General features: G+C 65.3%; 100 protein-coding genes and 1 pseudogene (1 of these 101 cut by a window edge). 32 read left to right on the forward strand and 69 right to left on the reverse strand.

Annotated elements, in window-relative coordinates:
• Positions 1–196: 196 nt before the first annotated feature.
• A pseudogene (locus tag BHE01S_RS39860) lies at positions 197–322 on the reverse strand (hypothetical protein); the annotation flags it as partial.
• Between the two features lie 242 nt (positions 323–564).
• On the opposite strand from BHE01S_RS39860, the gene BHE01S_RS16040 reads away from it, so the two are divergent.
• From BHE01S_RS16040 to BHE01S_RS16050, 3 genes are read left to right on the forward strand one after another with little or no spacing between them, the layout of a single operon-like run.
• Entirely contained in the window at positions 565–1,989 is a 1,425-nt protein-coding gene (locus tag BHE01S_RS16040) for an MFS transporter (RefSeq protein ID WP_042265846.1), read from the forward strand.
• 24 nt (positions 1,990–2,013) lie between these two features.
• Complete coding sequence (locus BHE01S_RS16045) at positions 2,014–3,210, forward strand: CaiB/BaiF CoA transferase family protein (protein WP_042265686.1); 1,197 nt, start codon at positions 2,014–2,016, stop codon at positions 3,208–3,210.
• Between the two features lie 2 nt (positions 3,211–3,212).
• A complete protein-coding gene (locus BHE01S_RS16050; RefSeq protein ID WP_042265687.1) occupies positions 3,213–4,055 on the forward strand; it encodes a citryl-CoA lyase in 843 nt (280 codons plus the stop codon).
• 74 nt (positions 4,056–4,129) lie between these two features.
• On the opposite strand, the gene BHE01S_RS16055 is transcribed toward BHE01S_RS16050, so the two are convergent.
• From BHE01S_RS16055 to BHE01S_RS16150, 20 genes are all read right to left on the reverse strand, one after another.
• Positions 4,130–4,900 carry an IclR family transcriptional regulator gene (locus tag BHE01S_RS16055; protein WP_042265688.1) on the reverse strand — a complete coding sequence of 257 codons (771 nt, stop codon included), beginning with the start codon at positions 4,898–4,900 and terminating at the stop codon, positions 4,130–4,132.
• A 120-nt stretch (positions 4,901–5,020) separates the two neighbouring features.
• Entirely contained in the window at positions 5,021–6,028 is a 1,008-nt protein-coding gene (locus BHE01S_RS16060; protein WP_174479508.1) for a LacI family DNA-binding transcriptional regulator, read from the reverse strand.
• A 35-nt stretch (positions 6,029–6,063) separates the two neighbouring features.
• On the reverse strand, positions 6,064–7,161 hold the full coding sequence (locus BHE01S_RS16065; protein ID WP_042265689.1) for an ABC transporter ATP-binding protein: 1,098 nt from the start codon (positions 7,159–7,161) through the stop codon (positions 6,064–6,066).
• A gap of 9 nt (positions 7,162–7,170) precedes the next feature.
• A complete protein-coding gene (locus BHE01S_RS16070) occupies positions 7,171–8,088 on the reverse strand; it encodes a carbohydrate ABC transporter permease (RefSeq protein WP_157025437.1) in 918 nt (305 codons plus the stop codon).
• 8 nt (positions 8,089–8,096) lie between these two features.
• Positions 8,097–9,041: a carbohydrate ABC transporter permease gene (locus BHE01S_RS16075; protein WP_042265691.1), complete on the reverse strand. Its 945-nt coding sequence runs from the start codon at positions 9,039–9,041 to the stop codon at positions 8,097–8,099.
• 8 nt (positions 9,042–9,049) lie between these two features.
• Positions 9,050–10,288, reverse strand: a complete 1,239-nt coding sequence (locus BHE01S_RS16080) for an ABC transporter substrate-binding protein (protein ID WP_042265692.1) — start codon at positions 10,286–10,288, stop codon at positions 9,050–9,052.
• Positions 10,289–10,539: 251 nt separating this feature from the next.
• Positions 10,540–11,943, reverse strand: coding sequence for a GH1 family beta-glucosidase (locus BHE01S_RS16085; protein ID WP_042265694.1), 1,404 nt, complete (start codon positions 11,941–11,943; stop codon positions 10,540–10,542).
• Between the two features lie 208 nt (positions 11,944–12,151).
• Positions 12,152–13,828 (reverse strand): SulP family inorganic anion transporter, encoded by a 1,677-nt coding sequence (locus tag BHE01S_RS16090; RefSeq protein WP_042265695.1) that lies wholly within the window; start codon positions 13,826–13,828, stop codon positions 12,152–12,154.
• A gap of 195 nt (positions 13,829–14,023) precedes the next feature.
• Positions 14,024–15,748 carry a SpoVR family protein gene (locus BHE01S_RS16095; RefSeq protein ID WP_042265696.1) on the reverse strand — a complete coding sequence of 575 codons (1,725 nt, stop codon included), beginning with the start codon at positions 15,746–15,748 and terminating at the stop codon, positions 14,024–14,026.
• Positions 15,745–17,013 (reverse strand): YeaH/YhbH family protein, encoded by a 1,269-nt coding sequence (locus tag BHE01S_RS16100; protein ID WP_042265697.1) that lies wholly within the window; start codon positions 17,011–17,013, stop codon positions 15,745–15,747. Before BHE01S_RS16100 ends, BHE01S_RS16095 begins: the two co-directional genes overlap by 4 nt.
• 175 nt (positions 17,014–17,188) lie before the next feature.
• Positions 17,189–19,111, reverse strand: coding sequence for a PrkA family serine protein kinase (locus BHE01S_RS16105; RefSeq protein WP_028211520.1), 1,923 nt, complete (start codon positions 19,109–19,111; stop codon positions 17,189–17,191).
• 776 nt (positions 19,112–19,887) lie between these two features.
• Positions 19,888–20,649, reverse strand: a complete 762-nt coding sequence (locus BHE01S_RS16110; protein WP_042265698.1) for a 2-keto-4-pentenoate hydratase — start codon at positions 20,647–20,649, stop codon at positions 19,888–19,890.
• Positions 20,650–21,026: 377 nt separating this feature from the next.
• Positions 21,027–22,811 carry a methyl-accepting chemotaxis protein gene (locus BHE01S_RS16115; protein WP_042265699.1) on the reverse strand — a complete coding sequence of 595 codons (1,785 nt, stop codon included), beginning with the start codon at positions 22,809–22,811 and terminating at the stop codon, positions 21,027–21,029.
• A 194-nt stretch (positions 22,812–23,005) separates the two neighbouring features.
• Complete coding sequence (rbsK, locus tag BHE01S_RS16120; RefSeq protein ID WP_281177758.1) at positions 23,006–23,947, reverse strand: ribokinase; 942 nt, start codon at positions 23,945–23,947, stop codon at positions 23,006–23,008.
• A gap of 44 nt (positions 23,948–23,991) precedes the next feature.
• Positions 23,992–25,029 carry a LacI family DNA-binding transcriptional regulator gene (locus tag BHE01S_RS16125; RefSeq protein ID WP_042265700.1) on the reverse strand — a complete coding sequence of 346 codons (1,038 nt, stop codon included), beginning with the start codon at positions 25,027–25,029 and terminating at the stop codon, positions 23,992–23,994.
• A gap of 138 nt (positions 25,030–25,167) precedes the next feature.
• Complete coding sequence (locus BHE01S_RS16130; RefSeq protein ID WP_042265701.1) at positions 25,168–26,250, reverse strand: ABC transporter permease; 1,083 nt, start codon at positions 26,248–26,250, stop codon at positions 25,168–25,170.
• Positions 26,247–27,968, reverse strand: coding sequence for a sugar ABC transporter ATP-binding protein (locus BHE01S_RS16135; protein WP_084068914.1), 1,722 nt, complete (start codon positions 27,966–27,968; stop codon positions 26,247–26,249). Before BHE01S_RS16135 ends, BHE01S_RS16130 begins: the two co-directional genes overlap by 4 nt.
• 267 nt (positions 27,969–28,235) lie before the next feature.
• Positions 28,236–29,198: a sugar ABC transporter substrate-binding protein gene (locus BHE01S_RS16140; RefSeq protein ID WP_042265702.1), complete on the reverse strand. Its 963-nt coding sequence runs from the start codon at positions 29,196–29,198 to the stop codon at positions 28,236–28,238.
• 175 nt (positions 29,199–29,373) lie between these two features.
• Positions 29,374–30,351: a magnesium/cobalt transporter CorA gene (gene corA, locus BHE01S_RS16145; protein ID WP_042265853.1), complete on the reverse strand. Its 978-nt coding sequence runs from the start codon at positions 30,349–30,351 to the stop codon at positions 29,374–29,376.
• A 198-nt stretch (positions 30,352–30,549) separates the two neighbouring features.
• Positions 30,550–30,891, reverse strand: coding sequence for a hypothetical protein (locus tag BHE01S_RS16150; RefSeq protein ID WP_245639759.1), 342 nt, complete (start codon positions 30,889–30,891; stop codon positions 30,550–30,552).
• Positions 30,892–31,159: 268 nt separating this feature from the next.
• On the opposite strand from BHE01S_RS16150, the gene cydX reads away from it, so the two are divergent.
• Positions 31,160–31,339 carry a cytochrome bd-I oxidase subunit CydX gene (gene cydX, locus BHE01S_RS39865; RefSeq protein WP_407669526.1) on the forward strand — a complete coding sequence of 60 codons (180 nt, stop codon included), beginning with the start codon at positions 31,160–31,162 and terminating at the stop codon, positions 31,337–31,339.
• Positions 31,336–31,929 carry an AAA family ATPase gene (locus BHE01S_RS16160; protein WP_042265705.1) on the forward strand — a complete coding sequence of 198 codons (594 nt, stop codon included), beginning with the start codon at positions 31,336–31,338 and terminating at the stop codon, positions 31,927–31,929. Before cydX ends, BHE01S_RS16160 begins: the two co-directional genes overlap by 4 nt.
• 4 nt (positions 31,930–31,933) lie before the next feature.
• Here the strand turns inward: BHE01S_RS16160 and BHE01S_RS16165 are convergent, their stop codons facing one another.
• The gene (locus BHE01S_RS16165; protein WP_042265706.1) at positions 31,934–33,037 is read right to left on the reverse strand and encodes a saccharopine dehydrogenase family protein; all 1,104 of its coding nucleotides are present in this window, start codon (positions 33,035–33,037) and stop codon (positions 31,934–31,936) included.
• A gap of 210 nt (positions 33,038–33,247) precedes the next feature.
• Positions 33,248–33,712 (reverse strand): Lrp/AsnC family transcriptional regulator, encoded by a 465-nt coding sequence (locus BHE01S_RS16170; RefSeq protein ID WP_042265707.1) that lies wholly within the window; start codon positions 33,710–33,712, stop codon positions 33,248–33,250.
• A gap of 227 nt (positions 33,713–33,939) precedes the next feature.
• On the opposite strand from BHE01S_RS16170, the gene BHE01S_RS16175 reads away from it, so the two are divergent.
• Positions 33,940–34,491: a Spy/CpxP family protein refolding chaperone gene (locus tag BHE01S_RS16175; RefSeq protein WP_042265708.1), complete on the forward strand. Its 552-nt coding sequence runs from the start codon at positions 33,940–33,942 to the stop codon at positions 34,489–34,491.
• 168 nt (positions 34,492–34,659) lie between these two features.
• Positions 34,660–35,106 (forward strand): PGDYG domain-containing protein, encoded by a 447-nt coding sequence (locus BHE01S_RS16180; RefSeq protein WP_042265709.1) that lies wholly within the window; start codon positions 34,660–34,662, stop codon positions 35,104–35,106.
• 87 nt (positions 35,107–35,193) lie between these two features.
• Here BHE01S_RS16180 and BHE01S_RS16185 read toward each other — a convergent pair whose 3' ends face one another.
• From BHE01S_RS16185 to BHE01S_RS16220, 8 genes are all read right to left on the reverse strand, one after another.
• Complete coding sequence (locus BHE01S_RS16185; protein WP_042265710.1) at positions 35,194–35,559, reverse strand: DUF3022 domain-containing protein; 366 nt, start codon at positions 35,557–35,559, stop codon at positions 35,194–35,196.
• Between the two features lie 34 nt (positions 35,560–35,593).
• The gene (locus BHE01S_RS16190) at positions 35,594–36,403 is read right to left on the reverse strand and encodes a YhfC family intramembrane metalloprotease (RefSeq protein WP_042265711.1); all 810 of its coding nucleotides are present in this window, start codon (positions 36,401–36,403) and stop codon (positions 35,594–35,596) included.
• A gap of 114 nt (positions 36,404–36,517) precedes the next feature.
• Entirely contained in the window at positions 36,518–37,615 is a 1,098-nt protein-coding gene (locus BHE01S_RS16195) for a LacI family DNA-binding transcriptional regulator (RefSeq protein WP_084068915.1), read from the reverse strand.
• Positions 37,612–38,577: a 2-hydroxyacid dehydrogenase gene (locus BHE01S_RS16200; RefSeq protein ID WP_042265712.1), complete on the reverse strand. Its 966-nt coding sequence runs from the start codon at positions 38,575–38,577 to the stop codon at positions 37,612–37,614. The genes BHE01S_RS16195 and BHE01S_RS16200 overlap by 4 nt, the downstream gene beginning before the upstream one ends.
• 21 nt (positions 38,578–38,598) lie before the next feature.
• The gene (locus BHE01S_RS16205) at positions 38,599–39,882 is read right to left on the reverse strand and encodes an MFS transporter (RefSeq protein ID WP_042265713.1); all 1,284 of its coding nucleotides are present in this window, start codon (positions 39,880–39,882) and stop codon (positions 38,599–38,601) included.
• A 98-nt stretch (positions 39,883–39,980) separates the two neighbouring features.
• Entirely contained in the window at positions 39,981–40,958 is a 978-nt protein-coding gene (locus BHE01S_RS16210; protein ID WP_042265714.1) for a sugar kinase, read from the reverse strand.
• A gap of 76 nt (positions 40,959–41,034) precedes the next feature.
• Positions 41,035–41,832, reverse strand: a complete 798-nt coding sequence (locus BHE01S_RS16215) for a TIM barrel protein (protein ID WP_042265715.1) — start codon at positions 41,830–41,832, stop codon at positions 41,035–41,037.
• A 156-nt stretch (positions 41,833–41,988) separates the two neighbouring features.
• Positions 41,989–42,909 (reverse strand): LysR family transcriptional regulator, encoded by a 921-nt coding sequence (locus tag BHE01S_RS16220; protein ID WP_042265716.1) that lies wholly within the window; start codon positions 42,907–42,909, stop codon positions 41,989–41,991.
• 144 nt (positions 42,910–43,053) lie between these two features.
• Here BHE01S_RS16220 and BHE01S_RS16225 point away from each other — a divergent pair, with 144 nt between their 5' ends.
• The 6 genes from BHE01S_RS16225 (at position 43,054) to BHE01S_RS16250 (ending at position 49,496) form a co-directional block, all read left to right on the forward strand.
• Complete coding sequence (locus BHE01S_RS16225) at positions 43,054–44,127, forward strand: YeiH family protein (RefSeq protein ID WP_042265717.1); 1,074 nt, start codon at positions 43,054–43,056, stop codon at positions 44,125–44,127.
• Positions 44,128–44,373: 246 nt separating this feature from the next.
• On the forward strand, positions 44,374–45,108 hold the full coding sequence (locus tag BHE01S_RS16230) for a glutathione S-transferase (protein WP_042265858.1): 735 nt from the start codon (positions 44,374–44,376) through the stop codon (positions 45,106–45,108).
• Between the two features lie 148 nt (positions 45,109–45,256).
• Entirely contained in the window at positions 45,257–47,002 is a 1,746-nt protein-coding gene (locus BHE01S_RS16235; protein ID WP_042265718.1) for a ClcB-like voltage-gated chloride channel protein, read from the forward strand.
• A 145-nt stretch (positions 47,003–47,147) separates the two neighbouring features.
• Positions 47,148–48,506 carry a C45 family autoproteolytic acyltransferase/hydolase gene (locus tag BHE01S_RS16240; RefSeq protein WP_042265719.1) on the forward strand — a complete coding sequence of 453 codons (1,359 nt, stop codon included), beginning with the start codon at positions 47,148–47,150 and terminating at the stop codon, positions 48,504–48,506.
• Positions 48,507–48,752: 246 nt separating this feature from the next.
• Complete coding sequence (locus BHE01S_RS16245) at positions 48,753–49,025, forward strand: hypothetical protein (RefSeq protein WP_042265720.1); 273 nt, start codon at positions 48,753–48,755, stop codon at positions 49,023–49,025.
• 240 nt (positions 49,026–49,265) lie between these two features.
• Positions 49,266–49,496 carry a DUF2795 domain-containing protein gene (locus tag BHE01S_RS16250; protein ID WP_042265721.1) on the forward strand — a complete coding sequence of 77 codons (231 nt, stop codon included), beginning with the start codon at positions 49,266–49,268 and terminating at the stop codon, positions 49,494–49,496.
• A 34-nt stretch (positions 49,497–49,530) separates the two neighbouring features.
• Here the strand turns inward: BHE01S_RS16250 and BHE01S_RS16255 are convergent, their stop codons facing one another.
• The gene (locus tag BHE01S_RS16255; RefSeq protein ID WP_042265722.1) at positions 49,531–50,148 is read right to left on the reverse strand and encodes a TetR/AcrR family transcriptional regulator; all 618 of its coding nucleotides are present in this window, start codon (positions 50,146–50,148) and stop codon (positions 49,531–49,533) included.
• Between the two features lie 253 nt (positions 50,149–50,401).
• Here BHE01S_RS16255 and BHE01S_RS16260 point away from each other — a divergent pair, with 253 nt between their 5' ends.
• The 4 genes from BHE01S_RS16260 (at position 50,402) to BHE01S_RS16275 (ending at position 56,977) form a co-directional block, all read left to right on the forward strand.
• Positions 50,402–51,538, forward strand: coding sequence for an efflux RND transporter periplasmic adaptor subunit (locus tag BHE01S_RS16260; RefSeq protein ID WP_042265723.1), 1,137 nt, complete (start codon positions 50,402–50,404; stop codon positions 51,536–51,538).
• A gap of 5 nt (positions 51,539–51,543) precedes the next feature.
• A complete protein-coding gene (locus BHE01S_RS16265) occupies positions 51,544–54,690 on the forward strand; it encodes an efflux RND transporter permease subunit (protein WP_042265724.1) in 3,147 nt (1,048 codons plus the stop codon).
• Complete coding sequence (locus BHE01S_RS16270) at positions 54,687–56,270, forward strand: efflux transporter outer membrane subunit (protein WP_084068917.1); 1,584 nt, start codon at positions 54,687–54,689, stop codon at positions 56,268–56,270. The genes BHE01S_RS16265 and BHE01S_RS16270 overlap by 4 nt, the downstream gene beginning before the upstream one ends.
• An 86-nt stretch (positions 56,271–56,356) precedes the next feature.
• Positions 56,357–56,977, forward strand: a complete 621-nt coding sequence (locus BHE01S_RS16275; protein WP_084068934.1) for a 2-hydroxychromene-2-carboxylate isomerase — start codon at positions 56,357–56,359, stop codon at positions 56,975–56,977.
• A 394-nt stretch (positions 56,978–57,371) separates the two neighbouring features.
• On the opposite strand, the gene BHE01S_RS16280 is transcribed toward BHE01S_RS16275, so the two are convergent.
• Positions 57,372–59,900 (reverse strand): penicillin-binding protein 1A, encoded by a 2,529-nt coding sequence (locus tag BHE01S_RS16280; protein ID WP_042265726.1) that lies wholly within the window; start codon positions 59,898–59,900, stop codon positions 57,372–57,374.
• A gap of 163 nt (positions 59,901–60,063) precedes the next feature.
• Positions 60,064–60,360, reverse strand: a complete 297-nt coding sequence (locus BHE01S_RS37840; RefSeq protein ID WP_157025433.1) for a hypothetical protein — start codon at positions 60,358–60,360, stop codon at positions 60,064–60,066.
• 139 nt (positions 60,361–60,499) lie between these two features.
• Between BHE01S_RS37840 and BHE01S_RS36300 the strand changes: the two genes are divergently transcribed.
• The 4 genes from BHE01S_RS36300 to BHE01S_RS16300 all read left to right on the forward strand — a co-directional run bounded on the left by BHE01S_RS36300 (position 60,500) and on the right by BHE01S_RS16300 (position 65,132).
• Positions 60,500–61,141 carry a hypothetical protein gene (locus tag BHE01S_RS36300; protein ID WP_042265727.1) on the forward strand — a complete coding sequence of 214 codons (642 nt, stop codon included), beginning with the start codon at positions 60,500–60,502 and terminating at the stop codon, positions 61,139–61,141.
• 385 nt (positions 61,142–61,526) lie between these two features.
• Positions 61,527–62,207: a PspA/IM30 family protein gene (locus BHE01S_RS16290; RefSeq protein WP_042265728.1), complete on the forward strand. Its 681-nt coding sequence runs from the start codon at positions 61,527–61,529 to the stop codon at positions 62,205–62,207.
• A 127-nt stretch (positions 62,208–62,334) separates the two neighbouring features.
• The gene (locus BHE01S_RS16295; RefSeq protein ID WP_042265860.1) at positions 62,335–63,501 is read left to right on the forward strand and encodes a tetratricopeptide repeat protein; all 1,167 of its coding nucleotides are present in this window, start codon (positions 62,335–62,337) and stop codon (positions 63,499–63,501) included.
• Positions 63,502–63,641: 140 nt separating this feature from the next.
• Positions 63,642–65,132, forward strand: a complete 1,491-nt coding sequence (locus tag BHE01S_RS16300) for a flavin-containing monooxygenase (protein WP_042265729.1) — start codon at positions 63,642–63,644, stop codon at positions 65,130–65,132.
• Here BHE01S_RS16300 and BHE01S_RS16305 read toward each other — a convergent pair.
• A complete protein-coding gene (locus tag BHE01S_RS16305; protein ID WP_042265731.1) occupies positions 65,129–65,899 on the reverse strand; it encodes a class I SAM-dependent methyltransferase in 771 nt (256 codons plus the stop codon). The genes BHE01S_RS16300 and BHE01S_RS16305 overlap by 4 nt on opposite strands.
• An 18-nt stretch (positions 65,900–65,917) precedes the next feature.
• Complete coding sequence (locus BHE01S_RS39555; RefSeq protein ID WP_281177759.1) at positions 65,918–66,049, reverse strand: hypothetical protein; 132 nt, start codon at positions 66,047–66,049, stop codon at positions 65,918–65,920.
• A 269-nt stretch (positions 66,050–66,318) separates the two neighbouring features.
• Between BHE01S_RS39555 and BHE01S_RS16310 the strand changes: the two genes are divergently transcribed.
• Positions 66,319–67,740: a methyl-accepting chemotaxis protein gene (locus BHE01S_RS16310; protein WP_042265732.1), complete on the forward strand. Its 1,422-nt coding sequence runs from the start codon at positions 66,319–66,321 to the stop codon at positions 67,738–67,740.
• Positions 67,741–67,823: 83 nt separating this feature from the next.
• On the opposite strand, the gene BHE01S_RS16315 is transcribed toward BHE01S_RS16310, so the two are convergent.
• The 4 genes from BHE01S_RS16315 to BHE01S_RS16330 all read right to left on the reverse strand — a co-directional run bounded on the left by BHE01S_RS16315 (position 67,824) and on the right by BHE01S_RS16330 (position 71,955).
• Entirely contained in the window at positions 67,824–68,642 is an 819-nt protein-coding gene (locus BHE01S_RS16315; protein ID WP_042265734.1) for an ABC transporter permease subunit, read from the reverse strand.
• A complete protein-coding gene (locus BHE01S_RS16320) occupies positions 68,639–69,574 on the reverse strand; it encodes an ABC transporter permease subunit (protein WP_042265735.1) in 936 nt (311 codons plus the stop codon). The genes BHE01S_RS16315 and BHE01S_RS16320 overlap by 4 nt, the downstream gene beginning before the upstream one ends.
• Positions 69,571–70,731 carry an ABC transporter ATP-binding protein gene (locus BHE01S_RS16325; protein WP_042265736.1) on the reverse strand — a complete coding sequence of 387 codons (1,161 nt, stop codon included), beginning with the start codon at positions 70,729–70,731 and terminating at the stop codon, positions 69,571–69,573. Before BHE01S_RS16325 ends, BHE01S_RS16320 begins: the two co-directional genes overlap by 4 nt.
• A gap of 123 nt (positions 70,732–70,854) precedes the next feature.
• The gene (locus BHE01S_RS16330; protein ID WP_042265737.1) at positions 70,855–71,955 is read right to left on the reverse strand and encodes a polyamine ABC transporter substrate-binding protein; all 1,101 of its coding nucleotides are present in this window, start codon (positions 71,953–71,955) and stop codon (positions 70,855–70,857) included.
• A 465-nt stretch (positions 71,956–72,420) separates the two neighbouring features.
• Here BHE01S_RS16330 and BHE01S_RS16335 point away from each other — a divergent pair, with 465 nt between their 5' ends.
• Positions 72,421–72,624: a DUF1289 domain-containing protein gene (locus BHE01S_RS16335; protein WP_042265738.1), complete on the forward strand. Its 204-nt coding sequence runs from the start codon at positions 72,421–72,423 to the stop codon at positions 72,622–72,624.
• Positions 72,625–72,684: 60 nt separating this feature from the next.
• Here BHE01S_RS16335 and BHE01S_RS16340 read toward each other — a convergent pair whose 3' ends face one another.
• From BHE01S_RS16340 to BHE01S_RS16360, 5 genes are all read right to left on the reverse strand, one after another.
• A complete protein-coding gene (locus BHE01S_RS16340; RefSeq protein WP_245639762.1) occupies positions 72,685–73,284 on the reverse strand; it encodes an OmpW/AlkL family protein in 600 nt (199 codons plus the stop codon).
• Positions 73,285–73,410: 126 nt separating this feature from the next.
• Positions 73,411–74,601 (reverse strand): NAD(P)H-dependent flavin oxidoreductase, encoded by a 1,191-nt coding sequence (locus BHE01S_RS16345; RefSeq protein WP_042265741.1) that lies wholly within the window; start codon positions 74,599–74,601, stop codon positions 73,411–73,413.
• Between the two features lie 165 nt (positions 74,602–74,766).
• The gene (locus BHE01S_RS16350) at positions 74,767–76,200 is read right to left on the reverse strand and encodes an aldehyde dehydrogenase family protein (RefSeq protein ID WP_042265742.1); all 1,434 of its coding nucleotides are present in this window, start codon (positions 76,198–76,200) and stop codon (positions 74,767–74,769) included.
• Between the two features lie 180 nt (positions 76,201–76,380).
• Complete coding sequence (locus BHE01S_RS16355) at positions 76,381–77,973, reverse strand: ABC-F family ATPase (RefSeq protein ID WP_042265743.1); 1,593 nt, start codon at positions 77,971–77,973, stop codon at positions 76,381–76,383.
• Positions 77,974–78,182: 209 nt separating this feature from the next.
• Positions 78,183–79,082, reverse strand: coding sequence for an NAD(P)-dependent oxidoreductase (locus tag BHE01S_RS16360; protein WP_042265744.1), 900 nt, complete (start codon positions 79,080–79,082; stop codon positions 78,183–78,185).
• Positions 79,083–79,271: 189 nt separating this feature from the next.
• On the opposite strand from BHE01S_RS16360, the gene BHE01S_RS16365 reads away from it, so the two are divergent.
• Positions 79,272–79,481 (forward strand): dodecin, encoded by a 210-nt coding sequence (locus BHE01S_RS16365; RefSeq protein WP_042265745.1) that lies wholly within the window; start codon positions 79,272–79,274, stop codon positions 79,479–79,481.
• A 149-nt stretch (positions 79,482–79,630) separates the two neighbouring features.
• On the opposite strand, the gene BHE01S_RS16370 is transcribed toward BHE01S_RS16365, so the two are convergent.
• The 5 genes from BHE01S_RS16370 to BHE01S_RS37845 form a co-directional block, all read right to left on the reverse strand.
• The gene (locus BHE01S_RS16370) at positions 79,631–80,716 is read right to left on the reverse strand and encodes a BMP family ABC transporter substrate-binding protein (RefSeq protein WP_042265746.1); all 1,086 of its coding nucleotides are present in this window, start codon (positions 80,714–80,716) and stop codon (positions 79,631–79,633) included.
• Between the two features lie 77 nt (positions 80,717–80,793).
• On the reverse strand, positions 80,794–81,723 hold the full coding sequence (locus BHE01S_RS16375) for an ABC transporter permease (RefSeq protein WP_042265747.1): 930 nt from the start codon (positions 81,721–81,723) through the stop codon (positions 80,794–80,796).
• A 39-nt stretch (positions 81,724–81,762) separates the two neighbouring features.
• A complete protein-coding gene (locus BHE01S_RS16380; RefSeq protein ID WP_042265749.1) occupies positions 81,763–82,869 on the reverse strand; it encodes an ABC transporter permease in 1,107 nt (368 codons plus the stop codon).
• A gap of 66 nt (positions 82,870–82,935) precedes the next feature.
• Positions 82,936–84,561 carry an ABC transporter ATP-binding protein gene (locus tag BHE01S_RS16385; RefSeq protein ID WP_042265751.1) on the reverse strand — a complete coding sequence of 542 codons (1,626 nt, stop codon included), beginning with the start codon at positions 84,559–84,561 and terminating at the stop codon, positions 82,936–82,938.
• A 20-nt stretch (positions 84,562–84,581) separates the two neighbouring features.
• Positions 84,582–84,845 (reverse strand): hypothetical protein, encoded by a 264-nt coding sequence (locus BHE01S_RS37845; protein WP_157025435.1) that lies wholly within the window; start codon positions 84,843–84,845, stop codon positions 84,582–84,584.
• On the opposite strand from BHE01S_RS37845, the gene BHE01S_RS16390 reads away from it, so the two are divergent.
• Positions 84,844–85,776 carry a LysR substrate-binding domain-containing protein gene (locus BHE01S_RS16390; RefSeq protein WP_042265752.1) on the forward strand — a complete coding sequence of 311 codons (933 nt, stop codon included), beginning with the start codon at positions 84,844–84,846 and terminating at the stop codon, positions 85,774–85,776. The genes BHE01S_RS37845 and BHE01S_RS16390 overlap by 2 nt on opposite strands.
• Before the next feature lie 71 nt (positions 85,777–85,847).
• Here BHE01S_RS16390 and BHE01S_RS16395 read toward each other — a convergent pair whose 3' ends face one another.
• The gene (locus BHE01S_RS16395; protein ID WP_042265753.1) at positions 85,848–87,257 is read right to left on the reverse strand and encodes an 8-oxoguanine deaminase; all 1,410 of its coding nucleotides are present in this window, start codon (positions 87,255–87,257) and stop codon (positions 85,848–85,850) included.
• Positions 87,258–87,847: 590 nt separating this feature from the next.
• Between BHE01S_RS16395 and uraH the strand changes: the two genes are divergently transcribed.
• Together uraH and BHE01S_RS16405 are read left to right on the forward strand one after the other, a co-directional pair.
• Entirely contained in the window at positions 87,848–88,201 is a 354-nt protein-coding gene (gene uraH, locus BHE01S_RS16400) for a hydroxyisourate hydrolase (protein ID WP_042265754.1), read from the forward strand.
• A 212-nt stretch (positions 88,202–88,413) separates the two neighbouring features.
• Positions 88,414–89,607, forward strand: coding sequence for a urate hydroxylase PuuD (locus tag BHE01S_RS16405; RefSeq protein ID WP_042265755.1), 1,194 nt, complete (start codon positions 88,414–88,416; stop codon positions 89,605–89,607).
• 405 nt (positions 89,608–90,012) lie between these two features.
• Here BHE01S_RS16405 and BHE01S_RS16410 read toward each other — a convergent pair whose 3' ends face one another.
• The 12 genes from BHE01S_RS16410 to BHE01S_RS16465 all read right to left on the reverse strand — a co-directional run bounded on the left by BHE01S_RS16410 (position 90,013) and on the right by BHE01S_RS16465 (position 101,846).
• Positions 90,013–90,537, reverse strand: a complete 525-nt coding sequence (locus tag BHE01S_RS16410) for an ureidoglycolate lyase (RefSeq protein WP_042265756.1) — start codon at positions 90,535–90,537, stop codon at positions 90,013–90,015.
• An 18-nt stretch (positions 90,538–90,555) separates the two neighbouring features.
• Positions 90,556–91,566 (reverse strand): allantoicase, encoded by a 1,011-nt coding sequence (gene alc / locus BHE01S_RS16415; RefSeq protein ID WP_042265758.1) that lies wholly within the window; start codon positions 91,564–91,566, stop codon positions 90,556–90,558.
• 81 nt (positions 91,567–91,647) lie between these two features.
• The gene (gene uraD / locus BHE01S_RS16420; protein WP_042265759.1) at positions 91,648–92,169 is read right to left on the reverse strand and encodes a 2-oxo-4-hydroxy-4-carboxy-5-ureidoimidazoline decarboxylase; all 522 of its coding nucleotides are present in this window, start codon (positions 92,167–92,169) and stop codon (positions 91,648–91,650) included.
• Positions 92,166–93,125 carry an allantoinase PuuE gene (gene puuE / locus BHE01S_RS16425; protein ID WP_042265760.1) on the reverse strand — a complete coding sequence of 320 codons (960 nt, stop codon included), beginning with the start codon at positions 93,123–93,125 and terminating at the stop codon, positions 92,166–92,168. The genes uraD and puuE overlap by 4 nt, the downstream gene beginning before the upstream one ends.
• A 258-nt stretch (positions 93,126–93,383) precedes the next feature.
• Positions 93,384–94,172, reverse strand: coding sequence for an aspartate/glutamate racemase family protein (locus tag BHE01S_RS16430; RefSeq protein ID WP_042265761.1), 789 nt, complete (start codon positions 94,170–94,172; stop codon positions 93,384–93,386).
• A 36-nt stretch (positions 94,173–94,208) separates the two neighbouring features.
• Complete coding sequence (locus tag BHE01S_RS16435) at positions 94,209–95,723, reverse strand: NCS1 family nucleobase:cation symporter-1 (RefSeq protein WP_042265762.1); 1,515 nt, start codon at positions 95,721–95,723, stop codon at positions 94,209–94,211.
• A gap of 302 nt (positions 95,724–96,025) precedes the next feature.
• Positions 96,026–96,748: a GntR family transcriptional regulator gene (locus BHE01S_RS16440; protein ID WP_042265763.1), complete on the reverse strand. Its 723-nt coding sequence runs from the start codon at positions 96,746–96,748 to the stop codon at positions 96,026–96,028.
• A gap of 310 nt (positions 96,749–97,058) precedes the next feature.
• Positions 97,059–97,985: a muramoyltetrapeptide carboxypeptidase gene (gene ldcA / locus BHE01S_RS16445; protein WP_042265764.1), complete on the reverse strand. Its 927-nt coding sequence runs from the start codon at positions 97,983–97,985 to the stop codon at positions 97,059–97,061.
• Between the two features lie 25 nt (positions 97,986–98,010).
• The gene (tadA, locus tag BHE01S_RS16450) at positions 98,011–98,619 is read right to left on the reverse strand and encodes a tRNA adenosine(34) deaminase TadA (RefSeq protein WP_042265862.1); all 609 of its coding nucleotides are present in this window, start codon (positions 98,617–98,619) and stop codon (positions 98,011–98,013) included.
• A gap of 83 nt (positions 98,620–98,702) precedes the next feature.
• Complete coding sequence (locus tag BHE01S_RS16455; protein ID WP_042265766.1) at positions 98,703–99,113, reverse strand: DnaJ family domain-containing protein; 411 nt, start codon at positions 99,111–99,113, stop codon at positions 98,703–98,705.
• Between the two features lie 98 nt (positions 99,114–99,211).
• On the reverse strand, positions 99,212–100,408 hold the full coding sequence (locus BHE01S_RS16460; RefSeq protein ID WP_042265767.1) for an amino acid aminotransferase: 1,197 nt from the start codon (positions 100,406–100,408) through the stop codon (positions 99,212–99,214).
• A gap of 43 nt (positions 100,409–100,451) precedes the next feature.
• Entirely contained in the window at positions 100,452–101,846 is a 1,395-nt protein-coding gene (locus BHE01S_RS16465) for an amino acid permease (RefSeq protein WP_042265768.1), read from the reverse strand.
• A gap of 254 nt (positions 101,847–102,100) precedes the next feature.
• Here BHE01S_RS16465 and BHE01S_RS16470 point away from each other — a divergent pair, with 254 nt between their 5' ends.
• The 4 genes from BHE01S_RS16470 to BHE01S_RS16485 all read left to right on the forward strand — a co-directional run bounded on the left by BHE01S_RS16470 (position 102,101) and on the right by BHE01S_RS16485 (position 105,738).
• Positions 102,101–102,574, forward strand: coding sequence for an Lrp/AsnC family transcriptional regulator (locus BHE01S_RS16470; RefSeq protein WP_042265770.1), 474 nt, complete (start codon positions 102,101–102,103; stop codon positions 102,572–102,574).
• Between the two features lie 208 nt (positions 102,575–102,782).
• Positions 102,783–103,523: an ATP-binding cassette domain-containing protein gene (locus BHE01S_RS16475; RefSeq protein ID WP_042265771.1), complete on the forward strand. Its 741-nt coding sequence runs from the start codon at positions 102,783–102,785 to the stop codon at positions 103,521–103,523.
• Between the two features lie 53 nt (positions 103,524–103,576).
• Positions 103,577–104,572, forward strand: a complete 996-nt coding sequence (locus tag BHE01S_RS16480; RefSeq protein ID WP_042265772.1) for an ABC transporter permease — start codon at positions 103,577–103,579, stop codon at positions 104,570–104,572.
• 173 nt (positions 104,573–104,745) lie between these two features.
• Entirely contained in the window at positions 104,746–105,738 is a 993-nt protein-coding gene (locus tag BHE01S_RS16485) for a sugar-binding protein (protein ID WP_042265773.1), read from the forward strand.
• Between the two features lie 97 nt (positions 105,739–105,835).
• Here BHE01S_RS16485 and BHE01S_RS16490 read toward each other — a convergent pair whose 3' ends face one another.
• From BHE01S_RS16490 to BHE01S_RS16510, 5 genes are all read right to left on the reverse strand, one after another.
• Positions 105,836–106,762 (reverse strand): 3-hydroxyacyl-CoA dehydrogenase, encoded by a 927-nt coding sequence (locus tag BHE01S_RS16490; protein ID WP_042265774.1) that lies wholly within the window; start codon positions 106,760–106,762, stop codon positions 105,836–105,838.
• 84 nt (positions 106,763–106,846) lie between these two features.
• Positions 106,847–107,803 (reverse strand): PDR/VanB family oxidoreductase, encoded by a 957-nt coding sequence (locus tag BHE01S_RS16495; protein ID WP_042265775.1) that lies wholly within the window; start codon positions 107,801–107,803, stop codon positions 106,847–106,849.
• Positions 107,804–107,809: 6 nt separating this feature from the next.
• A complete protein-coding gene (locus BHE01S_RS16500; RefSeq protein ID WP_052405965.1) occupies positions 107,810–109,051 on the reverse strand; it encodes a porin in 1,242 nt (413 codons plus the stop codon).
• A gap of 60 nt (positions 109,052–109,111) precedes the next feature.
• Positions 109,112–110,464, reverse strand: coding sequence for an MFS transporter (locus BHE01S_RS16505; RefSeq protein ID WP_084068919.1), 1,353 nt, complete (start codon positions 110,462–110,464; stop codon positions 109,112–109,114).
• 110 nt (positions 110,465–110,574) lie between these two features.
• Positions 110,575–111,846, reverse strand: coding sequence for a Rieske 2Fe-2S domain-containing protein (locus tag BHE01S_RS16510; protein ID WP_245639760.1), 1,272 nt, complete (start codon positions 111,844–111,846; stop codon positions 110,575–110,577).
• Here BHE01S_RS16510 and BHE01S_RS16515 point away from each other — a divergent pair.
• Positions 111,845–113,062 carry a LysR family transcriptional regulator gene (locus BHE01S_RS16515; RefSeq protein ID WP_322787309.1) on the forward strand — a complete coding sequence of 406 codons (1,218 nt, stop codon included), beginning with the start codon at positions 111,845–111,847 and terminating at the stop codon, positions 113,060–113,062. The genes BHE01S_RS16510 and BHE01S_RS16515 overlap by 2 nt on opposite strands.
• A gap of 455 nt (positions 113,063–113,517) precedes the next feature.
• Here BHE01S_RS16515 and guaA read toward each other — a convergent pair whose 3' ends face one another.
• Positions 113,518–114,409: the 3' portion of a glutamine-hydrolyzing GMP synthase gene (guaA, locus tag BHE01S_RS16520; protein WP_042265781.1), read on the reverse strand. 692 nt of this gene lie beyond the right edge of the window; 892 of the gene's 1,584 nt are visible here — the last part of the coding sequence; its start codon lies beyond the right edge, outside the window — the gene reads right to left on this strand; its stop codon occupies positions 113,518–113,520.

Below are 114,409 nucleotides of genomic sequence, written 5' to 3' on the forward strand. Positions count from 1 at the left end.
CGGCGTCGGATGGCCCGTCAAGGCGGGAGGCGACCATTCCATCTATAAAGCGACTACAAACAAAACTGCGATAATTTATCTTATGTTAAATATCTAAAATCCACAGATAGCGTCACCTTGCAAGTCTTCTCGCCCGTCCGCAACCCGGTCCCGATAGTCCTCAATCATTGGGCCGATTGCCTGCATCGCTTGCTCATTAAGCCAGTGGCCGCCGTTCCTGCTCGATCCACATTTCCCGGTCGGCGCCTCGCTGCTGAAACGCGCCATGCGTGCACCAGCGCGCATCGACTTTCTCGCCGCCGGGCACCTGCGCTGCCGTGACTCGCCGCGTTGCTTTGCTCTAACAGAAAAGAAAAGCTCCCCAAGCGGCGCTTCGATACGCCAGATATCCGCGTGTTTCGCGCGTTGCACTCGCAGTGAGAGTGCAACCCAGTAAAAGCCCTGGTCGGTTACCTCAATGCCGCGCAGTATCATCGAGTCACATTTATAGAACGTTGTTCTGTCAGAAAGAACGATTAGACACGCAAACGAAGCGTTCAGGAGATTCCGATGTCCAGCTTGCCAATCGGAGCGACGCGTGCGTCGCCCCGGGACCATGCCGCCGCGCCTGCCAGTGCGGCCGAGATCAACGCGCGCATTGATCGCCTGCCGGCGACGCGCACTATCTGGACGCTCGTGCTCCTGCTTTCGTTGGGGGGCTGGTTTGAGTTCTACGACTTGTTTTTCACGGCCTATGTCGGGCCAGGCCTTGTGAAGAGCGGGCTCTATTCGACCACCACGGCTTCGTTCTTCGGCTTCTCGGGTCTCGGCGCATTCGTGGCGGCGTCGTTCGCGGGGCTCTTCATCGGCACGTTCTGCCTGACCGGTCTTGCCGACCGCTATGGCCGCCGTACCCTGTTCACTGCATCGCTGCTTTGGTATTCGGTTGCGACCTGCATCATGGCGCTGCAGACAAGCGCGCCCGGCATCAGCCTGTGGCGCCTCATCGCGGGCATTGGCGTCGGGGTCGAACTCGTCACCATCGACACCTATGTGAGCGAACTCGTGCCCAAGCACATGCGCGGTCGCGCGTTTGCGTTCGTGCATCTGGTGCAGTACACAGCCGTGCCGGCCGTCGCGTTGCTCGCGTGGTGGTTCGTGCCGCGCGCGCCGCTCGGCTTCGACGGCTGGCGCTGGGTCGTGATGTTCGGCGCGTTCGGCGCGCTCATTGCCTGGGCGATCCGCCGCCGCGTGCCCGAGAGCGCGCGCTGGCTCGCCCAGCGCGGCCGCACCGAGGAGGCCGCGCGCATTCTCGCGAGGCTCGAAGCGAAGATCGAGGCGCAGCATGGGCGCCCGCTGTCCGCGCCCGTCGTCGAATCGGCCGGCGCGCAAACACTCGTCAAGGCGCGCTTCGCCGAGATCTGGCAGCCGCCTTACCGTCGCCGCACGGTCACGCTGCTCGTCTTCAATCTGTTTCAGGCTATCGGCTTCTATGGCTTCGCCTCGTGGGTGCCGACGCTCCTCGTTTCCAAGGGCATCGCGGTCACGCACAGCCTGCTCTACTCGTTCGTGATCGCCGCGTCGAATCCGTTCGGTCCGCTGCTCGGCATGGCAATTGCCGACCGCATCGAACGCAAGACGCTCGTCGTGCTCTCCGCGCTCGCCATCGCCGTCTGCGGCACGCTGTTCGCCATGCAAACGTCGGCCGGCATGCTCATGTTCCTCGGCGTGCTCATCACGCTTGGCGGCACGCTGCTCTCGGTCGGCTATCACGCATACCAGGTCGAGCTGTTCCCCACTCGCATGCGCGCCACGGCCGTTGGCTTCGTTTATTCGATGTCGCGCCTCTCCGCGATGTTCTCGGGCTTCATGATCGCGTTCGCGCTGCGCCACTTCGGTGTGCCAGGCGTTTTCGCGCTGATCACGGGCGCAATGATCGTGGTGATGGCGGCCATTGGCATCTTCGGGCCGCGCACGAAAAATCGCGCGCTCGACGACATCTCCCGCTAATTGATTCAATATGAGGCTGTCACCATGCTCCCGTTAGCCGGCGTGCGCGTCCTGGATCTGTCGAATGTGCTCGCGGGTCCGTTCTGCGCCTATCAACTCGCGCTCTTCGGCGCCGAAGTCACCAAGGTCGAGCATCCCGAAGGCGGCGACCTTGCGCGGCGCCTCGGAGCCGACAAGGACGCCGCTGCGCGCAATATGGGCGCGTCGTTCGTGGCCGTGAATGCGGGCAAGCGCTCGATCACGCTGAACCTGAAGGACCCGCGCGGCAAGGCCATTCTGCTCGATCTGGTGCGTCACGCCGAGGTCCTCGTCGAAAACTTCCGCCCCGGCGTGATGGAGCGCCTCGAACTCGGCTACGATCAGTTATCCAAAGTGAATCCCGCATTGGTCTACTGCGCGATTTCCGGTTTCGGCGACGAGGGCGAGTTGTCGCGCCGCCCCGCTTACGACCAGATTGTTCAGGGCATGTCCGGCGTGATGAGCGTGACGGGCGACGCGCACAGCGCGCCGCTGCGCGTGGGCTACCCCGTCTCCGATACGGTGGGCGGCCTCACTGCCGCATTCGGCATTTGCGCGGCGCTCGTCGACGCACGCACGAGCGGCCGCGGGCGGCGCCTCGACGTTTCGATGCTCGAAGCCACGCTCGCGACCATGGGCTGGGTCGTATCGAACTATCTGAACGCCGGAGTCGAGCCCGCACCGATGGGTAACGAGAATTTCACGGCGGCACCCTCGGGCACCTTCCGCACCGGTGCAGGGCTGCTCAATATCGCGGCAAACGAAGCGCGCCAGTTCGAAAGCCTGTGCGAGGCGATCGGCCGCCCGGACCTGCCGCGCGACGAGCGGTTTGCCGCGCGCGATACGCGCAAGCAGTATCGCGAAGCGCTCAAGGCCGAGATCGAAACCGCGCTCGCCGCAGACAGCGCGGCCAACTGGGAAACGCGCCTGCTCGAGCGCGGCGTGCCCGTGGGCCGCGTGCTCTCGGTGCCCGAAATCCTCGCGCATCCGCATCTGGCCGAACGGCGCTTCATACGCGAGTTCGAGGCGGCACAGGGCGAAGCCGCGCAACGCGTGACGCGCGCGGGCCTGCGGCTCGCCGATGCCGACGCCGCGCCCGCCACGCCCGCGCCGACGCTCGGCGCCCACACGCGCGAAACACTTGCACAACTCGGTTACGAAGCCGCCCAAATCGACGCCCTCCACCAGGGCGGAGTGATCTGATCATGCCGACGACGAATACGACCACGCCCGATCTCGCCGCCCTTTGCGCCGACTACTGGAGCACCTCGATCATCGACATCCATCCGGGCTCGATCAAGGTGCGCGGCTATCCGATCCAGGAACTGATCGGCAACGTGAGTTTTCCGCAGATGATCTGGCTGATGCTGCGCGGCGAGCTGCCCGGCGACGAGGAGGCGACGCTGCTCGAAGCGGCGCTCGTGGCCTCGGTCGATCACGGGCCGCATGCGCCTTCAATCGCGATCTCGCGCATGGCCACGAGCTGCGGCTTGCCTATCAACGGTGCCATGGCGTCCGCGCTCAACGCACTCGACGACGTGCACGGCGGCGCCGGCCAGCAGGCAGTCGAACTCTATGCCGACATCGCCGCTCGCATCGTGGCAGGCACCTCGTTCGAAGCGGCAGTCGAAGCGGGCGTAGACGAATTCATCGCCGCTCACGGCAAGTATCTGCCGGGCTTCGGCCATCGCTTTCACCCGGTCGATCCGCGCGCAGGACGGCTGCTCGCCCTCGTCGATGCGCGTGTGGCGTCCGGCACGATCAAGGGCCGCTATGCCGCGATTGCGCGCGGCATCGAAGCCTTGCTGAAGAAGCGCAAGGACCGGCCCGTGCCGATGAATATCGACGGCGTAACGGCCGTTATCTACGCCGAACTGGGCTTTGCGCCCGAACTGGCGCGCGGCGTGTTCTGCCTCTCGCGTGCGGTGGGCATCCTTGCGCATGCGTGGGAGCAGCGCGGGCGCGGCGAGCGCAACAAGGGACCCATGCCGCGCCAGATTCCGTATGCCTATACTGGCGCGCCTGAGCGGCATCTGGAGCAGTCCTGATCAACGTGCCGTGAAAGCACGTGTGTGCAAGCGGCGTCTTGCGCCCGCGGCGTTTGCACCAGCCGCACGCAGCTTCAGGCGTCCTGGCGTGTGTGCGCAGCGTGCGCACGCCGGGCGGCGCGCAGCGCGCGCGAGTCGCCGCCCAGCGCGTCGGTAGCGCGTATCGCGCAATCGAACAGTGCATCGAGATGGCGCTCGACGAACGCCCCGTCGATGCGCGAACTCGGCCCGGCGAGCGTGAGCACGCCGCGCAAGGCATCGTGAACGCCGAATACGGGCATGGACACGCCTGCGGTTTCGCGGTCGCGCTCCCCGATCGAGATGCAGTAGAAGTCGTGACGAATGGTCTCGAATGGCTCGCCCGGCTCGCCGCTGAATGCCAGCAGCGCGCGACCGCCAGATCCGCTTTCGAGCGGCAGCACGTCGCCTTCGCGCACATGGTGGCGCACTACATGATGGGAATCGACACGATGCAGGCACACGCGCACCGTGTTGTCACGCACGTAGAACGAAACGCTCTCCCCGCTCGCTGCCGCCAGATCACGCATGAGCGGCAGCAGAATGTCGCCCATGTTGAGGCTTCGCTGGTAGAGCGCGCCCAGCGCGAACGTGGCGGGGCCGAGCTGGTAGCGGCCGTCGTCGAGGCGCAGCAGCAGGCGATGCTGTATCAGCGCGCCGGCGAGCCGCAGCAACGTGCTTTTATAGAGGCCCGTGCGCGCCGCGAGTTCGGCGAGCGTGAGCGCGCTGTCTGCTGGTCGAAACGCAAACAGGATGGCACACGCGCGGTCGATGACAGCGACACCTTCTTCTTTCTTGACCGTACCAGCCGGGTCTTGCGCAGGCATGAATGGAAAACGCGGGGATTGGGAATGCGTTCGATTTTACGCGACTTGCCGGCTTCCGGGTGCGGCTGCCGCCCTCACCTTCGGCTCCACCCTTGTTGCTCGATACACGTTTCGCGCGCGTTACTTTGCCCGCGCCACCGAATCGCGCATCGTCACGCTCACCGGGAACGTCCGCTCGATCGGCCACTGCGTGCCGTAGCACTGGTTGATGAGCCAGCGCACCGCGTTGCGCGTGAGTTCCGCGGTGGGAATGTGCACCGAGGTCAGTGCCGGCGCCATGTAGGCCGCCGAATAGTCGTCGTCGTAGCCGATCACCGAAACGTCGTGGGGCACGCGCAACCCTGCCTGATGCAGGCGCGCGAGCGCACTCATGGCCATCGTGTCGTTCGCGCAGAATAACCCGGTGAAGCGGTGCTTGCGTTCGAGGAGCGTCCCGGCCGCCACATAGCCGCCTTCGGGCGAGAAGTCCGAGACGATATGCGGCACGGTTCTACGCTCGATGCCGTGACGCGCCAGCTCGGCGAAGAAGCCATGCAGACGCGCCGCATTGTCCGATGACGTGGACGGGCCGCCGATCACCGCAAGCTCGCGATGGCCGTGCTCGATCAGCGTGCGGGCAGCCATCTCGCCGCCGTGAAAGTGATCGGCGCAAAACGACGCTTCGGGCAACTGATCGAATGAGCGATTCAGGAAGGCCATGCGCGGGTGCATGGCGTGCAGCATCTGCAGGTCGTCGTCGTACAGATCGTGGCTGATGACGACCACGCCGTCGCAATCGCGGCCAATCAGGAAACGCACGGCCTCGATGGCCTGCTCGCGCGGCGAGGCTTCGCCGCAACCGGTGGCCACCACCACATGGCGCCGCACGGCACGCAGCTGCGTATCGGTTTCCTTCAGGATGGTGCCGTAGTACGAACCAAAAAACGTCGGTACGAAGATACCGATGATGCCGAGCGACTTCGTGGCCATCGCCCGGCCGATGGACGAAGGCCGGAAATTGAGCTGCTCGATCGCAGCCTGCACGCGCGCGGCCGCGTCCGCCGACACCGGACCGTTGCCCGATATCGCCCGCGAAGCCGTCGAAAGGCCCACACCGGCCAGCGCCGCCACGTCTTTCAGGGTCGCCACGTTCCTGGTCTCTCTTTCTTTGTCGGTCATGCGCATCAAATCCGCGCGCCGGTTTCCTCGTCGAACAGCGAGACATGCGCACCGTCGATGGAGAACGGCACCGCCGCCCCACTCGCAAGCGGCGCCTTGTCCTGATCGATCGACGCGATCAGCCCCCCCTGATGCTCGATCCACAGGACACGATGATTGCCCATGGGCTCCACCAGCGTCAAGCGGCCTTCCCACGTCGTTTCATGCGCTCGCGCAGCACTGCCCGAGCGCACGTCTTCCGGGCGCACGCCGAGCACGCAGGCGCGCGTCGGATCGGGCGTGCCCTTGAACGCGTAAGCCGAAACATCCACGTCGAGGCCCGGGCCCCGAAAGCGCAGGCGGCCTTCGTCGGCTTCGAGCCTGCCCCGCAGCAGGTTCATCGGCGGCGCGCCGAGGAAGGTCGCGACGAACAGGTTCTCGGGGCGCGCGTAGACTTCGGCCGGCGTGCCGAACTGCTGGATCGCCCCGCCCTTCATCACCGCCATGCGCGTGGCAAGCGTCATCGCCTCGACCTGATCGTGCGTCACGTAGATCATCGTCGCGCCGAGTTGCTGGTGCAGTTGCTTGAGTTCGCGGCGCAGTTCGGTGCGCAACTTGGCGTCGAGATTCGAGAGCGGCTCATCGAACAAGAACACGTCCGCCTCGCGCACGAGTGCGCGCCCGATCGCCACGCGTTGGCGCTGGCCGCCCGAGAGCTGCGCGGGCTTGCGCGAAAGCAGTGGCCCGAGCTGCAGCATGTCGGCGGCGCGCTTGACGCGGCGGTCGATCTCCGCCTTCGGCGTGCCATTGATACGCAAGGCGAACGAGAGATTTCGCTCCACGTTCATGGTCGGATAGAGCGCGTACGACTGGAACACGAGCGCCACGCCCCGATCCTTCGGGTCCGCCCATGTCATGTCCTCGCCGCCGATCTCGATGCTGCCGTCGGTCACGTCGACGAGGCCCGCAATGCTGTGCAGCAAGGTGGATTTGCCGCAGCCCGAAGGCCCGAGCAGCACGACGAACTCGCCTGCGCGCACATCGAGATCGAGTTCGTCGATCACCGTGTTCGCGCCGAGGTCGATGCGCAGATTGCGTACGGAAACGTTCGTGAGGTTGCCCATGCCCTGCTCCTAGCCTTTCACCGCGCCCGAGGCGATGCCGCGCACGAACCAGCGCCCGGAAATGAAGTAAACCGCGAGCGGCACGGCCGACGTGAGGATCGTCGCGGCCATGTTGACGTTATAGATACGCTCGCCGGTCGTCGTGTTGATGATGTTGTTCAGCTGCACCGTCATTGGCAGGTTTTTCGTGCCCGCGAACACGAGGCCGAGAATGTAGTCGTTCCAGATGCCGGTGACCTGCATGATGATCGCCACGACGATGATCGGCACCGACATGGGCAGCATGAGCTGCACGAAGATGCGCCAGAACCCGCCGCCGTCGATGCGCGCGGCCTTGAACAGCTCCTGCGGCAAGGACGCGTAGTAGTTGCGGAACAGGAGCGTCATGACCGGCATGCCGAAGATCGTGTGAATCACGACGATGCCCGGCAGCGAACTGAACAGATGCACGAAGGCCAGTACGCGCACGAGGGGGTACACCATCACCTGCACGGGGATGAAGGCGCCCGCGAACAGGATGCCGAACAGCACGCCCGCGCCGCGCGGCCGCCAGAACGACAGCGCGTAGCCATTCACGGCACCCACGGCGATGGAGATGGCCGTGCTTGGCACGACGATGCGCACTGAATTCCAGAAGCCCACGCGAATGCCGTTGCAGTCGAGTCCCGTACACGCGGAGGACCACGCGTCGCGCCACGGCGCGAGCGTGAAATGCAGCGGCAGCGCGAGCAGATGACCGAGGCGGATCTCGGTCATCGGCTTGACCGAAGTCACCAGCATCACATAGAGCGGCAGCAGGAAAAACAGCGCTGCCGTGAACAGAAACGCATACACGCCGAGCCGCGCGGGCGTGAAGCGGCTGCGCGGCCTGCGCCGCTTTTGCGCCGCCCGCGCCCGAGCAGGCGTGGGACGCAGCGAATCGGCCATCGGCGTGCTCATGCCCGGTCTCCTTTGAGGGCCGCGCGGCTGCGCGCGTAGAAGAATGGCGCAAGAATCGCGAGCACGGTGGCGAGCAGCACGATCGACGCTGCCGAAGCGAGCCCGATGTTCGCGCGATTGAACAGATAATCCATGATGAATTTCGCGGGCACCTCGCTCGCGGTGCCGGGGCCGCCCTGGGTCATCGCGACCACGGCGTCGTAGAGCTTCACGACCATCACGAAGAGCAGCACGAATGCCGTGGAAAGCGAGGTCTTGAGCATCGGCACGACGATGCTCGCATACACGCGCCAGCGCGGAATGCCGTCGAGGCGCGCGGCCTTCCATATTTCGTCGTCGATCCCGCGCAGGCCCGCGAGCATGAGCGCCATCACGAGACCCGAAGCCTGCCACACCGTGGCGATCACGAGCGTGTAGATCGCGAAGCGCTGCGTGACGATCCAGTCGAAGCGCGCATGCTCGAATCCCATGTGCCGCAGCACGGCCTGCACGCCGAGTTCGGGGTTGAGGATCCACTGCCAGACAAGGCCCGTTGCGACGAACGACATCGCATAGGGATAGAGAAACACCGTCCGCAGCGCGCCTTCCGCCACGACGCCCTGGTCGATGAAGATCGCGAGCAGCAGCCCGATCACGAGGCACGCCGCGATGAAGCATGCGCCATAGATCACGAGATTCTGCAGCGACAGGATCCAGCGGTCGTTCTGGAAGAGCCGCACGTACTGCGTGACACCCGCGAAGGTGTTGGTGGGCAGCGAGCGCGAGAAGCTGAGCGAGACGCGCGCGGTAAACAACATCGTGCCCAGATACGCGAACAGGACCGTCGCCGCCATGGGCGCGAGCGCGATCCAGGCGGCGAGCGAGAGCCGCCTGCGCGCGGGGCGAACGCCGCGCGCTTGCCCCGCTTGACGTTTGGCCGGATGCAGCTTGGCGGCGTACATGATTGCGCTCAGCTCTTGATTGCGGAGGCGAAGGCCTTCTGCGCGTCTTCGGCCGACTGGTTCTTGTTCCAGAAGTTCGTGATGACATCCTGGAGCGCGCCCTGGACATCGGGCGGAATCAGCATTTCCGGATTCGGCAGTTGCCGCGACTTGTCCTTCATGATCGCCATGCCCTCCTTCGCGCAGATGTCGAAGCCCGAGGTGTCCACGTCGGGGCGGACCGGAATCGAGCCCTTCTTCTGGTTGAACGCGACCTGCGCGGCAGGCGACGTCATCACCGTGGCGAGCAGTTGCTGCGCCTTGATCTGCTCGGGATTGTCGGTCTTCGGGAACACGAACACGTCGCCCGCGATCATGTACGGCGAGTTCTTGAAGCCGGGGAAGCATCCGAAATCCTTGCCCGCCACCTGGTTCGCCGCCGAGAACTCGCCCTTGGCCCAGTCGCCCATGATCTGCATGCCCGCCTTGCCGGAGATGACGAGCGCCGTCGCGTCGTTCCAGTTCCGGCCCGGCGAGCCCGGATCCACATAATTATGCAACCGCTTGAAGGTCGTGAGCACGTTGCGGAACACAGGCGAATTCACGGCATTCGCGTCGCGGTCGCGGTAGACCTTCATGTAGAGATCGCGGTCCATGTCGGCGAAAATGGCGTCGAAGGTGATCTTCTCCTGCCACGCCTGGCCGCCCAGCGCGAGCGGAATCAGGCCGGCCGCCTTGAGCTTGTCGAGATCGGCGAAAAGTTCGTCGAAATTCTGCGGTTCACCCTTGATGCCCGCCTTCGCAAAAGCGGGCTTCGAATAGAAGAACCAGTCCTGCATGTGAATGTTCACGGGCGTCGCGTAGTAGTGCCCGTTGATCCGGATCGCGTTGACGATCGACTCGGGGAAGATGGTGCCCCAGTTCTCCTTCGTCGCCACCGCATCGACATTGTTCAGGAGTCCCTGGTCAATGAGATCGTGAAACTGCCTGGACGTATTGAACTGAGCGGCGGTGGGCGGTTCGCCGCCCACGATGCGGTTGATTGCCGTTGCACGCGCCTGGTCCGCACCGGCGATCGCGTTGTCCACCCACTTGCCGCCCGCCTGGTCGTAGGCGAGCGCGAACTGCTTGATCGCGGCCGACTCGCCGCCCGACGTCCACCAGTGAATCACGTTGGCCTTGAGCGGCTCCGCGGCGTGGGCCGCGAACGCGCCGGCCAGTGCGAGAGCGGCCACGATGCCGCGCAGAACGGGTGCGTTGTGCTTCATTGCGTCTCCTGTCGATCCGGAGCGGGCGCTTCAGCTGTCGCCTGGCGTCAGTGCGTTCGGCACCGGCGTCGGGCCCATGCAGGGCTCCGGTCGCTCCGGGTTGGTCTGCAAAAGCTTATGGTTGGAAGTGTCGCGGCCACGGCGCGTCAAGCGGCATGCCCGAGCGTCGCATGCCATGCCGTGGTTGTCACGCTAGTTGTTGCCCTTGCCCGGGAACCCTGTCAAACACCCTGGCGCGCCTTCAAGCGCCTTCAAGCGCCGTCGAGCGCGCGCCGCTGCGCGATGAAATGCGCGATGAGTTCCGCACTGCGCTTGGGCGTGCGAACCTGCGTGTCGTAATCGACATGCACGACGCCAAAGCGCCGCTCGTAGCCGAATGCCCACTCGAAATTGTCGAGCAGCGACCACACGAAATAGCCGCGCACGTCCACGCCGGCCTTGATCGCGGCGTCCACGGCGGCCAGGTGGCGCTTGAGGAACGAGATGCGCTGCGTGTCGTTCACTTCGCCGCCGATGACGCGGTCGTCCGAGGCCATGCCGTTTTCGGTGATATAGATGGGCGGCAGGTTCTCGTAGTTGCGCCCAAAACCGGTCAGCAGGTCGCGCAGGCCGTCGGGGTGAACCTCCCACCCCATCTGTGTGCGCTCGACATCCTTCAACGGCACTTCGACAAAGCCGTGCGCGCCATCGCTCTTCACATTGGTGCGGAAGTAGTAGTTGATGCCGAGGAAATCGAGCGGCGCCGAGATCGTCTTCATGTCGCCTTCGAGCACGAGCGGCTCGGTGCCCGGCCACAACGCGAACAGCTCCTCAGGATACGCGCCCTTGAGCAGCGGATCGAGAATCCACGCGTTGTGCTGCACTTCGAAGCGGCGTGCGGCGCGCACATCTTCCGGCGACGAGGAATCGGGTGTCCCCCGCCCCACGTTCGCAACGATGCCCTTGGTCGAGCCCGGATCGTTCGCGCGCAGCGCGCCGGTTGCGAGGCCGTGGCCGAGCAGCAGATGATGCATGGCCTGCGTGGCGTAGCGGGCGTTCGCGAGGCCGGGGGCATGATGGCCGTTGCCGTAGCCGAGGTATGCCGAGCACCACGGCTCGTTGAGCGTCATCCATGCATCGACGAGGCCGGATAGTTCGCGGCTCATGAGGTCCGCGTAGTCGGCGAAGCGGTACGCGGTGTCGCGGTTGAGCCAGCCGCCGCGATCTTCCAGATGCTGCGGCAGGTCCCAGTGGTAGAGCGTGGCGAAGGTGCGCACGCCCTTCTGCCTCAGACGTTCCAGCAAACGCTTGTAGAACGCGATGCCTTTGGCGTTGGGCCGCCCCGCCTCGTCCATCACGCGCGGCCAGGCGATCGAAAAGCGATACGCCTCGAAATTCAGGCTTTCGAGCAGATCGAGGTCAGCCTCCCAGCGGTGATAGTGGTCGCAGGCCACGGCGCCCGTGTCGCCCGCGAGCACCTTGCCCGGCATGGCGCTGAAGGTGTCCCAGATCGACGGCAGGCGGCCGTCCTCGTGGATCGCGCCTTCGATCTGATACGAAGCCGTCGCCGCGCCAAGCAGAAAGTCGCTGCGCCACAGTGCCGAGCTGGCGGGCGGGGTGAACGGATCGTTGGCAACTGCGGCGTCGGAATGCGGCAATGCGGTGTCCTGATTCACGAAACCTCCTGCGCGGGAATCACCGGCATACGCGTTCTGGACAGCCGGATCGGGTTGGAGTGGAAGCGCTTCCACAGGGCTTGAAGCGCACAATAACAGTGGCCAAATCCCACGGACAATCGGGGTTTCTCTGGACGTTTTTATGTAGCTGCTTCAGATGTTTTTTGCACTACAGGGATTTTCCGCTTGTAGCATGGCTACACGGCGTTCACGCGTCCGAGCGTGATTCCAGATCGGGACGCACCGCCGCGAGCGCCTCGTGCAGCGTCGGAAAGATGTTCGCGCCGCCCACCACGGGCGTGATGCCGTGCCGATCCATGTCCGCAAGCAGATAACGGTTCACGCGCCCGAAAATCACCTTCACGCCCCGCTCCGCGAGTGCCGAACACAGGTCGATCACGGCGCGCCCCGCCGAATAATCGAGATCGGTAATCGCCGCCGCATCCACGACCACGCAGTGCACGGGCGACGGCGCCCGATCGATCAGCATGCGCAGTTCGTCGACGAACAAGTGGTCGTTCGCATAGAACAGGTCCGCACCGAATCGATAGACGATCAGGCCCGGCGCCGTGAGCTGGCCCGCCTGCGCGGGTTCGGGCAGCCAGTGCCCCTCCTCGTTCGGCACGAGCACCATGGTGTGCGGCCGGTAGCTATGGCGCACGTGGCGCAGCAAAGAAAGGCCGATCGCGATGAGGATGCCGTTCTCCACGCCGATCACGACAACGGCGAGCGCCGTCGTGACCGCAAGCCGGAATTCGCCTGGACTTTCGCGGCGAATGTCGATCAGCTGGTGAATGTTCACGAGGCCCACGGCAATCGTGAAGACGATCGCGGCCAGCACGCAATGCGGCAGGTATTGCAGCAGGCGGCTGAAGAACAACAGCACCACGAGCACGACGCCCGCGAAGACGAGCTGCGCGAACTGGCTGCGCGCGCCGGCCTGATCGGCCATGGCGGTCTGCGTGAGGCTGCCGTTCACGACGAAAGCGCCGCTCATCGAAGCCGCCGCATTGGCCGCCGCGAGGCCGAGGAGATTGGCGTCCTCGTCGGTGCGCTCGCCGTAGCGTTCGGCAAACGCGCGGCTCGTGGCGGCGCTCTGCGCGACGATGATGACGAAGCACGACGCCGCCACCTGCAGCAGATCGATCATCTGGAACCAGCCCACCGCGGGAAAACTCAGGTGCGGCAGGCCGCCCTGCACTGGGCCGATCACGGAAATGCCGTGGCCCGCGAAGTTCAGCGTGGCGCTCGCGGCGATGCTCCCCACGACGGCGACAAGCGGCACCGGCCAGCGTGGCCGGAACCGCTTGAAGACCAGGATCGCGGCCACGACGACCACGGCGATGCCAAGCGTCGGCCAGTGAATCGTGCCCGACTGGGTGACGATCTGCTTGATCTGCAGGACCGTGCGCCGTGAATTGACGGTCATGCCAAGCATGTCGCCGAGCATCGCCACGCCCACTTGCACGCCGACGCCCGTGAGAAAACCCGCGAGGACGGTGCGCGATAGAAAGTCCGCGAGGAAGCCGAGCCGAAACAGGCGTGCGATCAACAACATCACGGCCGTGAGCAACGCGGTCATGCCAGCGAGCGCGACATAGTTGGCGCTCGAAGGCGCCGCCATGGTCGTGAGACGGCTCGCGAAAATGGTGGCCGTGGCGGAATCGGCGGCGACCACGAGATGACGCGACGCGCCAAAGAGGGCAAACGCAACGAGCGGCAGAAAGCCCGTGTACAGACCGCTTACGGCAGGCATGCCCGCAATGCGCGCGTAGCCGAGCAGTTGCGGCACGTTCATCGAGGCGAGCTGCACGCCGGCGAGCGCATCGCGCAATGCAGACGCGCGAGACAGCGGCCGCACACCGCGAAACAGTTCAAACGCCATTACGCCATCCTTTCGAAATCCGCCTCTACCTGCGGTGTTTATTTACTGTGGGTTCACTGGCGCAGTATGTTAGCGCGCGTGGGCGTTCCGGTACGTATTCGATTGCAGCGTCGTTGCATGCGCATCAATGAAAGAGGCCAGCCCGCAGGCTGGCCTCATGACTGATACGCTCAACCGCGTCGCGCAGCGCGACGGTTATACCCGAATCGGCGGCGGCACATAACGGCATTCGTAGCGTTTTCGGACCGTACCGTTCTCATCCACGCTTTCGAGGAACACGTCGAACTGCCAGAGGCGGGCCATGTGGCGCAGCACTTCGTCGGTGTCGCCCGAAAGATGGCGATTGTCGCTCATGAAGTGACGCAGCGTGAGGCTGCGATCGCCGCGCGTGTTCACCGACCACACCTGGATATTCGGCTCGCGGTGATGCATGTCGTACTGACGCGAGAGCGCCTGGCGTACGTACTGGTAGCCGCTTTCGTCGTGAATGGCCGAGACTTCGAGCGCGTCGCGCATGTCGTCGTCGAGCACCGAGAACAGGCGCATTTCGCGGATCAGATGCGGCGACAGGTATTGCGCGACGAAGCTCTCGTCCTTGAAATTGCGCATGGCGTAGTGCAGCGCCTTGAGCCAGGGACTGCCGGCCAGCTCAGGGAACCACTTGCGGTCCTCCTCCGTGGGGTTCTCGCAGATGCGGCGAATGTCGCTCATCATCGAAAAGCCGAGCGCATACGGATTAATGCCGCTGTAATAAGGCTTTGTCACCGGCGGCTGATAGATCACGTTGCTGTGCGAATGCAGGAACTCCATCATGAAGCCGTCTTCGAGCTTGCCCTGCGTATAAAGCGTGTTGAGCAGCGTGTAATGCCAGAACGTGGCCCAGCCTTCGTTCATGACCTGGGTTTGCCGCTGCGGGTAGAAGTATTGCCCGATCTTGCGCACGATGCGGATGACTTCGCGTTCCCATGGTTCGAGCAGCGGCGCGTTCTTTTCGGCGAAATACAGCAGGTTTTCCTGCGGCTCCGGCGGAAAGCGCTCGTCGATCTCCTCGGCAACGGGCATTTGCTGCTTGGGCAGCGTGCGCCATAGCTCATTGACCTGGGACTGCAGATAAGCCTCGCGCTCCCGGCGCAATGCGGCCTCGCGTTCGAGCGACAGCTTTTGCGGCCGTTTGTAGCGGTCCACGCCATAGTTCATGAGCGCATGGCACGAGTCGAGCAGCTCTTCCACACGGTCGAGACCATAACGTTCCTCGCATTCGGCGATGTAATTCTTCGCATAGACGAGGTAGTCGATGATGGCGTGCGCGTCCGTCCAGAGACGGAACAGATAGTTGCCCTTGAAGAACGAGTTGTGCCCATACGCGGCGTGCGCGATCACGAGCGCCTGCATCGTCATGGTGTTCTCTTCCATGAGATACGCAATGCAGGGGTTGGAGTTGATGACGATCTCGTAGGCGAGCCCCATCTGGCCGCGGCGATAGCTCTTTTCGGTGGAGAGAAAGTGCTTGCCGAACGACCAGTGGCGATAGTTCACCGGCATGCCAACGGACGCATAGGCGTCCATCATCTGCTCGGCGCTGATCAGTTCCAGCTGGATCGGATAAACGTCCAGTTCGTATTGCTCTGCAACATGCGAGATATGTGTGTCGTACTCCTCGATGAGTTCGAAGGTCCAGTCGGAGGGGCACGGCAACGGCCGTTTGTCGGCTACGTTCATTTGCACTTCCCTTTGCTGGGCGAGCCCATGCTCCTTGTGGCGAGCAGCCCCGGCGGCATGTCCGGGCGCTTCGGCCTCCTCGCGGTGGCCGGGCTTGCGCTCGCCGCCGTGTTCGCCATGCTGCCCTTTTTCGTGGCCGCTCGTCTTCCGGCGCTCCGGCTGGTAGCCGCGCGCCTCATTGTGCAGGTGGCGTGTCGTCATGAGTGCTCCACCTGCTTTTCGAAAAGCTCCCGGAACACCGGGTAGATGTCCGCCGCGGTGTCGACTTTTTTCATCGCCAGATGCGGTTCGGTGAGCGCGAGCTGCGCGTATTCGAGCCAGAGGTTCTGCTCCTCCGGCGTCACCTGAATATACGCAAAATAGCGCACCTGCGGGAGTATGTCATCCGCGAGAATCTTGCGGCATTTGGGTGAATCGTCAGTCCAGTTGTCGCCGTCCGAAGCCTGTGCGCCGTAGATGTTCCAGTCGCTTGGCGAATAACGGTCCTCGATCACTTTTTTCATCAGCTCCAGCGCGCTCGACACGACCGTGCCGCCGCTTTCGGTGGAATGAAAGAAGGTGTCCTCGTCCACTTCCTCGGCGCGCGTGTGGTGGCGAATGAAGACCACCTCGATCTTTTCGTAATTGCGCTTGAGGAACAGGTACAGGAGGATGAAGAAGCGCTTGGACAAGTCCTTGCGCTGCTCGTCCATCGAGCCCGACACGTCCATCAGGCAGAACATCACAGCCTGGCTCGACGGCTGCGGCTGCTTCACGCGATTCACGTACCGCAGATCGAACGGGTCAATGAACGGAATGCGCCAGATGCGCCCGCGCAGGTGATGAATCTGCTCTTCGAGCAACGCGATCTCTTCGCGCCGGTCGGCCGGGTCGGCCTTGAGCGCTTCGAGTCGCTCCTCGAGTTCGTGCAGTTCGTTGACGAGCGGCGCGCCGAGTGCGATACGACGGCCGAGCGCGCTGCGCAGCGACCGGACGACGTCGATGTTGTTCGGCGTGCCCTCGGCCGCCCAGCCCGCGCGGATGCTCTTCCACGTAGGCACGGCCATGAGATGGGTTTTGACGAGGCGCGGCAGTTCGAGGTCGTCGAAGAAGTACTGCATGAACTCTTCGCGCGAGAGTTCGAACACGAAGTCGTCCTGACCTTCGCCCTCGTTGCTCGCCTGGCTGCCGCCCCCGCCCCCGCCGCCCTGCGGGCGCGGAATGCGGTCGCCGCGAATGTAGTCCTCGTTGCCTGGATGAACCATTTCGCGTTTGCCGCCGGGGCCGTGCCGGAACGACGGCTCCGCGATGTCCTTGCGCGGAATGGTGATGCTCTGGTTGCTCTGTATGTCCTTGATGCTGCGGTCACGCACCGCTTCCGATACGGCGTGACGAATATAGTTCTTCACGCGGCGCAAAAAGCGCTCGCGGTTAGCAATGCTCTTGTTCTTTCCGGCTAGCCTGCGGTCGATGATTTGATGAAGCACATCCAGTCTCCCGCTCCAGTTTCGAATGGGCGAGGTGCGCAGTGTTCATTGCCGCGTTTGCCATCGTGCGTGCCGCGTTCACCCGCTCATGGCCACGCCGCCTGCGCCCCGCCGGGGGTCCGCTTGCGCCGCCGCAAAACTGCGGCAGCGCGCCCGGACGGTAAAGCCTCTTCGTTCACGACGACTTGCGCACCCGCAGATACCAGTCGCAGAGCAACCGGACCTGCTTCGGCGTATAGCCCTTCGCCACCATGCGGTTGACGAAGTCTTCGTGCTTGCGCTGCTCTTCCGCCGATCCTTTCGCATTGAACGAGATGACCGGCAAAAGTTCTTCCGTGTTCGAGAACATTTTCTTTTCGATCACCACGCGCAGTTTCTCATAGCTGATCCAGGCCGGATTCTTGCCGGCATTGGCCGCACGCGCGCGCAGCACGAAGTTCACGATCTCGTTGCGGAAGTCCTTCGGGTTGCTGATGCCCGCGGGCTTCTCGATCTTCTCGAGCTCGGCATTCAACGCCGCGCGATCGAAGCTCTCGCCCGTATCGTGATCGCGGAACTCCTGGTCCTGAATCCAGAAGTCGGCGTACGTGACATAGCGGTCGAAGATGTTCTGCCCGTATTCCGAATACGACTCGAGGTAAGCGGTCTGGATCTCCTTGCCGATGAACTCCGCGTAACGCGAGGCCAGCACGTCCTTGACGAACGACAGATACTTCTGCTCGGTTTCCGGCGGAAACTGCTCGCGTTCGATCTGCTGTTCGAGCACATACATGAGGTGCACCGGATTCGCTGCCACTTCGGTCGAGTCGAAGTTGAACACGCGTGAGAGAATCTTGAACGCGAAGCGCGTCGAGACCCCGTTCATCCCTTCGTCCACGCCCGCGAAGTCGCGGTACTCCTGGTACGACTTCGCCTTTGGATCGGTGTCCTTGAGGTTTTCGCCGTCGTACACCTGCATCTTCGAGAAGAGGCTGGAGTTCTCCGGCTCCTGCAGGCGCGTGAGCACCGACATCTGCGCCATCATCTTCAGCGTGCCCGGCGCGCACACGGCTTCGGCAAGCGACGAATTGCGCAACAGCTTCTCGTAGATCTTCATCTCTTCCGAGTAGCGCAGGCAGTACGGCACCTTCACCACGAAGATACGATCGAGCAGGGCCTCGTTGTTGCGGTTGTTGCGGAACGCCTTCCACTCCGACTCGTTCGAGTGCGCGAGGATGATGCCGTTGAACGGGATCGCCCCGAATCCTTCGGTGCCCTTGAAGTTGCCTTCCTGGGTGGCCGTGAGCAGCGGGTGCAGCACCTTGATCGGCGCCTTGAACATTTCGACGAATTCGAGCAGGCCCTGATTCGCGAGACACAGGCCGCCCGAGTAGCTGTACGCGTCGGCGTCGTCCTGGGCGTATTGCTCGAGCTTGCGGATGTCCACCTTGCCGACGAGCGACGAGATGTCCTGATTGTTTTCGTCGCCAGGCTCGGTCTTTGCGATGCCGATCTGGCGCAGGATGGACGGGAAGCGGCGCACCACGCGGAACTTGCGGATGTCGCCGTTGTATTCGTGCAGGCGCTTCACGGCCCACGGGCTCAGGATGCTGCGCAGGTAACGGCGCGGTATGCCGTATTGCTCTTCGAGTATCGGACCGTCTTCGTCGTAGTCGAAAAGCCCGAGCGGAGATTCGTTCACGGGCGAGCCCTTGATCGCGTAGAACGGCACGCGCTCCATGAGCTGCTTCAGACGCTCGGCGATGGAGGACTTGCCGCCACCCACCGGACCGAGCAGATAGAGAATCTGCTTCTTCTCTTCGAGTCCTTGCGCCGCATGGCGGAAATACGCGACGACCTGCTCGATCACGTCTTCCATGCCATAGAACTCGCGGAATGCGGGATACACCTTGATGACCTTGTTCGCAAAGATGCGCGACAGGCGCGGATCGTTGCGGGTGTCGATCTGTTCGGGTTCGCCGATTGCCGTCAGCATGCGTTCGCCAGCCGTGGCGTACGCATTGGGATCTTCCTTGCAGAGCGCGAGATACTCCTCGAGCGAGAACTCCTCCTCTCGCGTTTTTTCGAAGCGGGTCGCGAAGCTGCTGTAGATATCCATGCTACCTCCTCGCCGAGATCTGCGACCGATGTCGTGCGCGGCGCGCTATTCGGAAACGACATCGCTCAAATTCATCCTAAACCCTTTTGAAATTTTTCGCACCGTTAAATCGCGCCTGATGTGCCCTCGAAAGCTAAGCATTTTTGAGCGCTTGGAGGGCGCCGGACAACGACTTACAATGATCTTCCCTACTGGTGCAAATTTCAGACCGGGGTCACGCTCCTTCCCAAATGCTGTGCCTGCATGTTGGTCGAATCCGTCGGGCCGCGCATACGCGACACCGCGCCTTTACCTGGTTTTTGCTGGTTTTTCCTCGTGTTCGACCGGTTTCGCGCCTTGCCGTCCGGCGCTACGGCATCCGCAGCGCCTCTTCATCAAACGCACGAGTGCAGCGCCGGTGCACACCCACTCGTTACGATTTGTTCGCGAGCCCGCAGAGCGCGCCCGCATGGCGCACTGCCACGCCGATGTTGTGAGCACGCGTCAATGCGATTTTTTTCCCGTTTTACGCGTCGGTTTCGCCGTCGTCGGTGACCTGCCGCGCATTCTTGCGCGGATGCCGGCCGACGCTGCCAGGCCCTGTCGCCAGTAGTGGTTTTCCCGCTCCATTCAAACGACTTGCGATAAAGATGACGCGCATGACAGGTTGCCAGGTTTACACCCATGAGACGGACAGCGTGCACAAAAAAATAAAGCCGCCGCGCAATGCGCGCGGCAGCCTTTCACTGAAGCCAATGTGACGGGTGCGACAGTTACATGATGCGCCCCTGGGCGGCCTAGACGAACTCGACTTCGACTTCCCCCAACCCGTCGATGTGGCCGTGCAGGAGACCCGGTGTATCGATGCGGTGCGCACCGACATAGGTGCCGGTCGTGATGGTCCATTCGGGCTCGATCGTGATGCCCATGGCGGCGCAATGATTGACGAACCAGACGAGCAGTTCGCGCGGGTCGCCGGCGGGGTTGCCCGGCGCCTCCGGCACGAGAGACGCGCCGTCGAACGTCAGTTCGAGCTCCGGCGCGACGAAATCGAGCACGCGGGCAAGCGCTGGGTACGGCAGCGCATGGCCGGTCACGAGTGCGCCGTTGTTCTGTGCATCGGCGAGCTGGGCGAGCGGAGCGACGTTGGGCCACTGCGCGAAACGGCTATCGACGATCTCGATGGCCGGCAGGATCTGGCCGACGCGCGCGAGCACCTCGTCGCGCGCATAGGCTTCGGCACGCGGAACGATCGGTTCCGAAAAACGAAAGGCGATCTCCAGCTCGACGAGCACGCGGAAGAAGTGGCGGCGCTCGAAGCGGGCCGGCGAGGCGTGCACGAGCGGCGCGGGAATCGGCGCGCCGGAGGCGGGGCCGCCCGGGGCGCGCGCGCCCACCTTCCAGCCGCCCGTGGTCGTCTCGAGCCCGGCGAGCACCGCCTGCTGGATCGCATAGGCCGTGGCCGCGTCCGGCGGCACGCGCTCGGGTTCCAGCGTTTCGATCAGATGATGATGCCGGCGCGCATTCACGAGGCGTTGCGCGAGATCGTCATGCGTCATGTCGGGTTCCTTGTTTGTGCTGTCATGCGGCGCCGGCGCTCGATGCCGGCGCAATCCGTCCTGCCTGGCGCGGTGCGCCCTCCCGCGCCCTGTGGCGCGGGTCCTTCCCCTTGCGGCGCCTCCCCGTGCGGGCCCGCGCCCGCGCGTCGGCGCGGGCTGAACCAGCACGACGCCATGCCGCTCGCGCGCGCCGCTGGGCGCCGCAGTGTAGCGCGCCGACCGGGCCGCGCAGATGACACGGCTGACAATGTACCGTAACGGCGCGCGCATGGCGCACGGCAGGGCCGCACAACGCGGGGCAAAGGCGCAAAAAAGCCGCTGGGGCGCAGCGGCTGGCTCGCGCGCACGGACGGCCCGCGCGGCTGATCAGAGGCGTTTCAGAAGGTTTCCCAGTCGCCATGCGAACCGGCGCCCGCCGCCGCCACGCTCAGCGGCGCGCTCGGGGCCGCGGCGGCCCGTGCGGCCGGCTGGGCGGCAACGGGAGCGGGGCTTTTGCGCGGCGCGCGCTTTGCAGCCGGGGCGGCGGATGCCGGGCGCGTGACGGACCGGGAGACGGAACGCGAGACCGAAGCGGCCCTGGCGGCCGCCCGCACCGGCTGCGCCGGCGCCGCGCCGGGCGCCGCGTCTTCCAGGTTAAACACCGCGACGGCCTCGCGCAGGCGTGTAGCCTGGTCCTCGAGCGACTGCGCGGCGGCGGCGGCCTCCTCGACGAGCGCCGCGTTCTGCTGGGTCACCTCGTCCATCTGCGTGACCGCGCGCGCGACCTGGTCGATGCCGCCCGACTGCTCCTGTGAAGCCGCCGAGATCTCACCCATGATGTCGGTTACGCGCTGCACAGCGGCGATGATCTCGGTCATCGTGCGGCCCGCCTCGTCGACGAGCGCCGAACCCGCCTGCACGCGCTCGACCGAGGTGTCGATGAGCCCCTTGATCTCCTTGGCCGCCGCCGACGAGCGCTGCGCGAGGCTGCGCACCTCACCCGCCACCACGGCGAAGCCGCGCCCTTCCTCGCCTGCGCGCGCCGCTTCGACGGCCGCATTGAGCGCGAGGATATTGGTCTGGAAGGCGATGCCCTCGATGATCGTGATGATGTCGGCGATCTTCGCGGAACTGTCGTTGATGTCGCCCATCGTGCCGACCACCTGATTGACGACCGAACTGCCCTTATGGGCGATTTCCGAGGCGTTGGCGGCGAGCGCGCTGGCCTGGCGGGCGTTGTCGGCATTCTGTTTCACGGTGCCCGTGAGCTGCTCCATGCTCGATGCGGTCTGCTGGAGCGCCGAAGCCTGTTCTTCGGTGCGCGACGAGAGGTCGAGGTTGCCCGCGGCGATCTCGCGCGTGGCCGTGGCGATCGATTCGGTGCCCGAGCGCACCGAGCGCACCGTTTCGGTGAGGCTGCGCTGCATCTGCGCGACGCCGCCCAGAAGTTCGCCCATCTCGTCGTTGCGGCGCACGACCACGGGCCGGCGCAGATCGCCGGCGGCGATCGCATGGAACGCGCCGAGCGCCTCGCCGAGCGGCCCGGCGATGGCGCGGCGCAGCGAGAAGAACGAATACGCGGCAGCGCCAATGCCGACGAGCAGCGCCGCGATGCACGCGGCGCGCAGCTGCGAGAACGCCGCCTGGGCGTCGTCGAAACCGTTTTGCGCCTGCGTCATCTGGAACTTGTCGAGTACGGCGTCGGCCTTCGAAAGTCCGTCGTAGGCTTCTTTCAGCGCTTTGGAGCCCGCCGCGACCTTTGCCTGGTCGCCGGACTGGACCGTGACGGAAAACTGGTTCGCAATCTGATGCAGGGCCTCGCGCCGGGCTGCGACGTCCTGAGCGAGGCGCGCTTCGTCGCCGTTATGCGGCAAGGCCATGTACTTCTTCCAGTAGTCGTCCGATACGCCGCGCAACATGCGCGCACGATCGATTGTCGCAGCAGCGTCGGGCGTACCCAGTTCGAAAGCCGCCCGGTCGAGCGCAAGACGCTCGCGGGCCGCATAGATCTCGGCCAGATTGACCGCGTGCGAACTGGGCATCTGGTCGGTGAAGGTCTCGCGATACGCCTCGTTCGAACGCGTGAGACCGAGCAATCCGACCGCGCTGAGCGCGATGATCAACGTCGCCAGAAAGCTCATTGTGATGCCGATGCGCGCCTTGATACTGATGCCCTTGCCCATGACTCCCCCAACGCTTGTAATGTGGTGTCGGACCTGGCGTCCGACACGGAGTGACCGCTCTAACAGGCGTTTACGGCAGGGGCTTTCATGGTCTTGAAATGTGTATATGGTATGAAGTATTGGCGCGAATCGTCCATGCGCGGGCCGAATAACCGGCGCATGGACGACTACGCCTAAAGGACAGGCAGATTCGCTCAGCCCGCGAGTTCGGCAAGTGTCGGAATGGAAGGTTGCGCACCCGCGCGCGTGACGGAAACCGACGCCGCGCGCAGCGCGAACGCAATGGCCTCGAGCGCAGTTGCGCCGGCGGCAAGGCGCGCGGCGAACGCGCCGATGAAGGTGTCGCCGGCCGCCGTCGTGTCCACGGCATTCACGCGCGGCGCGGGCAGATGGGCCGGCCCGGCGCCCTCCAGCAGCGCACATACGCCCTGCGCACCGAGCGTCACCAGCACGTTGCGCGCACCCGCCTCGCGCAGCGCCAGCGCCGCCTGGGCGGCTTCTTCGGGCGTGCCCGCAGGCAGGCCGGTGAGCGTCGCGGCCTCCAGTTCGTTCGGCACAAGGTAGTCGACGAGCGCAAGCCACTGCGCGGGCAGCGGCCCCGTGGCGGGCGCCGGATTGAGGATGGTGATCTTGCCGAGCCGCCGTGCGGCGGCGAGCGCGGCCGCCACGGCATCCGGGGGCGTTTCGAGCTGGCAGACCACCACGTCGGCCTGCGCGAGCACGGCCTCATGGCGCAGGATCGTTTCGGGCGTGAGCTCGCCGTTGCTGCCGGCCACGATGACGATGGCGTTCTGACTCGCGTCGTCGACGACGATCAGCGCCACGCCGGTTGGCGCCCCCGGCGATGTTTCGAGCGCGCCGCAGTCGATACCTTCCGCCATCAGCCCCGTGCGCAATACCTCGCCGTTGCTGTCGGCGCCGACCCGGCCGATCATCGCCACCTGGGCGCCCAGGCGCGCCGCGGCCACCGCCTGGTTACCGCCCTTGCCGCCGGCCACCTGCGCAAACGCATGGCCCGCGAGCGTCTCGCCGGGAGACGGCAAGCGCGGCGCACGCGCGACGAGATCCATGTTCAGACTGCCGACCACGGCCACGCGAGCGCGCGTGTCGGCCGGCTTTGCTGCGTCAGTCGTCACGATGCCTCCTCGATGGCTTGCGCCTTCGGTACGGCGACCCTGCCTCAGGCCGCTAGCGGCGCGTATTCCTCCGCGCCGACCCAGGGCCCCGTCGATTCGCGGGCGAAGAGCGTCGGCGGCATGACGCGGCGCCGCGCCCTCGCGCCTTCCTCGCGCGCGTTCGCGATGCGCTCGATCAGCGTGAGCGCCGCCATGTCCCCGAGCGCACGCGCCGGCTGGCCGACCGTCGAGAGCGCGGGCCAGGTGAAGTTGCCAAGCTCGATGTCGTCGAAGCCGATGATCGAGCAGTCGCCCGGCACGCGCAAGCCGCGCTCGGCGGCCGCGCGCAAGGCGCCGATGCCCATCATGTCGTTGCCGGCGAAGATCGCGGTCGGCCGCACGCTGTCGAACAGTTGCGCCGCCGCGCGGTAGCCGCCCGCGCCGGAAAAGTCGCTTTCGACGATCGCCCCCGGCGCGATCTCCACGCCGCGCTCGGACATGGCGCGCAGAAAGCCGTGCATGCGCATCGCGCTCACCGCGGTCGTCACCGGCCCGGTGATGCAGCCAATGCGCGAGTGCCCGAATTCGAGCAGATGCCGCGTGGCGAGCCAGGCCCCGCGCTCGTGGTCGATCTGCACGAGATCGGCGTCGAGCCCCTCGATGTTGCGGTCGATGACGACGATCGGCTCGCGCGCGTCGGCGAGCGTCGAAGCCAGCACGGCGTCGTCGCCGGCCGAGGCGACGATGAGGCCGTCGATGCGCTTTTCCTGCAGCACGCGCAGGTAGCTGCGCTGCTTGGCCGGGTCGTCGTCGGAGTTGCAGAAGAACACGCAGTAGCCCTTGCGCGCGCAGGCGTCCTCGACGCCGCGTGCGAGCTCGGCGAAATACGGGTTGGTGCCGTTCGGCACGAGCAGACCCACCGTCGCCGTGGCACGCGCCTTGAGCGAGCGCGCCACCGCCGACGGCACGTAGTTCAGGTCGCGGATCGCACGCTCGACCTTGGCCCGCACGTCCGCCGACACCGGACGCGAATTGTTCACCACATGCGACACCGTCGTGAAAGACACCCCCGCCACGGCGGCCACATCCTTGATCGTCGCCATCTTTATGTTGCTCCTGCTTTTTTGCTGCGCTGTTGCTGCCGGCTCTCTGCGCGCCCGTTATTGGTCTGGTCCGACGTCGCTTCCCCGGTCATTTCCGCCGGCCCGCGCTGCATTGCGGACCGCGCCCTCGAAAAATTGTTATGTTCTGCTGCCTCTGCGACTTCGCCTGCTGCGATACGTGTCGAGCACGACCGCCACGACGATCACCGCGCCGGTGATGATGCGTTTGGTGGGCTCGTTCGCGCCGATCTGCGCGAGCCCCGCGGCCAGCACCGAGATGATCAGCACGCCGAAGAACGTGCTGATGACCGAGCCGCGCCCGCCCATCAGGCTCGTGCCGCCGATCACCACGGCCGCGATCACCTGCAGCTCCAGCCCCACGCCCGCGTTCGGATCGGCGGCTTCGAGGCGCGAAATCTGGAACAGCGCCGCGAGCCCGGAAAGCGCGCCCATCAGCGCGAACACGATTACCTTGTACGGCCGCGGATCGACGCCCGCGAGGCGCACCGCCTCCTCGTTGGTGCCAATACCGATCAGATACCTTCCGAACACCGTGCGCGTGAGCGTGAGCTGCGCGATCACCATCACCGCCACCGCGATCAGGAACGCCGGCGAAATGCCGAATGCGATCGGGTTCGAGAGAAAGTCGAACGCGTCGCCGATATACGCCGTGCGCGAATTCGTCATCTCGTACGCGAGCCCGCGCGCCGCTTCGAGCACGCCGAGCGAGACGATGAACGACGGGATGCGCCAGCCCACCGTCACCGCGCCCGTGAGCGTGCCCGTGGCCGCCGCGGCGACAAGGCCGAGCAGCGCCGCCGGCAGCGCGCCCCAGCCCCACCTGAGCGACGCCACGCTCACCACCGACGCGCCGAGCGCGAGCACCGAGCCGACCGAAAGATCGATGCCCGCGATGATCAGCACGAAGGTCATGCCCACGGCCATCACCACGAGATCGGGAATCTGGTTCGCGATCGTGCTGAACGTATCGTACGTGAGGAAGTGCGAACTCAGCAGCGAGAACAACACGATCATCGCGATCAGCGCGAGCGCGAGGCCCAGGTAGTTCGAAAAGCCAAAGCGCGTGCCCACGGGCTTGCCGCTCGCCTGCATCGCATGCGGTTGCTGCGCAGCGGGCGGCGCGATTCTGGTCGAACTGGTTCGCCCACCGCTTTCGTCACCCTGCGGAGACGGTTGCCCGCGCAACGGGTCGTTCGTCATGAAGCGCTCCCTCGTGGGTCGTCGTTTCGTTCCTGCAGCTTGCCCGTTTCCACGTGTGGCGGCACATCGCCCATTTCAGGCAGATCGCACGCATTCGCAACCAGCGCATCCTCGGCGCGCAGCCCCGCGAACGCGGCGGCCAGCAGCTTGTCCTGGCTCCACTCGCCGCGATCGTAGATGGCGGTCATCTTCCCCGCCGACATCACGCCGATGCGGTCGCAGATCAGCATCAGTTCGCGCAGGTCGCTCGACACGACCACGAGCGCCCGGCCTTCGCGCGCGAGTGCGCCCATCAGCGCGTAGATGTCGAACTTCGCGCCGACGTCGATGCCGCGCGTGGGCTCGTCGAACAGCACGACTCGCATCGACTGCGTAATGTCGCGCGCGAGCCAGCGGCCGATCACGACCTTCTGCTGGTTGCCGCCCGACAGCTCGCCCACCGGCTGCGCGGGCCCGGACGCGCGAATTCGCAGTGCGTCGATCTGCGTGCGCGCCAGTGTGTTCTCGCGGGCCGCGTCCACCACGCCGTAGCGCGATACCGCGCCCACGTTGCCAAGCGTCACGTTCGCGGCGAGCGGCTGTGGCAGCAGCAGTCCTTCGCCCTTGCGGTCCTCGGTGATGAGCGCGATGCCCAGCCGAACCGCATCGGCGGGCGAGGCGATCTGCACCGGCTGCGGCGCCGCGCCCGGCGTGGGCGCCAGCGCCACCGTGCCGCGTTCCATGCGGTCGGCGCCGTAGATGAGCCGCATCAGCTCCGTCCTGCCCGCGCCGATCAGCCCGGACACACCAAAAATCTCGCCTGCGCGCACGTCGAACGACACGTCGCGCACGGCCTTCGCACGCGTGAGCCCTTCCACCTTCAAAAGCGGCGCGCCGATGCGCCGCAGCCCCAGATCGATGCGCTCGCCAAGCTCGCGCCCCACCATCAGCGCGACGATCCGCTCTGGCGTGAGGTTGGCCATGGCGTCCACCCGCACGAGCTTGCCGTCGCGCAACACCGCGACGCGCTGCGCGATGCGCTCGAGTTCTTCGAGCCGGTGCGAGATGTAGACGATCGCTACGCCGCGCGCCTTCAGGCGCGCGATCTGCTCGAACAGCAGCTCGACCTCGCGAGCCGTGAGCATGGCCGTCGGCTCGTCGAGGATCAGCACGCGCATGTCGCTGCCATGTGCACCATGGGCACCCTCAGCACCCGCGGCGCTGCCGATCAGGTTGCGCGCGATCTCCACGAGCTGCTGATGCCCGATACCCAGCTCCCCGACCGGCGTGTCGGGGTCGATCGCCTCGAGCCCGACCTGCGCCATTGCGGCCCGCGCGTCCTCACGCAGCCGCCTGCGGTCGATCCAGCCCAAGCGCAGCGGCCCCGACTGCGGCAGGCGGTCCAGAAAGAGATTCTCGGCAACGGTCAGCGTGGGCAGCAGGTTCAGCTCCTGCATGACCATACGCACGCCGAGCGCCTCGGCTTCGCGGCGGCTTGCCGGGGCGTAAGGCCGGCCCATCAGCGCCATGCTGCCCGCGCTCGGCGCCGTGAGACCGCTCACGATCTTCGAGAGCGTGCTCTTGCCCGCGCCGTTTTCCCCCGTGAGCGCGAGCACTTCGCCGGCGTGCAGCGCGAGGCTGACGTCGGCGAGCACCGGCTGCTCGTAGGTCTTCCCGACACCCGTTACCGTCAGCACGGCGGGCCCAGGTGACGCTACGTCGGAGACATTTGCATCCATCACGATCCTGTAGTCGCGAGCCGCGCCGCCGGGTTCAACCGGTGAGCCGCGCCGCCCGGATACTGCGGGTCTGCACCGCCGCCGCGCGCTCCGGTAGAAGCATGCCTCGAACGGCGCGCTGGGCAGCGATGCGCCGCACAGCGGAAGATGGCCGCCCATGCGGCCATCCCGGTACAAATAACGGCCGCGCGGCGGGATTCTTGAGCACTTATTGCGTTGCGCACGCAAATACCGCCGCAGCATGGCGGGGCGCCTGCCAGCAGCGCTTCACTTCGTGACGAGCACCACGGGCGTTTCGACGATGCCCGACAGCTCCGACTGCTTCTTGTGCTCCTTGAGCGCCTTCAGGGCCGTGTCGATGCCGAACACGGCCTGCTTCGCCGCGTACTGGTCGGCGGTGGCGAGCACGCGGCCGTCCTTGAGCATGGGCTTGATGGCGTCGATGTTGTCGTAGCCGACCACGTACACCTTGCCCTGTTTGCCCGCCGCGCGCACGGCCGACACGGCGCCGATCGCCATGTTGTCGTTGCCGCACAGGAGCGCCTTGATGTCCGGGTATTCATTGAGCATGGCGGAGGCGACGGCGTTGCCCTTGTCGATCTCCCATTCGCCCGACTGCGTCGAGACGATCTTCGCGCCCACGGCCTCCATCGCGTCCTTGAAGCCCGCGGTGCGCTGCTGCGCGTTGGTCGTGGTGGAGACGCCTTCGACGATGCCCACCTGGTCGCCCGACTTCAGGCGCTTGCCGAGATAGTCGCCCACGAGGCGGGCGCCCTTGCGGTTGTCCGGGCCGACGAACGGCACGTTCAGGTCCTTGGACTTGAGCACGTCGGCGTCGAGCTTGTTGTCGATGTTCACGACGATGATGCCCGCGTCCACCGCCTTTTTCACGACGGGCACGAGCGCCTTGGAGTCGGCGGGCGCGAGCACGATGGCATCGACCTTCGAGACGATCATCTGCTCGACGATCTGGATTTGCGCGGCGGTGTCGGTCTCGTTCTTGATGCCGTTGGTGACGAGATCGAACTGGTCGGCGTTGTGCTTTTGATAGTCCTTCGCGCCGGTCTCCATGGTGAGGAAGAACTCGTTGGCGAGCGACTTCATGACGAGCGCGACCTTCGGCTTGTGAGGCGCCTGCGCAAGTGCCGCGAGCGGCAAGGCGCCTGTCACGGCCGTCGTGGCGAGCGCGCTGGCGGCGAGAAGGATGCGGCGGCGAATGCGGGAGTTCATTATTGGGAAGTCTCCGGTTTGTCGGGCCCGGCTGGGCCCTGCTTTCTGGTTATGCGCAAACGTTTCCTGCCGGCCCATTCTCGGCGCAGGCGTTTCATGGTGTCAACTTCGCGTTATGCCTACGGCGGCGGGCCGTCATGCGGCACTGCAACAACGCGAAGCCGGCTCGCCCGCCTCAGAGCCAGTTGATGCGACGAAACAGGAAAAACAGGAAGAGATCGAGCACGAGCATGGCAGCGAGGCAGATCTGGTAGCCGAATCTGAAATGCAGTTCTGGAATATGTTCGAAGTTCATGCCGTAGATGCCCGCGATCATCGTCGGCACGGCGAAGAGCGCGGCGAACGAACCGAGCCGCTTCGTCACCTCGTTCTCCGCGAGCGAGATCATGCCGAGGTTCACCTGGATGGCCGTGACGATCATTTCGCGGCGTGCGTCGATCATGTTGGACACGCGCAGCAGATGGTCGTAGACGTCGCGGTAATAGGCCTGCATGCCCACGCAGATTTGCGGAATGCGCCCGCCGATCAGCTTGCCCACTGGATCGACGAGCGGCGTGACGTGGTGCGCGATGATCACGAGACGGCGCTTGAGCGAATAGAGATCCTCGATGATCGCGCGCGAGCCCGCGAGGTCGTGCTTTTCGAAGATGCGATCCTCCAGCTCCTCGATTTCGCTCGAGAGGGTTTCGAGCACGGGTGCGTAGCGGTCGACCACGCTGTCCATCAGCGCATAGAGCACGAAGCCTGAGCCTTCGCGCAGCAGTTCGGGCTCGCGCTCGCAGCGCGCGCGCACGTCGGCGAAACCCTGCTGCGCACGATGACGCACCGAGAGCACGAAATTGGGGCCGGCGAAGATGTTCACCTGGCCCGCGATGACTTCGCCGTCGTCGTCGAGTTCGAGCGTGTGGAGCACGCAAAAGAGCGTGTCGCCGTATTCCTCGATCTTTGGCCGCTGGTTGCCGTTCATCACGTCTTCGATGGCGAGCGCGTGCAGGCCGAATTCCTCCTTCATCGCCGCCATTTCGCCGGCGTCGGGATCCTTGAGCGCGATCCAGACGAAACACTCGGGCTTCGCCAGATAGTCACTGATGGCTTCGACCGTGACGTCGGCCAGTTTCTTGCCGCCTTGATACGCGACGCAGTTGATTAGCATGTTCCTTGTCTTCCGCGCGGCGGGTCGCGCCCGCGCCGCTTCGAGTTGCACCGGTTGCCAAGTGTAAGGCGTTCCGTTGATCGGCGGCGCCTCGACGCGGTGGCCGGGCGGCCTGCGGGCGCCGGACGGGCCTGACTGGCGCCTGAGGGCACTGCCCGTGGCCGCCGTGCAACGGCGTCGGCGAACCGGCGGCCGGCCCTACTGCGCGACGCGGCGAATGCCGATGTGGTGATCCTTGTCGAAGGCGACGCTCGCGCGGTTGGTGTAGCGCGGATCCACGAGAAAGCGCAGTTCGATTACGGGATCGAACTGTGTCGTCACGCCGATGCGGTGCACGCCGGGCTTGAGGTAGAACGTGACGTGCTCGCCGTCCATGAGATCGGTCACGCGCTCGCCGTCGATGTAGACAGGCGCATCGCGGAATTTGACGATGACGTTGCGGGTGCGCTCGCGGCGCACGTCCACGGGCACGAGGCCCTCGCCCGGCCCGGTGTAGCCCGGTTTCAGGATGCGTTCGGCCGGCACGGGCCTGAATGGCATGGGCGGCGGCGGCTCCTCGGCGCAGCCGCCGAGTGCGAACGCCGCGGCCACCGTGACGGCGGCGGCGAGACTTGCAATCGACCTGCGCGATGGCAAAGGCGGCATGGGCGCTTTCCTCTTCCCGGACCTGTCGGTCCCGGCCTGGCTGCTGGTTCGCGCCCATCATATCCGTACCGGCGCCAGACCGATCATCGTTGTTATATGCTTTGGGCAATGCGCGGCAGCGCTCGAAATCGGCACAAATCGCCAGAATGAGGAGGCAACGGCCATGTGGTACTTCTCGTGGATCCTCGGCATCGGCGTTGCGCTCGGCTTTGGCATCATCAACGTGATGTGGCTCGACGCCAACGGCAAATTCCTGAACGGACATGAGCCCGGGCAAACCGGCCCGAAAGGCCCCCCCTCGGGCGACCCGGACACGCAACACGGCGAGGCGCGCCACCCGTGACGAGACTCGTGTTCTTCTGCGGCCACGCCGGCGCGGGCAAAACCTCGCTCGCCAAACGCCTGTTCGCCCCGCTCGCCCGCCGGACCGGCGCGCCGTTCTGCCTGCTGGACAAGGACACGCTCTACGGCAGCTATAGCGCCGCGGCGATGGGCGCGCTCACGCACGACCCGAACGATCGCGACAGCCCGCTTTTCCTGCAGCATTTTCGCGAACCCGAGTACCGGGGGCTCATCGACACCGCCCGCGAAAATCTCGAGCTTGGCGTGAGCGCGCTCGTGGTCGGCCCGCTTTCGCGCGAAGTGCGCGAGCGCAAGCTGTTCGATCGTGCGTGGCTCGGCGTCGCTCAGGACGTGGGACTCACTGTGGTGTGGGTGCATACGAGCGAAGAAACGGCGCACGCGCGCATCGTCGCGCGCGCCCATCCGATCGACGCCTACAAGCTCGCACACTGGGACGAATACCGGCAGCGCCGCTTCATGCCGTCGGGCGCGCAGCTCGACGGCCTTCTGCTCTTCGACAACACCGCGCCCGCCGCGGCCGACTACGAGGCCTTGCTCGAGCGCATCGTGTCGGCAACGGCATCGGCGTGAGATCTCAGGCGGCCACCTTCGCGCGGCTGTCGAGCGTCGCGCCTTCATACACCTGACCAAAGCGGTTCGCGAGGAACTGCTGGAGCGAAACCTGCTCCTGGCGCACGAACCCGGCTTGCGGCAGACGTTTTTCGCGGAACAGATCGAGCACCGCGCACATGGCGCCGGCCGTGGTGATCTGGATCGCGCTCATGGGCACGCCGCACACCGTCTTCGCGAAGATCTTGCGCGTGAACACTTCCTGCACGAGCTTGCCGTCGCGCATGCCGGTCACGGTCATGAAGATGAGCACGACGTCCTGCTCCGTGGCGGGCACCGAGCGGCGCATGATGGACTTGAGCGTGTCGCGGTCGCTCGCAAGGCGCAGGTCTTCGAGCAGGAACTGCATGAGCGCGCGATGACCCGGATAACGCACCGATTTGTAGTCGAGCGATTCCACCTTGCCCGACAGCGTCTCGCAGAGCGTGCCAAGACCGCCCGAGGTATTGAAGGCCTCGTACTCCACGCCGTCGAGCGAGAAATGTTCGAGGCCTTCGAGCGGCTGCACCCACTGCGTGCGGCCTTCGCGGATCGCTTCGCACGGCTGGCAATACTCGTTGATGAGACCGTCCACGCTCCACGTGAGGTTGTACTTGAGCGCGTTGGTGGGGAACTGCGGCAGTGCGCCCACACGCATCTTGACGTCGCGGATCTCGGTGAAGCGGCTCGCGAGCGCATGCGCCGCAATGCCGATGAAGCCGGGCGCGAGGCCACACTGCGGCATGAAGACATGGTCGGCGCCGTCGGCCAGCGCGCGGATTGCATGGGTCGCGCGCACGTCCTCGGTCAAGTCGAAGTAATGGACGCCCGCGCCCTTCGCCGCCGAGGCGACGTTTACCGCGAGGTAATACGGCAGCGCATTGATCAGCACGTCGTAGCCTTCCAGCGCGCCGCGCAGCGCCGCGGCGTCGCCCGAATCGACTCGCGCGGTGGGGATGCCTTGCGCCGCGAGCGGCTCGAGCGCCTTCGCATCGCGGTCGAACGCCGCGACTTCGTAGTCGCCGCTCTCGCGCAGCATGTGGGCAATGGTGTGGCCGATCAAGCCGGCGCCTGCAATCGCAACTTTCATGGGTCATCTCCTTTGGTTTTCTATGCTTGGGGATGGGCAGCGCCCGCTCAAACACAGTCTATGGAGAGACAAATACGGTTTATAGACGCAAAACGATGCGTTTCGACCGCGATTTTCGTCATTATGACGAGGAGTTTCGTCATAATGACGAAAACCGGTCACTTCGATGGAGCATGTCCCGTCGTTCCGCCCGTATTTCAGCCCCGTATTTCAGCCTGTCACCGAGCCGCGATCGACCTTGCGCGCGAGCACGATCGACGTGGTCGTGCGCTCGACGCCGGGGATGCCGCCGATCTGGTCGAGCAGATCGTTGAGGCGGTCGGGCGAATCGGCGCGCAGCCACGCCACGTAGTCGTACTCGCCGCTCACCGCGCACAGCAACTGCACTTCGGGCATCTTGCCGAGGCGCTTTTGCACATCGGGCCCATGGCGCGGCGCGATGATGAGCCCGACCCACGCCTGCAGGCTCGCATCGAGCACGTCCTGGCCCAGGCGCACGCCATAGCCGGCGATCACCTGGGTGCGCTCGAGCCGCTCGATGCGCGCGAGCACCGTGGTACGCGCGACGCCGAGGCGCCGTGCGAGATTGGCGACGCTTTCGCGCGCGTTTTCCTGCAGCAGCGCGACGAGGCTGCGGTCGAGGTCGTCGAGTTGATCGAGGCGCGGAGGTCTCATCGGGCGGGCGGTCTGTGTGCGAAGTCTGAACCGCGTCATTATCGCGCGCGGCTGAGCGCGCCGGGCGGCGGTCGCGGCGCGCAAGTCATGCGCGACGGGTATTTCCACGCGTTTCGTTTGTAAGCAAGTGTCGCAGCCGCGGCGTGGCGAAGCGAGAACGTGGTACTAATAACGCCTGCGGCCATTCTGGCCATGCTACCCGCTACGAAATGATTCAAGGAGTCACAATGAAGAAAGCTTTCGTCATCCTTGCCGCCTCGCTCTCGATGAGCGGTGCGTTCGCGCAAAGCGCCGCGCCGGCCGCTTCGGCAACTGCCGCGGCTGCATCGAGCGCCGACGTGCGCGCCGCGCAGCATCAGCAGCGTGTCGAGGAGCGCATTACGTGGCTGCATACGCAGCTCAAGATCACGCCCGAGCAGGAGCCGCAATGGAAGACGTTCGCCGACGTCATGCGCAGCAACGGCGAGACCATGTCGAGCCTCTTCAAGCAGCGTGCGGAGAGCGAAAGCTCGCGCAATGCGCTCGACGACATGAAGCAGTATGCGCAGATCGCCCAGGCGCACGCGGACGACATGCAGAAGCTCGTCTCCGCGTTCGAGCCGCTCTACACCAGCCTCTCGCCGGAGCAGAAGAAGCTCGCCGATCAGGCCTTCCGCCACGGCAATGAGCACGGCCCGTCGGGCAAGCCGGGGCATCCGAAGCATAAGGGCCGAGCCAGGCCGTCGGCGGGCGCAGCAGCCAGCGAAACCGGCGCGGCCAGCACGCCGGCCGCGCAGTAAGCGGAGTCAGGCGCAACTGCCAATCGGGCCACGTCGGGCCACGCTCCCATGCGTGCGCGACGGCCCGATCCAGGGTACCCTTGCGGACCGCGCGACAGCCGGGCAGTTTCGCCCGGCCATCGCTTCCCTGGATGCCGTATTTTGTGAAGCCGTTCCGCGGCTGCCACCATGATTGAACTGACCCAACTCGACCTGCGTGTCGACCCCGCCGCACAGCGCGTCGTCAAGGACGAGACCGTGAGCGTCGAGTTCGCAGCCCTTGCCGGCGAGCTGATGAGCCTGGAAGGCCCGAACCGTTATGCGCCCGGCGACGCGATCATCACCGGTTCGACCGGCGATCGCTGGGTCGTCTCGCGCGATCGATTCGATGCAAAATACCTGCCGGCGAGCGACACCCTGGTCCACGGCGATGCAGGCGCGTATCGCAATCGCCAGGTCGTGGTGCTCGCGAGGCGCATGGACGAGCCGTTCACGCTTGTGCGTTCGGCCGGCGGCGACCGGCTAAGCGGCGTGGCCGGCGACTGGGTCATGCAATACGCGCCCGGCGACTATGGCGTCGTGCAGGCCGCACGTTTCGCCAAGGTCTACAAGCTCGCCGACCGAGTCTCGGCGTAGCACCGACCGGGCGCGCTGCGCCCATCGCTGCAATCGAACGCGCGGCAAGCAACCATGCTTCAAACAAACGCGCTTCAAACAACCCTTTTACGCAAATTCTTCGTCCAGCGCGATCGTCACTTCGCGCGGCACGTCTTCGCCTTTCGCGTGCTGTTCCTCGAGCGATTCGATCGTCGCCTCCACGTAGGCTCGCAACACCGCGAAGCTGCGGCCGCGTAGCCGCGGCGGCAATGCGCGATAACGTGCGAGCGCGGCGGGCGCAATCGCGACCGTGAGCGCCATGCGGCGCGCCTTGGAGCCGAAGCGCATCGCCACCCAGTGCACGGCCAGTTGTGGCACGCCGTTTTCATTCGGCTCTTCGGCAAAGCGCGTCTGCTCGGGAAAGATGTCGGCGATCACGCGGGCGAGCTCGCCGAATTCGGGGCTCGCGCATTCAAACAGGTAGGCTTCCATTGACGCCAGAATAATAAGAGTAAAACGCGCGCACTCACGCCGCGCGTGCGACGCGCCGCTCGGGGCGGCACGTCCTGAAAAGCACGACTGCGACCACCACGGCCGCCGCCCCATACAACCCGTCCACGGCCTCGAGCGGCGCGAGACGCGCCTGGTAAAGCGCGGCGGGCACGTCGATGAGCGCGTGCACGAGGATAGCCAGCGGCAAAATCCCCTTCCGTCCCGCGCGCACACCGCGCCACATCAGCACCGACAAGGCAATCTGGAACACGAATGCGGCCGTGCGCTCGAGCGCGAACACGCCCGCGAAAAGCGGCGAAAGGCTCGCGAGGATCAGATGCACGCGCAGGACCGAGTCCATCGTGAGATTGGAGAGATGCGCGTCGAGCTCGCCGCGATTCGCGAGGACCGCGAACACGATCCATTGCAGCTGCACGAGCACGCCGACGAACCACGCCTCCGCACCCGCATGGCCGATGCCGTAGCCGAAGGCCGCGCTGTCGGCGGGTGCGCCGGGCTTGCCTGCGCCGCGGCGCGCGATGAGCCGCATGGCGATATAGCGCCCGACCTCCTCGCACACGCCCGCGGCGAGCGCCCCGTACAGCACGAAGAAAACGGGATTCGACAGCACCTGCGCGACGGCGGCGTTGCCATGCAGCATGGAGTCGTTGACGGCGCGTTCGATCACAGTCGCGAAAAACGCGAAGATGGCGACGCCCGCGATCGTATCGCGCCAGTCGAGCGCGAACGGCACACGCAGCCGGCGATAGAGCGATACGGGCAAGGCGGCGACGAACAGCGTCGCGAGCGAAAGGCAGACGAGCGTGATCGGAGCTACGGACATGGGCTTCCTTATGACGTTCGGCACGCACGCACGCGCGCCGCAGCCCGCATGATCGCAGATATCGGCGCCCGCGCGCAGTCCCGGCTGTGCGAGAGACCCGCAATCGCGCCGTGCTCACGCGAGCGTCGAAGCCCTCACCACCAGTTCGCCCTCGAACGCCGCCGCGCGCGCCTTGGGCGCCGCGCCCTCGATGCGCTCGTGCAGAAACTCCACCGCGCGATAGCCGATCTCGCGCGTAGGCTGGCGGATCGTCGTGATGCCGGCAAGCTCGGCCCACTCCGGATCGTCGATGGCGGCGAGCGCCACGCGCTGCTGCCACTGTGCGCCGAGGGCAGCCTTCAGATGCAAGGCGAGGCGCAGCGCCACCGGCGCGTTGGCCGCGAACAACGCGCACCGCGCACCGCGCGCGAGCGCCTGGGTCACGTGGGTGTCGAGCACCGCGAGCGCGGCCTGCACGGCAGCCTCGTCGTGGAGGTCGAGCACGTGCGTGAGACCGCGCGCCGCGCCCTTCGTCGCCTGCATCGATTCGCGAAACGCCGCTTCGCGCTCGCGCCGCGAACTCACCTGCTCGAACGGCTGCACGACGAACACGATGTCGTCGTAGCCGCGCGCAAGCAGATGCTCCGTGCCGAGGCGCACGGCCGCCGCGTTGTCGAGGCCGACCATGTCCGCATCGAGGCCGTCGACGGTCCGGTCGATCAGCACGGCCGGAATGCCGCCGCTGCCCACGGGTTTCAACATCGATTCACGCACGCCGAGTCCGTTGACGATCACGCCTTCCACACGATACGTGGTCAGCAGTTGCAGGTAGCGCCGCTCCATGTCGATTTCGTTCGCCGCGTGGCAGATGAGCGGCATGTAGCCGAGCGCGTGACAGGCCTCCTCCACGCCCTGCAGAATCTCCACCGAATAGGGATTGGCGAGATCGGCGATCAACAGGCCGAGCAGACGGTTGCGGCCGCGCTTGAGCCCGCGCGCCATCTGGTTGGGGCGATAGTCGAGCCGCTCGATCGCGGCTTCGATGCGAGCGCGCAGGTCGGGCGAAAGCACACCCAGCTCGCCGTTCAGATAGCGCGAGATACTGGTCTTGCCGGTGCCGGCTTCGCGCGCCACGTCGCTGATGGTCGCGCGGCGCGGCGCCGTGGCCGCCGCGCCCGTTTGCGCGCGATCGTCGCGATCGTCGTGATGCGCGCCGCCCGAAGCGATGCTCATCGCGCGAGCACGTCGCGATTGACGACGTTCACATCGAGCGTGCCGGCGAGCGCCGCGACGAGGTTCTCCGCCGCGCAGCGCGCCATCGCGTGACGCGTCTCGTGCGTGGCCGAGCCGATGTGCGGCAGCGCCACCACGTTCGGCATACGCAGCAGCGGCGACGCGGGATCGATCGGCTCGCGCTCGAACACGTCGAGGCCCGCGCCGTGGATCGTGCCCGCTTCGAGCGCCGAGATCAGCGCTTTCTCGTCGACGGTAGCGCCGCGCGAGGCGTTGATGAGAATCGCGCTTCGCTTCATCTTCTTCAGTTGCTCTGCGCCGATCAGGTGGCGCGTGGCGTCGGTGAGCGGCACCTGCAGGCACACGAAGTCCGAGCTTGTGAGCAGCTCGTCGAGTTCGACACGGCGCGCGCCGTAGTTGCGCTCGGCCGCTTCGTTCGGACTGCGGTTCGTGTAGAGCACCTTCATGTTGAAGCCGAGCGCCGCGCGGCGCGCCACGGCGCCGCCGATGCGCCCGAGCCCCACGATGCCGAGCGTCTTGCCCTGCACGTCCACACCGAATTGCGCCGGCCCGATGCTGCCCTTCCAGTGGCCCGCCTTGACCCAGTCTGCCAGTTCGACCACGCGGCGCGCGCTCGCGAGGACGAGCGAGAAGACGGTGTCGGCCGTCGATTCGGTCAGCACGTCGGGCGTGTGGGCGAGCACGATGCCGCGCTTCGTGAGATCGGGCACGTCGAACTGGTCGTAACCCACGGAGATCGTGGAGAGCGCCTTCACGCGCGAACCGTCCAGCATCGCCGGCGTGATCTTCACGCTCGCGCCGATCGCGCCGTCGGCGTCTGTTAGCGCGGCGGCGAGTGCGCCGGGCTGGTCGGCATCGACGTCGATCAGTTCGGCATGCTCGCGCAGATAGTCGGCGACGTCGGCGGGCAAGGCTTTGTAGACAACGATTTTCGGCTTCATAAGAGCACTAGAAAAGAGAGTTTATTTTCCGTGAGCCGGCGATGCATAACCACGGGCGTCGGCGCGCTGCGGCCTGACGGCGAGCGTGAGGCCCACCGAAACGAGCAGCGCCGCGCTCATGAACGCATAGGATGCCGCAGGCGAGCCCGTGGCGCCATTCAGATACCCGACCACATAGGAGCCGACGAACGAGCCGAGCGCGCCCATGCTGTTGATGAGCGCCATCGCGCCGCCGGCCACGTTCTTCGGCAGCAGTTCCGGCACGATCGCGAAGAACGGGCCATACGGCGCATACATTGCCGCGCCCGCCACCACCAGCAGCGCGTAGGAGAACCAGAAGTGCGTCGAGCCGAGCGCATAGGAGCCCGCGAAAGCCAGCGCGCCAACCAGCAGGAACGGCCATACGAAGGCGCGCCGATTGTCGAGCTTGTCCGACGCCCACGAGGCGCCGAGCATCGCGATGGTCGCCGCGAGGTACGGCACGGCGGAGAGCCAGCCCGTTTCGACCATGCCGAGCGCCGAGCCGTTCTTCACGATCGAGGGCAGCCACAGCACGAAGCCGTACACGCCGATGCTCCAGCAGAAGTACTGCGCCGAGAGCAGCATCAGGGCGGGCGTGCGGAACGCCTCGGCGTAGTTGCGCACCGGCTTGATGGCGGCCTGTTCGGCGCGCATCGCGGCGTCGAGCGCGCGCTTTTCGTCGTCGGAGAGCCAGTTGACCTGCGAGGGCTTGTCGCGCACGAGCAGCCACCAGCACACGGCCCACACGACAGCCGGCGCGCCTTCGGCGATGAACATGTGGCGCCAGCCGAAGGCGTGCACGAGATAGCCCGAGACGACCGACATCCACAGCACCGTGACCGGATTGCCGAGGATCAGGAACGTGTTGGCGCGCGAGCGCTCCTTCTTCGTGAACCAGTTGCTGATGAAGATGAGCATGGCCGGCATCACGGCCGCCTCGACCACGCCGAGCACGAAACGGATCGCCATGAGCGACGGGATGTTCGTGACGACGCCCGTGAGCGCGGCGCAGCCGCCCCACAGCACGAGGCTCGCGAACACGAGCGTGCGCACGCTGCGGCGCTCCGCATACATGGCGCCCGGCAGCTGGAAGAAGAAGTAGCCGAGGAAGAACAGCGCGCCGATCAGCGACGAGAGCCCCGGGCTGATGCCGAGATCGCGGTTGATGCCGGCCGCCGAGGCGAAGCCGTAGTTGGCCCGGTCGAGGTAGGCGAGGCTGTACGTGATGAACACGATCGGCATGATTGCCCACCAGCGGCGCGGTGCGAGCGAGGTTGAGGTCATCGGTGTCTCCGGTTGAATGGGGCTCGGTACCTGACGGTGCCGCCCTCTGGTCTCATGTCACGTGGCGCGCCGCGCCTGGCGCGGCGCCCCTTGTTCCCTTAGGCCGCCGTCGCGGCAGGCTGCGTCTGCGCGCCTTCGAGCGCGTCGAGTTGCGCGCGCGTCGGCAACCCTTCCGAGTCGCCGATCACCTGCACGGCCAATGCGCCGATGCGGTTGCCGCGAGCGACGGCCGCAGCAAGCTTCCGCCCTTCGAGCAGCGCGCTCACCACGCCCACGGCGAAGCCGTCGCCGGCGCCCACGGTATCGACCACGTGTTCCACGCGCTGCGCCGCGACGCTGCCCTCCTCGCCCTCGGCCGTGGCATAGTACGCGCCGTGCGCGCCGAGCTTCACGATCACGCCGCGCGCGCCGCGCGCAAGATAGAAATGCGCGATGGCTTGAGGGTCGTCCGAGCCCGTCAGCACGCGGCCTTCGCCGACGCCTGGCAGCACCCAGTCAGCGAAGCTCGCGAGTTCGTTGAGCGTGCCGACCATTTCGGCTTGCGAGCCCCAGAGCGTCGGGCGCAGATTCGGATCGAACGAGATCGTGCGGCCTGCGGCGCGCATCTCGTGCGCCAGTTTGAACGCCAGCTGGCGCGACGAAGAGGAGATGGCGGGCGCCACGCCGCTCAGGTGCAGATGGCGCGCGCCGAGCACATAGTCGGCCTGATAGTCGCAAACGGAGAGCTTGCTCGCCGCCGAGCCGCGGCGGAAATATTCGACTGCGGGATCGCTGCCGTCGTCGTTCTTCGACTTGAGCTGAAAGCCGGTCGGAAAGCGCGTGTCGGTGCTGACGCAGCGCGCGTCGATGCCTTCGTGCGCGAGCACGTCGCGCACGAACTGGCCGAACGAATCGGCGCCCACGCGGCTCATCCAGCCCACCTTGAAACCGAGGCGCGCGAGGCCGGTCGCGACATTGAGCTCCGCACCCGCCGCGCGTTTCGTGAAATGCGCCACCTCGGCGAGCGGCCCCGGCTCGGTGGCGACGAACATCGCCATGGCTTCGCCGTAGGTGATGACATCGAGTGCTTCGGTCATGAGATGCGTTCCTGATGAATCGTATGGGGAGTCGGTGGCCCGGCTTCGCGGCACACAGGCGGCACGCTAGCGGCATTCACGCGGCCGCGAGCCACTCGACGTAATGCGCGGCTTCGTCGTCCACGCGCGCCGGATCGAACGGAAACTCAATGCCGCGCGGCACGTGCGTCGGCAGTAGCGCGAGCGCCGCGCGGCACAGCGTGTCGTCGTCGTCCGGCGCGGCCGCGAAGCGGCGCGCGCCCTCGCCCACGACGGCCTTGCAATGAATGTATTCGACGTAAGGCGCGAGCGCGGCGGCAGCGAGCAGCGGCGGCTCGCCCGGCCATTGCCAGTTGCCGATGTCGAACGTCATGCCGATTACGCCCGGTGCGCCGCCGTCGCGCAGCGCGTTGAACAGGCCGACGAACTGGTCGAGCTTGCCGCCCTGATCGAGCTGGCCGTTCTCGACGACGACGCGCGGGCGGTTGCTCGCTCGAACCGTGTCGCCCGTGCGTGCGCCCAGTTCTTCGAGGAGGCTCGCGAGGCGCGCCGCGCTGGCGTCGCCTGCGAAACCGCCAAGTTGCAGTTTCACGAACCGCGCTCCGAGCGCACGTCCCGCGGCGAGCGCCGCGCCAAGCGCCGCCTCGTCGAGCGCGCCATCCTCGCCGTACAGTGCGTCCGGCGTGGACCAGATGCGCCACAAACCCTCGTCGGCAAGCGCCGTTCCGAGCGCGCGCAGCGCTTCTGGCCGCGCGTCGGCATCCTGCATCAGCTCGCGCCGCACCTCGAACGCCTGCGCGCCCGCGCGCCGCGCCGGCCGGCTCCATGCCGCGTGACCGTCACGCCGGATTGCCTGCGCGCCGAACGCGCTCGCCACGATTGCTACTTCTGCCATTGCCGTCTTCCTGTTGCCTGCCGCCACGCACTTTGCATGTTTTGGAACCGGTTCCAAGTCCGGCCCGAAAAAAAGCGCCTGTGCGCCGATGATCAGGGCGGATAGTGCGCGCTAGCGGTTCAGGCCGCCATTCTGGATTGCCCTGGGTCGCGTGGATCAGACGCCCGGAACGTCGGCTAGACACAGTTCCAGGAAGCGCTGCGCGACGCGCGACGCTGCGCCCGCATGCGGCACCAGGATCGAGAAGCGCCGCGCGAGCGGTTCTGGGCCAAGGCTGATCTGCCGCAACGCGCCATTTTCGTGATGCATCGACATGGCCGAGACGAAGCCGATGCCCATGCCCGCCCGCACCGCCTCCTTCACGCCCTCCACGCCTGCGATCTCCAGCGCCACGCGCATGGGCACGCCTGCGCGCGCGAACGCGCGCTCGACCACCTGGCGCACGCCCGAACCATCCTCGCGCAGGACGAGGGGCCACTGTGCGAGCGCTTGCACCGTGATGGCCGGCATCGGTGCGGGCGTGTCCCCTTGCGCGTCGAGCTGCGCCGCAAGCGCGTGCGAGCGCGGCACGATCGCGACGATTTCGTCCTCGTGCCAGGGATGCACGGCGGTATCCGGCGGCAATTGTTCGCCCACCGGCCCCTCGATCAGCGCGATATCGACCGCGCCGAGCATGCCCACGACGTCCGTCGTATTCCCGCTCGACGTTTCGAGCTTGACCTGCGGATAGCGGCCGTGGAATTGCGCCACCAGATACGGCAGCCGGTAGCTCGCGGGCGTGGTGGTCGCGCCGATGCGCAGCGTGCCGCGTTCGAGGCCGCGCAACGCATCACGGTAGGCGAGCGCGTCGCGCCAGGTGTCGCGTAGGCGCGCCGCGTAGCCGGCGAGCTGTTCGCCCGTGGGCGTGAGCCGCACCCCCCGGCCGTCGCGCTGATACAGCGGCTCGCCGATCTCCTCCTGCAGCAGCCGCAACTGGCCCGAAACGGCCGGCTGCGACAAATGCAACGCCAGGGCAGCCCGACTGATATTGAGATGCTCGGCGACGGCGGCGAAAGTTATCAGTTGTTCCGGGGTCATCGTGGAAAACCATCGTGTTTCCCTATATATTACTTCACAAATCACGATTTTTCATATCGATATATCTAAATTAGGATTAGGCCATTCGATAGCGACCTGTTCGCTACCCCATTTTTTCCACCGGCTCGCCCGCTAGAGGCCGTCATGTCTACACCCAGTCTTTCGCACTCGTTGCCGTCCACCCGCGGGCAGCTCAACGGCGTATTGTTCGTCGCGCTCTTCGCGGCAGCCGTCACCAGCATCGCTTCGCTGCCCGCCATCGCCGGGCTCGGCATGAGCCCGCTGATCGTCGGCATCGTCGCGGGCGCCATCTATGGCAATGCGTTGCGAGACGGCATGCCCGAAAGCTGGGCCGCCGGCGTGAACTTCTCCGCGCGCAAGCTGTTGCGCATCGCCGTGGCGTTCTTCGGGCTGCGCGTGAGCCTGCAGGAAATCGCCCAGGTCGGCGTGCCGGGGCTCGTCGAATCGGTCGTGATCGTCGTGAGCACGCTCGTGATCGGCACCTGGGTCGGCATGAAGCTCCTCAAGCTCGACCGCGACACCGCCATTCTCACGGCAGCCGGCAGCGCGATCTGCGGCGCGGCGGCCGTGCTCGCCTTCGAATCCACGCTGCAGTCGAAGCCGCACAAGAGCGCCATGGCCGTGGGCAGCGTCGTGCTGTTCGGCACGCTTTCGATGTTCCTCTATCCGGTGCTGTTCCGCGCAGGCTGGCTGCATCTCGATACGCTCGGCGCCGGGCTCTTCTTCGGCGGCACGATTCATGAGGTCGCGCAGGTAGTGGGCGCGGCTAGCAATGTGAGCCCCGAGGCCACGCACATCGCCACCATCGTCAAGATGACGCGCGTGATGCTGCTCGTGCCTGTGCTGCTCGTGCTCGGCGTGTGGCTCAACCGCGCGGCGCGCAGCAAGGCAACGGCCGACGGCCACGCCGGCCACGGCGGCGCGCGCAAGCTCGCGGTGCCCTGGTTCGCGCTTGGCTTCCTCGCCCTCGTGATCGTGAATTCGCTCCACGTGCTGCCCGAAACGGCCACCCACGCGGTCAACACGCTCGACACCTTCGCGCTCACCATGGCGATGACGGCGCTCGGCATCGAAACGCGCGTCTCGCAGATTCGACAGGCGGGCCCGCGGGCGCTGACCGCCGGTTTCATCATCTACCTCTGGCTGGTCGGCGGCGGTCTCGCGATCACCTGGGGCGTGCAGCGCCTGTTCGGATGACCCGGCGCCCGAGAGCCGTGCGCTCCGATCCGCCCCCCTGCGCGCCGGTACTCCCGGCCACCGGCTCCGCCTGCGGCGGGGCCTTTTGCGTTTCTGCGCGCGGCGCCCGTGCGCCATCTCGCGGGCGCACGCCACGCGCGCACCAGGCGCGAGCGTTGCGAGCGATACTGTGCGTTGCTGCCCGTTGCGCGGGCAGCGGCCGCGCAGGCCGTGGCGAGCACGGCCATGAACGCAAGGGGACGACCGATGGCATACGAGCTCTATTACTGGGACGGTCTGCAGGGCCGGGGCGAATTCGTGCGGCTCGCGCTGGAAGAAGCGCAGGCGCCTTACGTGGACGTGGCGCGCGGCGAGAAGAAGGACGGCCTCGGCATCGGCGCGATGATGGGCGAGCTGGAGGGCGACGAGCCGTATCCGCCGTACGCCCCGCCCTTCCTCAAGGACGGCGACCTGATCGTGTCGCAAACCGCCAATATCCTGTTCTATCTCGGCCCGAAGCTCAAGCTCGCGCCGCGCGACGAGCGCCTGCGCATCGTCGCGAACGGCTTGCAGTTGACGATCGCGGACCTCGTGAGCGAGGCGCACGACACGCATCATCCGATCGCGAGCGGGCTCTACTACGAGGACCAGAAGGACGCAGCGAAGGCGCGCTCGGCGGATTTCATCGCACATCGCATCCCGAAATTCATGAGCTATTTCGAGCGCGTGCTCGCGCAGAATCCCGACGGCCCGCGCCACATGGTGGGCAACGCGCTCACCTATGTCGATCTGTCGATGTTTCAGATCGTCGAGGGCCTGCGCTATGCGTTTCCGAAAGCGACGAAGCATTTCGCGGATCACTATCCGCATGTCGTCGCGCTGCGCGACGCCGTGGCGAAGCGCCCGAATATCGCCGCCTATCTCGACTCGGAGCGGCGGCTGCCGTTCAACGAAACGGGCATCTTCCGGCATTACCCCGAACTCGACCGGGCCATGCGCTGAATGCGCGCGGACCGTGGGAGGCGTCTGCCGCCGCCCGGTTTCGTGCACGCGGCGCGCCATTGCCGCCGCGCACCCGTTATGCTTGCCGCCGCCCGTCGCGCCCCGCGCACGCGCGGCTTTCTTTCACCCGTAACCTGGCCCGCCCGCCGTGCTGTCATTCCTGCTGAAACTGCGCACCCGCGCCAGCGATCTCTTTCGCCTGTCCGACGCCCATACGATGCTGATCTGGTCGGTCATCGTCGGCGTGGCGGGCGCGTTTGCGACCGTGATCTTTCGCGAGGGCATCGCGCATGTGCAGATGCTTTTCACGGGTAGCAAAGGCAGCCTCGTGGAGATGGCGCGCCACCTGCCGTGGCACCGGCGCATCTGGATGCCGGCCGCAGGCGGCTTCATCGCGGGCTGCCTGCTGCTGCTCGCGCGGCGCAAGGCGCCCAGCAGCAACGGCAAGGCGATGCACGCCGACTACATCGAGGCGGTGGCGATCGGCGACGGCGTCATGCCGGTGAGCACGAGCATCTGGCGCAGTCTCTCGTCGCTCTTCACGATCGCGAGCGGCGGCTCGATCGGCCGCGAAGGCCCGATGGTGCAGCTCGCCGCCCTCGCCGCCTCGCTGATCGGCCGCTGGGTCCACTTCGATCCGCCGCGGCTGCGCCTGCTCGTCGCATGCGGCGCGGCGGCCGGTATCACCTCGGCGTACAACGCCCCCATCGCGGGCGCCTTTTTCGTGACCGAAATCGTGCTCGGCTCCATCGTCATGGAAAGCTTTGGGCCGATCGTCGTCTCTTCGGTCGTCGCCAACATCACCATGCGCGAGTTCGCCGGCTACAAGCCGCCTTATGAGATGCCCGTGTTCCCGCCGGTGACGGGTGTCGAGGTGCTGCTCTTCGTGGCGCTGGGCCTGCTGTGCGGCGCGCTCGCGCCGCAGTTCCTCATGATGATGGCCACCGCGAAAAAGGGCTTTGGCCGCCTGAACGCGCCGCTGCCCGTGCGGCTCGCGCTGGGCGGCCTCGTGGTCGGCGTCCTTTCGGTGTGGACGCCCGAGGTGTGGGGCAACGGCTATAGCGTCGTGAACTCCATCCTCCATTCGCCGTGGACCTGGACGGCGCTCGCCACGGTGCTCGTCTTCAAGCTCATCGCGACCGCGGCGACGGTCGGCTCGGGCGCCGTGGGCGGCGTGTTTACGCCAACGCTCTTCATGGGCGCCGTGCTCGGCTGCCTGTTCGGCCAGGGCATGCACGCGCTCTGGCCCGACAGCACGTCCGCGTCGTACGCCTACGCGATGGTAGGCATGGGCGCGTTCCTCGCGGGCGCGACCCAGGCGCCGCTCATGGCGATCCTGATGATCTTCGAGATGACGCTGAGCTACCAGGTGGTCCTGCCGCTCATGCTCTCGTGCGTGGTCGCCTATTTCGTCGCGCGCGCCATCGGCAAGGCATCGATGTATGAAATCACGCTGCATCGCAACCGCGAGGAGGCGGAGCGCATGCGCCTGCGCATGACGCAGATGCGCGAGCTGGTGCGCCCCGCGCAGACCGTCGTGCTGGAGAGCGCCACAGTGCAGGAGATGACGCGCGTGTTCCTCGAGTATCCCGTCAAGTACCTCTATGTGACCGACGAGACGGGGCGTTTTCTCGGTGCGGTCGCGCTGGCCGACATCACTTCGGACCTGCTGCAAAAGCGCGATACCGCGCACAAGCATGCCCGCGACTACCTGAAGCCGACGTTCGACGTGCTCACGCCCGACATGCCGCTCGCCGTCGGCCTGCAGCACTTCATGTCGTTCCAGGGCGAGCGCCTGCCCGTCGTCGAAAGTACGCGCGACCCGACGCTCGCGGGCGTGGTGTACAAGACTTCGCTGCTGGACGCCTATCAGCGCATGAACGCGCAGCGGTAAGCCAGGCCGCGCGCGAGGCGCGTGGCAAAGCGCCGCGGATTTTCTAGACTAGAGGGGAACGCGCCGCTCGGCCCGCGCTGTGCGCCTGCGCACCGACGCGCACACAGAGGCAGCGAGAATCGACGCGGGGACGACCGGAGCGAAGATGAGCGAACCCTCCCTCGAAGCCGTACGCCGCGACCACGCGGGCTGGATATTCGTGCACTTGCAGGGCGAGCCCTACGACCGCGGCGAACAGCACGGCGCATTGCTGGCCAACGAAATCCGCAATGCGATCCGCACCGCGCGCTATCTTGCGAAATGGGACACGGGCGAGGACTTCGACACCTTCATCCACGCGGCGATCGTGCAGTTCGCGCCGCGCCTCGACACCGAATTCGCGGACGAAATCCAGGGCATCGCCGACGGCGCCGGTCTCAAATTCGCCGAAGTGCTCGCCTGGAACGGCTACATGGACCTGCTGCAGAGCTGGTGGCCGGTTCATGTCGCAGCGCAGCAGGCGTCCCAGGGGCCGGGCGCGGTGCGCCCGTGGCGCGGGCGGCGCGGCCACCACTGCAGCGCCTTCATCGCCACGGGCAGCGCGACGCGCGACGGCCGCATCGTCATGGCGCACAATTCGTGGGACCGCTATGCGGCCGGCGACGCCTTCAATGTCGTGTTCGATATCGTGCCCGAATCGGGGCACCGCATCCTCATGCAGGGCCTGCCCGGCTGCATCTCCAGCCTCACCGACTTCTGGATCAACGGCGCGGGCCTGATGGTGACGGAGACGACCATCTCGAACTTCGTCGGCTACCGCGCGAACGGCGCCCCCGAGTTCTATCGCTCGCGCCGGGCGACGCAGTATGCGTCGAGCATTGCGCAGTGGTGCGAGATGTTTGCGCAGGCGAACAACGCGGGCTATGTGAACAGCTGGCTTCTCGGCGACACCAAAACGGGCGAGATCGCGCGCTATGAACTGGGCCTGCAGCACGCGGGCTTCGAGAGCACGAAAGACGGCTTCTACAGCGGTTTCAACACGGCCACGGACCTCAAGATCCGCAACCAGGAATGCACCGGCGAGGCCGACGACTACACTGACGTGCGCCGCAACGGCGCGCGCCGCCTGCGCTTCATGCAGCTCGCGCAGGAGCACCGCGGCGCGATCGACGCCGAGCTCGCCAAGGCGATGATCGCGGACCATCACGACGTCTACCTCGAGCGCAGCGACAACCCGTGCTCGCGCACGATCTGCGGCCATCTCGAACTCGACGACGCGCGCTTCGGCGGCGCGGACCACGGGCCGTTCAACCCATGGGGCGCGAACGACGGCAAGGTGGTCGACAGCGAAATGGCGCGCGATCTGTCGTTCTGGGCCCGTTGGGGCCATCCGTGCGGCCGCCCGTTCGACGCCCAGGCCTTCATGCAGCGCCATCCGCAATGGAACTGGCTCAACGGCTATATGCGCGACCGTCCGTCGTGGCCCTGGACGCGCTTCGAGGCACTGCACAGACCCGCGCTTTAATGCCGTGTAACGGCGGCGCCGGAAAAAAGCACGCGCGTTCGAGACGCGTCGGCGCATTTCCTGCCATTATGGTATTTCCGTATGCGCCTCGCGCACATGAGCCGTCCAGGCGGCTCGTTGCTCCTTCGCGTAGCGGCGCGCCGGGCCGCCCCGGCTGGCGCGGCTGCCTGCACCGCCACCCACGCCGGCGGATGCGGTACGGCGCTTGCTGCGACCTGTGGGCCGCATGAGAAAGGAGGTCGAGCGATGAAAACCTCGACACTGATGACCACCGTGCTGTTGTCGGCGTCATGCTTCGCCGCTCCGGTACGCACCGCGCAGGACTCACCGGTCGTCCAGGCCAGCGCGCACATCCCGCTCGCAAGTGGGCAGTCCCACGCCTACGACGCCCCCGTGGCGCCCCCCGCCCCCGACGTGCCCGTGACTGCGAACGGTCCGCAACACTGGGAGTACCTCACGCTGCCCAGGTCGCATCGGCTGGACAAGACGCTAAGCCCGGACCTGCACGAGCAGACCTGAGCCTGACCGGTGCTCCCGTTTGCGAACAAGCGGCGAAGAAGCGTGGCGCATGAGCGGCAAATGAGCATCGCATGCGCACACCGCGAAGGCGTGCGAGGCGGATTGTGTATGCTTGAGGCGCGGCGCTAGCGCTGCGCGCCGCAAACAAAGCGCAAACCATATCTGAACAACAATCCGCACAACAAACGAGACGACGACGCGGACCGCCAACGCCGGCCGCCCGCGCAAAGGACGCCACGCATGTCAGCCTCCCGCATTCCCGACGAACCCATCGACCTGCAATTCGCCGACGTACTGCGCGAAGTGCGCTGGCCCGCCAACAAGGACGAACTCGTGGACGCCGCGCGCGAGTCTGGCGCCAGCAACGAGGTGCTCGCCATCCTCGACGGCATGCCCGAGCAGGATTATCAGGATGTCGCGTCCGTTACGCGGCTGATCGGCAGCAACTACGGCCCTGGCCTCGGCTCCTGAGGCGCGCGGGTCGCGGGCTGCGTGCACGCGGGGCTCACGCGTCGCGGCCGAACACCACTCGCGCGAAAAAGGTGCCCAGCACCGTTTCGACGACTGGCGGCGTGACATGCTGCGGATCGGCCGTGGCGAGAAACTGCACCCCGTCGCACAACCCCATCAGCCCGAGCGCGAGCAATTCGGGATCGAGCGGCGGCGGCATGCCCACGCGCGCCGCAAATTCCTCGATGTACGCGGCAAGACGCTCGCGCTTTTCCTTCATGAACGCGTGGTAGCGCGTGCGAAAGCGCGCGTCGCGCGCAGCCAGCAGCCTGGCTTCCACCCACAGCAGGAAAACCTTGTTGTCCTGCGGCATGCGGCTGTAGTAGGCGAGCACGCGCGCCTCCATCTGCTCGCGCGAAACCTCGGTCTCGAAGATGGCGCGCAGGTCGGTCTGCATGGCTTCGTGATCGCGCCGCAGCAATTCCACGAGCAGGTCCGACTTGCCCGCGAAGTTCGAGTAGAACGCGCCGCGCGTGTACCCCGCCGCATGCGCGATGTCCTCGACGCTCGCGCCCACGAACCCTTTTTTCATGAACATGGCCTGCGCGGCGTCGAGCAGGCGCTCGCGCGTCTGGTCGCGGCTTTGTTCGCGGGTGAGACGAATGCGCTTCATGGCGTGGGGCGTCGTTATGGGTCATGGATTGACGCGAGTCTAGCACTGAAACATTCTTCGGATTCAGTTTCGCACTCAGATACAACGTTGTATTAGAATCCGGCTCATCATCCCAGGTCCGGGCCGGTGCGCGAGCCGCGCCGCGCCCGCGACTCAATGGCGGCGCAACCGGTCTGGCGGTAATGCGGTCTGCGTGCGCACCCAGCCTATCGAGGTCCAGGTGAATCGTTGCGGTCGTGGCGCATCGAGCAGGATGCGCAGTGGTACCGGTAAGTTCAGTGCGCCGTGGCGGCATGCCGCGAATGTGCTTCTCGTGCTCGGCGTCGCCATGCTGGCTGCCTGCGGCAGGCAAAAAGAGGCGCCGCCTCAGCCGCGTCCGGTCGTCTCGATGACCGTGCACCCCGACGGCGCCGCCATGAGCCCCGCCTATCCCGGCGATATTGAGGCGCGCAACGTCACCCCGCTTTCGTTTCGCGTGAACGGCAAGATCATCGAGCGCAGCGTGCGCCTTGGTGACAGCGTCAAGCCGGGCGAGACGCTCGCGCGGCTCGATCCGGCGGACTTCGAAAAGAACGCTGCCAGCGCGCAGGCCCAGTTGGACGCCGCGCAGCATCGCCTCGTCTTCGCGAAGCAGCAGCTCGATCGCGACACGGCCCAGTCGGCGGCCAATCTCATCGCCCGCGCGCAACTCGAGCAGACGCAGGATGCGTACGCTTCGGCCGCGGCCCAGCGCGATCAGGCGCAGCAGCAACTCGCGCTGGCAAAGAACCAGTTGCGCTACACGCAGATCGTCGCCGACCACGCGGGCGTCATCACGGCCGAAAACGCCGACACTGGCCAGAATGTGCAGGCCGGCCAGGCCGTCTACCAGCTCGCGTGGAGCGGCGACATCGACGTGGTGTGCGACTTGCCCGAGCGCGCCGTGACCGCGCTGCATACGGACGACACCGCGCAGGTCACGCTCGGCGCCCTGCCCGGCCGGCACTACACGGCGCGCCTGCGCGAACTCGCCGCCGCGGCGGACCCGCAAAGCCGCACATGGCGCGCGAGGCTCACGCTCGAACATCCCGATGCCGACGTGCGTCTCGGCATGACCGCCAACGTGGCGTTCGCGGCCCCGAGCGAGGCCAGGGCGCCGGCCGCGTTTACCGTGCCGGCCACCGCGCTCTTCCACGACGGCGAAGCGCCCGCCATCTGGGTCATACACGCGCCCGACAACGTGCTGCAGTTGCGGCGCGTGAGCATCGCGCGCTACGACGCGCGCACGATCACCGTGGCGAACGGATTGCAGGACGGCGAGCGCATCGTGCTGCAAGGCGTCCACACGGTCCACGCAGGCGAGCAGGTGCGCCCGGTCGCGCCGCTGCATCCCGAGGACTTCGCGTCATGAGCCGGATGGCAGGCTCGGGTCCCGGCGCCGATCACGAAGCGGGCCGCTTCAACCTGTCGGCGTGGGCGCTCCGGCATCGTGCGCTCGTGACCTTTCTCGTTGTGCTCGCAACGATCTTCGGCGCGCTCGCCTATACGCGTCTTGCGCAATCGGAAGACCCGCCCTTCACGTTCCGCGTGATGGTGATCCAGACCTTCTGGCCAGGCGCGACCGCGCGTCAGGTCGAGGACCAGGTGACCACCCGCATCGGCCGCAAGCTGCAGGAAACGCCTTACATCGACTTTCTGCGCAGCTATTCGCGGCCCGGCGAATCGCTCGTGTTCTTCACGATGAAGGACTCCGCGCCCGTGAGCGAAGTGCGCGAGACCTGGTACCAGGTGCGCAAGAAAGTCGGCGACATCGCCTACACCCTGCCCCAGGGCGTGCAAGGGCCGTTCTTCAACGACGAGTTCGGCGACGTCTACACCAACATCTACGCGCTGGAAGGCGACGGCTTTTCGCCCGCGCAACTGCACGACTACGCGGACAAGCTGCGCGAGCAGCTGCTGCGCGTGCCCGACGTCGGCAAGGTCGATTATTTCGGCGATCCGCAGCAACGCATCTACATCGAGATTCCGAACACGCAGTTCACACGCCTCGGCATTTCGCCCACACAGCTCGGCCAGGTGATCGGCGCGCAGAACAGCGTGTCCGCCGCGGGCACGCTCACCACCGCCGACGACCGTGTGTTCGTGCGCCCGAGCGGCCAGTACGAGGATCTCAATGCAATCGCCGATACGCTGATCCGCGTGAACGGCCGCACGTTTCGCCTCGGCGACATCGCCACGATCCGGCGCGGCTACGACGAGCCGCTCGCCACGCAAATGCGTTTCCAGAATCAGGCCGTGCTCGGCATCGGCCTGACGATGCAGCCGGGCGGCGACGTGATCCGTCTCGGCAAAGCGCTCGATGCGCGCGTCGAGCTGTTGCGCGCACAACTTCCCGCGGGCCTGAAGCTCGTGGAAGTGTCGAGCATGCCCGATGCCGTGGCGCGCTCGGTGGACGACTTCGTCGAAGCCGTGGCGGAGGCCGTGGGCATCGTGCTGCTCGTGAGCCTCGTTTCTCTGGGCGTGCGCACGGGCATGGTGGTCGTCATTACCATTCCGGTCGTGCTCGCCGTCACCTCGCTCGCGATGTACCTCTTCGGCATCGGCCTGCACAAGGTTTCGCTCGGTACGCTCGTGCTCGCGCTCGGCCTGCTCGTGGACGACGCCATCATTTCGGTCGAGATGATGGCGGTGAAGCTCGCGCAGGGCTGGAACCGCACGCGCGCCGCCGCATTCGCCTACACCAGCACAGCCTTTCCGATGCTGACCGGCACGCTCGTCACGGTTTCGGGCTTCTTGCCCATCGTGCTCGCGAGGTCGAGCACCGGCGAATACACGCGCTCGATCTTCCAGGTGTCCGCCATCGCGCTGATCGCCTCGTGGTTCGCGGCCGTCGTGCTGATTCCCCTGCTGGGCTACCGGCTGCTGCCGGAACGCAAGCCCGACCCGAATGCAACGAACGCCGCCCATGGCGAGGATCACGAGCACGAGATCTACGACACGCGTTTCTATCGGCGCCTGCGCGGCTGGATCGGCTGGTGCATCGAGCGCCACGCCATCGTGCTCGTACTGACCATCGCGCTGTTCGTGGCCGCGCTAGCGTGCTTCAGGCTCGTGCCGCAGCAGTTCTTCCCGAGTTCCGACCGGCCCGAATTGCTCGTGGACGTGCGCCTGCCCGAGAGCGCCTCGATCGATGCGACGCTGCGCCAGACGAAGCGACTCGAAGCGGCGCTCAAGGGCCGACCCGAGATCGACCATTTCATCGATTTCGTCGGCACCGGCGCGCCGCGCTTCTATCTGCCGCTCGATCAGCAGTTGCAGCAGCCCAATTTTGCGCAGTTCGTGATCACGACGAAGTCGGTCGAAGACCGCGAGAAGCTCGCGAACTGGCTCGAACCGATGCTGCGCGACACGTTCCCGGCCATCCGTACGCGTCTGTCGCGGCTCGAGAACGGGCCGCCGGTCGGCTACCCCGTGCAGTTCCGCGTGAGCGGCGACGACATCCCGACCGTGCGCGGCATCGCGAACAAGGTGGCGGCAACGATGCGTGCCGATCCCCGCACCGAGAACGTCAGTTTCGACTGGGACGAACCGGCGGGACGCTCGCTGCACTTCCAGATCGACCAGCAAAAGGCGCGCGCGCTCAATGTCTCGTCGCAGGACATCGCCAACTTTCTGCAGATGACCTACTCGGGCTATACCGTCACGCAGTTTCGCGAGCGCGACAAGCTCATCAGCGTCGATCTGCGCTCGCCCGCGGCCGAACGCGTCGATCCCGCACGCCTGCTCACGCTCGCCATGCCCACGCCGAACGGCCCGGTGCCGCTCGGCGCGCTCGGACATCTCGCCAACGATCTGGAGTACGGCGTGATCTGGTCGCGCGACCGGCAGCCCACGATCACCGTGCAGTCCGACGTGCGAGCGGGCGCGCAGGGCATCGACGTCACGCATGCGCTCGACGGCAAACTGGAGTCCATCAAGCGCGCGCTGCCTCCCGGCTACCACATCGAGGTGGGCGGCTCCGTGGAGGAAAGCGCGAAGGGCCAGGCGTCCATCTTCGCGCAGTTGCCGGTGCTCGCCGTCGCCGTACTCACGCTGCTCATGATCCAGCTGCAGAGCATCACGCGCGCGCTGATGGTCGTGCTGACCGCGCCGCTCGGTCTGATCGGCGTGGTGATCGCCCTGCTCGCGTTCGGGCAGCCGTTCGGCTTCGTGGCCATGCTCGGCGTGATCGCCATGTTCGGGATCATCATGCGCAACTCGGTGATCCTCGTGGATCAGATCGAAACGGATATCCGCGCCGGGCACAAGCGCTTCGACGCCGTGGTAGGCGCAACGGTGCGCCGCTTCCGGCCGATCATGCTGACCGCCGCGGCCGCCGTGCTCGCGCTCATTCCGCTCTTGCGTTCGAACTTCTTCGGGCCGATGGCGACGGCGCTGATGGGCGGCATCACGATTGCGACCGTGCTCACGCTGTTCTTCCTGCCCGCGGCTTACGCGGCCGCGTTCCGCGTGCGCAGCAGCGAGACTGACGAGACCGGCAACACGCCGGAACAGGCATCATGAAGACGGATTCATCGACATTGGCGTCGGGCGCGCGCGAAACGGCGCGTTCGTACGCAACACGTTTTCCGCTCGCGCCGGGCTGGCTCGCCGCATGCGTCGCGCTTGCGCTGGCCGGCTGTGCGCTGGGCCCGACCGGTGAGCCGCCCCCCATGCCCCAGCCCGGGCACTACGGCGCGCAGGCGCAACCGGCGCAGACGGTCGCCGCCCAGGGCGTCGCGCAGCAGTTCGTGACGGGCGCGCAACCGGTGCCGCAATGGTGGACGCTCTACGGCTGCGACGCGCTCGATGCGCTCGTGAACGAGGGGCTCGCCAACAGCCCGAACCTCGCGGCCGCCGACCACAACCTGCAGGCCGCGCGCGAGCAGTTGCGCGGCCAGATCGGCAGCTCGCTGCTGCCGACTGTCGACGCCATCGGCATTGCGCAACGCCAGCAGCAACCCGCGATCCCGCAGTTCGGCATCGACCAGCTGCAGTACGCGATTTTCGCGGGCTTGATCGACGTTCGCTATACCTTCGACGTGTTCGGCGCGACCCGCCTGAACAACGCGGCGCTCGCCTCGCGCGTGAACGTGCAGGCGTTCCAGTTCGAGGCCGCGCAGCGCGCGCTCGCGGCGAACATCGTGGCGAGCGCGCTCGGCGCGGCAACGCTGCATGCGCAGATCGACGCGACCGGGCAGCTGATCGCGCTCGCCAATGCGCAGGCCGACGACGTGCAAAAGCGCTACGCGCTCGGCTCGGCCTCGCGCACCGATCTGCTCAGCGCGCAGCAGAGCGCGGCGTCCCTCGCGGCGAGTCTGCCGGGGCTACGTCAGCAATGGGTCGCACAGCGCCATGCGCTCGCCGTGCTGATCGGCCGTACACCCGACCAGGCGCCGCCCGACCTCGATCTCGCCGGCCTGACCTTGCCCGCACAGGTCCCGGTGGTCATACCTTCAGAACTCCTGAGAACGCGGCCCGACATCGAAGCCGCCGAGGCCACGCTCAAGGCGGCCGCAGCCGGCGTCGGCGCCGCGACCGCGCAGATGTACCCGAGCATCACGCTTTCGGCGGCGCTCGGCCAGGGCGGCTTCAGCTGGCCGGTCGTGACTTCCGGCGCGGGGGCGCTGTGGGCCATCGGCGCTTCGCTTTCGCAGCCGATCTTCCACGGCGGCGCACTCGTCGCGCAGCGGCGCGCGGCGCTGCAGTCCTACGAAGCGGCCAACGACACCTATAGGCAAACGGTGCTCACGGCGTTCCAGGACGTCGCCGACCGTCTCGCCGCGCTCGATCACGACGCCCAGGCCCTCGAAGCCGCCAGTACGTCGGCGCGCACAGCCCAGGGCGTCTACGAGGACACCCTCGCTCGCTACACACTGGGCGCGGTGCCGTGGTACGCGGTGCGCCAAAGCGAGCAGCAATGGCGTAACGCGCGGCTCGACGAAATCCGCTATCGCGGCACGCGGCTTTCCGATACGGCGGCGCTCTTCCAGGCGATGGGCAATCCGCCGGTCAATCCGGCGACGCTCGGCAACGGGCGCGGGGCGGACACGGCTGTCGCCGAGCCTGCATCGGACGCCGGAGCCGCCGCGCAAGACAAGTAACACTCGCGATTGTCCGGGCGCCTCGGGGTACCATGATCGGCAACGCGCCGCTCACGCGGGCGCATCCGCTTCAGGGAGACGACATCATGCCCCGCCCATCGCTCGACTTCTGGTTCGACCTCGCCAGCAACTACAGCTATCTGAGCGTGATGCGCATCGCCGCCCTCACGGCGCGAAGCGGCGTGGACGTACACTGGCGGCCCTTCCTTCTCGGCCCCATTCTCGACGCACTCGGCTGGGAAGGTCCGCCCTTCGTCGTACAGAAGGAAAAAGGCGCCTATGTGTGGCAGGACATGCGTCGGCAGTGCCGCAAATACGCGCTGCCGTGGCAACAGCCCACCGAGTTTCCGCGCCGCACCGTGCTCGCGACGCGCATCGCCGTGCTCGCCGCCGACGAAGCGTGGCTGCCCGACTGGTGCCGCGCCGTCATGACGCGCAACTATGGCGACGACCGCGAAGTCGATTCGCCCGAAGCGGTCGCACACATGCTCACCGTGCTGGGATTGCCGGCGCAGCGGCTCGTCGAGGAAGCCGGCAGCGACGCGAACCGGCTGCGCCTGCGCGAGCGGACCCAGGCGGCGCGCGATCTCGGCATCTTCGGCGCGCCGACATTTTTCGTCGGCGATGAAATGTTCTGGGGCAACGACCGGCTGGAAGACGCCATCGAAACGGCGCTCTGCCCGCCGCAGAACCGGGACAGTGCGTAGTTCTGTTTTCCGCGCCTGGCTTTGCATGGAGCCATTCGTATTCCTGCCTGTTCAGGCCGTCACGCATTCGCGCGGTTCGCACAGCCAATCCTTCGGACTGCGTTCTGACGATGCGTTTTGCGGCGCGGGTGCCTCATGCCGCTAGCATGCAGACAAAGCCTTTTGCGTCAGCCGGTTAGCTTCGATATCCCAGGGTTATGAACAGGGGCTTCAACAAAAACTGTGGAAAAGTCGGCGCGGGAGTTACCCACAGATTTCGTTGACAGCCCTGTGGAAAAGCCCTGGAAAGCTCGACCAACCCCTTGGCCCGCAAGGAAATTCCGCTCACCCAACAAAACACGGCGCGCCGTTGCCGACGCGCCGTGTTTGTCCTGCAGAACTCACCAAACCCGCATCAAGGCTTGTTCGACTCGAACAGATCCATGATCTGCTTCTTCTCCGTCGTGGTCACGCTCGGCGGCGTCATGCCGCCCGGCCCCATGCTGCCGGTCGCGCCGCTCGCATCGCTCGCCGCACCCGCCGGGTTCGCCGAGTCCAGACCGATGCTCGCCACGAAGCCGTTACCCGGCGTCATGTCCGAGAAGTACAGTTCATCGTTGATCGTCGTGAGACCTTCGGGCATCGCCGGCTCTTCCTGCGGCACGCCGCGCAGCGCACGCTGCATGTACTCCACCCAGATCGGCAACGCGAGCTGCGCGCCGAATTCGCGGCTGCCGAGACTCTTCGGCTGGTCGTAACCCATCCACGCCACGGCGACCAGCGTGCGCTGATAACCCGCGAACCAGCCGTCCTTGGCGTCGTTGGTCGTACCGGTCTTGCCCTGCAGGTCGTTGCGATGGAGCACGTTGGTGCCGGCGCCCGTGCCCGCCGTCGCCACCGAGTGCAGCAGGCTGTTCATCACGAACGCGTTGCGCGGCGATAGCGTTTGCGGCGCATTCTGGCCCGCCACCAGAGGCTGCGCGCGCAGGATCGGCTGGCCGCGCGCATCGTCCACTTCGGCGATCAGATACGGGTTGATGCGGAAGCCGCCGTTCGCGAACACGCTATACGCGCCCGCCGACTGCAGCGGCGTAACGAGGCCCGCGCCGAGCGCCATCGGCAGATACGGCGGAGTCTTGTCCGCGTCGAAGCCGAAGCGTTGCGTCACATAGTCCTGCGCGTACTTCGTGCCGATGTACGAGAGGATGCGGATCGACACGAGGTTCTTCGACTTCTGCAGCGCGAGGCGCATCGTCATCGGCCCTTCGGGCTGGTCGTCGTCCTTCGGCTCCCACGCCTCGCCGCCCGGCGAGCTGGGGGGGAAGTACAGCGGCGCGTCGTTGATGATCGTCGCCGGTCCGAGCCCCTTTTCCAGCGAAGCCGAGTAGATGAACGGCTTGAAGCTCGAGCCCGGCTGACGCCATGCCTGCGTGATGTGGTTGAACTTGTTCTTGTTGAAGTCGAAGCCGCCGATCAACGCACGGATCGCGCCATCCTGCGGCGTGAGCGAGACGAGCGCGCCTTCGACCTGCGGCAGCTGCGTGATCTGCCAGTTGCCCCTCGCGTCCTCCATCAGGCGCACGATGGAGCCGGGGCGAATGCGCAGCGCCTGCGCGGCGCGCGGCGAGAGCGCGGCCGCGACGAAGCGCAGGCCCTCGCCCGTCACCGTCACCGACGTGCCGTCGAGCTGTTGCGCCGTCACCGACTTCGGGCCCGCATCGGTCACCACCGCCGAGACGAGGTCGCCGTTGTCCGGGTGATCGGTGAGCGCGTCTTCGATGGCCTGCTCGCGGTCGTCGCCGTCGGCGGGCAGTTGCACGAAACCCTCCGGTCCGCGATAACCGTGGCGGCGCTCATAGTCCATCACGCCCTTGCGCACGGCCGCGTACGCGGCGTCCTGGTCGGCCGAATCGATGGTCGTCGTCACCGTGAGGCCGCGCGTATAGGTCTCGTCCTTGTACTGCGCATACATCATCTGGCGCACCATTTCCGCAACATATTCGGCGTGCACGTTGTACTCGGTGCCGGCCGTCTTCGTCTGCAGCGGCTCCTTGATCGCTTCGTCGTATTGCGCCTGCGTGATGTAGCCAAGGTCGAGCATGCGCTTGAGGATGTACGCCTGGCGAATCTTCGCGCGGTGCGGATTGACGATCGGGTTATACGCCGAAGGCGCCTTCGGCAGGCCCGCGAGCATCGCGGCCTGGGCGAGCGTGATGTCCTTCAGGTCCTTGCCGAAGTACACGCGCGCCGCCGCCGAGAAACCGTAGGCGCGCTGACCCAGATAAATCTGGTTCATGTACAACTCGAGAATCTGGTCCTTCGTGAGTGCGCGCTCGATCTTGTAGGCGAGCAGCATCTCGTAGACCTTGCGCGTGTAGGTCTTCTCGCTCGAAAGGAAGAAGTTGCGCGCGACCTGCATCGTGATCGTGCTCGCGCCCTGCGAGGCGCCGCCGTGCATGATGTCCGCTACGCCCGCGCGCAGGATGCCGATGAAGTCCACGCCGCCGTGCTCGTAGAAGCGGTAGTCCTCGATGGCGAGCACGGCCTTCTTCTGGATGTCAGGAATATCCTGGAAGCGCACGAGCTGACGGCGCTCTTCGCCGAACTCGCCGATCAGCACGTGATCGGCGGTATAGATGCGCAGCGGCACCTTGGGCTGATAGTTGGTGAGCGCGTCGAGCGATGGCAGTTGCGGCTCCATCACGACGAGCGCGTAGCCCACGAGCAGCGCACCGACCACGCAGAACGTGCCGATCAGGCCGACGAACCACAGCGCGAGCGTGGTGCCGATGGAGCGCCGCTTCGGGCTCCCGTCGCGCGGCCCGTTGCCGCCGGAGCCGCCGCCCGATTCGGGCCGGCGAGGCGGCTGGCGCCCGTTGTTGAAGGAGGGTTCCCGATCGTCGTGCGGGTACTGCGGGGAAGGCGGTCGTTTGATGATAGGCATGACTGGAATGATGGGCGCGTCTCGCGCGCGCCGGCTGCGCGCAACTCGCGCGCATGGATCTCGACCACGGCGTCATGGCGCCAATGCGGCATACGACGTCGCCGGCTCAAACCCGGCGACGCGGCGCGACCGGCAACGCCCCCGTCCGGCCGCGCGGCGCGCACTACGGCACGCCACACGCGAATACGCGCCCATTCAGGCGCCATTCGCGAAATGTAACAGCGCATTCTAAAGAAATCGCGGGCGCCGGGTCGCGCTTTTTTTGTAAGAGTTTCCTGGGAAATGCTTCCTGCCCGATTTTTTGGCCCTCGGGGCGCTCGCTTGCGCCGGGCTTGGCTTTATGCGCGAAAAGTTTCATGGCCACCCCTCTGCCGCGCAGCAAATTAGATGTCGAGGGGCAGTTGACGGCAGATTCTTGCAGGCAGGGTTGAGCCTGGTCGCGCACCTTCCAATTGCGCATCGGCGCGCTCGTCTTATGATGAAAGATCTGCTACACGCCCCTGTCCGCGCCCAGGCGAGCACACATCCATTCTTACAAAAGCTGTTGCGCAGGCAGGCAAACCGACGTCATACGAAGCCGACACAACGGCCCGTCGATCATGAACAAGCCCAGCGAACGCATCGTCGTCTTCGTTACGCCCGCGCAAAAGCGCGCGATCTCCGCCACCGCCGACGAACTCGGCATCAGCATCAGCGAACTCATGCGCCGCGCCGTGATCGCGTTCAGCGCCACGAGCGATCAGGTGAAGGCCGCGAGCATCGTCGACCGGCTGAACGCGCCGCGTCAGCCCGACGCTCTCGCCCAGGTGCTGCAAAAGGCGGCGAAGCCGCTGCGCGCAGGCCGTGCGGGCGCGATCCGGCCGCCTGCGGGTGCGGCGGCGATCGGCGCGAGCGCAGCAGCAAGCCCCGACACGCAAAAGAACGCTGCGCTCGCCGACAGCGAAGCGACTGCGGCCATTCACGACGAGGCGCTAGCCCCCCTGCCCGCCGCGCACACCGACGAGGCGGACGTGAGCCATGCCACGCGCGAAATCGCCCAGGCTGTCGCCCGTTTGAGCGCCGAAGCGGCCGATGCGGCGCAAAGCGCCGCGCTCGACACGGCCGCGGCGCAACCGCTGGACGTCGAACCGCTGCAGCCGTTGAGTTCTGCGCCCTTCGCCCGCTCGCGGCGCGAGGCAAGCGATCCACGCGACGAAGCCCGCAGCGACGGCGCCGCGCCCGAAGGCGGCAAATACGCTTGACGCGGGCCGCGTCCGCGCCGCCATGCTCACGGCTTGACGCCCGCTTGCACACGTATGCGCAAGCGCCCGGCGGGCCCGATTCCTTTAAGTCCCTTTTAAGACGAGCCGTGGTGTAATATCCGCGATCGAATGGCGGCGCGCCGCCTGCAGCGGTGCTCGCGCCGCGCGAGCCAGGCTCCGTCCTGATGAACACACGCGTGCAAGAAAACACCTTCACGCTATTGCAATTGCCGCACTCGCCCCGATTTGCGCCGTGCATGCGCGCAAGGCGCAAAGCGGCGTAAGCTGGCAGAGGGATCAGCCCGCTGCCGGCCGGCGCGTGGGGCCAAACCGCGTACACGCACCTCGGCCCGCCATGGCCGATTTCATTACACCGGAGGAATTCATGTCGCTTTTTGACTCCATCTCCCGCACCGTCAAGGGCCTGCTCAACGACGCCGCCGACTCGGTGCAGGATCCGTCGCGCGACGCGCGCCAGATCGTGCGTGAGCTCGACGACAGCATCGCCCGCGCGGAGAACTCGCTCGTCGAGATCCAGGCGCAGGTCGCGACGCAGCAAAGCAAGCGCGACGTGGCCGCCGACAAGGCGAAGAAGTACGAAGACGGCGCGAAGCGCGCGCTGCAATCGGGCGACGAAGCGCTCGCACGCGAAGCGCTCGGCGCGCAGCAAACCGCCGAGGCCGAACGCGACGCGCTCGCGGGCGAACTCGCCAAGCTCGAACCGTCGGTCGATCAGCTGAAGCAGCAGATCGACGACATGCGCCAGCGCCGCAACGACCTGAACGCGCGCTCGAACATCCTGCAGGCGAAGCAGCAGATCGCCCAGGCGAAGGATGTCGCCGCCACGGCGCTGGGCGGCATCGGCGGGAAGAATCTCGACGGCGACTTCCAGAAACTGGAAGAGAAGGTTGCGCTGTCGAACGCGCGCTCGGACGCCCGCCTGAACTCGTCCGACCAGTCGAGCGGCAAGGCGCTCGACGACAAGCTGGCGGCACTCAACAAGGGTCCGTCGGTGGACGAGCGCCTCGAGGCGCTCAAGAAGCAGATGAACACGCCGGCACAGTAAGCACGCCGGCGTGCCGGATGCGGCGCGGCATGGTCCGTGCGGCCGATGTAGCCGGCAGGCGCCCCACCGCGCCGCATCCCCGTATCGAATGCCATGGAGACGGGCGTCAATGCGCCCGGCCTGCAACATGAAAAAGTTTCTTGCCGCTGCCAGCCTCGCTGTCGCGTCCCTCGCCTTCACGGGCGGCGTTGCGTTCGCCGTGCCTGGCGTGCAGCAGATCGAATCCGCGATGTCCCGGGGCGACTGGCAGCGCGCCGACGCCGGCCTGACCGAAGTCCTGCAGGCACATCCGGACAACGCCCGCGCGCACTACCTCTACGCCCAGGTGCTCAACCGCGAAGGTCGTTACAGCGAGGCGCTCACCCAGGTCGAGCAGGCGAAGTCGCTCGATCCGCAAATCCGCTTCACCCAGCCGCAACGTTTCGCCCAGGTCGAAGCGAAGATTCGTTCCGACGCTTCGCGCGCCGGCAGTGTCAACACGAACAGCACGGGCAACCCGTTCACGCAGCAGCAGTTGGCCGCGCCCGCGCCACAGAAGCGAGGTCCTGGTATGGGCATGTGGATTGGTATCGCCATCTTGCTGGTCGGCATTGTGCTTGTGCTGCGCTGGACGCTGCGCCGCGCGAAGTCAACCGAAGACGCGAAGGCCGGCGACGACCGCCGCGACCAGCTCAAGCGCGCCACCGAGCTGCTCAACGGCGTGCGTTCGCTCAAGCTCGACGTGAAGCTCTCGACCGCGCCCGGCCACGAAGCGCTCGAAAAGGAAGTCGAAGGACTCGAAGCGCAGTTGCGCAGCCTCGTCGAAACGCTGTCGAACAGCGCGAATCCGCGGCCGCCGTATGAGATCGAGGATCTCGAGCGTCAGTTCGCGAGCCTCAAGGCCCGCGCCGAAGGCCGCCCCGATCCGAATGCGCAGCCTGCGGCGCCGGATTACGGCAGCAACTCCTCTTACGCGCGAGAAGCCGATGCCGCCTTCGGACGTCAGCCGCAGTATCCGCCTGCGCCGCCGCAGCAACCGCCGCAGGTCATCGTGCAGCAAGGCGGCGGTGGCATGGGCGGCATGGGTGGCCTGCTCACGGGCGTGCTGCTCGGCGAGGCACTCAACCAGGGCCGTGACCGCGTGATCGAGCGCGATGTGTTGGTCGACGACGAAGGCCGCCGGGTTCAGCGCGACGGCAACAACGGCGGCGGCCTCGACTTCGGTCAAGGGTCGAACGACTGGGACGACGGTTCGGGCGGCGGCGGTGTCGACATGGGCAGCAACGACAGCTCGGACGACTGGAACAATTCCTGAACGCCTGAGGCTTCGCCGGCACACGCCGCTCGAGCAACCACGGGCTCCTTCACGGAGCCCGTTTTGCATCGGCGCAAAACCTTGGGCCTGTTCACGCCAATAACGGGCCCGGCACATCACACATAACGGCGGACGCACACATGGCCAAAGAAGCGCTCGGCAACGGGGGCGCGCTGCGCATCGCCATCATCGGCAGCGGCTTTTCCGGCATCGGCATGGCGATCCGGCTGCGTCGCATGGGCGTGGAATCGTTCACGATCTATGAGGCAGCCGAAGGCCTCGGCGGCACCTGGCGCGACAACGCCTATCCGGGCGCCGCCTGCGATATTCCTTCGCACCTCTACTCGTTTTCGTTCGAGCTGAATCCGGCGTGGACGCGCACCTTCGCGCCGCAGCGCGAAATTCTCGACTACCTGCGCCATTGCGCGCACAAGTACGATGTCGAGCGCTTCATCGAATACCGTTCGCGCGTAGGCGCGGCGCGCTTCCTGGAAGCTCGCCGCGTCTGGCAGGTGGAGATCGAACGCGACGGTGCGATTACGACGATCGAAGCCGATATCGTGATCGCCGCGAACGGACCGCTCTCGCGCCCGGCGCTGCCGCCTGTCGCGGGCATCGAGCGCTTCGAAGGCAAGCTCTTCCACTCGGCGCGCTGGGACCACGGCTACGCGCTCGAAGGCAAGCGCATCGCCGTGATCGGCACCGGTGCGAGCGCGATCCAGTTCGTGCCGCATATCCAGCCACGCGCGGCGCAGCTCGCGGTGTTCCAGCGCACGCCGCCGTGGATCATGCCGCGCAGCGACCGCGCCATCAGCGAGCGCTGGCGCTGGATTTATCGGCACATGCCTTTTGCGCAACGCGTGGCGCGCGCGAGGATTTACTGGCAGCACGAAGCGCGTGCGCTTGGCTTCGCGGTGGAGCCGCGCCTGCTGAAGACGCCAACGAAGTTCGCGCTGAGCTACCTCGCGCACAAGGTCAAAGACCCCGACCTGCGCGCGCGTCTCACGCCCGACTACCTGCTGGGCTGCAAGCGCGTGCTGCTCTCGAGCGACTACTACCCCGCTCTCTCGCAGCCGAACGTCGAACTGGTGACCGACGCGATCCGCGAGGTCGTCGCCGACGGCATCGTCACCGCCGACGGCATGCATCGGCCTTACGACGCGATCGTCTGCGGCACGGGCTTTCAGGTCAACGATGTGGACGCGCCCTTCCGGGTGACGGGCGTCGGCGGCCAGGACCTCGGCAAGACGTGGCGGCGCGACGGCCCCGAAGCCTACCTCGGCGCGAGCGTCGCAGGCTTCCCGAATCTCTTCTTCGTGATCGGGCCGAACACGGCGCTCGGGCACAACTCGATGATCTACATGATCGAGTCGCATATCGCCTATATCGCGGCCTGCATCCGAACGCTGCAGCGCTCGGGCGCCCGCACGATGGAAGTCCGCGCCGAGGCGCAGCAAAGCTGGAACGCGCGCGTGCAAGCGCGCTTCGCGCGCACCGTGTGGCAGTCGGGCTGCCGCAGCTACTACCTCACACAGGCGGGCAAGAACACCGCGCTGTGGCCCGGCTTCACGTTCACGTTCCGCCGCAGAACGCGCCGCGTGCGTACCGCCGACTACGCGTTCGAACGCTAGGCGCGCGGTGGACGCCCGGCATACACGCGCGTCTCGTAGGCGAAGTTCACGGTGCCGTCCTTTTGCGTCGCGTCGAACAGCTCGCGCAGCGCCGCGAGCATCGGCTCGTGGCGTTCGTCGCCCGCGCGCGGTGCGTACGACGACGACATCAGCCGTCCACGCAAGCCATCGAAGTCGAGCCGTTGCGCGTTCGGGAACACGGTCTGATGCTCGAAGCCGTCGCCGAACCAGTCGGCCATCGCGGCCGAGTCGGGATAGGATTCGGCCACGCGCGCGTAGTCGGGGCAAAAACGCTGCAGGAGCGCCTCGTAGCCCGACAGAAACGCCGAACCTCCGAGCAGGCGGCTGTTCCAGAACAACACGATCTTGCCGCGCGGCTTGAGGATGCGCGCGAATTCGCGCTGCGCATCGGTCTTGTGGAACCAGTGGAACGCCTGCGCGGCGCTCACGAGATCCACACTCGCGGTTTCGAGCGTCGTCGCCTCCGCCGTGCCCGCCACGCTGCGATAGCCTTGATAGCCGCTCAGCAGCGCGTCCGCCGCGGCGCGCATGGCCGCGTTCGGCTCGACGGCCGTCACCGGATGGCCCGCGTCGAGAAAGAGTTTCGTGGAGAGGCCCGTACCCGCGCCAATGTCGGCCACCGGCGCGCCCGGCGCGATGCCGCACTCCACGTGCACGAAGGTCGCCACTTCGCGCGGGTAGGTCGGCCGGAATTTCACGTAGTCTGCGACCCGGTCGGTGAAACGCCGGGTGGAATCGTCGATCATCGTCTGCCCTTTCGTCGTTCAACCGCCGCCGCCGAGGAGCTTCACCAGTTCCCAGAGGAAGCGCAACACCATCACGATCAGATCCCAGAGCTGGATCAGCTGCTGCCAGAGCGCGAGCGGCACGCTCCCGCCGAAAATCGCGTCTATCATCTTGCTCCCGTCGCGACGCCCCTTTGCTCCGTTGTACCGGCTTTCGAGGCGCCCGAGTTCCCGATCATAGCGCCAGGCGCCACCCCTGCGCTCAAGTCGCCGTATTACGCGCCGTAAACAAGTTCAGAAAGCCCGGCGATCGAACCTGCCGACGACCGGGCAGAAGGCTTTCTGCAGTTGTCCGCGATTTTCGTTGCGCAGCGGGCAGCCATGCATGGGATGGCACGAGGCGCTCGAGCACCCGGTGCCATCGACAAAGGAGACACCCGATGACACGTTTGCGTTTGCTGGGTCTGCGCGGTGGCCGCCGCGCGGGAAAATCCGCCGGCATAGTCGGCGACATTGCCGCGCACGCCGGCAGGCTCGGTATCGAGATCTGCGACGTGGCGGGCCATGTCGACGAAGTCGCCGCGCGCGTGCAGCGCCAGACCGACGTCTGCCACGCCCTGCGCGAGTCGGCGGCCCACACGCTCGCCGGCAACCATCAGATCGCCACGGCTGCGCGCGCCATGCGCGCGCTGAGCACGGGCACCGCCGCCACCGTGCAGCAGTCGCAGCAGACCATCGAGGCATCGCTTGCCGACATTCACGGTCTCGTGGAGAGCGTCACCGTTATCGAAACGCAGATCCGGTCGCTCAAAAGCGCGCTCGCGCATGTCTCGAAGGTCTCCGAGGAGATCTCGCTGATCGCACGGCAAACCCAGCTTCTCGCTCTCAACGCGGCTATCGAAGCGGCGCGCGCGGGCGAATCGGGCAAAAGTTTCGCCGTGGTCGCGGCCGAGGTGAAGAATCTCTCCGCCAAGACGGCGCAGGCTACCGGCCAGATCGAGCAAACCCTCGGCCAGCTGACGCAGCAGACCGAGCAGCTCATCGCCGAGGGCACCGCCAACACCGAACGCGCGCATCGCGTGCGCGAGGGCACGCACACAATCGGCGAAGCCGTGCACAGCACCGGCCAGGCGATCATGCAGCTCGACGAGCACGCCGGTCAGATCGCGCAGCTCACGGGCGAGATCGAGACGAAATGCGATGGGCTCGACAGCCAGGTGGGCGAGATGGTCGCGGGCGTCGAAGATTCGGGACGCAACTTCGTGCAGGCGAAGGATCAGCTCGGCCGGCTGCTCGAGGTGTCGGAAACGCTCATCGAGCTTTCCGCCGCAACCGGTGTGGAAACCGACGACACCCGCTTCATCGAGACGGTGCAGCGCGCCGCGGCCCAGGTGAGCAAGCTGTTCGAAGGCGCGCTCGCGCGTGGCGAGATCGGTGACGCGGATCTGTTCGACAGCGTCTACACCCCTGTGCCGAATACGGACCCGCAGCAGCATATGACGCGCTTCACGGCGTTCACCGATCGCGTGCTGCCCGCGATCCTCGAACCGCTGCTCACGTTCGACGAACGCGTCGCCTTCTGTGTCGCGATCGATCCGCGCGGCTACATACCGACCCATAATCGCAAGTTCTCGCAGCCGCAGGGCGCCGACCCGGTGTGGAACGCCGCGAACTGCCGCAATCATCGAATATTCGGCGACCGCGCGGGCCGCGCCGCCGGTTCGCATACCAAGCCCTTCCTGCTGCAGACCTATCGTCGCGACATGGGGGGCGGCACGTTCGTGACGATGAAGGACGCCTCCGCGCCGATCTTCGTGAACGGTCGGCACTGGGGCGGGTTTCGCATGGGCTACCGGCTGTAACGACCGCGCCGCACAAGCCAACGGCGCGCGGACATGGCTGCCCGCGCGCCGTTTGTTGCATGCGCTTTGCAGCGCGATGGCGCTCAGACCGCCATCGCCATCCGCTTGCGCTCCGCGCGCTGCATGAAATAGTTGCCTGCAATCACCCCCACCGTCACGACCGCGATGAAGAGCGTGGCGAGCGCGTTCATCTCCGGGTTCAGGCCGAGGCGCACGCGCGAGAACACCACGAGCGGCAACGTGGTCGAGCCCGGGCCCGAAAGGAACGCCGAGAGCACCAGATCGTCGATCGACAGCGTGAACGACAGCAACCACCCCGCCGCAAGCGCTTGCGAGATGAGCGGCAGCGTAATCTGGAAAAACACCTTGAACGGCGTGGCGCCAAGATCCAGCGCCGCCTCTTCGAGCGACGGGTTCAGCTCGCGTACGCGCGACTGCACGATGATGGCGACGTATGAGATACACAGCATGACGTGGCCAATCCAGATCGTGAACACGCCGCGCCCCGCGGGCCAGCCGATCAGCTTGCCCATTTCCACGAAGAGCAGCAGCAGTGAAATGCCCTGGATCACTTCGGGAATCACGAGCGGCGCGTTGATCATGCCCGAGAAGAGCGTAAAGCCGCGAAAGCGCCCCATGCGCGCGAGCACGAAGCCCGCCCACGTGCCGATGAACACCGAGGCGAACGCCGTCATCAGCGCGATGCGCAGCGAAAGCCAGGCGGCGGTGATCAACTCGTCGTCGGTGATGAGCGCCTGATACCAGCGCGTGGAAAAGCGCGTCCACACCGTCACGAGCTGCGACTCGTTGAAAGAATAAACGACGAGGCTCAGGATCGGGATATAGAGAAACGCGAAGCCGAGGCCGAGCGCGATGAACATCAGAACGCGATTCGGTTTCATTTGCCGCGGCCCTCCAGCTCCTTCGCCTGATAGTGCTGGAACAGCGCCATTGGCACGAGCAGCAGAAGCACCATTGCGCAGGTCACCGCGGAGGCCATCGGCCAGTCGGCATTGTCGAAGAACTCGTTCCACATGACGCGGCCGATCATCAGCGTGTTCGCGCCGCCGAGCAGCTCAGGAATCACGTACTCGCCCACCGCAGGAATAAACACGAGCAGGCAGCCGGCGATGATGCCGTTCTTCGAGAGCGGCAGCGTGATCTCCACGAACGCGCGCCACGGCTTCGCACCGAGGTCATAGGCGGCTTCCAGCAGCGTGAGATCCATCTTCACGAGGTGCGCGTAGAGCGGCATTACGAGAAACGGCAGATACGAATACACCATGCCGATATAGACCGCGGTGTTGGTGTGATAAAGCTCGATGGGCGTATGAATGATGCCGATCGACATCAGGAAATTGTTCAGCAGACCGTTGTTCTTCAGGATGCCGATCCATGCGTACACGCGGATCAGGAACGACGTCCAGAACGGCAGCATCACAGCCATCATGAGGATGTTGCGCGAGGCGGGATTCGAGCGCGCGATGTAATACGCCATTGGATAGCCGATGATGAGGCATAGCAGCGTCGAAATCGCGGCCACGACCACAGAATTCACGTAGGTCGCGAAGTACAGGCTGTCCTGGAACAGGAACGCGTAGTGCGAAAAGTCGAGCGCGATGTGCCACACGCCATCGGCGAACGACGTCAGCTCCGTATACGGCGGAATGCCGAGCTGCTGGTCGGCGAAGCTGATCTTCACCACCAGGACGAACGGCACGAGGAAGAACAGCAGCAGCCAGATGAACGGACCCGCCACGACGGCCGTGCGCCCGGTGAGGTTCAAGCGCTTCGCCGGCCAGTTCAGGATGGTGCGCAAGGTCGTCGCGCTCATGACGTCAGCACCACGCCGGCCGACGCGCTCCAGCGCACGTAGACTTCGTCTTCCCACGTGGGCGAGTCGATCTCGGAGAGCGCGAGGCTCGACATGTTCGCGATGACCGTCTTGCCCGAATCGAGCTTGACGTGATAGAGCGAGTAGCCGCCCATGTAGGCGATGTTCTTGACCACGCCCTTGCCCCAGTTGAACACACCCTCGGGTGGCTTGCGCGTGAGCGAGATGCGCTCCGGTCGCACCGAGATCGTCACGGGCATGCCGAGCGGCCCGGTGATGCCGTGGTTCACATAGAGACGCACCGGCAACTCGGGGCACTCGACGAACACGTGGTCGGGCTCGTCCTCGACCACATTGCCGTCGAAAAGATTGGTCGAGCCAATGAACTCCGCCGAGAAGCGGCTGTTCGGGAACTCGTAGACCTGGTTCGGCGTGCCGAGCTGGACGATCTCGCCTTCGCTCATGACCGCGAGGCGCCCCGCCATCGTCATCGCCTCTTCCTGGTCGTGCGTGACCATGATGCAGGTGACGCCGACCTTGTCGAGAATGTTGACGAGTTCGATTTGCGTGCGCTGGCGAATCTGCTTGTCGAGCGCCGACATCGGCTCGTCGAGCAGAAGCAGCTTGGGGCGCTTCACGAGCGAGCGCGCGAGCGCCACGCGCTGCTGCTGGCCGCCCGAAAGCTGGTGCGGCTTGCGCCTCGCGAAGCGCGTCATCTGCACGAGTTCGAGCGCGGCCGCCACGCGGTCCTTGAGCTCACCCTTTTTTACGCCTTCCTGACGCAGCCCGAAGCCCACGTTCGACTCCACCGTCATGTGCGGAAAGAGCGCGTACGACTGGAACATCATGTTGACCGGGCGGCGGTACGGCGGCATTGAAGCGAGATCCTCGCCGTCGATCAGGATCTTGCCCGACGTCACGGTTTCGAGACCCGCGAGCATGCGCAGCAAGGTGGACTTGCCGCAGCCCGAGCTGCCGAGCAGCGCGAACAACTCGCCCTTCTTCACCGACAGATTGACGCCCTTGACAGCTGCCGTCTCACCGAACTTCTTGACGACATCGACGATCTGCACGAAGTTGTCCGCGGCCGAATCTGCCGCGGTGAAGCCCGAAGGCAGCGAACCGGCGGATGCCGGCGCGCTCGACTGGTCACTCATGATTCTCTCTGCCCTGCCTGTTTCTGCGTGAATGCTGGACGGGGTTGACGAACAAAGCCCCCGGCATCGTGCCGAGGGCTCGGGGTAAAACGGGATCGAATTTCAACCGCGGCTGCGACCGCGTCAGCGGCCCGACTTGAACTCGGTCCACAGACGCGTCTGCAGGCGCTGGATCTCAGGCGGCAGCGGCTTGAGCAGGAACAGCGTCTTCAGGACTTCGGGCGGCGGGTAGACGGCCGGGTCGTTGGCGATGTCCTTGTCCACGTACTTGCGCGCTTCCGCGTTCGCGCTCGGGTAGTAGACCGAGTTCGTGATCGCTGCGTGGACCTGCGGCGTCTCGATGTAGTTGATCCACTCGTACGCGGCTTCCTTGTGCTGGGCATCCTTCGGGATGGTCATCACGTCAAACCAGATCGGCGCGCCGCCCTTCGGGATGTAGTACTCGATCTTGTAGGGCTTCTTCGCGTCGATGGCGCGGTGCTTGGCGATCACGACGTCGCCCGACCAGCCGTACGCGAAGCAGATGTCGCCGCCCACTAGGTCGTTGATGTAGCCCGACGAGTTGAACTGCGTGATGTACGGGCGGATCTTCTTCATCATCGCGAGCGCGGCGCGATAGTCGTCCGGGTTCGTCGAGAGCGGGTCCTTGCCGATGTAGTGCAGCGCGGCCGCGAACATCTGGTCCGGCGCGTCGAGCACGGACACGCCGCAGGCCTTCAGCTTCGAGATGTTCTCGGGCTTGAAGAGGATGTCCCAGTTGTCGAGCGGCACGTTCTTGCCGAGGATCTGCTGAGCCTTCGTGACGTTGTAGGCGAGACCCGTCGTGCCATACGCCCAGGGCACCGCGTACTTGTTGCCGGGATCCGCGCCGGCAACGAGCGCCATCAGTTGCGGATCGAGGTACTTGAGGTTGGGGATCTTCGACTTGTCGAGCGGCGCGAAAATGCCGGCGGCGATCTGCTTGCCCGCGTAATTGCTGGTCGGCACAACGATGTCGTAGCCCGAGTTGCCCGCGAGCAGCTTGGCCTGGAGCGTGTCGTCGCTGTCGTAGTTGTCGTACTTGACCTGAATGCCGGTCTGCTTCGTGAAGTTCGGAATCGTGTCCTTGGCGATGTAATCGGACCAGTTGTACACGTTCAGCTGCGTGTCCTTCGCCACCGTCGTCATCCATGGCGCCGCGCACAGCGCGAGCGCGGCCAGTTGCGCCACAACCCCTTTCTTCATCCCGTTCTCCGATCCTGACCGGCTCCGGCCGGCTGCCTGCCTTGCTTCGTGCCGTGCCTCGTGTCACCTGCGCACGGCTCCCCTGACTTTCCCAGAACCTACCATCAAACCCGCCATGCAAGAAATAAAATGCGGGCGTGTCGCGCAAACGGAACATGGGCCGTGGCAACACGGCAAGCCGCGCGGACGGTAAATCGCGCGCAATTTTAGCCGTTTCACGGGCCGTGTCCACAAAAAACAACTTCGATGGCGTATGCGCGCGACGCCGGGCTTCTGGCGGGACGCGGCGGCGCCCTCCACCTTGCTATCGCCTTGCAGCGGCGTGGCCGATTCATCGCGCATCGCACGTCGCCGCGGCTCGCCTTGGGGGCGCGGGCGGCCGCCCCGTTCCGTATCGGATAACATAGTGGCGTTTCGTACCGAAGCCGGCGCGCGCGACGCCCGGCCACGCCCCAAGGCTCCACAATGGCATCCAATCTCCACGATCTCCCCGATAGCCCGTGCATCGGTGTGTGCTCGACACTTTTCGACGACGTCTGCAAAGGCTGCGGGCGCACCGCCGTGGAAGTCTCCAACTGGGTTTTTCTGAGCGGCGAGGAAAAACGCGCCGTGTGGGAGCGCATCGAACGCGACGGCACCGCCATGCGCTTCCAGAAAGACCGCGCCTGAACGCGGATAAAAAAACGCCGGACAAGCCGGCGTTCGAAAAAGCAATGGTCAGGCGATCGATCAGAACTTCATGCCGACGCCCAGACCTACCACGAGCGGATCGATATGCAGCGTGCCGAGAGGCGTGCCACCCAGCGACGCGTCGGTGCGCATCCAGATCTTCTTGATATCCGCGTTCACGAAGATGCGCTTCGTGACCTGGAAGTCGATGCCGAACTGCAGCGCCGGACCCCAGCTGTGGTTGTCGATCGAAACCGACTGGCCGCCTGCGTGCAGACCGTTGTTGTAGAACAGCGTGTAGTTGATGCCTGCACCCACGTACGGCCGCACCCTGCCCGCGTTGTTGAAGTGATACTGCAGCAACAGCGTAGGCGGCAGCACGCCCACGCCGCCGAGTGCCCCGATATTCGACGTCACCTGGTTGCGCGACGTACCGAGAATCAGCTCGACGCCGATGTTGTTGGTCGCCATGTAGGTGAAGTCGAGCTCGGGCACGATGGCGTTGTTCACGTCCGCGCCAAGCGCGCCGAGCGGACCGCTGCCGCGTGCGTCCGGGGCAATCTCGATCGCGCGCAGGCGCACCAGCCAGTCGCCTGCGTAAATGCCCGAGTCGGGAGAACCGGCCGCGCTGGCCGGCGCTGCCAGGAAGGCCGCGCCCATGGTGAGCGCAGCAGTTGCGGCCGCCTTTCTAATTGCTTTATACATCGTTAATCCCCGTGTCTGTAGGTCTAGCCTTTAAGGCCTACAAATTGTCAGAGACGGAGTCCGGCGGTGTTTTGATACGTATCAAGCCAGTGCGAAGGCAGCTCGTTGTGCGACCGCAGGTCGCGCAGCCCCGGTCAGCAGCAACTCCAGCAGGTCGCGGACGCTGCGGATCGCGTTGCCGAACGGCAACGCCTCACGCCCGCGGAAGAACAGGCCGTTCGCGACGTCGCCGCGTAACGCCGCAGCAAGGCGCGTGTCGATGCAGAAGTGACCGAACTTCTCGATGCCGTCGCGCAGCCCGCAGGCCGAAAGACATTCGAGACCGGTTGGGCAAGCAAGCTTGAGCGAGCCGATCTTGGTGCGAATGCGCGACTCGTTGCGCAAGTAACGTTCGAGCCACGGCGTTTTCACCGCGCGTGCGGGCAGGCCCGTCACACTCACGAACTCGACGATGTCTTCAGGCTTCGCGTCGGCGAGCACGCGCTTGAAGTCGGGGTGTGCATCGCCCTCCTCGGTCACCGCGAACGGCGTGCCGACCTGCACGCCGTTCGCACCCGCCTCGAGCCATTTGCGCACGGCCTCGTGGCTGTTCACGCCGCCCGCCACGACGAGCGGCACATCGCGTCGCGAAATGCCGAGCGTGGCATAGACGCCTTCGAGTTCCTCGAAGATCTGCGTGAAGGCAAAGCGCTCGCTGCCCATGTCGGCGATGTCGGTCACGCCGAGATGGCCGCCCGCATGGGCAGGATGCTCGATCACGATGGCGTCGGGCAGGCGGCCCTTCTTCATCCACTTCTTGAGCACGAGCGCGACGCCCCGCGCGTCGGACAGGATCGGCACGAGTGCGACATCCACGCCCGCCGTGAGGTCGGGCAGATCGAGCGGCAAGCCGGCGCCCATGACGATGGCGTCGGCGCCGTTCTCACAGGCGGTGCGCACGTAGTCGGCGTGGGCGTTCACCGCCTTCATGACGTTCACCGCGATCATGCCGTTGCCGCCTGCGAGCTTGCGTGCCGCCGCGATTTCGCGGCCGAGTGCGATCAGGTTCGCGCGAGCGAGCGTTCCGTGCCGCGGGTCCGTGCGGCACATTTCCATGAGATCGCCATGATGATGGCGCAGGTCGATGCTCGCGATCGTGCCGAGTGCGCCCTCACGCGCGACACTGCCAGCAAGCCGGTGTGCCGAAATGCCGACACCCATACCGCCCTGCACGACGGGCAGGAGTTGACGACCGCGAATCTGGAGCGGAGCGAAGGAGTGTCCAGGAAACATGTTGTGCTCTGTCGATGACAAAGCGCTTATGGTCGCGCGTGCCCCACATATGACATTGACATGTATCAAACGTAAACGCGGACCTCCGTGAAGAAGCCCGCGTTTATGACTTGCATCAACACGTCGCATTAAAAGATTTGCGATAGCGCGCGACGAGATGCCTCATCAGCCCTTCGGCACCTTGAACTGCATCGACTTGTATTCCAGATACTCCTCAAGGCCGTAGGCGCCGTTTTCGCGGCCGTGTCCCGACTGCTTGAAGCCGCCGAAGGGCGCGGCCATGTTCCAGGCACCGCCGTTGATGTCGATCTGGCCCGTGCGAATCCGGCGCGCCACGCGCATCGCGCGCTCGTCGCTGCCGGCCCAGACCGCACCGCCGAGGCCGTAGAGCGAGTCGTTGGCGATCGCCACGGCGTCGTCTTCGTCCTTCGCCGTGAGGATCGTCAGCACCGGGCCGAAGATCTCTTCCTGCGCGATGGCCGCGTCGCGCGGCACGCGGCCGAACACGGTCGGCTTCACGAAGAAGCCCTGCGTCACGCCCTCCGGCATGCCGGGGCCGCCCGTCACGAGTTCGGCGCCGTCGGCCATGCCGCGCTCGATGTAGTGCAGAACGCGCTCCTGCTGCACTTTCGAGGCGAGGGGGCCGAGCTTCGCTTTCTCGTCGCGCGGGTCGCCCACTTTGAAGGCCTCCGCAGCCTGCTTCGCGAGCTCCCGCGCTTCTTCGTAGCGCGACTCCGGCACGATCATGCGCGTGTGGGCCGAGCAGGTCTGCCCCGAGTTGAGGAAGCACGCACCCACCGTGCCTTTCACGGCGGCCGCGAAATCGGCGTCGTCCAGCACGACGGAGGCCGATTTGCCGCCCAGCTCCAGCGCGACGCGCTTGACCGTGGCCGACGCGACCTCCGACACGCGTTTGCCCGCACGCGTCGAGCCGGTGAACGACACCATGTCGACGTCCGGGTGGCGCGCGAGCAACTCGCCCACCACCGGACCATAGCCCGTCACGAGGTTGAACACACCGGCGGGCAGGCCGGCTTCGTGGATGGCCTCGGCGAGCACGAACGCATTGAGCGGCGCGACCTCGGAGGGCTTGAGCACGACGGTGCAGCCGGCGGCGAGTGCGGCGGCGACCTTGAGCGTGATCTGGTTGAGCGGATAGTTCCAGGGCGTGATGGCCGCGACGACGCCCACCGGTTCGCGCACGACGAGCGAGTTGCCCACGCGCTCCTCGTACTGGAACTCGCTTGCAAGCTGCGCGTAAGCGCCCCAGTTGTAGACCGGGCCGCCCACCTGGATCGCGCGCGCGAGCTTGAGCGGCATGCCGACTTCGCCTGCGATCAACTGCGCGAGTTCGTCGGTGCGGGCCTTGAGGTTGTCGGCGATTTTCTGCAGATACGCCCCGCGCCCGGCGGCGGGCGTCGCGGCCCAGCCGTCGAAGGCGGCGCGCGCGGCGGCGACGGCCGCTTCGGCATCGGCTTCGACGCCCTCGGGGATGCGGCCCATCACCGCCTCGGTGCCCGAGTCGGTCACGTCGATCGTGCCCTTGCCGTGCGGGGCGACCCATTGGCCGTCGATGTAGAACTGCGTGTAGTCGTTCATGGGTGTGCTCCTGTCTGCGTGTGTCTTGTCCACGCGTATTTGCGGCTGCGCGCGGCGATTCCGCATTCTAGCGTGGTTGACGCATACGTAAAGCAGACCGCAGCGGCCCAAAAACAAAACGGGCGACGCTCACACACGCGCCGCCCGTTTTCATTTCACGCCTCGATCAGCGACCGAAACTCATTGCAGCCCCTGGCTGGCCAGGAAGTCCTCATAGTTGCCGCTGTAGTCCTTGACCGTGCCGTCGGTCTTCACCTCGATGATGCGGTTGGCGAGGCCGTTCACGAACTCGCGGTCGTGCGACACGAAAACGAGCGTGCCTTCGAACTTTTCGAGCGCGATCTGCAGCGACTCGATCGACTCCATGTCCATGTGGTTCGTGGGCTCGTCCATGAGCAGCACGTTGTGGCGGCCGAGCATCAGCTTGCCCCAGATCATGCGGCCCTTCTCGCCGCCCGACAGCACCTTGACCGACTTCTTGATGTCGTCCGCATTGAAGAGCAGGCGGCCCAGCGTGCCGCGCACCGACTGCTCGTCGTCGCCTTCCTGGCGGTACTGGTCGATCCAGTCCATCAGCGTGACGTCGGCCGGGAACTCTTCATACGTGTCCTGCGGCATGTAGCCGACGTTCGCGTTTTCCGCCCACTTCACCGAGCCGTTATCGACGGCCAGGTTGCCGAGCAGCGAGCGCAGCAGCGTGGTCTTGCCCGCGCCGTTCTCGCCGATGATCGCGATGCGCTCGCCCGGTTGCACGCTGATGCTGAGCTTGTTGAAGATGCGGCGCTCGTACGTCTTCGTGATCTCTTCCGCAACCACGACGATGTTGTGCAGCTTCTTCTCGAACTCGAAGCGGATAAACGGGTTCTGGCGCGACGAAGGCTTGAATTCCTCGATCTTGATCTTGTCGATCATCTTCAGACGGCTGGTGGCCTGACGCGCCTTCGACTTGTTCGCCGAGAAGCGACGCACGAAGTCCTGCAGGTCGGCCACGCGCTCCTTCGCCTTCTGGTTCGCGGCCTGCTGACGCTCGCGCGCCTGCGCCGACGCGAGCATGTAGTCGTCGTAGTTGCCCGGCCAGACCTTCAGCGTGCCGTAGTCCATGTCCGCCATGTGCGTGCAGACCTGGTTCAGGAAGTGTCGATCGTGGGAGATGATGATCATCGTGGAGTTGTACTCGTTGAGCACATCTTCCAGCCAGCGGATCGAGTTGATGTCGAGGTTGTTGGTCGGTTCGTCGAGCAGCAGCACGTCGGGCTTCGAGAACAGCGCCTGCGCGAGCAGCACGCGCAGCTTCCAGCCCGGCGCCACGCCGCTCATCGGCCCATTGTGGAATTCCGTGCCGATGCCGATGCCGAGCAGCAGCTCGCCCGCGCGCGCTTCGGCCGTGTAGCCGTCGTACTCGGCGAACTTCGCTTCGAGTTCGGCGGCATGCATGTAGTCGTCGTCGGTGGCTTCGGGGTTCGCGTAGATCGCGTCGCGCTCGGTCATCGCGGCCCACATTTCGGTGTGGCCCATCATGACGACGTCGAGCACGCGCACGTCTTCGTAGGCGAACTGGTCCTGGCGCAGCTTGCCCAGACGCACGTTCGGCTCGAGGATGACATTGCCCGAACTCTGCTCGAGATCCCCACCGAGGATCTTCATGAACGTGGATTTGCCGCAACCGTTCGCGCCGATCAGGCCATAGCGGTTGCCTTCGCCGAATTTGACCGAGATGTTCTCGAACAAGGGCTTCGGCCCGAATTGCATGGTGATGTTGGCGGTAGAGAGCACAGCGCGTCCCGGAAAGTAGATCGACGAAAAACCTGTAATTTTAGCAGGTTATGCCACTTCGCGCGTGACTTCCAGCCGCGCGGACAACACTGCCCCGCGCAGCATGACACGGCAAGAAGTGAGCAATGTGAAGGCCGCCACGGGGCCGCCACGAAAGCCGGTTACAACGGGGCCGCATCGCCTGCGAGGCCTGTGCGCGCCCGCCCCGCTCAGGCTTCTCCGGTGCGCGGCGTGTGCAGCACCTCGATGAAGCCCGAAAAGTCGGCCTGCGCGAGGCCCATGGCCGCCGCCAGACGCAGCAATTGCTGGACCGTGCCCGAGACGGGCATGGGCGTGCCGGTCTGCGCGGCCGCTGCGGCGATCGTGTCCACGTCTTTCTGGAACGTTTTGAGCGCGCCGATGGATTCGAGCCCGTCCTGCGTCATGCGCGGCACGAACGTGCGCAGCAGCGTCGAATCGGCCCAGCCGCCCGCAAGCGCTTCGGGCAGCTTTGCCGCGTCGATGCCGCTGCGCCGCGCGAGGCTCACCGCTTCGGCAATCGCAGCGACCGTGGCCGTGACGATGGCCTGGTTGCACAGCTTGGTGGTCTGGCCCGCGCCCACGCCGCCCATGTGGGTCACGCGCGACGCGTAGGCGCCGAGGATCGGCGTAACGGCTTCGACGTCGGCTGCTGCGCCACCCGCCATGATGGCCAGCGTGCCGTTCTGCGCACCCGCTACGCCACCGGAGACCGGCGCGTCGACCCAGCCCGCGCCGAAGGCCGCCGCGCGCTCTGCGAGCCTGCGTGTCGCGTCGGGAGGAATACTCGAATGATCGACGATGCGGCGCACGCGCACGCTCTCGCCGGCCGCACCGGCGAACAGGCCGTGCTCGCCGAACACCACCTGCTCGACCGCCGCCGCGTCGGCGACGCACAGCAACACCACGTCGGCCTCGCGCGCGAGGTCGCCAGGCATCGCGGCAACCTGCGCGCCGTCGGCGATCAGCGCCTCGGCCTTCGCCGGCGTGCGGTTCCACACGCGAACCGCGTGCCCGGCGTGCAGCAAATGACGGATCATCGGCGCGCCCATCAGCCCCGGTCCGCAAAAACCCAATACCTGCCCGTCCATCCTCTCTGTCTCCTGTCGATCGCCGTTGCGCTTTCACGCCTGCAAAACGGGCACATCGAATGCGCGTTTTCGCGCGAGGCGCCATGATAACCGGCGCCGGGCCTCTCTCATCTTTGCCCTTGCGCCCCGGTCCGTTACCTATACTCGATTGACGCGCCGACACCGCGCAACCCACGAGGAGGCACTGCCATGAACGACCACGTCTACAAGCAGATCGAGCTTACCGGCTCGTCCAAGGTGTCCAGCGACGACGCCATTCGCTGCGCCATCGTGCGGGCTTCGAAGACGCTGCGTAACCTGCACTGGTTCGAGGTCGTGGAAACGCGCGGCCTGATCGAAAACGATCAGGTCTCGCACTGGCAGGTCACGATCAAGGTGGGGATGCGCATCGATGACTGACGCGACGCTGCGCTGCGCCGCGAGAAAGCCAAACGGCTGCGCCCGCCTCCAAGGCGGCGTGCAGCCGTTTCACGTGCGAACGCGCGAATCGTAGGAAGAATGTACTCGCACCCGCGCCGCATAAGACAGCGCGAGCGCCCGGCTCATGCTCACTTCGGCAGCGAACCGTCCACGCCCTCGACGTACCAGTTCAGGCGTTGCAGTTCCGGGTCGGTCAACGTCTTGCCGGCCGGTACTTTCACGGCGCCGGTCTGGTCCTTGATCGGACCCGTGAAGACGTCCCACTTGCCGCTTGCGATCTGTTCGCGCTTCGCGGCGACGGCCTTTTGCGCGTCGGCCGAAAGCTCGGACGTGTTGACGTCGCCGAGATCGACGGCCTTTTGCGGAATGCCCCACCACACCGGGTCGTTCTTCCATTTGCCATCCAGGACCTGCTGGATGGCCGCGACGTAGTACACGCCCCAGTTCGCCTCGACCGAGCCCAGGTGCGCGTGCGGGCCGAACTTCTTCATGTTCGAGTCCCAGCCGAACGCATGAACCTTCTTCTCTTCGGCAGTGGCGAGGGTCGCGCTCGAATCGGTGTTTTGCAGCAGCACGTCGGCGCCCTGGCCGATCAGCGTTTCGGCAGCCTGCTTCTCCTTGCCCGGATCGAACCAGCTGTTGATCCAGATGACCTTGGTGTGCACCTTCGGATTCACCGAGCGCGCGCCGAGCGTGTACGCGTTGATGTTGCGCACGACTTCGGGAATCGGCACCGAGGCGACGAAACCGAGCGTGTTGGTCTTCGTCGCGTAACCCGCCGCGACGCCCGCGAGATACGCGCCCTGATACATGCGCACGTCATAGGTGCCGAAGTTCGGCGCCTTCTTGTAGCCCGTTGCGTGCAGGAATACGGTGTCCGGGAAATCCTTGGCCACCTTGAGCTGGAAGTCCTGATAGCCGAAGCTCGTGCCGAAGATGATCTTGTTGCCCTTGTTCGCGAGATCGCGGAACACGCGCTCCGAGTCCGCCGACTCCGGCACGTTCTCCACGCGCGTGATCTTGATCTTGTTGCCGAACTTCTGCTCGGCGACCTTCGAGCCCTGATCGTGTGCGAAGGTCCAGCCGGCATCGCCCGGGTTGCCGAGATAGACGAACGCGACGCCCGGCGCGTCGGCGGCGCGGGCCGCGCTCGCGAGGGCCGCCGTGCCGCATGTGGCGGCGACGGCGAAAGCGGTCAGGATGGTTTTTTTCATCGTGGATCTCCTGTCGTGAATTGAGAACTGCGAGCGTTCAAGGCGTATTGCTTAGCATTCCGGATAAACGGCTCCGCTTAGGCGGCCCCAAAGAACGGCTTGCCGAGCGAAGCCGGCGCGTTCAGGCGGATCGTGTTCGGGTTGCGCGAAATGAGCACGAGCACGACGATCGTCGCGACATACGGCAGCATCGCGAGGAACTGCGTGGGCACCGGTACGCCCACGGCCTGCGCGTAAAACTGCGCGCCCGTGACCGCGCCAAAGAGCAGCGCGCCGATCAGCAGGCGGCCTGGGCGCCACGTCGCGAACACGACGAGCGCGAGCGCGATCCAGCCACGCCCTGCCGTGATCTGCTCCTGCCACAAATGCAGCTGCACCACGGAGTAGTAGCTGCCCGCGAGGCCCGCCATCGCGCCGCCGAATGCCGTTGCGCCATAGCGCACGCCGATCACGGGAAAGCCCACGGAATGCGCGACCTGCGGCGACTCGCCCACTGAGCGCAGTACGAGCCCGGCGCGCGTGCGATAGAGGAACCAGCCGACTACGGCGAACATGATGAACGCGAGGTAGTCGACAGGCGTGAGGCTGAAGAACGCCTGCCCGACCACCGGCAGTTGCGAGAGCCCTGGAACCGGCCAGGTCGGGATGTTCGCCGACGTGGCGGCCGAGGTGTACGGCTTGCCGACATACGCCGAAAGTCCGACGCCGAAGATCGTGAGCGAGAGTCCTGTGGCGACCTGGTTGGCGAGCATGGTGAGCACGAGAAAGCCGAACAGCAACGACATCGCCATGCCGGCGGCCATGCCTGCGACGAGGCCGAGCCATGGGCTCCCGGTAACGGTGGTGACCGCATAGCCCGTGACGGCGCCCATCAGCATCATGCCTTCCACGCCGAGGTTGAGCACGCCCGACTTCTCGGTGACGAGTTCGCCCACACCCGCAAACATGAGCGGGATGGCGGCGGTAACGGCGCTCGAGGCGAGCGAGCTGGCTTGCTGGATATCCATGTCCTGTGGCCTGTTTCGTTGTTTTCTGGATTGCGCTGCTCAGTTCGCAGCCGCGACCGGATGACGGCGGCGCACGCGATAGTTCACGAAGAGGTCCGCACCGAGCAGACAGAACAGCAGCAGCCCCTGAAATACGCCGGAAAGCGCCTGCGGCAGTTGCAGCGATGTCTGCACCGCTTCGCCGCCCAGATAGAGCAGCGCCATCAAGAGGCTCGCGAGCACGATGCCGACCGGATGCAGACGCCCCACGAACACGACGATGATCGCCGTGAAGCCGTAGCCCGGCGACCACGTCGCCTGCAGTTGGCCAATCGGGCCGGCAATCTCGCCCATGCCCGCGAGGCCCGCGAGGCCGCCGGAAAGCAGCAGCGAGGTCCAGATCGTCTTTTTCTCCGAGAAGCCCGCATAACGTGCAGCGAGCGGCGCGAGCCCGCCCACGCTCATGCGATAACCCGCGAAGCTGCGGCGCATGAAGAGCCACACGAGCGGAATGGCCGCGAGCGTGAGGAAGATCGATGCGTTCAGGCGCGTGCCGCGCAGCCAGTGGATGCGCCAGTCGCCGCCGAAGGTCGGATAGAGCGCGTCGCCGCCGAACATTTCGGAGAGCGGAAAGTTCATGCCCTGCGGGTCGCGCCACGGTCCGCTCACGAGCCAGATCAGCAGTTGCGTGGCGACGTAGGTAAGCATCAGGCTCGTGAGTATCTCGTTGGTGTTGAAGCGGCTCTTGAGCCACGCGGGAATCGCCGCCCACGCCATGCCGCCCAGCACGCCCGCGAACATCATCAGGAAGAGGATCCACCAGCCCGTGGACTGATCGAAATAGATCGCCACGCCGCTCGCCGCGATGCCGCCCAGCACCATCTGCCCTTCCGCGCCGATGTTCCACACGTTGGCGCGATATCCCGCCGCGAGACCGAGCGCGATCAGGCAAAGCGGCGAGGCCTTGAGCAAAAGTTCGGACCAGCCGTTGACGCTCGACAGCGGTTCGATGAAGAACGCGTGCATCGCCTGCAGGGGATCGCGGCCCACGAGGCCGAAAATCAGGAAGCCGATGACGAGCGTGAGCAGCGCCGCGATGAGCGGCACGGCGATGCGCACCGTGCGCGACGGCGTCGTGCGGGCTTCGAGTCGGTACGGGAAGATCATGGTGGTGAAGTCGGTGGTCGGTCTCGGGTGGTTGATGTGCTGCCGCGCGTGGTTATGTGCCGCCTGTCACGCGTTCGCCACGGTCTGCGCGGGCGGCTCGCCGTCGGGACGGCCGCCGTCTCCGCGATCCGCGCGCTCGCCGAAAAGACCCGCCATCCAGCGGCCGATTTCCTCGGCGTTCGTCTCGCCTGTCAAACGCGCGGGTGAAAGGCGTCCGCCCGCGAGCACGGCAATGCGGTCGCAGATGTCGAAAAGCTCTTCCAGTTCCTCCGAGATCACGAGTATCGCCACGCCGCGCGCCGAAAGATCGAGCAACTGCTGGCGAATGAACGCGGCCGCGCCCACGTCCACGCCCCAGGTGGGCTGCGCGACCACGAGCACCTTCGGCGCCTGGAGAATCTCGCGCCCCACGATGTACTTCTGCAGATTGCCGCCCGAGAGACTTTGCGCGAGCGCGTCCGGGCCGCCGCAGCGCACATCGAACGCGCCGATGCAGCGCTCGGCGAACGCGCGCATCGCGCCGGTCCTGAGCCAGCCCGAGCGCACCATGCCTTCGCGGTGTGCCGTGAGCAAGGCGTTTTCAGCCAGCGACATGGCCGGGACCGCGCCGCGCCCCAGCCGCTCCTCCGGCACGAATGCGAAGCCGAGCTTTCGGCGCGCCCCGGCCGACAGCCGTCCTGCCGGCTTGCCGCAAATCCTGACGGCATCGGCGCGCGCACCGTGACGGGCCGCTTGCGCCTCGCCCGAGAGCGCGGCGAGCAATTCCGCCTGGCCGTTGCCCGAGACGCCCGCGATGCCGAGTATCTCGCCCGCATGCACACTGAACGAAACGTCGTTGAGCGACGTGCCGAACGGATCGTCGCTCGGCATTGACAGATGCTGCGCTTCGAGCAGCACGTCGCCGGGCGCGTGCGCACGCCGCGTGTAGTCGGGCAGCTCGCGCCCGACCATCAGCCGCGCGAGCGATGCGTGCGTTTCTTCGCGCGGAATGACGTGGCCGGTGACCTTGCCGCCACGCAGCACGGTGGCTGTGTCGCAAAGCTCCTGGATTTCGTCGAGCTTGTGGCTGATATAGAGAATGCTGCAGCCCTCTGCTGCCAGCCGCCGCAGCGTGCCGAACAGCTTGCGCACCGCTTGCGGCGTGAGCACCGACGTCGGCTCGTCCATGATCAGCAGACGCGGATTCTGCAGCAGGCAGCGCACGATCTCCACGCGTTGACGCTCGCCCACGGTGAGGCTATGCACGTGGCGCTGCGGATCGACATCGAGGCCGTATTGCGCCGACACCTCGCGAATACGCGCGGCCAACGTTTTCAGATCGAACGGTTCGTCGAGCGAGAGCGCGATGTTCTCGCCGACGGTAAGCGTTTCGAACAACGAAAAATGCTGGAACACCATGCCGATGCCGAGCTTGCGCGCCGCCGCCGGACTCGCGATTTCGACGGCCTGGCCTTCCCAGCGGATTTCGCCCGCGTCGGGACGCACCGCGCCGTAGACGATCTTCATGAGCGTGCTTTTGCCCGCGCCGTTCTCGCCGAGCAAGGCGTGGATTTCGCCAGGCGCAACCGAGAGCGTGACGTCGTCGTTCGCGCGCACCGCCGGGTACTGCTTCGTGATGCCGGCAAGCGCGAGGCGCGGCACGCCGCTGCCGCGAGGCGCGAGCGTTGCCTGACGTGAAGAAGAATCACCCATGGAGGTTCCGCCCTTGTCCGTTATTGCTGTCCGATAACCGTTTGATGCTGGCCGCCGCGTTCAGGCGCTGCGCGCCGCCGTGCGGGGGTGACGATACCTGTTAGCCCTGCGAAGGTCGAGCCGTCAAAATTCGCTGTTGCCTCGCTGCACGGGCCGGCCTGCATAACCACTCCGGGCACGGGCCTCGGGGTAAGCCTCGCTTGACGCCATTTTTTGTCCATATTAAAAACGATATATCCCCAAGCCTCATCGATCAGCCAGAACATATAATTCGGAGAATTCATGAGTCAGCAACGCGAGGCGATCGATACGTACCTCTTGCGCGTCTTGCACACGCTTCTGATGGAGCGCAGCGTGACACGCGCGGCCGTCAAGCTCAACCAGTCCCAGCCCGCAATCAGCGCGGCATTGCGCCGTCTGCGCGACATCACCGGCGACCCGCTCCTCGTGCGCGGCAAGTCCGGCATGGTGCCGACCGAGTACGGCCTGCGCCTGCTCGAACCCGTCCAGAACGCACTGCGCGAGATCGAGCGCATCCGCTTCCAGCAGCACAATTTCGATCCGGCCACGTCCATCCGCTGTTACCGGATCGGCTGTCCTGACTATCTGAACGTCCTGTTCGTGCCGACCGTGGTCGAGCGCTTTCGCCAGGCCGCGCCCAACGCCACGCTCGAGTTTCACTCGCTCGGCCCTGCGTTCGACTACGAGCTCGCGCTCGAAGAAGGCAAGCTCGATATCGTCATCGGCAACTGGCCCGAGCCGCCCGAACAGCTGCACCTCTCGAACCTGTTCGTCGACCAGATCGTGTGCCTGATGAGCAACACGCACCCGTTCGCCAAACGCGGCGGCCTCACGCTCGACCAGTATCTGAACGCGCCGCATCTCGCGCCTACGCCGTATTCCGTGGGCCAGCGCGGCGCCATCGACGTGCACCTCGCGCGCGAACGCCTCAAGCGGCACGTGGTCGTCACGCTGCCGTACTTCAATCTCGCGCCCTACGTGCTCGTGAAGTCGGACCTGATCTTCACGACCACGCGCCTTTTCGCCGACCACTATGCGCGCTTCCTGCCGCTCACGGTCGTGCCCGCGCCGCTCGACTTCCCGCCGATGCAGTACTACCAGTTGTGGCACGAACGCTGTCATTACTCGGACGAAGTACGCTGGTTGCGCAGCCTCATCGCCGAAGCGACGAAGACGCTGATCGACAAGCCTTGAGTCGCACGGCCGCGTGCTGCTGCGGCCGGCTGACGCTTCCTGTACGCCTGTGCGTTGTACGCCTGCCTGCCTCAGCGCGCCATCTGCACGAGCTGCGCCGCGAGCCGGTTATGCCGCTCGATGACCGGCCCAAGCTCCACCGTCTGCAACACGCCCTCCTTCACGACCACGCGAGCGCCGATCACGCTCAGCGCAACCTGCGAGGGCGCGCAGAAGACGAGCGCGGCGACGGGATCGTGCAGCGCGCCCGCGAAAGGCGGCTGGCGCAGGTCGAACGCGACAAAGTCGGCCGCCATGCCGGGGGCGAGCGCGCCAATGTCGTCGCGGCCCAGCACCTGCGCGCCGCCTAGCGTCGCGATTTCGAGCGCTTCGCGCGCGGTCATGGCGTCCGGTCCGAAGCCCACGCGCGCGAGCAGCATGGCCTGGCGCGCCTCGGCCACCATCTGCGCGCCGTCGTTCGACGCCGAGCCGTCCACACCGAGCCCAACCGGCACGCCTGCGAGCCGCATCTTTTTCACGGGCGCAATGCCCGAGGCGAGCCGCATGTTCGAGCACGGGCAATGCGCAACGCCGGTGCCGGTCCGCCCGAACAAGCCGATGCCGTGGTCGTCGAGCTGGACGCAGTGTGCATGCCACACGTCGCGGCCCACCCAGCCGAGGTCCTCGGCGTATTCGGCGGGCGTCATGCCGAACTTTTCACGGCTGTAAGCAATGTCGTTGACGTTCTCGGCGAGATGCGTGTGCATCGACACGCCGTAATGCCGCGCGAGCACCGCCGATTCGCGCATCAGGTCGCGGCTCACCGAGAACGGCGAACATGGCGCCACGACGACGCGCAGCATCGCATAGCGGCCCTCGTCGTGATACGTCTCGATGAGGCGCTGCGTATCGGCGAGAATCGCGTCCTCGCGCTCGACCACGGAATCGGGCGGCAAGCCGCCGTCCTTCTGGCCGACGCTCATGCTGCCGCGGCTCGCGTGAAAGCGCATGCCGATGCGTCGCGCCGCGCGGATGCTGTCGTCGAGGCGGCTGCCGTTCGGGTAGATGTACAGATGATCGCTCGACGTCGTGCAGCCCGAGAGCAGCAGTTCCGCCATCGCGGTGAGCGTGGAGACCTCGATCATCTCGGGCGTGAGGTTCGCCCAAACCTTGTACAGACTAGTGAGCCAGCCGAACAGTTCGGCGTCCTGCGCGGCCGGCACGGCGCGCGTGAGGCTCTGGTACATGTGGTGGTGCGTGTTGACGAGCCCCGGCATCACGAGGTGGCCGCTCGCGTCGATCACCTCGTCGGCCGTGGCGGGCAATTCCGCCGTCGGGCCGACCGCGACGATGCGCTCGCCTTCGGCGTAGAGACCGCCGCCGCGAATCTCGCGGCGCGCGCCGTCCATCGTCACCAGCATGTCGGCGTTTTTCACGAGCAACGTCCTGGCGGGCTTTTGCGGGTCTTGCGGGTTTTGCTGCTGCACGAGTGTGGGTTCCATCGTCCTTGTTCGTTCCATTGTCGTGCCGCCACGAGCCTTGGGCTGTACCTTCGGACTCGCGCACGGCGTGTGAACCTGGCGCCCTCGCCTCACCCGCCGGCCTCGCCGGTCGCCCAGGCGCCCGGTGCCGACGCGTCCTGAGGAGGACGCCGCTGGCCCGGTTACCCGGCGCCCACCGCCGTCTTCGGGACGCGCAGCACGCGCTGCGCATGGCCTCTACGATCCGCAGCCAAAATAGTCGTGGCAATTCGCGCCGCTGCGATACCCAGATTTACGCCACGCATATAAAGGTCGATTTTTGGCGTCGGTACGATGCCAACAAGGGACGCCTGAATCCGGGGCGCAATGAGCGACAGGCGCCATGCAGCACCCAGGGCTCACCCTCATGCGCGTAGCTTTATCTTTCCTATCGCTCGCGCGCGGCGGGTGCGATCGTTTTTAAAATGCGTACACGGCGCTCGCTTCGATCCGCCGACGGGTATGTAGCCACTGACGTGGAGCCTCGATCCGCCGCCATGCATCATGCATGGGATCGAGAGCCGCCGCTGAAACCTCGCAATCGCACCAGGCACTCACAAGGAAAACTGCGAATGGGCAAGCTGACTACCCACGTGCTCGACACCGCGAACGGCCGTCCCGGCGCGGGCATCAAGGTCGAGCTCTTTGCGCTCACGGGCGACGCGCGCCGCGCGCTCAAGACCGTCACCACCAACGACGACGGCCGCTGCGACGCGCCGCTGCTCGAAGGCGAGGCACTCGCCAAAGGCGAATACGAACTCGTGTTTCATGCCGGCGACTATTTCGCCGCTCTCGGCACGAAGGTGCCCGAGCCGCGTTTCGTCGATCGCGTAGTGCTGCGCTTCGGCATCGCCGACGCCGGTTCGCACTACCATGTGCCGCTACTCGTTTCGCCTTGGTCGTACAGCACCTATCGGGGCAGCTGAGCGAGCCCCGGGCGGGCACCGCAATACAGACTCACAGGGCATTCCGGGCAATCTTCTGGCCCGGGTCATCAAGCCCAGGGCCATCCGAACAACAACGGCAGCGCGGCTGCACAAGGGTCGCCCAGCGGCCCCGACGGCAGATGGCGCGCTCATACCCCGCAGTTAACGCGTGCGTTCAGTTGCGCGCAATGTATCAGGACTGGAGACGTTTCATGGAAGGCTTTATTACCGACTGGCTGAACCTCGCATTGCGCTGGTTCCACGTCATCGCGGCGATCGCCTGGATTGGCGAGTCGTTCTATTTCGTCGCGCTCGACAACAGCCTCAAACCGCCCACGGACCCGAACCAGCGCCGCCGCGGCGTATTCGGCGAACTGTGGCATGTGCACGGCGGCGGCTTCTACAACATGCAGAAGTACACCGTGGCGCCGCCCGAAATGCCCGACGACCTCCACTGGTCGAAGTGGCCGTCGTACACCACGTGGCTCTCAGGCGCGTCGCTCTTCACCGTGCTGTATCTGATGGCGCCGAACACGTATCTCATCGACAAGAACGTGCTCGACATGGGTCCCGTCGTCGCGATCTTCTCGGCGCTCGGCTTCCTCGCCGCGGGCTGGATCGTCTATGACTCGCTGTGCCGCGTGCTCGGCACGAAGGACAAGCTGCTGGGCGTGTGCGTGGGCATCTACGTCGTGATCGCCGCTTACCTCGCGTGCCATATTTTCTCGGGCCGCGCCGCGTACCTCATCATGGGCGCGATGCTCGCGACGATCATGTCGGCCAACGTGTTCTTCGTCATCATCCCCGGCCAGCGCAAAATGGTCGCCGCGATGCTCAAGGGCGAAGTGCCGAACCCGATCTACGGCAAGCGCGGCAAGCAGCGCTCGGTGCACAACACGTATTTCACGCTGCCCGTGGTGTTCGCGATGCTCTCGAACCACTACGCGATGACCTACGCCCATGCCTACAACTGGGCCGTGCTCGTGGTGATCATGCTGGCCGGCGCGCTGATTCGCCAGTTCTTCGTGATGCGTCATCGCGGCCAGCAGCTGTGGTATCTGCCGATCGGCGGCGTGGCACTGATGTTCGTGGCGCTCGTGTGGACCCTGCCGCGTCCGGTCGTGCCGCAGGCCGAAGCCGCGAACGCGCCGTCGCTGAAGGTTTCCGACATCCAGCCGATCTTGCAACAGCGCTGTGCGGCCTGTCACTCGGCGCACCCGACGTTGATGGGCGCGGCGCCGGCCGGCGTGATGCTCGATACGCCCGACGAGATTTCGCAGAACGCGCAGCGGCTCTATCAGCAGGCTGTGACGCTCAAGGCAATGCCGCTTGGCAACGTCACGCACATGACCGACGACGAGCGGCAGAAGATCGCCGCCTGGTTCCAGGGCGGTGCGAAGCAATGACGTAGCGGGTAGCGCGAATAGCTGGCATCGCGCTACGTGAGTTGTGACTGGGCGGACCCGAGGTGCGATGCGCTTCGGGTCCTTTTTCTTTTGAAACGGTCTTTGCTGGAGGGATTGCGAGTCGGGCCGCGATGCGGATATGGAGAATCAGCGTCGGCCTTCCCACTGATGCCGGGAACCCTGCGTGCTGTCCGGAGCGTGCGAGAGGCGCGGCTCGCCATCTGGCCCGAGCGAAGCATCGAGGCGTCGCACATCGCCCTGCATGACTCGCCACGCCTTGCGGCCTCTTGCGCAGCCTGTTCGACTTGAGCCACCACCGTACTTCGTCCGTCAAGCGCAAAAAAGCCACGGGGTCTCGGCCGTGGCTTTTTCCTGATGATACGTACTGCTGTGTAATTCCGTGAATCACCTCATCGCGGCCTTCATCGCGTCTTCCGTCAACCAGAACGACTCCGGCAGATCCTGCTCGTTCAGATTGAGCCCATCTCCACCGCGATCGACGACGATGAAATCGCTCACCTCGCCTAACGCGATCAGCGGATGATGCCAGACGCCCTTTGCGTAGTTCACGCCCTGCCAGCCACGCGAAACGAATGCGCGAATCTTCGCGACGTCCAGCTCGCCCGCCGGCGCGACCACGACGAGATACGGCTTGTCGTTGAGCGGCACGAACGCCTGGCTGCCCAGCGGATGCCGTTCGAGCATCTTCACTTCGAACGGCAGCTCGCGCGGCTGCCCGCGAAAAAGATTCACGAGCGTGCGGCCGCCTTCATCGGTCACATCCACGTTCGCGAGATCGTGAAAGCGGATGGTCGTGCCCAGATTGATCGGAATCTGCTTCGCGCCCGCGAGCTCGATCACGTCGCCGAAGGGCGCGAACGCCTCGCGGGTGAGCGGCTCGATCGTCAGCATCGTCCTTGTTTCACTCATGATGGCCTCGTCAGCGTGTCAGGCGAGCGTGCCCCAGAGGCGTACACGCGACACGCCGCCGTCCGGGATGATGTTAAAGCGCACGTGCGTAACCGCGCCAAGCGCCGCGAGTTCGCTCTCATAGTAGTGCTGCTTGTCCATCTGCAGCGCCTGCTCGCCGAGCAGCACCGGCCAGAACATGGCCTGGGTCACGAGCGAGCTGTCCGTGCCGCCCACCACACGCGCGGCCTGGAACGAACAGCGGTCGGGGTAGTTGCCCTTGAAGTGCGCCGTATCGACTTCGATCTTCCTGATGATGCCCGGCTGCGCGAGCGCAATGATCGCCCAGTCGTTGCCGGGTTCGCGGCGGCGGCGCGTTTCCCAGCCGTCGCCCATGTTCACGCCGCGGCCCGGCATGAGCAGCGTGGCAGCCATGCCAAAGTGCTGATTGTTCGCGCTGACGAGGTACGCGCCGTTTTCCATCGCGGCGAGGTCGAACAGTTCGGTGCGGCTCGCGCCCGCCCAGTCCACCTGCGGCTGGCCGTACACACGCAGACGCGCGATGCCGCCATCGGGATAGATATTCACGCGCAGGTGCGTGTACGGCTTGTCGCTCGACACTTCCACGTAGTGGTGGCTGTTGCCGTTCAACGAGGTCGAGGGAACGATCTCCGTCCATTGCGTCGCGGCAGTGGGTGCGCCGTCTGCCACATACGCACCCTCCACCGATGCCGCCGGCGGATAGTTGCCCGTGAAGTGGCTCGTGTCGATATCGAGGCCCTGAATCACGCCGGGGCGGGCGAGTTTCACGATGCACCAGTCATAGCCGGTCGTGCGCTTGCGGCGCGTTTCCCAGCCGTCCATCCACTTGCCGTGTTCGTCGTACTTGCCCGGAATAAAGACGGCCGGCTCCGGATTGAGCATGCGCTCCTTCGGCGCGAAGAAGTCGTCGCTCGCCTCAAGCGCCTGCGCGCCCAGGCGCGGGTCCGCGAGATTCACGAAGCGGCGCGTGAAATCGGGGGCGTTGGGGTCGAGAGTCGGGAGTGCCATCGTTGTCATCCTTCGTATCTTTTCTGTAGATCAAAACGGCGCTGCGCCCCCTCGCGAAAAACCGGGGGGCGCATCGCCACGTTACGCATCGATCAGTTCATCCAGCCTGAAGCGCGCAATGCGGTAAATCTGGTCGAGGCTCGCGCGCATTTCCTCGGCGCGGCTGTTGTTCACGCGCGCCTCGAAGTTCGCGATGATGCCGTGGCGGTCATAGCCGCGCACGGCAAGAATGAATGGGAATCCGAACTTCTCGCGATACGCGCCGTTGAGCGCGAGGAGCTTGTCGAACTCTTCCTGCGTGCACTGATTCAGGCCCGCACCGCTTTGCTCGCGCGTGGATTCGGCGGTCAGCTCGCCGCGCACGGCAGCCTTGCCCGCAAGTTCCGGGTGGGCGTTGATGAGCGCAAGCTGCTGCGCCTCGCCCGCGGTTTCGACGGCCTGCGACATGGTGCGATGCAGCGCGTCGATGCTCGCAAACGGGCGTTGCCGTGCGGCCGCGGCGGCAACCCAGGGCGAGTGCTCGAAGATGCCCGAAAGCGCCGCCACGAAGGCGTCGACCGAAGCCTGATTCAGCTGTTCGAGGGTGTAGTGCATTGCCTTCATGCGGCGGCCCCGCGGTGGTCGTTCTGTTGCGGTTGATAGGGATGATGCTCGCGCCAGTGGCGCGCGATGTCCACGCGTCGTGTGACCCACACGCGCTCGTGTTTTTCGATGTGGTCGAGGAAGCGCTGCAGCGCGCGAAAACGCCCGGGTCGCCCGAGCAGCCGGCAGTGCATGCCGATCGAGAGCATCTTCGGCGCTTCGGCGCCTTCTTCGTAGAGCACGTCGAATGCGTCGCGCAGATAGGTGAAGAAGTGGTCCGCCGTGTTGAAGCCCTGGGGCGAAGCGAAGCGCATGTCGTTCGTGTCGAGCGTATAAGGCACGATCAGCTGCGGCAGCGACTTGCCGCCTGTGACCTCCACGTCCATCCAGAACGGCAGGTCGTCGCCGTAGTAATCGGAGTCGTAGAGGAAGCCGCCATACTCGGCCACGAGGCGATGCGTGTTGGGGCTGTCGCGCCCGGTGTACCAGCCGAGCGGGCGCACGCCCGTCACGCGCTCGATCGCTTCCATGCCGAGCTTCATATGCTCGGCCTCTTTGGCGGGCGAGACATCCTGGTAGTGAATCCAGCGATACCCATGGCACGCAATCTCGTGACCCAGCTCGACGAACGCGCGCGCGACTTCGGGATGACGCTCGATCGCCATGCCCACACCGAACACGGTGAGCGGCAGGCCGCGCTTTTCGAATTCGCGCAGGATGCGCCACACGCCCGCGCGCGAGCCATATTCGTAGATCGACTCCATGCTCATATGGCGCGCGGGATACGCTGCGGCGCCCACGATTTCGGAGAGGAACTGCTCGGAGCCGGAATCGCCGTGCAGTACGCAGTTTTCGCCGCCCTCTTCGTAGTTGAGCACGAACTGCACCGCGACGCGCGCCTGGCCGGGCCAGTTGGCCTGCACCGGATACCGGCCATAACCGATCAGATCGCGGGGATATTGGGGATCGAGTGGCATGCTGGTCGAATCAATCGAATAGAGAGAATGAAACGAAATCGCCGCGCAACAGCGAAGCGCCGTATAGCGGCCGCCGGCGCTGCTTTGCAGGACCTGGCGGACGGTCCGCGCAACCTGCTTGCAGGATTGGACCAGTGTAGCGAAATCACCTGTACGCGCCCATACGCACGCCCAGATAGTACGGGTCAAGCGAGGTGTATGTGGCCGCCCGATCCGGCGTCATCCCGGCGGCCATCTGTATTTGCGCGCGCCGCGCGTTTACCCGTAGCGCAGCGGCCGCACGGGCGGCGGAGTTTCCGTGACCGGGGCGGGATTTGCCGGGCTGAAACGCGCGAATTCGCCGTCGTAACGCTTGGCTAGCGGCCGCGCGAAGTCACCGCGTTTGGCCGTTGTGAGGCGCAGCGCGACGAGCGCCTCCACCCACTTCACGGCGGCCGTCACGCCGTCGATCACCGGCACGCCTAGCGCGTCCTCCACCTGTGCGCACAAGCTCGTCATGCCGGCGCAACCGAGCACGATCGCATCCGCGCCATCTTCCTCGAGCGCGCGGCGGCACTCGTCGACGATCGCGCGGCGCGCGGCCGATCCCGGTTCATCGAGTTCGAGCACGGCCACGTCGATCGCGCGCACGTTGCGGCAAAAGCGCGTCATGCCGTAGCGCTCGGCGAGGTGCCAGGCCATGGCGCGCGTGCGCGAGAGCGTCGTCACGACCGAGAAACCCGGCGCCAGCACGCTCGCCGCATGCATCGCGGCTTCCGCGATGCCCACGACGGGCCCGCGCGCCAACTCGCGCGCCGCGTAAAGGCCTGGATCGCCAAAGCACGCGATCACGTAGCCGTCGAAGCCTTCGCGCTCGCCCGCCTCCACTTCGGCGAGCAGGCCGGGCGTGGCGAGCGCCTCGTCGTAATAGCCTTCGATCGACGGCGGGCCCATCGTCGGGCTCACCGCCACCACCTCCGTGCCCGGTGCGATCACGGCGCGCGCGCACTGCTCCATCGCGGCGGTCATACGTTGCGTGGTGTTCGGATTGATCAATTTGATGCGCATTTCAATTCCTTCTTCGATGCCTGGTTTGCACGAAGCTCATGCGTTGGCGCGAGCGCGTTCGCCCATCGTGAGCGCGCGATAGAACAACGCGGCAAGCGCTGCGCCGATGAACCACGAGAAGTTCGCCGCACCGCCGAGCGAAGGCACCATCACGCAGACAATCGCGATCACCGCTGCGGGCAGCAACGCCGACACCGCGCGCCAGTTCACGCCGTTGCGATACCAGTACGCCCCTTTCGGCGACACCGTATAGAGATCATCCACGGCGAGACGGCCGCGCTTCACGAGATAGAAGTCGACAATCAGGACACCATACAAAGGGCCGATGAAGGCGCCGAGCACGTCGAGCGTGTAGTGAATCACGGCCGGGTTGTTGAAGAGATTCCACGGCGTGATGAAGATCGAGGCCACGGCGGCGAGCATGCCGCCCGCACGCCAGCTGATGAGCCGTGGTGCGACGTTGGAAAAGTCGAACGCGGGCGAAACGAAGTTCGCGACGATGTTGATGCCGATGGTCGCAATCGTGAACGTGAGCGCACCGAGAATCACAGCGGTCGGATGATCGATGCGGCCGACCGTTTCGACGGGATCGGTAATCAGTTCCCCGAACACAGGCAGCGTTGCCGATGTCGTGATGACCGTGACGAGCGAGAAGGCGAGAAAATTGACCGGCAGTCCCCAGAAGTTGCCTTTGTGAACGCTCTTGAGCGACTTGCCGTAGCGCGAGAAGTCGCCGAAATTGAGCATCGGCCCCGAGAAGTAGGACACCACGAGCGAGATCGCCGTGATCATCACGGGAATCACTTCGGTACCGTGATACTTCACGCCGCCGAGATTCAGGCCAATGTTGTGCCAGCCCGCGCGATACACCATGTAGCCCGCAAGCGCGAACATCACGACATAAACCGCCGGCCCGGCGAAGTCGATGAACTTCTTGATCGTCTCCATGCCGTTCCAGAACACGAACGCCTGCAGCACCCAGAGCGTCATGAAGCCGGCCCAGCCGATTGCGGAAAGCCCGAGCAGCCCGTGCTTGTGCACGTCGGCATAAGGCATGAGCTGCGGAACGAACTTGAGTACGACGATCACGAGCGCGCTCGAAGCGAGGTACGTCTGGATGCCGTACCACGCCACGGCGATGAGGCCGCGGATCACGGCGGGAATATTGGCGCCGAGCACGCCGAAGGTGCCGCGACAGGCCACCGGATACGGCACGCCGTGACGCTGGCTCGGCCGCGCGATCAGGTTGCAGAGCACATTGACGATGGAGATGCCGACGATCAGCGCGACGAGCACTTGCCAGCTCGTGAGGCCGAGCGCGAAGAGGCTCCCCGCGAACACATAGCCGCCGACGCTATGCACGTCGGACATCCAGAACGCGAAGATGTTGTACGCGCCCCAGGTCTGCTCCTTGAGCGGTGCAAGGTCGTGGTTGTAGAGCCGCTCGCTGTAGCCGGCCGGCAAGCACAGATTGTCTGCGGACTCGCTGCTTTCGCCAGATTCGAAGTTGGGCACTGCCGGACTGCCAGGTGACGCGCTGAACTGAGCCATGATCCGCTCCTTGGATGGATATGCCACGGAAAAAAGACGCCTGAACGCCTCGAAACGCGTGCGTACCGCCGCTGGACGCGGCCGCCGCGATATCCCCGAATGGTCTGGCCTGCGCGGGCACTGCGTCGGTCGCCGCTGCGGGCGCCCTGTAACGCTGTGCCTGTTCTTGCCGTACGCATGCACTGCATGCGCCCCACTCCATCCCCTTCAGCCGCGGCGGCCACCGTTCGTAGCGGGCCGCCGCGCTTCACTGCAATCCTTTCCTTTACTTCAATGCGCTTCAGTGCCGCCTCGGAAGCGCATCAGCGTGCAAGCGAGGTCGCCTCGCGCGTGCCGAACACTTCCTGCAAGTCGACCGAAGCGCCTGCCGGCCGGTCGAGCATCCGAAGCTCGACACCCTGCAAATGACGCACCATGAGCTCGACGGCCTCGTTCTCGTTGCCGGCCTCGAGCGCCGCGAGAATCGCCTCGTGGTCGTCGAACGAACACGGACTGCGTCCCGGCGATTCGTAGAGCGCTGAAATCAGCGTCGAGCGCGCCACGAGCCCGCCCAGGCAATCGCACAGCACCGTATTGCCGGTGAGCGCGGCGAGCGACGTATGAAACTCGCCCGAAAGCCGGATCCACGTCGGGAAGTCGCGCCCCTCGAAGGCCTTGCGCTCGCGCCTGATCGTCTCGCCGATGGTCTTCAGCCGGCGGTTGCCACGCTGTGCGCTGCAAATGCGCCCCACTACTGCCAACTCGATGATCCGCCGCATCTCAAACACCTCGTGCACTTCCTGGAGCGACGGGCTTGCGACGAACGCGCCACGATTGGGCTCCAGATCCACGAGATGGTCCTTCGCGAGCAGCGCGAGCGCCTGGCGGATCGGGCCGCGCTTCACGCCGAATACTTCGCACAACTGCGCTTCAGTCAGCTTCGCGCCGGGCGGCAGCCGGTGCTCGAGTATCGCTGCGCGGATTCGCGCGGCGATTGCCTCGGGCTTCATGCCGGTTGCTTCGGCGTCGATATCGGTCTTTCGCATGGCTCGGATCTCTATGTTGGGTATCCTAGGTTGGACATAAATATTGTCAACAATTTTGTTGGCGAACCTGGGGAAGATCCCCACGTGCGCGCCAGGTGCCACATGCCTCTTATCGGTGAAATGTGCTTTATTTCGGGGAATTCAGCACCTGCATGGTGATTCGTTGCCCCAATCCAGTCACATTTTTTGTCAACAATCTAGAGCCACGTGGGGTATCTTGAGCATTGTCTGGCGCCTCCAGAATTGGGCCGTTAGTTGCATAAGATGTCGTGAAAAAAGCGCCCGAAAGCGCCTTTGTGTCAGTGCAAAATCAACTCAGATGCGGGTAGCCGCTCACGGTCAGCTCGAAACCCTGTGCGGTCGTGGTCAGCTGCGCCGGCGCACCCATCGGCAGCGTGACCATGTCCGGAATATGGCCGAACGGCAGGCCCGTCACCACCGGAATGCCAACCACGGCACGCATCTGCTCCACCATTTCGCGCAGATCGTAGCCGTTGTCGTAATCGAACTGCTTGTGGCCGGTGAAGTCGCCCAGCACCAGGGCTTGCTGGCGAGCCAGAATGCCGGCCAGATGCAGCTGATAAATCATGCGTTCGATGCGGAACGGCTGCTCGTTCACGTCTTCGACGAACAGGATGCCGCCCTCGACCGGCGGCAGATAAGGCGTTCCGATCAACGAAGTCAGCACGGCCAGATTGCCGCCCCAGAGCGTGCCCGAAACATTCGTCGACTGGGCCTGCGGCGCATTCACCTTAAACGTGTTGCGCGGTTTCGAGAGCGCATCCCAGAAGTGATGCATCGTGAAGCTGCTGAGACTCTCGGCGCCGAAGTCGCTGCAGAGCATCGGACCGCCAAAGGTCGTGAGCCCGGCGCGCGCGAGCAGCGCGAGCTGGATTGCGGTGAAATCGCTATGCCCCACGAACGCAATGGGCTGATCCGTCAAACGCCGCTGCAGACCGTCGTAGTCGAGACCGTGCAGGATGCGCACCGCGCCGTAGCCTCCCCGCACAGCGAGTACGATGTCCGGCAGGTCGCGCGACGGGTCGGCGAGGCGGTTCAGTTCGGCCGCGCGCTGGCCGTCCGTGCCGGCAAAGCGCTGATAACGCCGCTCGGTCGCCTGCACGCCGTTGACGTGATGGCCTTGCGCCCGCAACCGGGCAAGCGCACGGTGCACCGCTTGCGCATCATGCGGATAACCGGACGGAGCAACCAGCTCGATGGTGCGATGAATGGTCATGTCGAATTCGGTTCAACCGCGAGATTCAACCCGCGGGTTCGTCCGGACCGGCTACGCCAGTCCCTCCCTGCGCTTGCTCAGCCCGTTCCCGGGCCGTGCGGCGCGCTTCCCGGCTCGCGCGCCGGCGGTCGGCGAAGAACGCGCGCAGCGCCTCGCCGCACTCGTCCGCCAGCACGCCGCCGGACACGCTCGTGTGATGATTGAGCTGCTCGTTGGCGAAGGCATCGACCACGCTGCCGCACGCGCCGGTTTTCGGGTCGCGCGCGCCGAACACCACGCGCGCGATGCGTGCATGCATGATCGCGCCGGCGCACATCAGGCACGGTTCAAGGGTCACATAGAGTTCGCAGCCGGGCAAGCGGTAGTTACCCAGCGCCTGCGCGCCCGCGCGCAAGGCCGCCATTTCGGCGTGCGCGGAGGGATCGTGCGCGCCGATCGGGTGATTGAAGCCCGAGGCGATCACTTCGTCGCCGCGCACGAGTACCGCGCCCACGGGCACTTCACCGGCGGCGCGCGCCTCTTCGGCGGCGGCCTGCGCAAGACGCATGAAATGCCGGTCACGCCCGGAGACGGGATCGGGTTCGACGTCGGATAGAGGCACGGCCGCGGACGCCGTCACGAGCGGATCGGCCAGAACCGGTCCGGCAGGCGAAGCGACCGCCGGCTGAGCCTCTTCGCGTTCGCCGCCGGGGGCGTGTGGCTGGACGGGGGAGCCCGTCACGCGGCCCCCGCCGGGAGACCCGGGAGGTCGGACTCGCCTGCCGCACGTTCGGACAGACGCTCCGCGATGCGGCGGCAATATTCGTGCGGCACGACCATCGGTCCGCCGCGCAAGGATTCGAGCGCCATGTCGAGCGCCAGCATGCGCGCGCGCAGACGGCATTGCGCGGCCTTGTCGCCCATCGTGGCGAGCGCTTCCTCGAGGTCGCACAAGGCCCGTAACTGTTCGACTGCGGGCGGCACGAAGCCCGCGTTCTTCAGGATGCGGTGGGCGATGCGCACTTCTTCAGGCACGAGCAGGTCGTCGTCGAGCGTCTGCGGCGCACCGGCGCCGGGCAGGTCGTCGAAGTCACCGCGCGCGGCCGCGGCGGCAATCCGTTGTTCGACGAGGGCATCAAGCAATTTCATCAGCAATCCACTACGTTGCGGCTCACGCATTCTATCAGGGTAAGACCTGAAGACCGTGCGCGGCCGGCACGTGTGCCATCTACGCCCCCGCCCTTCCCTTAGTCCTTCATCACCTCGCCGACCGCGTCGACCACCACGCCCACGTTCTTCCCGTTCAGGCCTGCCACGCACATACGGCCCGAGCGCAGGATGTACACGCCGAACTCCTCTTTCAGACGCTCGACCTGCTTCTCGCTCAAGCCCGTGTACGTGAACATGCCGCGCTGCTTGACGTAGCGCGCGAGCGCCGCTTCGCCCGCATGCGCGCGCAGGCCGTCGTGAATCGCCACGCGCATGCGCGCGATGCGCTCGCACATCGCGGCCAGTTCCTGCTCCCACGACGCCCTCAGTTCCGGCGTGCCCAGCACGCGCGTGACGATCTTTGCGCCGTGAGTCGGCGGATTGCTGTAGTTCGCACGCACCGAGCCCGTGAGTTGGCCGAGCACGCGCCCGGCGGCCGCCGCGTCTTCGCAGATCACGTGCAGGCCGCCGCACCGCTCGCCGTAGAGCGAAAAGTTCTTCGAGAACGAATTCGCCACGAGCGCCGGCACGCCGCGGCGCGCAAGCTCGCGCACCGCGAACGCGTCGTCCTCGAGGCCCGCGCCGAAGCCCTGATACGCCATATCGACGAACGGCAGCAGGTCGCGTTTTTGCAGCACGTCGATCAGTTGCTCCCACTGCGCGCGATCCAGATCGACGCCCGTCGGGTTATGACAGCACGCGTGCAGCAGCACGACGCTTTTCGCCGGCAGCGCGTCGATGGCGGAGAGCATCGCCTCGAACTTCAGGCCGCCCGTCACCTCGTCGTAGTACGGGTACGTGTTCACCGTGAACCCCGCGCGCTCGAAGATAAAGCGATGGTTCTCCCACGTCGGATCGCTCACCCACACCTGGCTGGTCGCAAAGTAGCGCTTGATGAAATCGGCGCCGACCTTGAGCGCGCCCGAGCCGCCCAGCGTCTGCACGGTCGCGATGCGGCCGGCCGCGCGCGACGGGCAGTCGGCGCCGAACACCAGTGCCTGCACGGCGTCGCGGTACTGCGCGAAACCCGCCATCGGCAGATACGGCTTCGGACCCGGCTCCTCGAGAATCGCCGCCTCGGCCTTGCGAACGGCCTGCATGACGGGCAGACGGCCTTCGTCGTCGAAGTAGATGCCAATGCTCAGATTGACCTTGTTCTGACGCGGGTCCTTCTGGAAGTTCTCGTTGAGCGAAAGGATCGGGTCGCCGGGGTAGGCATCGATGTGTTCGAACATGCTGTTTAACTCTCTGGACGAAATTCGGGACGAATATCAGCGCTTACGGGGCCGGCACGCCGCGTTGCAGCGCCGGCGCCGACTTGCGGCACCACAGACGGTAGGCGAGTCCAAGCACGCCCAGCCAGACCGGAATCAGGTACACGGAAATCCGCAGATCCGGAATCAGATACATTACAACGAGAATGCCGCCGAGGAACGCGAGACACACGTAATTCGTCAGCGGATAGCCGAGGCTGCGGAACGTGGTCGTCTGACCGACGCGCGCTTTCTCGCGGCGGAACTTCAGGTGAATCAGGCTGATCATCGCCCAGTTGATGATGAGCGCGGACACGACGAGCCCCATCAGCAGTTCGAACGCCTTGCCAGGCATGAAGTAGTTGATGACCACGCAGGCGGCCGTGACGAACGCCGATACGCCGAGCGCCGCCAGCGGAATGCCGCGGCGGCTCACCTTGAGCAGCGCCTTCGGCGCATTGCCCTGCTGCGCGAGGCCGTAGAGCATGCGGCTGTTGCAGTACACGCCGCTGTTGTAGACCGAGAGCGCCGCCGTCAGCACGACGAGGTTGAGCACATTGGCCACGAGGTCGCTGTTCATCGCGTGGAAGATCAGCACAAAGGGGCTGCCGCCGGCCACGACCTTCTGCCACGGGTAGAGCGAGAGCAGCACGCCGAGCGCGCCGATGTAAAAAATCAGGATGCGGTAGATCACCTGATTCGTCGCGCGCGGAATGCTATGCGAGGGATCGTCGACCTCCGCTGCGGTGATGCCGACCAGCTCCAGGCCGCCGAACGAGAACATCACGACGGCCATGGCCATGACGAGACCCGAGACGCCGTGCGGGAAGAAACCGCCATTGCGCCAGAGGTTCGAGACGCTCGCCTCGGGACCCGCCGAGCCCGAGAACAGCAGCCAGCCGCCGAAGGCGATCATGCCGACGATCGCCAGCACCTTGACGATGGCGAACCAGAACTCGAGCTCGCCATACGACTTCACGCTCGTGAGGTTGATACCGTTGATCACGACGAAGAACACCAGCGCCGAGACCCAGGTGGGCAGCGTCGGCCACCAGTAGTGCATGTAGATGCCGACTGCCGAAAGCTCGGCCATGCTCACGAGCACGTAGAGCACCCAGTAGTTCCAGCCGGAGAGAAAGCCCGCGAACGGGCCGAAATACTTGTCGGCGAAATAGCTGAACGAACCGGCGACGGGCTCGTCCACGACCATCTCGCCCAGTTGCCGCATGATGAAGAACGCAATGATGCCGGCGATGCCGTAGCCGAGCAGCACCGAAGGGCCGGCGGTCTGAATTGTCTGCGCGATGCCGAGGAACAGGCCCGTGCCGATCGCCCCGCCCAGCGCAATGAGCTGGATGTGGCGATTCTTGAGGCCGCGTTTTAGCTGGCCGCGGTTTTCACGCGTGTCGTTTGAAACCATGTCTCTTCCTGTCTCCGACTTATCTGCGCGGGGCCAAAGCATCCGGGTGGGATGCCGGCTCCGCTCCACGAAATAAAATTGCGCGCACAACGTTCTGCGCCGGCGCGCTGCCAGGCTTGGGGGTATTGGCCGCCAGCCCGATCGGGTGCGCCCAGTGTATAGTTGACGCGGAAAAATATGATTTCATCTCGTACGCAGGCAAACCCTGATTGATACAATTGTCTCTCGCCTCAAACCCATCTCACGCAAGATAAATGCAAAGTCTCGCGCTCGACACAATCGACATGCGGCTTCTCGCCGCACTGCAGGAGCGCGGCCGCGCTTCGAACCTCGAACTCGCGGCCGCGATCAAGCTCTCGCCCGCGCAGACACTCAGGCGTCATCGTCGGCTCGAAGCGCTCGGCGTGATCCGGCGCTACGAGACGCGCCTCGACGCACAGGCGCTCGGCTTCGGCGTGGTCGCCTTCATTCAGGTAACGATGGAGCGCGGGCACATGCGCGAGCTCGTCAAGTTCAAGGAACTCGTCGCAACGTTGCCGCAGGTGCAGGAGTGCTACTCCGTGACTGGCGATATCGACTACGTTCTGAAGGTGGTGGCGCGCGATCTCAAGGCGCTTTCCGAGTTCCTGCTCGATACGCTGATGCGCGCGCCCGGCGTGAACAGCGTGCAGTCGATCGTCTGCCTCGATGAACTCAAGGGGACGAGCGCGATGCCGCTGGAAACCTGAGACGAGCGCGCCAGGTCCGTCTGGCGGGGGTTTTCGGCAAAAATGCAATTTTATCTCATCGGCGGCCTGTTCGCGGTGCAGCAGGACCGGCCGATGAAATAGTCTTGCTAAAAGCGCCATCGTGCTCTAAAAACAGGCTAGTTAGCATGTCTACTGGCCACCCTGGACACGGCGTCGGGCGGCCTCACAAGCGCGAGCGCGACAGTCCATGAGTCTTCTTGAGCTCAGAGGCGTTTCCAGGCACTTCGGCGCCATTCAGGCGCTGACCGACGTCACGTTGAGCCTGGAACCGGGCCAGGTGGTCGGACTCATGGGCGACAACGGCGCCGGAAAATCGACGCTGGTGAAGGTCATCGCCGGCAACTTCCCGCCCTCCCACGGCGAAGTGCTCATCGACGGCAAGCCCGTTCATTTCAGCAGACCCGTGGATGCCCGCGCCAAGGGCATCGAGGTCGTGTATCAGGACCTCGCGCTCTGCGACAACCTCACGGCGGCGGCCAACGTCTTTCTCGGGCGCGAGCCGCGCATCGGCATATGGCCCTTTCGCGTGCTCGATCACGCGGCCATGTACCGGCGCGCCGCCGAGCTGTTCAAGGAACTGAAGTCCGAAACGCGCCCGCGCGATCTCGTCCGGCAGATGTCGGGCGGCCAGCGCCAGGCCGTGGCGATTGCACGTACGCGACTGTCCGAGGCGCGGCTCGTGCTCATGGACGAACCCACCGCCGCGATCAGCGTGCGCCAGGTGACGCAGGTGCTCGACCTCATCAAACGCCTTTCGGAACACGGCATTGCCGTGATTCTCATCAGTCACCGCATGCCCGACGTTTTCGAAGTCGCCCACCGCGTGGTCGTCATGCGGCGCGGGCGCAAGGTGGCGGACAAGCAGACCGCGGCGTCATCGCCGGAGGAAGTCACCGGCCTGATCACAGGAGCCATCCCCGCCGCCTGAAGCCCCCGACAGGAGACCCGAAATTGAACGATGCGCCGCAAAGGCCAAACCCGATGCCGACACTGCTTGACGACCCCCAATCCGCGAAGACCCACACGCGCTGGAGCGGATTGCTCGCGAGCCAGGTGTTCTGGGTCGTGCTCGCCACGCTCGTTGCCTGCGTCCTGCTCTCGTTCGTCACCTCGACATTCGCCACGCAGCAGAACCTCTTCAACGTCACGCGCAACTTCGCTTTCGTCGCCATCGTCGCGCTGGGGATGATGGCCATCATCGTCACGGGCGGAATCGACATTTCGGTCGGCTCGACGATCGGACTGAGCGGCATCGTGCTTTCCGTCACGATGAACGCGGGCTACCCGATCTGGGCCGGCATCGGCCTCGGCCTGCTCACGGCGGGGCTCGTCGGCCTCGTGAACGGCCTGCTCATCGCCTATCTCAACATGCAGCCGTTCGTCGTCACGCTCGGCATGCTGAGCGTGGGCCGCAGCCTCGCACTCGTGATCTCCGGGAGCCGGACCATCTTCGAATTCGGACCCGACGGGCACAAGCTCCTCGTGCTCGGCGGCGGCAAGACGCTCGGCGTGGCCAACCCCGTGTGGTTCCTGATCGTCCTCGGCGTGCTGTTCTGGTTCGCCTTCGCCTTCACGCGCTGGGGCCGCTATGTCTTCGCGGTCGGCGGCAACCGTCATGCGGCGAATCTCACGGGCGTGCCGGTACGGCGCGTGATCTGCTCGGTCTATGTGCTGGGCGGCCTGATGGCAGGCGTCGCGGCCATTCTCGAAGTGGGCTGGCTCGGCGCGGTGACCACCGGCCTTGGCACCGGCGACGAGCTACGCGTGATCGCCGCCACGGTGATCGGCGGCACCAATCTCGCGGGCGGCGTGGGCAGCGCGTTCGGCACGATCGTCGGCGCCGCGCTCATCGAAGTGATCCGCAACAGCCTGATCCTGCTCGGCGTCGACTCGTTCTGGCAGGGCACCGTGGTGGGCGGCTTCATCATCATCGCCGTGCTGTTCAACCGGCTGGGCGGCGAGCGGCAAGAAGACTGAACCGGTTTCAGGGAGGCGCGGCCGGACTGCACGCGGAACCGCCGGACGCCAGCCATCACACATAACGCAAGGTTCCGCAGGAAGCCCAAGGCACGGGCGCGGGCTTTCCTTCCGATGAAGAAAACTGTACGAGACACGCGCGCCGTACAACCGGCGCCAAACAGGAGGAAACCATGAAGAAAGCGTGGAAGTATCTCGCTGCGATCGGAGGGCTCGCCATGCTGGCCTCTTCCGCCTATGCAGCGGACAAGACCCTCGCGCTGGTCGTGAAGGGCCTCGACAATCCGTACTTCGATCTCATGCACCAGGGCTGCGACCGGGCCAACAAGGAGCTCAGCAAACAGGGCTACAACTGCTACTACACCGGGCCCGCGACAGCCGCGGACGAAAGCGCCGAAGTGCAGATCGTCGACGACCTGCTGACCAAGGGCGTGGCAGCGATCGCCATTTCGCCGTCGAACGCGCCGGCCATTGCCGAAGTGATCCGCCGCCGCAACGCGAAGATCCCGATCATCACCGCAGACGCCGATCTGCTGCCGAAGGACCAGTCGCTGCGCAAGGCGTATGTGGGCACCGACAACTACGAGCTGGGCGTGAAGCTTGGCGAACAGTTGAAGATGCTGATGCCCAAGGGCGGCAACATCTGCCTCGTGATGGGCAACCCCGCGGCCGAGAACATCAATCAGCGCGCCCAGGGCACGCGCGACGTGCTCTCGGGCAAGAAAGGCATCAAGAAGCTGGCGGGCGAAAACAACTGGCATGAGATCAGCGCCTGCCCGCTCTACGTGAACGACGACGCCGCGAAAGCGAACCAGATGATGCAGGACACGCTCACCGCGAACGCCAGCACGCTGCAGGCGTTCGTGTTCGAGGGCGGCTGGCCGCTCTTCGCACCCGAGGCGTATTCGCAGGTCGTCGCGCCGATCATGGACAAGATCAACAGCGGCCAGTTCGTGATCGTTTCAGCCGATACGCTCGGGCCGGAGCTGCAGGCCCTCAAGGACCACAAGGTCAACGCGCTGGTCGGGCAGCGGCCTGAGGAAATGGGCTACCAGGCGGCGATGGTGATGCGCGACCTCGCCGAAGGAAAGACGGTGAAGCCGATCATTCACACGGGCCTCGACGTTTGCACCTGGAAGAACGCGGATACGTGCCTGAAGCATTGAGCGCGTAGCCGGGCGCGAGCCGGGGCCTGGATAGCCCGGCTTGCGCGGGGGGTTCGGCGGGTGGCGAGCCAGACCTTCCAGCGACCGCATCAAAACGTCAGACGGTGCTCGACTGCGCGCCGAGCACGCGCTGTTTGACGTCGGCCAGCGCGGCCAGACAACGATCTCGCCAGGCCCGCCGTGCAGGCAGATTCTCCGCGGCGGTCACCTCCCTGCACTGTCTCTCGACTTCAGCGACCAGATCGGGTCCCCATTCGCGCGCATCCGCCTGCTCTTTCGCGAGGCCGTAGTACATCGGGCCAAGGTTGCGGCAATATTCGGCGATGCCGTGCTGCGCATTCAGGTCGATCGTCTCGAACGGCCCCATGAAGAACCATCGCAGGCCGAGACCGTCCGCGATCGCGCGGTCTATATCGGCGACGCTGCACACACCGTCTTCCACGAGGCGAAACGCCTCGCCGAGCAATGCGCCCTGCAACCGGTTGACGACGAAGCCGTTGATTTCGCGGGAAAGCCGGATGGGCGCCTGCCCCGCACGCTCCATCAGCGCGGCGGCGCGCTCGACGACGCCATCGTCGGTCCAGGGAGCGGGTACCAGTTCGACGAGCGGAATCAGATGCGGCGGATTAATCGGATGCACGACGAGGCATCGCGCGCGGTTCGCCAGATGGTCGGTGAACGACGACGCGGGCAGACCCGAAGTCGAACTGGCGAGCACGACATCGCGCGCCGCGAGCGTATCGATTCGACGATACAGATCGCGCTTGATCTCAAGGCGCTCGGGCGCGCTTTCCTGCACGTAATCGACGCCGTCGAGCGCATCCTCCAGCGACGCGCAGACCCGCACGGGCGCAATCGTCGATTCGACGCCGCCGCGCACAAGCGCATTGCTCACGAATGTACTCGCCTGTCGGGCGACCTCCGGCGCGGCGTCCCACACCCTGACGTCGAACCCGGCCCGTGCAAATACCAGCGCCCACGACGACCCGACCACACCACATCCTGCAACGGCAACCTTTACCATAAGCTCTCCAGAATTTTCGGACCACGCGCGTGAACCGGAACGAACGCGTACATGCAACTGATTCGAAACAACGTATTTTCCCGGTTAAAGATCCAGCACAAGTAGCGGCCCGCGGCTGCCCGAGCAGCAGATCATCATGGTGTCTCCCTTCGCCCGTTCGGCCGCACTCAGTACGTGGTCGCGATGGTCGGGCTCACCGGACAGCACACGTGATTCGCAAACGCCGCACACCCCCTGTTCGCACGAGGACGGCATCGCGAATCCGGCATCTCGCAGCGTCTGCAGAATCGTATTCCCCTCTGCGACGAACAGCTGTTTTCCGCTGCGCTCCAGCCGCACCTCGAAGCCCCCTGCAGCAGCGATTCCCGTCGTCGCTGAAAAGCGTTCGAGATGCACTTTCTCCGACGGCAGGCCTGTCGCTGCGTCGACGAACGCATCGACCATCCTCTCTGGACCGCAGCAATAGAACTCACTGCCGGCGGGCGCGGCCTCGATGACCTTCGCAATATCGACGCGTCCGTCCCCGGGATGATCCGAGCGCACGATGCGAACCTTGTCTCCGTAGCCACGCAACTCCTCACCGAAGACGGTCTTCGCATCGCTGCGGACCGCGTAGTGCAATTCCCATGACGCGCCGCGGCGCTCCAGGTCGACGAGCATCCCGTAAAGCGGCGTGATCCCGATGCCGCCGGCGATCAACACGCTGTGGCTCGCGGTGCGTACGAGCGGGAAGTGATTGCGCGCCTCGCTTACGAAGTACACGTCTCCGACGTGCGCCTCGCGTGCGAGAAAACGAGACCCGCCCCGCCCCGTTTCGTCGGTCTGCACCGCGACCCTCAGGCGCCCGTCGTCGCCCGGCAGAAGTGAATACTGGCGCACCAGATCGTCTCTGAGCTGGAGATCCACGTGCGCGCCAGGTTCGTAAGAGCAGAATGGCGAACCGTCGAGCGTAGCGAATTCATAGATGTTCACCTGTTCGGCGGCCAGCCTGATTGCCATCAGCCTGACGGGCCACATGCTGCGATTGAGCAAACCTTTCATCGAATTTCAGAAACGGTGAATGATCCCAAGCCGGACGACAGCCTGATGATCCGTTGCCGAAGGCGACACACCCGTAATGGATGCCACGGCGGGTTGATTCAGCGAGTCTTTACCAGTCGCCTTCTGGTAGATCGCAATGGCATAGAGTTCGGTGCGCTTGGAAAGGAAATACGCAGCGGACAGGAGTCCCTGGTGATACGTCACACCGCCGGTCGGGCCGGCCTTTCCACTCACGCTCGATCCGTGCAGATAGTCGTATGCGGCCGCCACCTGAAACGCGGGGCCGAATGAATATCCGCCGTTGATTTCCACGTCGTTGAAAATCGCGGAACCGGCAAAGCCGAGCGGATTGGGTCCCGAGGTCAGATCGCCGAGATTGGCGAAATTTATGTGACTGAACGTGGCGCCGACGGTGCCGTCGCCGATCTGATACCGCGCTCCGGCTTCCGCGATGCGCAGGGAACGTGCGGACGCGTAACCCGAAAACACCGGATTCGACGAGGCCTCGGTTGCCGTGCCAATGGATCCCATGTTGTTGCTCGTCGCCGGGCCGGACGTCCCGCCCGTGCCGAAGTACGAGAGGTTGGGATTGCGCGCGTCGGTGTACCCCGCCGCGACGGTGAGCGGACCGCTTGCATAGCTCACGGCTCCCGACCAGAACTGCTTGCCGGTGAAATTGCCGGCGACGCCACCAAGCCCGTACATGCCACCGACGGTAAAGCCATGGAAAATCGCCGACTTGAACTTGATCGTATTGTTGATGCGCTGCGAGTGCCCGAGATCGTCGATGTCGTCTGGATGCGCGCCCATATGTCCCGGCACGAGCCCCGCCACGGACGTCGGGAAAACAAAGTCGGTCATCGTGTTGTACTGGCGCCCGACCGTCACGGTGCCCATCGGCGCGGACAGACCGACGAACGCTTGTCGCCCGAACATCAGGCCACCTTGCGCGAGGCCTCCAGTATTGATGTTGAAACCGTTTTCGAGGGTGAAGATCGCCTTGAGACCGCCACCGAGATCCTCAGCACCCGTAATCCCCCAACGCGTGCCGCCGATGCCGGACGCGCCATCGACGAGCGCCACCTGCGACTTGCCGTTGTGTGCCCCCGGGGCTGCGCTCGTCTGTACGCTATTCGTGTACATCAATCCCTCGTCGATCAGACCGTAGAGTGTCACGCTGGACTGCGCGTGGGCCTGTCCGGCGACGAACCCCAAAAACACGATACCGAGTCTCCTGTCCATTCTCATGATATATAGTCTTCCTAATTGTTATGTCGATTGCCGATTGCGAATCGGCATTTTTACGACTCAGGATGCGACGATCGCGGACTTCCCCCGTTTGAGACGGGCCGCAAGGGTCAGCACCGCAATGCTCGCGATGACGAACACTCCGCAGACGATGGGAAAACCCGCGGTCAGGCTACCCATCCATCCCTGCACGCGGCCGATCATCGCGATCACGACGAAGCCGGTCATACTGCCCATCGCATTGACGAACGCGATACCGGTGGCGGTGATTTCCTTCGGCAGATACGACTGGGGCATCGTCCAGAAGATGGTATTGACCGAATAGACAGCGACATTCGCGATGACGAAGCCCACGATCGTCGCCGCCGGTCCGGCCGAAATCGTGACGACCACGTAGCCCAACGCGGCGACCAGCAGCAGGAAGAACGTGTGATAGACGCGCTCGCGCGTCCGGTCCGAGTGGCGGGCGATGAAGAACATGCCGACCACGGCCACGAGCGGCGGAATGGCCGCGACCGGCCCTATCCAGTGCAGCGGCAATCCGAACGAGCGGACGATCTGCGGCAGCCATGCACCGAGCGTCGCGAGTCCGCCGTAAATGCCCGTATTGACGGCGGCAAGCAGCAGCACGGTCGGGTGCCGCACGACGTCGCGCAGCCGCGCGTGCGGACTGCTGCCAGCCAGCAGCGCTTCGCGGTCGATCGTCGTCTGCAGCCAGCTCCGCTCTTCGGGCGTAAGCCAGTGCGCCTGGGCGGGCCGGTCCGTGAGATAGAGCAGCGTGATGATGCCGAGCGCGATGGCGGGAAAACCTTCGAGCAGGAACAACCACTTCCAGCCGGCCAGGCCATACAGGCCGTTCATCTGCAGTATCGAGCCCGACACGATGGAGGCCACCGCATACGATGTGGGAATCGCGTACGCGAATACCGCGTTGTAGCGTGCCCGATACGAGTACGGAAACCAGTAGCTGATGTACAGCAGCATGCCAGGCGCCAGGCCCGCCTCGGCGGCACCGAGCAATGCCCGCAGCACATAGAACGAGGTGGGCCCCGTCTCGAACGCCATCAGCATCTGCACCAGCCCCCATGCGATCGCGATCCGCGCGATCGTGAGGCGTGCGCCGTAGCGAGCCATCATCATGTTGCTCGGGACTTCCAGCAGCGAATAGGCGAAAAAGAATACGCCCACGCCGATGCCGAAGGTGGCGCTGGTCAAACCGAGATCCTTGTTCATCTGCAGCGCGGCGAAGCCGAGATTGCCGCGGTCCAGCACGGCGACGAAGTTCAGCGCGAACATCAGCCAGGTCATACGGCGACCGACCTTGCGAATTGTCTCCGGGCGATCGTCTGCTCTTGCTGCGAGTCGTCCCAGTGCATCCGGCAACTCGACCGGAGCGTCTGCGTGGGGTTCCATGCGGGGTGTCTCCATCCTGGGGGGTTATGTTTTGAGCCGTCGGCGCGCCTGCGTTGGAACGCGCCTTGTCCGGCTATCGACCGTCCGTCGCGTTGGCGGGCGGGCGCAAGTCAGCCCGCGTCCAGTGCCCGCTCGGGTTCGCCCGCTTTGCGCACAGCGAGTTCCAGATTCTGCTCGTAGGCCTGCTGCCAGTCGAGCTTGTCCGACGCGATGAACGAGCCGCCCCTCGCACCGAGATAGACATCCGGATTATCGACCGCCTCCGGCGCCTCACCGTTCTCCACGAGCGCGCGCGCCGCCTGGATCAGGCGACGACGCGTCACCATGATCATCCGGTCGCTCGCGGCCAGATGCTCGAAGGTGCGATCGACGACTGCCCCCATGCTCTCGATCACCGCCTGGTCCTGCCGCCCGATGCCCTGAATGCCGGTGAAGCTCACCGTGCGCTGCTGCTCGCGATCGATGAAGTAATCATTCTCGCGATTGGCCACGAGCCGCCAGCGGCCGAACCAGTCGTTGGTACGCGGCAGGAACTCCATATCGGCGGCGAGACCCGGAATCGGTTCCCCGGTCTTGAGCGTCTGCAGCGGCATGGTCCGCTTGTCCCAGGCAATACGATAGGACATGGTATGTTCGTCATCCATCGGCACGTTGATCGTGCATGCGATCAGATCGTTGAAGCTGCCATTGGGCGTGAACGTGAAGAACGGGAACAGGAAGTGAGCAAAGCGATAATACAATTCGCCCTGCTCGGCGGCGCGATACGCCGCGTACATCGTACCCCACGGCGTTTCCTTCACGCTGTATTCCGGCGCGCGGCCCACGATACCCCATTTGTGCATCGATTCGGGATCGACTTCATCGACCTCCAGACCGCCGACATGAAGAAAACCGAAGTGCGACGTGTCGATATCGCCCTCGGCCGACTGAAGCCAGTTGCAGTCGCGCTGATGAACGAACACCGACCGCTCGCCTTCCGGAATCTGCAGGCAGTCCATGTTCGGGAACGCCGGCGGCTGCTCGCGCGGCCCCATGTAGGCCCACACGAGGCCCGTGCGCTCCAGCACCTTGTATGCCTTCGCCTTCACGCGGTTCTTGAAGCCCTGCTCGGGCGGCACGTTGGGCATGTCGACACAGTTGCCTTCGGTGTCGAATTTCCAGCCGTGGTAGACGCAGCGCACCCCGCCTTCCTCATTACGACCGAAATACATCGACGCGCAGCGGTGCGGGCAGCGGTGATCCATCACACCGACCTTGCCATCGGTATCGCGGAACGCGATCAGGCGTTCCCCCAGCAACATCACGCGCAGCGGCTCCCCATCGCGGACAAGCTCGGATGAAAGACAGACCGGCACCCAGAACTGTCTCATCAGTTTGCCCATGGGCTTATCGGGGCCCACCTGTGTCAGCAGATCGTTATCGGAAGCAGCAAGCATTGAAATTCTCCAGGCAAAAGATTCACATATCAGCGCGCCGGGCGCCGTCGAAGTCGAAGCAGGGATGAACTGCCGGTCTCGTGGACCGGTGCGCCGTACGGATGGCGTGCGGGCTATCGCTAATTTGCGACTGCACACGGTTGTGAAAAGATATGACGTGCATCAACGACGAACAATATCGGTTCGTGAAATCAGTTTTTTGGCTACTGGAAAACTGGAGTGGGGAGTGGACTACTGGAATCAGTTGCGCCTGTTCATTCAGATTGCCGAGACGGGCAGCATGAGCAGGGCCGCCGAAGCGCTCGGGCAATCGAACGCTGCGGCCAGCCGGTATCTCGCGGAGCTGGAGCGCCGCCTTTCTGTGCGGCTCGTCGAACGGAACACAAGGCGCCTGTGGCTCACGGAGTCGGGCGAAGCGTTCTACACTCGCTGCAAGAGCGCTGTCGCCGAAATCGAGGAGGCCGAAACGGCGGCAGCGGCAGCGACGGCTCATGTTGCGGGAAATCTGCGCGTCACGGGGCCGCTCTCATTTTGCATGATCCACATCGGGCCATTGCTACCCTTGTTCAGACAGCGTTATCCCGATGTGATCGTCGAGGTGATTGCAGCCAATCGCTACGACAATATCATCGATAGCGGAATCGATGTCGCGTTCAGGACGCGCTACGCGGAACCCGATTCGAGCATCACTGTGCGGCGTCTCGCGCGCACCTCACGAGCGATCGTCGCGTCGCCGTCATATCTCGCCAGGCGGGGTACACCGACGCATCCTGATGACCTGGACGAGCACGATTTCCTGACCTATCTGCACACGACCTATCCGAAGGACCTGCATTTCGAGCGCGACGGCGAAACCATCACAAAAACGATACGCGGCGTGGCAAGCGCAAACGAAGCGCAGATTCTCAGACAGGCCGCGCTTGGTGGGTTAGGTATGCTCGTTCAACCCAACTATTTGCATTACGACGACGTGCGCGCTGGGTCGCTCGTTCGCGTATTGCGCGACTGGAAGCTGCCGTCGATCGATATCAATATCGCGTATCCGAGCAGCAGCTATCTTCCGGCGCGCTCGCGGGCATTCATCGACTTCGTCATCGAGCATTTCAGGGCAATGAAATTCGAGCAGAAATGGACAGACCGGTTTGCGGAAGCAGGGTCATAAGTTTTACTAACAGATTTTCCCGCATTTGGCCTGCTAATGTTTGGCGTTTGGTGAAACCGTGTTTTCTCTGCGCCTATTCCTGGTATCACTCCAACAAGGAAGGAATCCATAGCCTTAAAAATCATCGTTTAGGTTACCTGCTAGCGTGCAGTGCGTTGTCGCTGACTGCCATGTCTTATACCGGCGCTGCTTTCGCGGCACCGGTCACGAGATCGGCAAAGGTCCGACTGACCCTGAATGAATACCATGATGCGCCGCAACGCAGGCGCATGGTATCGGTAGCACGTCATGGCATCACGCAGAAACGACACCATCGTTCATACCATAAGGAAAACATGCTTGAGGGTGCCGGAAGATACCGGCCATTGCCAGACTGGAACGCAAAAAAGCCCGCAATATCGCGGGCTTAGGTGTGTTTTACTGCCAACGTATGCCGGCCGGTGCCGGACGCCGGATCACTCCCACTCGATTGTCGCCGGCGGCTTCCCCGAAATGTCATAAACAACACGATTAATCCCGCGCACCTCATTAATGATGCGATTCGACACATGCCCAAGCAACTCATGCGGCAGATGCGCCCAATGCGCCGTCATGAAATCGAGCGTCTGCACCGCGCGCAACGCGACGACATACTCATAAGTACGCCCATCGCCCATCACACCCACGCTCTTCACAGGCAGAAACACAGCGAACGCCTGGCTCGTGAGCTCGTACCACGACTTGCCGGTTTCCTTGTCGATCGTGCTACGCAGCGTCTCGATGAAGATCGCATCGGCACGGCGCAGCAGATCTGCAAAGTCGCGTTTCACTTCGCCAAGAATGCGCACGCCGAGGCCCGGCCCCGGGAACGGATGGCGATACACCATCTCGTGCGGCAGGCCGAGCTTCACGCCCAGTTCGCGCACTTCGTCCTTGAAGAGTTCACGCAGCGGCTCGAGCAGCTTGAGGTTGAGTGTTTCCGGCAAACCGCCCACATTGTGGTGGCTCTTGATCGTGTGCGCGGCCTTCTTGCCTTTGCCGGCCGACTCGATCACGTCGGGATAGATCGTGCCTTGCGCGAGCCATTTGGCGTCGGTGAGCTTGCCCGCTTCCGCCTGGAATACTTCGACGAACTCCGCGCCGATGATCTTGCGCTTCGCTTCCGGGTCGGTCACACCCGCGAGCTTCGACATGAACGCTTCGCTCGCGTCGACATGGACCACCTTCACGCCGAGGTTGTCGGCGAACATCGACATCACCTGCTCGGCTTCGTTCAGACGCAGCAGGCCGTGATCGACGAACACACAGGTCAGCTGGTCGCCGATCGCACGATGCAGCAGCGCCGCCGCGACCGACGAATCCACGCCG

The sequence above is a fragment of the Paraburkholderia heleia NBRC 101817 genome (assembly GCF_000739775.1).
Taxonomy (GTDB): domain Bacteria; phylum Pseudomonadota; class Gammaproteobacteria; order Burkholderiales; family Burkholderiaceae; genus Paraburkholderia; species Paraburkholderia heleia.

What these genes read in the sequence shown, in the direction of transcription:
- BHE01S_RS16245 (WP_042265720.1), top strand. Translation starts at nt 48,753, where the DNA reads ATGAAAACCTCGACACTGATGACCACCGTGCTGTTGTCGGCGTCATGC.
- BHE01S_RS16105 (WP_028211520.1), bottom strand. Translation starts at nt 19,111, where the DNA reads ATGGATATCTACAGCAGCTTCGCGACCCGCTTCGAAAAAACGCGAGAG.
- BHE01S_RS16075 (WP_042265691.1), bottom strand. Translation starts at nt 9,041, where the DNA reads ATGTACGCCGCCAAGCTGCATCCGGCCAAACGTCAAGCGGGGCAAGCG.
- BHE01S_RS16500 (WP_052405965.1), bottom strand. Translation starts at nt 109,051, where the DNA reads ATGAGAATGGACAGGAGACTCGGTATCGTGTTTTTGGGGTTCGTCGCC.
- ldcA (WP_042265764.1), bottom strand. Translation starts at nt 97,985, where the DNA reads ATGACCATTCATCGCACCATCGAGCTGGTTGCTCCGTCCGGTTATCCG.
- BHE01S_RS16315 (WP_042265734.1), bottom strand. Translation starts at nt 68,642, where the DNA reads ATGAAACCGAATCGCGTTCTGATGTTCATCGCGCTCGGCCTCGGCTTC.
- BHE01S_RS16150 (WP_245639759.1), bottom strand. Translation starts at nt 30,891, where the DNA reads ATGCCATTCAGGCCCGTGCCGGCCGAACGCATCCTGAAACCGGGCTAC.
- BHE01S_RS16295 (WP_042265860.1), top strand. Translation starts at nt 62,335, where the DNA reads ATGAAAAAGTTTCTTGCCGCTGCCAGCCTCGCTGTCGCGTCCCTCGCC.
- BHE01S_RS16115 (WP_042265699.1), bottom strand. Translation starts at nt 22,811, where the DNA reads ATGGGCAAGGGCATCAGTATCAAGGCGCGCATCGGCATCACAATGAGC.
- BHE01S_RS16170 (WP_042265707.1), bottom strand. Translation starts at nt 33,712, where the DNA reads ATGAGACCTCCGCGCCTCGATCAACTCGACGACCTCGACCGCAGCCTC.
- BHE01S_RS16370 (WP_042265746.1), bottom strand. Translation starts at nt 80,716, where the DNA reads ATGAAAAAAACCATCCTGACCGCTTTCGCCGTCGCCGCCACATGCGGC.
- BHE01S_RS37845 (WP_157025435.1), bottom strand. Translation starts at nt 84,845, where the DNA reads ATGAATTCTCCGAATTATATGTTCTGGCTGATCGATGAGGCTTGGGGA.
- BHE01S_RS16390 (WP_042265752.1), top strand. Translation starts at nt 84,844, where the DNA reads ATGAGTCAGCAACGCGAGGCGATCGATACGTACCTCTTGCGCGTCTTG.
- BHE01S_RS37840 (WP_157025433.1), bottom strand. Translation starts at nt 60,360, where the DNA reads ATGCGCAATTGGAAGGTGCGCGACCAGGCTCAACCCTGCCTGCAAGAA.
- BHE01S_RS16395 (WP_042265753.1), bottom strand. Translation starts at nt 87,257, where the DNA reads ATGGAACCCACACTCGTGCAGCAGCAAAACCCGCAAGACCCGCAAAAG.
- BHE01S_RS16045 (WP_042265686.1), top strand. Translation starts at nt 2,014, where the DNA reads ATGCTCCCGTTAGCCGGCGTGCGCGTCCTGGATCTGTCGAATGTGCTC.
- BHE01S_RS16275 (WP_084068934.1), top strand. Translation starts at nt 56,357, where the DNA reads ATGCCCCGCCCATCGCTCGACTTCTGGTTCGACCTCGCCAGCAACTAC.
- BHE01S_RS16435 (WP_042265762.1), bottom strand. Translation starts at nt 95,723, where the DNA reads ATGGCTCAGTTCAGCGCGTCACCTGGCAGTCCGGCAGTGCCCAACTTC.
- BHE01S_RS16110 (WP_042265698.1), bottom strand. Translation starts at nt 20,649, where the DNA reads ATGACGCATGACGATCTCGCGCAACGCCTCGTGAATGCGCGCCGGCAT.
- BHE01S_RS16305 (WP_042265731.1), bottom strand. Translation starts at nt 65,899, where the DNA reads ATGATCGACGATTCCACCCGGCGTTTCACCGACCGGGTCGCAGACTAC.
- BHE01S_RS16360 (WP_042265744.1), bottom strand. Translation starts at nt 79,082, where the DNA reads ATGGACGGGCAGGTATTGGGTTTTTGCGGACCGGGGCTGATGGGCGCG.
- BHE01S_RS16335 (WP_042265738.1), top strand. Translation starts at nt 72,421, where the DNA reads ATGGCATCCAATCTCCACGATCTCCCCGATAGCCCGTGCATCGGTGTG.
- BHE01S_RS16230 (WP_042265858.1), top strand. Translation starts at nt 44,374, where the DNA reads ATGGCATACGAGCTCTATTACTGGGACGGTCTGCAGGGCCGGGGCGAA.
- BHE01S_RS16240 (WP_042265719.1), top strand. Translation starts at nt 47,148, where the DNA reads ATGAGCGAACCCTCCCTCGAAGCCGTACGCCGCGACCACGCGGGCTGG.
- BHE01S_RS16050 (WP_042265687.1), top strand. Translation starts at nt 3,213, where the DNA reads ATGCCGACGACGAATACGACCACGCCCGATCTCGCCGCCCTTTGCGCC.
- BHE01S_RS16290 (WP_042265728.1), top strand. Translation starts at nt 61,527, where the DNA reads ATGTCGCTTTTTGACTCCATCTCCCGCACCGTCAAGGGCCTGCTCAAC.
- BHE01S_RS16465 (WP_042265768.1), bottom strand. Translation starts at nt 101,846, where the DNA reads ATGGTTTCAAACGACACGCGTGAAAACCGCGGCCAGCTAAAACGCGGC.
- BHE01S_RS16280 (WP_042265726.1), bottom strand. Translation starts at nt 59,900, where the DNA reads ATGCCTATCATCAAACGACCGCCTTCCCCGCAGTACCCGCACGACGAT.
- BHE01S_RS16095 (WP_042265696.1), bottom strand. Translation starts at nt 15,748, where the DNA reads ATGACGACACGCCACCTGCACAATGAGGCGCGCGGCTACCAGCCGGAG.
- BHE01S_RS16270 (WP_084068917.1), top strand. Translation starts at nt 54,687, where the DNA reads ATGAAGACGGATTCATCGACATTGGCGTCGGGCGCGCGCGAAACGGCG.
- BHE01S_RS16340 (WP_245639762.1), bottom strand. Translation starts at nt 73,284, where the DNA reads ATGGGCGCGGCCTTCCTGGCAGCGCCGGCCAGCGCGGCCGGTTCTCCC.
- BHE01S_RS16070 (WP_157025437.1), bottom strand. Translation starts at nt 8,088, where the DNA reads ATGGCCGATTCGCTGCGTCCCACGCCTGCTCGGGCGCGGGCGGCGCAA.
- corA (WP_042265853.1), bottom strand. Translation starts at nt 30,351, where the DNA reads ATGCTAATCAACTGCGTCGCGTATCAAGGCGGCAAGAAACTGGCCGAC.
- BHE01S_RS16165 (WP_042265706.1), bottom strand. Translation starts at nt 33,037, where the DNA reads ATGAAAGTTGCGATTGCAGGCGCCGGCTTGATCGGCCACACCATTGCC.
- BHE01S_RS16485 (WP_042265773.1), top strand. Translation starts at nt 104,746, where the DNA reads ATGAAGAAAGCGTGGAAGTATCTCGCTGCGATCGGAGGGCTCGCCATG.
- BHE01S_RS16330 (WP_042265737.1), bottom strand. Translation starts at nt 71,955, where the DNA reads ATGAAGAAAGGGGTTGTGGCGCAACTGGCCGCGCTCGCGCTGTGCGCG.
- BHE01S_RS16210 (WP_042265714.1), bottom strand. Translation starts at nt 40,958, where the DNA reads ATGACCGAAGCACTCGATGTCATCACCTACGGCGAAGCCATGGCGATG.
- BHE01S_RS16505 (WP_084068919.1), bottom strand. Translation starts at nt 110,464, where the DNA reads ATGGAACCCCACGCAGACGCTCCGGTCGAGTTGCCGGATGCACTGGGA.
- BHE01S_RS16225 (WP_042265717.1), top strand. Translation starts at nt 43,054, where the DNA reads ATGTCTACACCCAGTCTTTCGCACTCGTTGCCGTCCACCCGCGGGCAG.
- BHE01S_RS16180 (WP_042265709.1), top strand. Translation starts at nt 34,660, where the DNA reads ATGATTGAACTGACCCAACTCGACCTGCGTGTCGACCCCGCCGCACAG.
- BHE01S_RS16065 (WP_042265689.1), bottom strand. Translation starts at nt 7,161, where the DNA reads ATGGGCAACCTCACGAACGTTTCCGTACGCAATCTGCGCATCGACCTC.
- BHE01S_RS16455 (WP_042265766.1), bottom strand. Translation starts at nt 99,113, where the DNA reads ATGAAATTGCTTGATGCCCTCGTCGAACAACGGATTGCCGCCGCGGCC.
- BHE01S_RS16125 (WP_042265700.1), bottom strand. Translation starts at nt 25,029, where the DNA reads ATGGCGACGATCAAGGATGTGGCCGCCGTGGCGGGGGTGTCTTTCACG.
- BHE01S_RS16185 (WP_042265710.1), bottom strand. Translation starts at nt 35,559, where the DNA reads ATGGAAGCCTACCTGTTTGAATGCGCGAGCCCCGAATTCGGCGAGCTC.
- BHE01S_RS16480 (WP_042265772.1), top strand. Translation starts at nt 103,577, where the DNA reads ATGCCGACACTGCTTGACGACCCCCAATCCGCGAAGACCCACACGCGC.
- BHE01S_RS16320 (WP_042265735.1), bottom strand. Translation starts at nt 69,574, where the DNA reads ATGAGCGCGACGACCTTGCGCACCATCCTGAACTGGCCGGCGAAGCGC.
- BHE01S_RS16200 (WP_042265712.1), bottom strand. Translation starts at nt 38,577, where the DNA reads ATGAAGCCGAAAATCGTTGTCTACAAAGCCTTGCCCGCCGACGTCGCC.
- BHE01S_RS16365 (WP_042265745.1), top strand. Translation starts at nt 79,272, where the DNA reads ATGAACGACCACGTCTACAAGCAGATCGAGCTTACCGGCTCGTCCAAG.
- BHE01S_RS16090 (WP_042265695.1), bottom strand. Translation starts at nt 13,828, where the DNA reads ATGGCGTTTGAACTGTTTCGCGGTGTGCGGCCGCTGTCTCGCGCGTCT.
- BHE01S_RS16350 (WP_042265742.1), bottom strand. Translation starts at nt 76,200, where the DNA reads ATGAACGACTACACGCAGTTCTACATCGACGGCCAATGGGTCGCCCCG.
- BHE01S_RS16130 (WP_042265701.1), bottom strand. Translation starts at nt 26,250, where the DNA reads ATGACGAACGACCCGTTGCGCGGGCAACCGTCTCCGCAGGGTGACGAA.
- BHE01S_RS16220 (WP_042265716.1), bottom strand. Translation starts at nt 42,909, where the DNA reads ATGACCCCGGAACAACTGATAACTTTCGCCGCCGTCGCCGAGCATCTC.
- BHE01S_RS16470 (WP_042265770.1), top strand. Translation starts at nt 102,101, where the DNA reads ATGCAAAGTCTCGCGCTCGACACAATCGACATGCGGCTTCTCGCCGCA.
- alc (WP_042265758.1), bottom strand. Translation starts at nt 91,566, where the DNA reads ATGGCACTCCCGACTCTCGACCCCAACGCCCCCGATTTCACGCGCCGC.
- BHE01S_RS16490 (WP_042265774.1), bottom strand. Translation starts at nt 106,762, where the DNA reads ATGGTAAAGGTTGCCGTTGCAGGATGTGGTGTGGTCGGGTCGTCGTGG.
- BHE01S_RS16250 (WP_042265721.1), top strand. Translation starts at nt 49,266, where the DNA reads ATGTCAGCCTCCCGCATTCCCGACGAACCCATCGACCTGCAATTCGCC.
- BHE01S_RS16510 (WP_245639760.1), bottom strand. Translation starts at nt 111,846, where the DNA reads ATGGGCAAACTGATGAGACAGTTCTGGGTGCCGGTCTGTCTTTCATCC.
- BHE01S_RS16375 (WP_042265747.1), bottom strand. Translation starts at nt 81,723, where the DNA reads ATGGATATCCAGCAAGCCAGCTCGCTCGCCTCGAGCGCCGTTACCGCC.
- BHE01S_RS16135 (WP_084068914.1), bottom strand. Translation starts at nt 27,968, where the DNA reads ATGGATGCAAATGTCTCCGACGTAGCGTCACCTGGGCCCGCCGTGCTG.
- BHE01S_RS16345 (WP_042265741.1), bottom strand. Translation starts at nt 74,601, where the DNA reads ATGTTTCCTGGACACTCCTTCGCTCCGCTCCAGATTCGCGGTCGTCAA.
- BHE01S_RS16515 (WP_322787309.1), top strand. Translation starts at nt 111,845, where the DNA reads ATGGGCTTATCGGGGCCCACCTGTGTCAGCAGATCGTTATCGGAAGCA.
- BHE01S_RS16205 (WP_042265713.1), bottom strand. Translation starts at nt 39,882, where the DNA reads ATGACCTCAACCTCGCTCGCACCGCGCCGCTGGTGGGCAATCATGCCG.
- uraD (WP_042265759.1), bottom strand. Translation starts at nt 92,169, where the DNA reads ATGAAGGCAATGCACTACACCCTCGAACAGCTGAATCAGGCTTCGGTC.
- cydX (WP_407669526.1), top strand. Translation starts at nt 31,160, where the DNA reads ATGTGGTACTTCTCGTGGATCCTCGGCATCGGCGTTGCGCTCGGCTTT.
- BHE01S_RS16385 (WP_042265751.1), bottom strand. Translation starts at nt 84,561, where the DNA reads ATGGGTGATTCTTCTTCACGTCAGGCAACGCTCGCGCCTCGCGGCAGC.
- BHE01S_RS16190 (WP_042265711.1), bottom strand. Translation starts at nt 36,403, where the DNA reads ATGTCCGTAGCTCCGATCACGCTCGTCTGCCTTTCGCTCGCGACGCTG.
- puuE (WP_042265760.1), bottom strand. Translation starts at nt 93,125, where the DNA reads ATGCCACTCGATCCCCAATATCCCCGCGATCTGATCGGTTATGGCCGG.
- BHE01S_RS16380 (WP_042265749.1), bottom strand. Translation starts at nt 82,869, where the DNA reads ATGATCTTCCCGTACCGACTCGAAGCCCGCACGACGCCGTCGCGCACG.
- BHE01S_RS16265 (WP_042265724.1), top strand. Translation starts at nt 51,544, where the DNA reads ATGGCAGGCTCGGGTCCCGGCGCCGATCACGAAGCGGGCCGCTTCAAC.
- BHE01S_RS16430 (WP_042265761.1), bottom strand. Translation starts at nt 94,172, where the DNA reads ATGCGCATCAAATTGATCAATCCGAACACCACGCAACGTATGACCGCC.
- BHE01S_RS16055 (WP_042265688.1), bottom strand. Translation starts at nt 4,900, where the DNA reads ATGCCTGCGCAAGACCCGGCTGGTACGGTCAAGAAAGAAGAAGGTGTC.
- BHE01S_RS16140 (WP_042265702.1), bottom strand. Translation starts at nt 29,198, where the DNA reads ATGAACTCCCGCATTCGCCGCCGCATCCTTCTCGCCGCCAGCGCGCTC.
- BHE01S_RS16495 (WP_042265775.1), bottom strand. Translation starts at nt 107,803, where the DNA reads ATGAAAGGTTTGCTCAATCGCAGCATGTGGCCCGTCAGGCTGATGGCA.
- BHE01S_RS16410 (WP_042265756.1), bottom strand. Translation starts at nt 90,537, where the DNA reads ATGAGTGAAACAAGGACGATGCTGACGATCGAGCCGCTCACCCGCGAG.
- BHE01S_RS16175 (WP_042265708.1), top strand. Translation starts at nt 33,940, where the DNA reads ATGAAGAAAGCTTTCGTCATCCTTGCCGCCTCGCTCTCGATGAGCGGT.
- BHE01S_RS16255 (WP_042265722.1), bottom strand. Translation starts at nt 50,148, where the DNA reads ATGAAGCGCATTCGTCTCACCCGCGAACAAAGCCGCGACCAGACGCGC.
- BHE01S_RS16260 (WP_042265723.1), top strand. Translation starts at nt 50,402, where the DNA reads ATGCGCAGTGGTACCGGTAAGTTCAGTGCGCCGTGGCGGCATGCCGCG.
- BHE01S_RS36300 (WP_042265727.1), top strand. Translation starts at nt 60,500, where the DNA reads ATGAACAAGCCCAGCGAACGCATCGTCGTCTTCGTTACGCCCGCGCAA.
- BHE01S_RS16080 (WP_042265692.1), bottom strand. Translation starts at nt 10,288, where the DNA reads ATGAAGCACAACGCACCCGTTCTGCGCGGCATCGTGGCCGCTCTCGCA.
- BHE01S_RS16215 (WP_042265715.1), bottom strand. Translation starts at nt 41,832, where the DNA reads ATGGCAGAAGTAGCAATCGTGGCGAGCGCGTTCGGCGCGCAGGCAATC.
- BHE01S_RS16195 (WP_084068915.1), bottom strand. Translation starts at nt 37,615, where the DNA reads ATGAGCATCGCTTCGGGCGGCGCGCATCACGACGATCGCGACGATCGC.
- BHE01S_RS16460 (WP_042265767.1), bottom strand. Translation starts at nt 100,408, where the DNA reads ATGTTCGAACACATCGATGCCTACCCCGGCGACCCGATCCTTTCGCTC.
- BHE01S_RS16405 (WP_042265755.1), top strand. Translation starts at nt 88,414, where the DNA reads ATGGAAGGCTTTATTACCGACTGGCTGAACCTCGCATTGCGCTGGTTC.
- uraH (WP_042265754.1), top strand. Translation starts at nt 87,848, where the DNA reads ATGGGCAAGCTGACTACCCACGTGCTCGACACCGCGAACGGCCGTCCC.
- BHE01S_RS16300 (WP_042265729.1), top strand. Translation starts at nt 63,642, where the DNA reads ATGGCCAAAGAAGCGCTCGGCAACGGGGGCGCGCTGCGCATCGCCATC.
- BHE01S_RS16475 (WP_042265771.1), top strand. Translation starts at nt 102,783, where the DNA reads ATGAGTCTTCTTGAGCTCAGAGGCGTTTCCAGGCACTTCGGCGCCATT.
- BHE01S_RS16310 (WP_042265732.1), top strand. Translation starts at nt 66,319, where the DNA reads ATGACACGTTTGCGTTTGCTGGGTCTGCGCGGTGGCCGCCGCGCGGGA.
- BHE01S_RS39555 (WP_281177759.1), bottom strand. Translation starts at nt 66,049, where the DNA reads ATGATAGACGCGATTTTCGGCGGGAGCGTGCCGCTCGCGCTCTGGCAG.
- BHE01S_RS16325 (WP_042265736.1), bottom strand. Translation starts at nt 70,731, where the DNA reads ATGAGTGACCAGTCGAGCGCGCCGGCATCCGCCGGTTCGCTGCCTTCG.
- BHE01S_RS16440 (WP_042265763.1), bottom strand. Translation starts at nt 96,748, where the DNA reads ATGCGAAAGACCGATATCGACGCCGAAGCAACCGGCATGAAGCCCGAG.